The sequence below is a fragment of the Chryseobacterium sp. 14P4.3.2 genome, from assembly GCF_057799275.1.
The window spans coordinates 1-115,343 of record NZ_JBYOKO010000007.1 but is presented as its reverse complement, the minus strand read 5'-3'; the positions used below and the strand labels follow the sequence as shown (position 1 = coordinate 115,343).

Here is a 115,343-nt window from a genome sequence, read left to right as displayed (position 1 = left end):
GAAAGTATGGCTGCAATACCTAAATTTAAACTTGAAAAAATACAATGGGTAGTCATAGGAGATAAAGCCCTGTTTGTGGGAACTCCATTATTAAGCCTTCCGGGAAAAACATATTGGACCAAAGATGGGCATTTACTGCCTTCCGGACTAGACTTTGAGTTTAAAAATGTAAGTATATTACTGCATCAAAGGTATAATAAAGAGTCAGATGGATGGCTTTTATGGGATGAAAACGGAAGCTATTTTTCAATAAAAAAATCAGATTTCCGAGAGCTTTCCATAAGTTCATTTCGTCTTACTCAAAAATCTGAAGAATGGAATTAAAGGTATACTTCCAGTCCTATGAAAACTACTTCTGGGAATGGAAAACTGATGAAGATGTTCCCGGAGATTCCGGATATCATGAAAATAACCTTCTGTCGGTTCCGGGAGTAGGAGCTATTGCTTACAGACCCTATATAATGGAAATCCTGAAAGAACTTCAACCGCAGGGATGGCCTCCATTTGGGGCATTGCTGATGGTTGTGTATGCTATGCAGGATGGATATATAGATTTTGAAGGCCCGTTGAGACGTACTGCTGATTTTTATAGAATAGGGAATTTTGATTTCAATGCTGAAAAAGAAATTAAATTCCTTGAAAAGATAAAATTGCTTCCAAAAGTTTATAAACAAAAGCAGAACAGAGTTGTTCTTTTGCAGACCTTGTTTAAAAATGGACACAATAGAATATCTTCCGTGAATGCAGAGGCCATTCTGAAAATCTATTATAAAAGGCCACATGAAATTTCGGGGTGTGCGGAAAAGCTAAATGCAAACCCCACTGCTCTAAACAGAGATTTGAGCGCCTTAGATCTCAATAGGGAATTTCCAACTGTACAATCTATCATTGATGCCATGAAAGGTATTATTGAAGAGCCGGAACTGGATGATGAGGTTGTACAGGAAGAAGCAACAGCAGATGCCGATAAAGATTTTATAAGAGAACTCATTGAAGAACCCAAAACATTTCAGGTGGGCAGCCTGATCAAAAGAATCTGGAGCGGCCTGAAAATTCCGATGCGCCATCTTTCTCCGGGAGAACAGCCTATTGGCGGAATCTCGGATATGACAAATAAAGGTGATTTCAACAGAATGCTTCTATCTGAGTTTGCCAATGAAGATGAGGTTTTTATGAATCGTGTAGCTAATAATGAAGCTCTTTACATTCAAAGAGAAATACCGCCTGAAGAAAATATTTTCGAAAGAATTATCCTTATCGATACATCCCTTAGAAATTGGGGAACCCCAAAAGTATTGGCTTTTGCATCAGCTATTGCCATTATCAAACATCCGAAAGCGCATTCAGAATGCAAAGTATTTGCGCTCGGCCAGGCAGAAATTTCTATCTCTTTAAACAAAGTGGAAGAGGTGGCTGAAAATCTGAATCAGGTAAGTCCTGTCTTGGAAGTTTCAGAAGCACTGGAGAAATTTTTTAAAGAAGAACATTCTGAAAAAGATATTGAAGTTTTTTTTATTACCCACCAGGAAAATGTAGCTGATGAAAAGGTTCAGAAGGTCATTCATGAAAATAGAGACCGTCTCAGATTTTTGGTTACAACCGCTTCAGATGGGGAAATTAATTTTTATAAACACCATAAAGGAACAAGAAAGCATATTCAGAAAATAAAACTGCCATTACAGGAATTGTGGGCTAATCCGCCCAGACAAAAACAAACAGTCAATAATGTAAACAGTAAGAAAACCGACCTTCCGCAAAACTATCCGATCCTCTTTCCAACGCCGGTTAATAAAATTGCTCAGTTTCTATATGAAGGAGAATTTTATATTCTGAGTGCCAAAAAGCAGTTGCTGAAAACCTACCTTTCTGATAATTATTACGACAGAAATTCCTATGATTACTATAAAACATTCCATGGTTGTGAAGTTTTGTTTGATAATATTTCTGTAAAACCAAGAGGACAATTTGCTTTAGCCAAAAATAAACAACAGCATTTTATACTATGCCAATATCAGCCTGATAAAAAATTAGTATCTAAGCTTAATATTAATACCAAAGAATATTCAGAACAGAATCTTACCGGATTGAATATTCCCGATTCATACAAGCTGATTTATTTTAGTAAAAACTTTTATCTGCATCAGCCAGAAAATCCACTGTATTACAAAATAAATATAGATGGAAATATTTCCCTTGAAACTATTTCCGGAAAAGACAAAGAGCTCGAAAGAAACAATACAAAAGCAGAAGCAGAGGTTGCCAAACTAAATAAAAACGGATTAAAGATTATCAGTAATTTTACCAAAATAGGAATCAACGAAAATCATAATATTGTCATTTCCGGCAATGTATTAGGAAGCCTGTATGAGAACGCATTGACCCTCCATAAGAACCAATCTGATATTATCATACTTGCAGAACAGGATAAAAATAAATTTACTTTTCCAGACGGAAGTGAAATTGTTACCGATGCCCGGGGAATGCTTATTTTCAGAAGCAGTAACAAAGGAATTGAAGAGTTTTTTATCCCTTCTACCACTTATGGCCTGCTGTCTCTGGCTACCTATATTGAGTTCGGAGGAACAGAATATTATCTTCCGGAACATCCCTTATTGAAAATAAAAACAATGGAAGATATGCGTTCCCGGTTTTTAAAAGCATTTATAGAACAGATCTTGGATTATGGAACTTAGAATAAAACCTTTCCCGAAAAATAATTATCCAAGAAGAGGACTTTTGATCAGGGGCTCTTCCCCTGTGATATGGCTTCAGGAAATGGAAAAACTCAGCATAAAACTGAGTGGAGTAAAATCTTATGCTATTCCGGCAAATCTTCCCAATGAGTTATATGGGTGCTTTCTTGTTTTTGATGATCACGCTCCCCAGGAAATAGGAAAAAATGCTTATTTCCAGTGTGTAGATCACCGATTTTTTATTCCCGAAAACACTACTTTTTATCCTAAGATCAATCAGGAAGATTGGGAACTGCTTGACGAATTTCTTTTGATAATGCATCCTGAGTTTGGACTGGTAAAACTATCCGAAGAAATTGATTGGATAGCCTTAATAAAAGAACCTGAAAAAACAGATGGAAGTATCAGAAAACCACTGAACGGAGTTGTCATTCCCCAGAAAATAGACCGCTATACCGTTGAGATGGATGATGAAAAAGTACTTCAGGCACTAGAGCCATCTCAGACAGAAGAAGAATGGATGAACAACCTGCCTTTTGACCTGAAGAAAGTAATGGCAGGAAATAAAAAGGAAATAGAAAAATATTTAAAATATATTGAAAAATATCCTGACAGAGCCATAGAACTAGGGGTACCTTTAGATATCATGGGAACTTCCAGAGGAGATGGCTTTGGAAAATTTACCTGGCTGGGAGGATTGTTTGGAGGGAATTTTAATGGTAAAAAAGAGAGTGCCGGTACAAGAAATTTTCGTAGAATATTCTGGGCAGTTATTATTATTGCGATTCTTTTAAGAATAGTACTGCCATCGGAAAAAGATAAGGCTGGACAGGCAGAAACAGTTGCTTCTTCAGGAACTGTTGTGACAGATGCCGTAAAACCTCCCTCAGACATGATTGCTTTTCAGTCTGGAATTTCAGAAATTGATCTCAAAATCGATTCTATTTACCATCAGAAAAGAAAAAAACTATCCAATGAACTCATTACCGCAGGTGTGGTAGAATCCAGAAACGAAAAAGAAAGAGAAAACTATAAAAAGTCCGGAGGAAGAAGTGTGGGCGAAATAGGTCAGGATATTGATAAACTGGGTAATAATGAGCAGCAGAGCAGAGATTCTCTCAAAACAATTTATACTAAAAAAATTAAAAAACATGTTGCCGGAAAAACGGAACAACTGAAACGCAGAATTTCGGATTCTCTGAAACAATATACCAGAGGACAGCCTGTAAATGGAGATGTTGTGAAATATATTTTAAAGAAAAAGCAGGTTTTAATGGAAGATTCCCTTGGAAAACTTTACGGAACCTTCAATACCACAGATCCTTCTTCAGCATCAGTCAAAAAATCTAAAGTAAAAGGAATGAGTACAGATGGCTCTCCACTAAAAAAAGAACCTCCGGTTACTGATATCCTGTATATGATTATCTTTATGATCGCTGCAGTCGGATTTTATTCCTTTTTCTTTAAAAATAAATCCGTAAACCTGGGTGGTGATCATGTACCGGGATGGGTGAAATTAATTTTAATAGCAATACTTATCGCAATGCTGATCTATCTGTTTTACCCATTAGTGAAAATGTTTGGATATAACTGGTTTGTATGGGCGCTTGTTATAGGAGTAATGCTGTTGCTTTACCGTCTGTTCAGAGAAGATAAAACCATTTTAAACTCAGATGATGAAGAATAAACAGAAATTTATAGACAAGTTTATGGCCGCTTTTGTACTGCTGGCCATATTTAAGCTCATCGGGATCGCAGCACAGCTTTTCCATGAAAGTTTCTGGAGTGTAGTTGGAACACTGGCTATTTTTTCAGTAGTAGTCTTTATCATACTTCTTGTCATCACTTCCCTGAAAGCTAAAGAGAGAAATGAACGCAGCTCAGGAAAAAGAGGAAGCAGCGGGGGAAGCTTTTATCTGGAAAATGCGCTTTTCGACAGAATCAGAAGCAAATATGAAGAACTTGCCGAAAAATATATTGCTGAGAAAGACTATAAAAAAGCAGCAAGAGTTTATATGAACCTTCTTCAGGATAATTACAGAGGAGCCAAAACATTGGAAGATGGCGGATTTTATAATGAAGCAGCCGTTGTATATCTTAAGAAACTGAAAAATAAATCCGATGCTGCAGTCTGCTATGAAAGGGCTAAGCAATACAAAAAAGCCATCGATCTGTACAAAGAAATGGAACAAAAAGAAAAGGTAGGCGATCTGTATAAAGAGATCAATGATCTTAAAAATGCTCATACTTATTATCAAATGGTTGTTGATGATTATACAGCCAATAACCAGATGGTAAAAGCTTCTTTGATATATCGTAAAAAAATGGAAAAAACAGAAGAAGCCCAAAAAATACTACTGAAAGGCTGGGAAGAAGATAAAGATGCATTCAATTGTCTGAATAATTATTTCGCTAATATTTTTGATATCAAAGAGCTGAAAACAGAAATTCGTGATTTATACAGAAAAACTCCTGATTACAGGAAGACCACTTATCTGGAAGCCATGAAACATGAATTTAGAAAAGATCCGAAACTGCAGGAAGTGACCAAAAATATCGCATACGAGATTATTGCTGAAAAAATAGGAACCCGTTCAGAAATTGTTAATGAGCTGAAATACTTTAATCCGGATGATGGAGTAATCCTGAAAGATATTTCCAGATTTAAAACTGGACGTAACAAAATGTTCAGAAATTAAGATTAAACCATTCAGTAACAAGCTTACTTTAATTAAAAATTGATTTTTTTAGTGTCCTGAAATACCATACAATTAAGTTAAAACTTTGAGTTTAAAAACTGAATTATAATTTTAACTTTTTATGATAACGATGAGCTTTGAAACACATCATTGTATTACCCAGAGTTGTGAAAATTATAAAATAATAACAAAAAAGATTTATCTTTGCACCAGAAAATTATGACAATACAAAGAGCACATATCAATGCAGAACTATTCGAAAGTCCTTCTAACAAAGGATTGTTCGGATATGATTGGATGATATGGAATGAGGCGAAATGTGCTGACTTTGGAAATTATTTACTGTAAACTTGTAAAAATTTAATCAAAATACTGCAGAAACGCCTCGATTTTTCGAGGCGTTTTTTGTTTTTTAGGTCAGAAATTATTTAGAATGAAAAAAAATAACTATAAACATGAAAATTTTTTAATTAATAATGAAACTTTAATACGATAAAATAGAGTGATAAGTAACCCGGTGAGAGACAGTCATTTAGGTAATTAAGACATCTGCAAAGTATTGCGGAGAGGAATTTCATACTCTAAAAGCAAGGGTTAATTAACTGATTTTCAATTTGTTGTATTTAAAATTTATTTGCGAGTTAAAAAAAATCATATTTACTTTGCAACCGAAAATTGAAAGCAACAGGTTTCAGGATTCAATTAAAAATAATTTAGAAACAAACAAAAATAAAATGAAGCAATTACATAGCACATTCAATCAATATTCAGGACTATTCGGACAGGAGCCGGTAGGAAGTCTGTGTATTCTTGACAATGAAATGGTGGATAAAAGGTGCTTATATACGTGGGTCAGCTAATGATCTCTTACGTTAAAATATATGAAGCGCCTCCCGAAAAGAGGCGTTTTTTTTTTGGTTTCTTTAGCTTATTTGGTAAAGCGCCGGTCTGTGGAACCGGAGAACAGGGTTCGATCCCCGAAGATACCCCCAGTAGATCTCATAGCTCAATTGGTTAGAGTATCGGTCTGATACACCGAAGGTTGAAGGTTCGATTCCTTCTGAGATTACAAAATGGTTCCGTAGCTCAACTGGATAGAGCATGGGTTTTCTAAACCCAGGGTTAGAGGTTCAAATCCTCTCAGAATCACAAAAGAAAGGTTCATGGAAAGCTTCCGATCCGGCTGTCTCCCGGAAAAGAAATTGAAATGAACCCCAAAGCTGGAAAGATAACGGTGGTTGTTTACCCGTCTTGGACGCGGGAGGTCGCAAGTTCGAATCTTGCTTTTCAGACTATTTGTTCCATTAGCATAGTGGTAAGTGCATTCGGCTTTCTACCGAACGACAAGGGTTCAAATCCCTTATGGAATACAAAAGATTTTGTAGCTCAATGGCAGAGCACCGGTCTGTTAAACCGGAAGTTGAAAGTTCGAATCTTTCCAAAATCGCAGATAAAATGTTAATTGTTTCAGGAGAAAAAGAAAAAGTTTGTCGAGAGCAGAAGATCTTTACGCCAAACACGAAAAATACAGACAGACTTTTCTTGATCTCATTAAAAAACAGTTAGAATTAAAAAATATCATTTATAAAATTTTAGGTAAAAATAAAGCTTGTTAAGCGCAGAAGTTCTTATATCAAACGAAAATTAAAACAGGCTTTATTTTTTATGAAATAATAAAAGTGGGGAAAAGAGTACTCACAAATTATAATTGATAATCAATCTGATGGTTCGCCGAAGTGGAAGAGTCGGGGTGGTCTGCAAAACCGCTGTATAAACTGAGTGGGTTTGAATCCCATAACCATCTCAAATAACTAAAATGAGATTAGTTCCGGAGAATAAATAAAAGTTTGTCGAGCATAGAAGTTCTTATATTAAAAAAAAAATTAAGACAAACTTTATTAACTCCATCGAAAAATCAGTTGCTGTAAAAATGACTGATTGCTCATGAAAACCGGAAGTACGCCGACGTTGGAGAGTCGGGGCAGACTGATATGAGGAACGAATTGAACGATTCCTTAAAAAAATGAAGAAATACAAAGTTAAAATCTGTTGCTTCATTGCTGAGTAGGTTCGAATCCTGCTACTTCCACTATACCGCTGATAATGTAATGGCAGCATGCAGGAAATGTACTCTTGTTGTTTAGGTTCGATTCCTGGTCAGTTGGTTTATTACTCTATTCGTCTAACGGTTAGGACGCCTGCCTTTCGAGCAGAAAATAAGGGTTCGATTCCCTTATAGAGTACAGGATGTGAATGAACTGGTCAATCTTGAATTAATACTAATACCATGAAAGTTCAGATTTGAAAAAATTGATCAGTCACCATTCACACAAAACAAGAAAAGAGAAGAGGTCTGTCAAGCACAGAAGATCTTTAGTCAAATATAAACACAGACAGCTTTTTTCTTTCTTGAAATAAAAAATAGAAGTAGATGAGTGATAACTGTTGAACGGTTATTAATCAGTATTTATAAAAATTAGGAAAAAGAGAAAGATTTGTCCGGAGCAGAAGATCTTTACAAACAAATACTATTGGCATAGTTCATTAATAGACAGAGCTTTCTCAAACCTAAAAAAACTGCGGGAATGGTGGAATGGCAGACACTCTTGATTTAGGATCAAGCTTTTGGGGGTTCGAATCCCCCTTCCCGTACCATGATAAATGATAAAAAATTATCAGTTATTCCCTGGAAGAGTGGTGTACAAGGTGTGCACGTTAGTCTGAAAAACTAAAGGTACAGGTTCAATTCCTGTCTGTTCCACAAAATATTTTACTTCGATATGATAATGTCAGCATTACAGTTTCAAAAACGAAACTAAAGTAGGCATGAAAAATCAAGCTTGAAGTTTAAATATAAGTTAGAAGCTAAAAGGCAGAGAAAATCTGCCAGTCAATTATTTATCAATAATCATTTATTAATTATCAAAAAAAATATGTAGAAAAAATGGAAACGCAACAACAAACATGGCAGAATATGAATGGAAAAATTTTCCAGGACTCTATCACACAGCTGGTAGAAAAAGCCATTATCCGCGAACAGGCACACGGACATCGTCTGAAAGTATGTGTGGGATCAGATTCCCATGTATATGGAGAAGCCATCAATTATGCTACGGCAGTAGTATTTATTCGTGAAGGAAAAGGAGCGTTTACCTTTATTAGAAAAGAAAGAGAAATACAGAGTATCAGTATCAAAGAGCGAATGTTGAATGAAGTAAACAAATCCGTAGAAATCGCATACGCTATCTGCTCTCTGTTGGAAACTTATGGAGTAGAAATGGAGGTACACGCAGACATCAATACCGATCCGGATTTCAAATCCAATGTTGCTTTGAAAGACGCAATGGGATATATTTTGGGAATGGGGTATGTGTTTAAAGCAAAACCTTTTGCTTTCGCAAGTTCCAACTGTGCTGATATGATGGTATAATCATATATTTTTCAAACTAAAAAATTTAAAAATGCTTTTATACGATAAAATAACAGTAATAGACATAGAAGCTACTTGCTGGGAAGATGATAGAATCCCTGAAAAACAAGAACGTGAAATCATTGAAATCGGAATCTGCAAACTGAATCTGTCAGATGGAAGCATAGAAGATAAAGGAATCAGGCATTTGCTGGAGATTAATCATATTCCGAATATTACGAGATTTGAAGAAGTAAGACTACACTTTTTAAAAACTGTGGTAGAATGGATTTTTAAAAATTAAATAATGGAAATTACAAAAAGATTATTGTTTCTGGACGATATAAGATACCCTGTTGAAGCGTATCAGTACACCAAACAGGAGATATTCCTCAGAAATGACTGGCATATCGTTCGGAATTACGAACAGTTTGTCAACAGTATTTTGGAAAAAGGGCTTCCGGAAATGATCTCTTTTGACCATGATCTTGCAGATAACCATAATCTTAATCAGGATACTCAGCAATATGTAGAAAAAACAGGGTATGACTGTGCAAAATGGCTCATAGAATATTGTATGGATCATTATTTAGACTTGCCAAAGTTCTATTGCTACTCCATGAATCCTGTAGGAAAGGAAAATATTCAAAGCCTTTTAAAAAATTTTAAAGAACAAAAAAAATGATTTTCAAAACATATAACACTATAGAAAATGCTTACCAGGCCCGGGTGATCGAACAGATCAGGCTGCAGGGCTATGGGGATGAGGTTTTCATCGTGCAGGAGAAAGTTCATGGAGCTAATTTCTCTTTCTTTACCGATGGAAAGGAGATTAAAATTGCGAAAAGAACTGCTTTCATCGAAAAAGATGAAAAATTTTTCAATGCACATCAAATTTTGGAGCGTTACAGAAAAAATGTAATTAAAGCGTTTCAAAAGGTAAAAACCATATATCCGGATATTGAAACCATAGTGATCTATGGTGAATTGTTCGGCGGCGGTTACAAACATAAAGAAGTAGAACCGGTAAAAGATGCTGTGAAAGTGCAAAAAGGGATTGAATATGCACCTTACAACGAATTTTATGCCTTCGATATTAAGTTGAACGGAGTGACCTACATGGATACAGATATCATCAACCAAATTTTCGAAGAAACAGGTTTTTTCTATGCTAAAACATTGTTTCAGGGTACTTTGGAAGAAGCTTTGAAGTTTCCAAATGTTTTTAATTCTAAAATTCCAACCTGGTTGGGATTCCCGGAATTAAACAATATGTGTGAAGGAACCATCATAAAAACTTTGAAAACCAAATATTTTGGAAACGGTGCAAGGGTCATTCTGAAAAATAAGAATGAAAAATGGATCGAAAAATCAAAGATGATAAAAAAAACGGCAAAAACTGCTCAAAAGCCAGTTCATTTTAGTGAAAAAGCTCAGCATATCTGGGACGAAATCCAACAATATGCTACAGTAAACAGATTGAACAATGTTGTGAGTAAAGTTGGCGAATTCGAACCCAAAATTATAGGAAAAGTAATCGGCCTTTTTGCAAAGGATATTTTCGGAGATTTTGAAAAAGACTTCCCGGCCGCTTTTACAATTATTGAAAAAGAAGAGCAGAAAAGGATCAACAAAAAGTTGAATTCTTTAGTGGTTGATATTGTAAATGAAGAATTAATTTCAGCAAAAGTGTAGTTTGCTGGTGATGCCAGTGAATAAAAAACTTTTGCCGCTAAAACAATTAAAAATGAAAAAGATAAGTACATTATTCAAAAAAGATATAAATAATTTAGGACGAGTTATTAACGAAATTAATCCTGAAAACAATTGGGTTTTTAATGAAAAAGCTATTGCTACACAAAAGTTTGATGGTTCCGCATGTGCGGTAATCAACGGTAGATTATACAAAAGATACGATGCCAAGAAAGGTAAAACAGCTCCTGAGGGCGCAATTCCGTGTCAGGAGGCAGATCCCATTACAGGCCATCATCCGCATTGGGTAGAATGCAGTATTGAGAAAAAAGATGATCAATACTTCTGGGAAGGGTTCAATGCTTTAGCTGAATCGGGCAGTGTGGAAGATGGTACTTATGAACTTATCGGTGAGAAAGTACGAGGAAATCCTGAAAATATTACAGGTCATTTATTAGTAAAACATGGCCATAATATTCTTAGGTTAGAAAGTTTGGATTTTGATTTTATCAAAAGCTTTTTGAGTAATCCTGAGAATAATATGGAAGGTATTGTTTTTCATCATCCAGCGGATAATCGTATGTGTAAGATCAGGAAATCTGATTTTGGTCTACGTAGAAAAGCGGTAAAAGAACTTATTGTTTAAAATAAAGATTAAGTTTCGGTAATTCGTTTTATCGGAACTTTTTTACGTGTTAAATTGAACCATACAAAGCCAAAGAACTATTATGAAGCATTCTCTTTGTTATTCCGTAGGAATCTAGGTAAAGTTTGTAGGAATAATGATTAAAATTGCGCGTTTAGATTCTTTCAAGGATAAACGGAGAATAGAACTTTTGTGGTTAATAAAAAAATAAAAAAAATGGTACAGGCAGAAATAAAAAGTCTTTTAAAAGAAGACATCAGTATATTGATTAAAGTTCCCAATTCAGGAAAGCATTATTTATGTGATTGCGGAGAAGCCAGTTTATTGACAGTAAAAGAAATACAGTCGATATCAGCGGTCTTCATCAGCCATACCCACATAGATCATTTTTCAAATTTTGACGGAATTTTCAGGCATCAGATCGGAAGTGGAGAAAAAGTAGTGATCTGTGGACCCGCCAATATTCATCAGCAGGTTGAAGCAAGATTAAAATCGTATACCTGGAATCTGATTGATGAAAATGCTATTGAATATGAAATCCGGGAAATTGTTTCAGAAAAAGAAATTAATATTTATAAAATCCATCCCCCATATTGGACTCTTGAATTTGTAAAAACCCAGGATTTCCTTTTTGAAGATGAATATGTAAACGTTGATTTTGCTATTCTGGATCATAAAACAGATTCCATATCCTATCTGTTTAAAGAAAAGGATTCCGTTACCTTTAATGAGAATGGCTCAGGATTTAGAAAAGGAAAATGGATTAGTGAACTGAAAACGGCTTTTGGAAATAATGACCAGGGTAAGGAAATCGAAATCGAAGGAACGGTATACAAAGCTTCTGATTGGTTTCATTTACTGACGAATAATCCCGGATATAAGCTGGGCGTCATTATGGACCACGCAGCGTGTGAAGAAAATTATGAAAAAATAAAAGCTGTTTTTGAAGGAGCAGACCTTGTGTATATCGAAACGTTTTACAAAGATACCGATCAGGAATTTGCAAAAATCAATTATCACAGTTTTGCCTCTGCATCAGGAAAAATCATGAATGAATGTCGGGTAAAAGAAGCCGTTCCCATTCACTTTTCAAGAAGATATACGGAAACTGATCAGGAGGAAATTGAAACTGCTTTTTATACAGCATTCCAAAAGGATTAATTAATAGATAGAGTAAAACTAAACCGTAAAAGCTAAAAAAGACAATAAGCATTTAAGCTGTTCCCAATTCCTTTAAAAATACATTTTAAGGATTGCAACTGCAGGCATTTTGTTGGTCATTCAGCAGGAGCCTCAACGATGAGAAGTGTATGTGATTTAAATTACTACACCATTTAAAGATCTCTTTTTACGGAAAAAATTAAACAATAAAAAAATGAAACCTACTATATTTTTTACAGCAGACCATCATTTTGGTCACGAAAATATTATAAAATTCTCTGAAAGGCCATTTGAGTCTTTGGAGCATATGAACGAAGAACTTATTAAAAGATGGAATGAAAGAATCCAACCCGGTGATACCGTCTATCATTTAGGTGATTTCAGTTTAGGAAAACCGGATTTTACAAAGGAAATTCTGGATAAGCTAAATGGAAACATCCATCTGATAAAAGGGAACCATGAAGGAGCGGCATTAACGTACCCTAAACGGTTTGCTTCCATCAGAGATTACCATGAACTTAAAATTGATGATTCCGATAATAAGAACGGAAAACAAAAAATCATTCTTTTTCATTACGCCATGCGTACCTGGAACGGTTCACACCGTGGTGTCTGGCAGTTATACGGACATTCTCATGGAACTTTACCGGATGATGAAATGGCATTAAGCTTTGATGTAGGGGTAGACTGCCATCATTTCTACCCGATTTCTTACGAAGAAGTAAAAGAAATCATGAAGCAGAAAAAATGGACCCCGCCATTTGAACCAAGAGAATGATGATGAGTGATAATGAGTTATAATAATGCGTGAAAATGAGGAGAGATGGTGAATATGCTTATAATACTGCCAGAATTTTAAGTGAAATTCTGAAGTAGTAAAAAAACAAATTAGTAACAATTTAAGCCGGAAGAGATAAAGAACGGAGATTTTATTCTTCATTTTTCCATCCTGTCTGTCATTCCATAATAATCTCAGCTCAGGAAAAGAAAATACATTTTAGAATATGGATAAGTCTTCCGGCAGACAAAATTTAAACAAGTGAAAACAACAGAAAATATATTAATAGTAGACCTTGAAGCAACGTGTTGGGATAACCGTCCGCCAAGAGGTGAAGAAAGTGAGATCATAGAGATCGGTGTATGCATTATGAATGCCAGAACCGGTAAGATTTCCAAAAATGAAGGAATTTTAGTAAAACCCCAATACTCAAGAGTAAGTCCGTTTTGTACTGAACTTACTACCCTTACACAAAGTATGCTTGATAGTGAAGGGATCATGCTGGATGATGCATTTGATATTCTGAGAGCAGAATATGATTCTGAAGAACTGACATGGGCGAGCTATGGAAATTATGACCTGAATATGCTTCAGGACCAGGCCAGAAGATTCTATACAGATTATCCAATGAGTGATGATCATATCAATGTGAAAACCTTATTCGGGGCAACTCATCCTACCATCAGAAAAAGTGTGGGAATGAACAGGGCTTTGGGCGAATTGGGCTTTACACTGGAAGGTACTCATCACAGAGGGGTTGATGATGCTAAGAATATTGCGAAAATCCTTCATTGGTGTTTGAGTAATAATTAAACTTCTCAATAGAAGTGAAAATGCAAAGGGGCTGTTTCAAATTTGAAACAGCTCCCTTTATATTTTAAGATGCCTTAATTACATCGTTGAACTTTCCAGTGGATCAATGCATAAACTGAAAATCAGCCAGATATTAGATATTATAGGACTGTATCAGCTATAAGACCACAGATAAAGCTGTGTAATTCTGAAGGAATAGAATGCCCCATTCCGTCAATCAGGACAAATTCAGAATTTACAATGGAATATGCAATATCTTTTCCACACTCCGGATGAAAGATCAGATCATCTGTTCCGTGAATGACCAAAGCAGGTGCTGTTATCTTTTTAAACACTTCCGGATTATATTGATAGGATCCCATGGCCATAAGCTGTCTGATAATACCGTTTTTAGTTTTGGAACGATTGAGTTCTTCTTCTATAAGAGCAATTTCCAGGTTTTGATCAAATGAATACCCGCTGCCTGATATTCTTCGGGCAAAAGAAATTTTTTCAGCAAAATACTTTTCTCTTTCTGTTACAGGATTGGCTGAAGGTTTCATCATCATTTCCATAATTTCTGGGTCGGCTGAAGGTAAAACTGGATGTAAAGATGTTGACATAATGATTGTTAATGATAAAATACGTTCCGGGAAGTAAGAACCTAGCAATTGAGCAATAATTCCTCCCATAGAACGCCCAACAAAATGAGCCTTTTCAATCTGTAGATGATCCAATAATCCAATGACATCTTTAGCCATATCCATTAGAGAATAGGGGAGATCTTCCGGTTTCAGCGTAGAAAAATATTCCTGAGTATTTCCATTAAGATGAATTTCTTTTCCAGAAATATAGACAGAAGATCCGGAATCTCTATTGTCAAAACGGATTACTTTGAAACCTTTATCCACCAACAATTGGCAGAATGGATCTTCCCAACGAATCATCTGGTTTCCCAATCCAGCAATCAAAACAATAGTCTTTGGATTTTCTTCCCCAAATATCTCGTAACAGATTTCTACTTCTCCAATTTTTACTGTTTTCATCTGCTTTTATTTTTTGTATGACAGTATTTCTTCCAATGGCAAAAGCCTGGAGTCTTCAATCGCTGCAATTCTGTGGCCTACGATTTTCATGTACGCTTCATTCTTTTCAAAATTGAAAAAATCATTGACGCTTTTCTGTTTAATGAGCATACAGATATCCCAATATTCATTCTCGGGACCAATTAAAAACTGTTCTCCTTTTCCTATGAATATAATTTCGCCGCCGCTTTCTTTTAAAAATGGTTCAGTTTCTCTGATGTATGTAAAATAAGCATCCCAACCACTGGTTTTTTCAGATGGTTGAAGATCCGGATATTGAGAATAATCTGCCTCTTTCTTGAGTTTGATAAGATTCATATTGATAATGGGACCTTGTATATTTTTCAAAAAAAGATGTTTTCCTGCTTCAAAAGTAGGAGAGAGATAATGTGTTGACATAGTTTTTAGTATAACTCATTATTTATCTCAGAAATATAAGCCTTCTCAGCCTTTTGTATTTCTTTACGATAATTGATGAATGAATTTTCCTGCTTGGGTATAATCATTACAAATTCAAAAGTAAAAGCTTCACTTCTAGATTCTGTCCAGTCTTTTTGCAGGGCTGTATTGTTGCACAGTCCGCTGTTTAATTCAAATTGTATCCTGTTCACAAGAGCTTCCAGGTTCAATGAGCTTTGGATGTATTGTTTTCCGTTGCTGTTATTCTTTAAAGACAGAACGCCCATAGTAACGGTATGGTTTTTTGCCTTCTCTCTTAATTGTTGTTTTAATGCATTTTTCATATCATAGTCATTGTATATTTCCCCCTAACTCAAATAAGAAATCACTTACGGTACGGAGAGATTTATTCTTTTTAGGGGCTAAAATATCTTTTGTAATATTTTCCGCACTGATCAGAGCTTCTTCAAAAATCTTTTTCCCATTGGGAGTAATGACCACGTAGCTTACTCTCGCATCCCTTTCATTGGTTTCTCTTCCTACTAACCCTATTTTTTCCAGGGGATTCAATAATCGTGTTACCCCGGAAGCGGTAATTCCTATCTTTTCCGCAAGGTCTATTCTGCGCATCTTGCTCTCAGAAGACGTATTCAGAATGTAAAGAATGATAAAATCATTGAGCCCAAGCCCGTGCACACTCAAAGCATCAAACTTTCTTGAGATGACAGATTGAAGCTTATTGATATTCATTAAGAGTAATAATTCAGAACTTATCATTGATTTATATTTGATTTATCAATTATTTTTATTTTGCAAATATATACATTTTAATGAGTTAAGTTTGGTTTTTGAAATAAAATTTAATCAAGAATTATAGTAAATGATTTTTTAATACCATTTGAAAATATGAATTTTCTTCACTACTTTTAAAACATCATGAAAACAAGTATTATATATACCAAAAGAGATAAGAAAACTGTACTGGAAGAGAGTACTCTTAATGAACAGAAAGTATATCTTAAACATATTTACGAAAATGAGGTATTGAAAAAAAAGAAGTCTGGAACAGGAATAAAGTAGATTCCATCACTTTATATCCCTCCGAAGACGAAAAAACTTCAGATGAAGAAATTCTATTTGAGAATATTTTTCTCAGAAGTGTTCAGATCATTCGCATTAAGAATAAAGATGAATATCAATGGATTCATGACAAAAAATATACTAATCTTCTTCTCACAAAAGAGGAAATGTATATCAATGACTTTAACAGCAGGAAAATAGCATCATATAAAGTTGATCAGCTTAACGGAGTACAGTTGACAAAATATCTGTACCCGAAAGACGGAGACTATCGCGAAATAGATTACTCTAGATCCAGAAATCCTTATCTTGAAAAAGAGAAATTTATCAGCTATCTCAATGAGGTTTTAGCAGAAAACAACAGTTCTCTCAGCCCAGCGTATTATTTGGAATTTTTACCATTTTTTCCTTCGGGAGAAGATCCTGAATTTGAAACGGTACGTTACTTTTCTTTTTACGAAAATAAAGAGATCACCCTGCAGCAGGCATTTTTTGAAAGAGAGTTTGATAAGAATATTTATACTGAACATCAGCTTCGGAGAACAGATCATTTTAAACGTCTGGAAATGATCAAAAGAACCTATTTTATTAACGGCAAATCTTCATTTTCGCCTGAAGAAAGCCTGAGTATTCCTGTAGAAATACACAATCTGATAGAAGAGAAAAATGGTTTCAAAAAGTGGGAAATCAAAACTATTAAAGACAATACATTACATACCAAAGAAGTATTGGTTACCAATGCAGAAGGGCAGCGTTTCTTCTATCAGGAAGTTGACCCTTTCAGTAAAAAGGTTCTTGTGACGTATAAATTTGCAGATTTTTCAACATTGGGCGGTTCTTCTTCAACCCATATGAAATACGATGCTGAAGGGGCGCTCATTACTGAAGGTGTTACTTTATATGACTACTGGGATAGTGAGTTCTACAGTATAGAAGCTATGCAGCAGGATGGTTTTTTTGAGTCGGAATATGGAAAATATTTCAAGTCTGCCTCTCCTGAAATTCCGGTTAATATCCCAGTTATTAAAACTGTATATAAAAATCATCTGGATGAAATTATTCCTGAAAACGAGGCAAAACAACAGTATGAATATTCGGAAGAAACCTATCAAAACGGCCATCTTTTAAAACGAATTTCTTATAAAGCCCATTCACATAAAGATTTAAAGAAAGATGAGTATCATATAAAAAGTGCTACTTATTACGATGATCTTGAAAACCTACCCGATCTGGAGAATTTTGTAGATAATTCTGATGAAATTTATTACAACAAAAGAACCGCGAACAATTATATTCTCTATGATTTTATTACCAGAAATTATTGGGATGAGAAAAAAGCTGAATTTTCGGGGAATGTGGTCTACGACAATTTTTACAGAGTAGTCTCTAAAGTAATATATGATGCCCAATCCAAAAAATTGATTTCAGGGATAAAGAAACTTTATATGAATGTAACTCCTCTTCTGGGTCAGAAATATATAACAATTAATTTCAACAATACAGGAGAAGTGGAAAGCTACATTGACAACCGTTTTACTTTTCCTGAGTATTATACCAAAGAAAATTTCGAAAATAAAAATGAAGAAAAAGGACCTGTGTCTCAAGAGTATTATAAGGATTTAAAAAATATCATTCCTAATAATCCTGCCTTTCCTTTTGCAGATTTTAACAGTCGTACAATCTTTTATGCCACTGAACCTGGAAAAGAAAGTCAAATCACAGGATTGATGGTAGATTCTAAAATTAAAATAGCCGCAGAGGAATATATCGTAATACATTTCCTGGATTCCGAAACCGTTCTGGAGGATTATATGAAAATGATTCCTACATCCGATCTTTACTTTTATAATATTGAAAATACGGGAAACACCATTGAAACAGATTTTTTCGGAATGAAAATTCATGCCCATTTTTCAATTGATCTGATTTCCAGAACTATAGTGTGTCAAATTATAAATTCAGTAGAGAAGGATGTAAGTTTTAGAAAAGAACATTCTAATGAAGCTACGAATGTCTACTTTTTTTACGTGGGTGAAAAGAAAATTTTCGTAACCTTTTATTCAGAACTGCTGATAGGCCTCCTGTTAAAAGCATAAAGTTTTGTTAAAAAATTCACTTTCAAGGGATAATTTATTTCCTGTAGATCATTTTTTGTTATTTTAGCCACCAAGAATGAATCTATGCTAATTGAGGACGAGTTTAAGACCATATATTTAAACTATAGAATCAAGGAAACTGTTCCTTTTCTTAAGACGCTCACACCAAAAGATAAAAAAGAAGTTCTTGCTCTTTTAAAAATATATATTAATAGAGAATGGGGGCACAATAATATCTCTGTGTTGGCTGCTTTAGCCTGTTGCAAAAGCAAAACCGAATATGATAAACTAAGTCCCGGATATTATTCAATGCCGGTGGACCTCATCGATGACCTTTTTGAGTTTTATGTTCCTGATTGGTTGGGAGAAAGCCATTTATTTTTAAGAAATTTTAACTATTTGAAAGTTTTGGAATGGGAGCAGAAAGGCTACCTTAATCTGAATGACGATATAAGTGCCTCATTACTTTCATCTTCAGGAAGTTTCGAAAGCTCATCAGAAGAAATTTTATTCACTTATCCTGTTACCTTAGAATCGCATATCTGGCTCATGTTTGAATATGAATCTGATATTACTTCTCATTACAAAGGCAGAAACTGGAAAGAGGTCTTGAAAGCCCTTGCTCAGGACCAGAAAATTGATCGCTCCAAACTTCTCAGATCCAGTCTTAAAGCTCTTAATTTTAATTTTTCAAAGGACCATAATACCTGGTTTTTAGAGCTTTTTGCTTACCTTGAACCTAGCGGTAAAGAAATTTTAGAACTCCAGGAGGAGCTGTTTATGATTTTTCATTCAACACAGCATTCCCTATTCCCCGGAACATTAAAAATAATTAACCAAGTCATCACAGACAAAGCATTTAAAACAGAAGAGTTTTTACATGCAGGATCTTCCCTGATCACACTTCCTACCAAAAATATTGTCAGTGCATTGCTTCTTACTGTAGAAAAAATAGCCAAAGATAATAACAGATATAATGAAGAGAGCTGTCTTCTTGTGATGCCTGTTTTTCTGAATAAAGATAAAACACTGCAAACGAAAGCTGCAAAAATCATTGCTAAATATGGAAACCCTGAATCCGAAAAAATACAACAAGAATTAACACTTTATAAAGAATCTCTTCTTTCAGACGCCCAAACATTACTGGAGAAATTTCTTACCGGAAAAGTAAAGATTGAAAGTAAAGAAACCCATGGCTATGAGACCGTTTCATGGCATTTGTCGGAACCTGTTCTATCCATTGAGACTATTGATGATTTTATCTTCTTTGCACCACAGGTTTTCAGTAACAATGAAGTTTGCCATTTTGAACAGTTTTTAGAAGCTTTGTTAAAATTTAATGGTGAATTTCAGGAAGAACATTTCAATCAGCTGGAGCCGGCTTTCAAAGCGGCACTTAAGGTAAAAGGAGCATCAGGTCTGCGTCACCTGCTGGCTGCATTTTTTGTCAATTATGGAATATTGAAACAAAAGAGAAAATCTCAGATTCTGTTAGACGCACAGCTAGAGTTCCATACCCTTGAAAATTGGGTTGAAGAGAAGACTCCTTTTGTTTTTAAAGCATATCACCAGCTTCTTTCAGGTGTTTTTGAACTACTTAAAGAAAATAAAAAACTTCCTCTTCTCTGCGTACCTGATCATACCCCTTGCTGGATTAGTGTTCATCATCTGGTTAATAACTTGAGAATCTATCAGCTGCATGACGAACTGCCAATACCTTTTGACTTGCAGATCGCGGTTCTTCGTGTAAAAAAAGAAAATCCTGATCAGGAAGAAAATTATGCAAAAGAACAGTTAAATGAAAAATATTTTGAATTTCTGAAGCCTGTTTTCGATGGGAATTATTTCAGAGACCGCTATGACCATGTATACCTGGATGGCAGCTTCAACCAGGAGTTCAGTTACCGGAAAATTTATAAATGGAATAATACAGAAGAAGTCCCACAGCTCTTGGTTTCTATTGATAGCCGGAAAGAACTTTCGGAAAAAGCTTCCTTCTTAGACCATTTATTCAACTCTTATCATGCTGTGTATGATGACGATTTGATCCCTATTTTATATACTTCTCCTTATTTTTCCGGCACTATTGTAGGCAGGAAATATAATGAAAGTCTATCCAATTCCGTTTATCAGTATGATATCAAAAAGAATATAGAACTTCTGGATGCGTGGATGAGACTTCATCTTCCTTTTCAGCCTGTTCATTATTTACTACTGTCTGCGGGACTATTTAGTAAGGATAAAATATTTTGTGGTATAGCTTTTGAAGTCCTAGTAAACAAGGCGGTTTCCGAGGATTTTGAGGTACAGGAACTAGGAATTCTGATCGGTAAAAAGATCAGTTTTGAGTGGGCTCCTGTTAAAAGACTTACAGACGGATTATATGGTCTTATTAATTTGAGTACCAGCCATAATCTGGCTTTCGAGAAACTGCTGACAGCCATTCTTTCAGCAATAGAAAAGCCGGTTTTTAATCTGAAAAAGCTATTAGAGCTTTATTATGAACTGCTTAGCAAGAATCAGACGTTACCCGATGAAACGGTTTCCGGTCTGCTTAAAGAATGGAAAAAAGAGAATAACCTGAAAAAAATTATATATCAAATTAAAAGCACATGAAAGAAAGACTTTATGAGATCCTTAATGAGGAGCAAGTACATGAGATTATTCCTTTTCTAAAACAACTTAGTGTAGAAGAAAGAAAAACATTAGTGCCATCCATAAAGAAAATGGACCGCGAAATCAGTAAAATTGTGATGACTAAAAATTCCTATCATACGGTAGGTTCTGCCAGTCAGCATTCTATCATTGATATTGCATCATTTGTTTGTATGGACAAAAAGAATTTCGGTAAAAATTACTGGAGCCTCTTCCGGAATGCCGAACAGACAGAGCAGATTTTGGAGTGGGGGTGTCCAGATTGGTTTTCGGACTTTATCAATGAATCTGTAGAAGCCGAGTTTACAGCCTTCAATTATCATGACATCCTGGGATGGACAAAAAAAGGATATGTAGAACCCAGACCGGAGCTGCTTGGGCATCACCTGAGCAATTATCCATCAGATTTGGATCAGTATCCGGAAACACTTACAACCCACTTTTGGTATTTATGTGAATACCCATCCAAATCTTTACCATTCCGTAAAGAGTGGTTCCCCCTGGTTCAAAAGTTGGTAGCAGAACAGAAAATTGAAAGAAAACGATTTTTACGAGAATGTTTGCTGGCTTCCAACAGAAACTTTAACAAAAATGTGACGGGCTGGTTTATGGATGCGTTTACTACCTTAAAGCCTACAGAAGCAGAACTACTGGAGCTTCAGAATGAATTGCTTGCCGGATTGGCATCGGTACAGTCAAAAGCGGTCAATACCATTTTGACACACCTGAAGAAAATAGCAGGAGCGGACATTAAAACCGAAGAACTTTCCCATTACCTTCCAAACTTGCTGAGTTCGGAGGTGAAGACAGTAGTGATCTCCGGCCTGTCTCTAACGGAAAAAATCTTTCAGAGAAAAAGACTCGATCCGGAAATGTTGGGAATGGCTTTAAGTACTGCATTTGTAAGCAAAGATGATGGCATACAGACGAAAGCAGCAAAGATTATTCTGAAATATATCCCGCCTTCTGAAAACATAAAAGAAGCGTTATCACATTATTCGGACAATATCCTGACCAATGTACGTCCTCTTCTGGAAAAATATATAGAAGATAAACAACAGGAGCTGGAAGATTTAGCCTCTGAAAAACTCTCTCTTACTACGGAAGAAAATAAAGTCAAAGTACTTGAAAACTTTGAAGATCTGATGTTCTTTCTTCCTTTGGCAATGGAAGACCCTTATAGCCACCATTGTGATATCGCTTTAGATGGATTTATACGTTTTGCCAATGAAGTAGATGCTGAATCTGTAAAACTCATAGAGCCCGTATTCCTGAAAGCATGCAAAACAATTGCAAAATGGGAAGTTCCTTATTTGAATGTTTTATTGTGTAATCTGATTATCAATTACGGACTGAGCTTATTGGAAAAATATCCCATTCAGCTTAAAAACCTAGAAAAAATATATCAGAAAACCAGTGAAGAGGAAGCTGGAAGAGAGGCCAATTCAAATTATCAGAAGAAACTGGGCCCTATGGAAAAAGTAGGAGCCGAATCTCCTGCAATGAAAGCTTTTAAGGAAATTGCCATATTTATACATCAAAAGATAAAACTGGGAGACAGCATTCCATTGCTGTTTACAATCACGCATTCACCGTGCTGGATTTCTCCCGTGGCTTTGGTGGAAAAATTTGAGATCTATCAGAATAAAAATATAGAACCCCATCACCTGGATGTTCAGCTGGCATTGCAGCGCTGTGCCTTAGACAATACCTCGGAAGCAATAAAATTAGTTGAGGAAAAATTAAAAGGTGAGTACAGAGAGCTACTGCTTTTCTTCTTTGGCAAAGATATCCGTCCGAAGGGAAAATTTGAACACCCTTCATGGTGGATGACAGCCGGGATTACGCGTTCACCGGAAACTGTATTTAGTGAATTCAGCAATTTTGGATATGATAATATTCCTGAAGAATTCCTTATTGGAAACTACAGCTGGAAAACTATTGATAACAAGAAAAACTCATATTATCCGGTTGAGCTGAATATTGTTATCCCAAAATATCATCTTGAAAAAAGAAAAGAACCTTTATTTCTGGAATATTTTGTTGCAGGCCAGAAAGAACTTTCTGAAACTCCTGCATTAATGTGGTGTTTTCCGAATACTCCGGCAAATGCATTGGCGAAAGTGATTAAACACTGTCTTTTCTATTCCGGGATTGCTGAGGTCTATGAAAGAAACCTTGTTTTGAATACTTCACAAGCTCTTTATCAGATCAAGAAACCTCTGGATAAAATAGGAAATCTGTTTTTAGGAACAATCTTCCTTGACGGGGATAAAACAATCCGTGGAACGGCTGCCGAAATCTGGCTGGAACACGTTTCTCATCAAATGATGGACAATGCAGAACTGGGAAGAGTAATCGGACTTCACGAAAAACTGGAATGGGCACCTGTTAAAAGATTAACAGACCTTATGCAGCATCATATGCTGAATGTCAGTAAAAATCATAATATAGCATTGGAAGAACTTATTTCCAATATACTGCTTCAAATGGGAGAACCTGTTACCAACCTGAAAAAACTCCTTGAAGTGTATCACGAAGTATTGGCTTTAAATCAGTCGGAAGCCCATATAAACTTAATAGAAAAATTAAACGACTGGAAAGAAAACTCGAGCCTGAAAAAAATCTGCAATCTTCTTCTAAAAAAATAATTTATGGAAGATACGCTTATTTACAACTATTCCAGGTCATCCTCTTTGGCAAAAAAAGATGATCTGGAAGAACTGTTTCTTGCTAAATACAGTGAGATACACAAAAACACGGATGTTCCCTGCTTTTTTTGGGGAAATGTTGGCCAGCCGTTTATTCTGGCCAGATGTCTGATTACACTTTCTAATATTGTGAAGTCCAGTTTTAATCTGTCACCGTTTCAGATATCACTCCTCAAAGATCCTATTGTCACTGCGGGAAATGAAAGACTGCGCTTTGAGGGATTTTCACATTGTGCGGGAGTTTATGCAAGGGTGGATGTATTACCTGATGGTCTGGATGGTGAATTTTTAGAAAACGGAACTACCAATGTGGACTTTAATCAACCCATGATAACCGCTTTGGGAAGTATCCGTCCCAATGAGAGAATTATGCTTTCTGTGGGAGAAAAAGAAGTCGGTTTATACAAAGAAGAGAAAAAAGTAATAGAAAGAAAAGTTCCGTTACCTGTAAAATGGATCAAAGGTCTTGGAACCGTACAGATTTATTTATCTCAATCTGAAAAACGACATAGCTTCAACAAAATTCAGACTCAGCAGTTGTTCCGGGGAATGCCGAAAGGAGTAGTGAAATCAGACTATTATCTTATCGTAAGAGGAAATAAACCTATGTTTTCTCCTGTAAAATCAGCAGATGCTGTATGCATTGGCGGTCTTCACAGGCTTCGCCTTCTGGAACCTTTACTTCCTTATATAGACTCTATGCAGATCTTTTCGCATTCTAATATGCAGTCTACGACCTGGCAGCTTTATATGGGGAATATAAAATTCAGTTTTTCTTTATCAAGAGAAAGCTGGAGAGGATTTTCGGGAGAGGGGGCAGTTTTGGATAGCCTTATTTCTGATATTTCAGATCAGTGGATTGATGCTTTGGATAAATATGCATATGCCAATCAGTCATTCAGTACAACTGCATTGGCTCTGGAAGAAAACCTAAGCCTTACAGCCACTGAGAATCTTACAGGAAGACTTGCAGCCATGGGACTATTAGGATATGACCTTGATGATCAGGAATTTTTCTACCGGAGATTGCCTTTTAAGCTTAGCCGTATTCTGGAAATGAATCCCCGTATGAAAAATGCAGAGAAGCTGATACACGAAGGAAGAGTAGAAATATTAAATAGTAACAAAGAAAGAACAGAAGCCAGAGTAGGAGGAACCGGTGTACATCATACCGTAATCATTGATGATGAAAAAGAACGGTGTACATGCGAATGGTTCAGCAAATATCAGGGGGAAAGAGGCCCTTGTAAGCATATGCTGGCTGTAAAAAAACTGGTTAATATTTAACAACAGTTTTTTTTAAAGATATTCATAATGCTTTATTTTCTGGCCACGAATGTTAAATGAAAAGATTCGTGGCTGAAAACAAGCTTATAAGATAATAAGATTTTATTATTTTTTTTGAGCTAACCAATCCTCATAAGAAAGTACACCCAATTCTGGTTGACCGTCTCCTTCAAGAATTGAAATAAATTCCAGTTGATTACCATCCGGATCGTTGAAATAGATGGCCAAAGCGGGCATCCATGAAAATACCATCGGCTCTATACTTCCGTTTTTCAGGAAATTATAAGGCTTTAAATCCTTTTTTTCTAAAAACTCTACAGAATAATTTAAAATATCTTCCTTACTGCTTGAAAAAGCAAAATGTCTTGGCTGAAGATTCTCCTTTTGCTCCCATAGTCCCAGCATAAACTCTTTCCCTTCTCCAACCCATAAAAAGGCAATAGGACGGGTCTCATCTCTATGAGCTAATTTTAGGCCCAATACCTCTGTATAAAACTGAATAGCATTTTCCAAATCACTTACCTGAACGTGTGTTTCATATAATCCTTTAATCATAGTTCTGATTTTAATAAGAACAAAGCTAGAAAACAAATCCTTAAAAGATAGAGATTCGTGATCTCTTTATATGAAATGAATGATAGAAGGTTTTTATAATTGATAATTGAAAGTGAAAAATTCTAAATTTAGAATGATAGTCATTCCTTAGAGGTGGGTTATACTCCGCTTTAATATATATTGCCTCATTTATCTGGCTTTTCCAAAATTAAAATAGAATCATTCTCTTTTTAAAATCTGCATAATCAGGACAATCCGGAAGATAATTGAAATTAAATCCGGAAAAATTTTAAATATTAAGGTTCTACGCAGAAACATTGCGTAAGACAACGTTTATTTTGCATCAGAAATCAGAGAGGAAGTATCAATCCTTCCGATGTTTAACAGAAAAACAGTAACCATGAAATTTAATTTTTTAAAGAGAGAAAATAAAGTAGTACTAAACTACGAAGGTGAAAAAGCGTATGCAATGACACCTGCCGAAGAATTATATAGTGCTGTTGTTACAACAGGGCTGTCAAATACCACCTATGAAAAAGGAAATGACAGATTGGAAAGAATCCAGTCTCTGATTAAGAAAAATGATCCTGAATTCGTGGCAAGATTGGCGGTATATGCAAGAAGAGATATGTATCTGCGTACTATTCCGTTGGTTTTGACGACAGAATTGGCTAAGCATACTTCAGGAACTGATCTGGTGAGCAGAACTGTGGATGGTGTTGTTCAGAGAGCTGATGAAATTACAGAGCTGCTGGCTTATTACCAACTTGCCAATGAAAGAACACAAACTAAAAAGCTGAACAGATTGTCAAAGCAAATTCAGAAAGGTCTGGTGAAGTCATTCAACAAATTTGATGAATACCAGTTTGCAAAATACAACCGAAAAGCAGATGTAACATTGAAAGATGCCTTGTTTCTGGTTCATCCAAAAGCTAAAGATGAAAACCAGCAGGAAATTTTCAATAAAATTGTGAATGGTAATTTGCAGACGCCTTATACCTGGGAGGTTGAACTTTCAAATCTAGGTCAGGCAAAATTTTTCGACGATACAGAAAGAAAGCGGGCATTTAAAAACAAATGGGAAGAGCTTATCTTCAGCAACAAAATGGGCTATATGGCCACTTTGAGAAACCTTAGAAATATTTTGGAAGCTGGGGTATCACCTGATGCGATGGAAAAAATATGCGGTTATTTATCAGATGAGAGAGCGGTAATGAAGTCAAAACAGCTGCCTTTCAGATTTCTGGCAGCATACAGAGAATTGAAAAAAATAGATTCTCCTTACACTTCTTCACTTCTGGAGGCATTGGAAAGTGCCGTTGTGATAAGTGCCGGAAATATCAAAGGTTTTGGTTTTGATACGTCAGTAGTGATTGCTGCCGATGTATCCGGCTCTATGCAGCAGCCGGTTTCACCTAAAAGTAAGATCTTACTTTATGATATTGGTTTACTGATGTCTATGATTTTACAGTCTCATTGTAAAAATGTGGTGACAGGTATGTTTGGTGACCGATGGCTGAGAACCCCAATGCCTAAAAGAGGTATTCTGAGAAATGTGGATGAACTGTACAAGAGTGAGGGCAAAGTAGGATATTCTACCAATGGCTATCTGGTAATAGAGGACCTGATCAAAAGAAAAGAAAATGTAGATAAAGTAATGCTCTTCACGGATACCCAGATGTGGAATAGTACCGGGACCGCAAACTCTTTGGAAGCTTCATGGAGCAGATACAAAACAATTGCTCCCAATGCAAAACTGTATATTTTTGACCTGGCAGGCTATGGAAAACAGCCGCTTGATATCAGAAAAAATGATGTATACCTTATTGCAGGCTGGTCAGATAAAATTTTTGATGTACTGAATGCTTTGGAAGATCAGAAATCTGCCGTAGAAATGATAAAAAATGTAGTGCTGTAAAAGGCACTGCTTTTAAAATAAACAATTTATTAAGGAGCTTAATCCCGCTTTCCACTCTATCTTTTTCTCCAATGCTTCTTACAGAGCCAGCTTAGAAAAAGGATGCCGTTACAATCGGGGCTAAGGAAATTTAAAGTATTTATTATGATAACACTTATTAATACTATTGAAGTCAGTCCACTTATCTATGCTAAAGAAGAATATGAGCTTCCTTCAATCGCGGATTATCCGAATCCTGAAAAATGGTATATGAAATGGGAAGAATTAGCTTCGAAGCTAAAATTTAACTTTAAACCTATTGGACAAGGATCTTATCTGGTGGATATAGAAACCATTGATGATGAAAACTTAAAGATGATTTTAGAATCTAAAGTGGATAAGATAGATTTTGATGATCCTGAAGAAGTTGATTTTGTAATGGCTTTTGGTGGGGGAGTGGTACTGAAGGAATATGATCAGATACCTATTCAACCCAATTGTTGTGGAGATATGTCTGATATTCAGAACTGGCAGGATATTTTTGAAAATCATACTTCCGCCTGGACTATGTTATGGATAGGGCATCCATGGGTTTTATATAAAAGAGAAAACGGAAAAATAAGTTTTTCAGAGTATACAGAATCAGGTATGGATGATCTTGGAGATATAAAAATTGTTGCAGAAGTAGATGAATGCGAACTCAAAACTGAGTTGGAAAAAGTAATACAGCATCAAATCAATTTTAAGAACAGAATATTATCCATTTTAAAAATGATGAATTATAAATTTCCGGAGAAAGTTTCTAAGCAATTAGCCGGAATTGGAAAGTGACATAGGAAATGGAGGCGTTAAGAAAATAAGCTATGCGAACGTTAAGAAAATTCTATTGTTTGAAGCGCGATACAGAAAGTGAATCGAAGAAGTAACATTACATTCGCGCAAGTTTTAGAATTTTTAGAGAGGATAGGTTATTTTTAGCCGTAGTTTCCAAGTCTTGAACTTTTGGTTCTTTTGCTTCAAGGCAAAACGAACAAAATTTAAATAAAAAAATAAACTACGTAAAAAGATCGCGTACATACAGTGTAATTTTGCAGTGTTAATATTACTGGTGCCGTTAGAAAGACATCCTTCGATTCCAAACTGACAGAGTCTTTCACCAGATTGCCCGGTAACGAACCAATGCCGTTGATAAGAGTTTCATCGTCAACTTCCAATTGAACATCAATTACTCTTATCATTAATTTGCTTGGTTTTTTAATAAAAAATCACTGCGTAAAAAGAATGCGTACATGAAATATAAATTTGCAAAAGATAAAACTAATAGTCATGAATAACTATAAAAAGCAAGTGTCGTAAAACAGAGTTACTTCGTATGTAGAGGCGGCAATATGGGTTTGAGTCCTGTCCTGTTATGGTAGTGTAAAAATGATAACACTCCGCCAGCAAGTCTCTGTTTGATATAATTATCTTGCCTTATCAAGTGTCGTTTTAGAATCATACTTCGAAATTTTAATCATTGGGTCGCAGGTTCGAATCCTGCCTTTTCCCTCGAAAAGGAGAAGTAGCTCAGCTGGTAGAGCAAATGCACCGAAGATTCAGAAAATATTACCTTGATTTAAAAAAACAAAACAAGTGCCGTAGAATCAGTGTTACTTCGCGACGGTGTCACGGGTTCGAGCCCCGTCTCTTCCACAACAAAAACACACAATCTATATAGGAAGAGTAGCTCAGTTGGTTAGAGCACGACATCACTTTTTGCTTTTGCCTTGTTTTTATGCAGTCAAAAGCCGGAAGTGGGAAGCTGGAAGATATCTTTGTATCATAATTTTCTATAAAGTCAGAATTTTTCAGGCTTTAATTTCTTCCTTCTTCCCACCTCCGGTTTCATACTGAAACGGATGATGAATTTTTATAAAAATGCTGGTAAACTACTTATCAGCATTTTTTATGGTATTTTCAAGCTCTTCCTCAAACATCGTTTTCCATTTTGAAAGGGTAGTTCTGCTTATTTTATATTTTCTGGACATATAGCTGGTAGAATGACTATGTTTCTTCTGATACTGAAGAAGTTTGAGCATAGTTTTCTTATCATAGGTCTTAAGCTTTTGATTTTCTCTGGAATGCTTGAAAAGTCTGTCATTGAACTTAAGGACATCTTCTGTAGTGTAAAGCTTTTCAAGAAGTTCTTTAATCTTTGGATCTTTCAGCTTCTCAGGATGTTCCAGCCTGAGCATATCCTGATAAATTTTTTTGTAATTGGGGCGCATCTTATTTCTTTTTATCCGTTAGTACTGTCACTCTTTTGAAGCCATCTGTGGAGTGTACTTTTAGGAATGGAATATTCTTTAATGACCTCTCCCTGCGTCATCTCTCCGGAAAGAATTCTTTTCATAATAAAATCTTTAATTTCCTGAGTATAAATATTTTTTCTGAAATAAGGGATTTTTTCAGATTTCTGCTGGCTCTTATTCACTGCAGACGGTGGAGCATATAAGATCAGGTGAGAACTGTAAATCCTGAAAAAGTCATATTCTAATAATTTACTCCATCGTAAAAGAAGGTCAGCGTCCAGAGATTTGCTTTTATACATCTTTTCAACGGATTCTTCATCACTGCCTAAAAATTTGCAGATCCTCTCCATGGTTATTTCACTTTCATCAATCTTCTCCTGAATAAATTTCCCAATATGGATTTCTTTATATAACATTTTTATTGAATATTATCTTTTGTTTAAAATTTATACATCAAAAAATGAAAATAGGTGTTTTGTATTATTGTTTACAGCAGAGTATAATTCACTTATATATGAGATTGGAAAAGATAAAATAAAGGTTCGGGTATCTTTAAATACACGGAATAAGGTCAAAATCTTCGCAAATTCGATTAGGACAAATCTGATATATTAAAAGGAGGTAGGTATCGTCTATTTAATGTATCTTTTGGGATATATTCCTTATTATCAATGGGTTTTATCTTTCTTCCTCTTTTTCTAGCTTCTTCTTTCTGCCATTTGTGTAAATAATATATAACCTATTAAAGTTTTTTGATGTAACACTGTTTATTCTCAGCTGTGTTTTGATATACAGCTGTTTATATATAGAATGTTTTTGATTAGTACCGGATAATTGCTTATCTGCTTTCAAATTTAGACAAAATTAAAAATAAAACCAGTCGGAAATATATAAAAGTCTATTTATGATCAGATTTTAATTAAAATTAACATAATATGTAATCGTATGTGTGATTTATTTTAAAAGAAACGATGATAATAATAAAAAGGTGGAAAAAGAAAAAATTGTATACCATCCGGCAAGTCCATACCTTTGCACATCAATGAAAAATACCATTAGCTTATTCGATTTTTCGAAGAAAATAAATTATAAAAACGAACTGCTGGCAGGCTTTACCGTAGCGATGACAATGATTCCTGAGTCACTTTCATTTGCTATTCTGGCAGGGCTTTCCCCACTTATCGGACTTTATGCCGCTTTTATGATGGGGCTCGTAACGGCTGTTTTGGGAGGACGTCCGGGAATGGTTTCCGGAGGAGCAGGAGCAACCATCGTGGTACTGATTGCTCTCATAAAATCTCATGGAGTAGAATATCTCTTTGCAACCGTAGCATTGGCAGGAATTCTCCAGATGTTAGTAGGTATTTTTAAACTAGGAAAATTTGTCAGGCTTATTCCACAGCCGGTTATGTATGGATTTCTGAATGGACTGGCGGTCATTATTTTTATGGCCCAGATTGAACAGTTTAGAATTACAGACAGTAATGGAGCAGTAGGCTGGCTTCAGGGAGTTCCTTTATATATTATGGCAGGATTAACTGCTCTTACAATTGCTATCGTTTATTTTTTTCCAAAAATTACCAAAGCTGTTCCCGCTTCCTTAGTGGCCATTATATTGGTATTTGTTGTTGTTCTGGGTTTTAATATCCCAACAAAAACAGTAGTGGATATTGCTCATATAAGCGGAAGTCTCCCAAGTTTTCATATCCCAAACATTCCTTTTTCTATGGAAACATTGCAGATTATCTTTCCATACGCCTTAATTATGGCGGGTGTAGGTCTTATTGAGTCTCTTCTGACTTTATCAATGGTAGACGAAATTACCAATTCTAAAGGAAGTGCAAACAAAGAATCGCTCGCTCAGGGACTTGCTAATATTACCAATGGATTTTTTGGAGGAATGGGTGGCTGCGCAATGGTAGCACAGACACTGGTGAATCTTAATGCGGGGTCCAGAGCCCGGTTGTCAGGAATTATAGCCTCTGTAATGATTTTGCTGATTATTCTCTTTGGTGCTCCTGTTATAGAGAAAATTCCTATGGCAGCTCTGGTAGGAGTGATGATGATGGTGGCTGTCAGTACATTCCAGTGGGTTTCTATCAGAATTATAAATAAAATGCCGAAGACTGATATATTGGTGGGAGTTACAGTGGCTTTGATAACCATACTTCTGCATAATCTTGCGCTGGCCGTTCTGATAGGAGTCATTATCTCTGCATTGGTTTTTGCCTGGGATAACGCCAAACGAATCAGAGCCAGAAAACATACTGATGAGAATGGAGTGAAGCATTACGAAATATATGGACCTCTTTTTTTTGGTTCAGTGACAGCATTTACAGATAAGTTTGATCCTGCGGATGATCCGGATCAGGTGGTTATTGATTTTAAAGAAAGCCGTATTGTGGATATGAGTGCGATAGATGCCTTAGATAAGTTATCGAAACGATATAAAGAACAAAATAAAACATTACACTTACGACATCTCAGCGAGGACTGCCGAAAAATATTGAAAAATGCCGAAGCAGTAGTTGAAATTAATATTGAAGAAGACCCTACTTATAAGGTAATTCCGGAAAAATAGGAAAAAGGCAATAGTTAATTTTTATCAATTATCAATTAAACTATATAAAGCACCTCAATAACCAGACAAGGACTGTAAGATAAATCTCCAGTCCTTGCTTGTTTAGGTTATTAATGTATTCGCGATAAAATCAGGCACTAAAGCATAGTGCGACAATTTCATGCTGATGGAAGCTCGTCCGCTTGTCAGCGTTCTCAGATCGGAAATATACCCAAAAGTTGAAGCTAACGGAACTTCCGCTGCAAAAATCTTTCTTCCTGATCTTTCATCAATAGAAGTAATGATTCCTCTTCTTCTGTTGATATCCGCAGTGACAGCCCCCGTATATTCCTCAATACTTTGAATCTCTATCTGCATGACAGGCTCCATCAATTTAGGACTGCATCCTCTGGCAGCGGCTTTGAATCCTTCTCTGGCAGCAATTTCAAAATCAAATGCAGAAGAATCCTGAGCATGAAAAGAACCATCCAGAAGGGTAATCTTCATGTTTTCCAGAGGATATCCTTTTAATGGACCGTGCTCCATTGCTTCTTTGAATCCTTTTTCAACAGAAGGAATAAATTCAGTTGGGATGACACCTCCTTTGATTACATTGACAAACTCCAGTCCATATTCTTTGTCATTCCTTGGTCCGATTTCAAAACTGATATCAGCGAACTGACCGCTTCCTCCGTTTTGTTTGGAAAGCTTTTCTCTATGGATTTTAGTTCCCGTTAAGATCTCACGGTAAGAAACTTTAGGTCTTCCCTGATTGATTTCAATACCATGATTCAGACGTATTTTTTCCAAAGTAACCTCAAGGTGAAGTTCTCCCAGCCCACTCAATAAAGTCTCTCCAGTCTGTTTGTCTCTCTCAACAACTAAAGAAGGATCCTCCTCCTTAATTTTAGCCAGTACCAAACCAAAAGATTTCTCATCACCATTCGTTTTCGGTTCAATAGCAACTCTGATAACAGGAGTTGGGATGGTAATCGCTTCCAGTAATATTGGATTGTCCAGAGAAGATAAAGAATCTCCGGTTTTGGCATCCTTTATTCCCGTTAAAGCAACAATATCTCCCGCTTTAGCTTCATCCATTGATAATGTTTTATCCGACTGCATCTGTAAAATTCTCGAAATCCTAAAACTTTCACCCGTTCTTACATTCAGTATCGTATCACCGGATTTTATCACTCCGGAATAAACACGAAGCATGGCCAATCTTCCCATATGTTTATCAATCACGACTTTGAAAACAAGTCCCGAAAAAGAAGCCGCTTCATTTCTTTCCAATATTACTGCTTCTTCTGTATGAGGATCTCTTCCCTGAAGGTCAGCAAGCTGATCCGGAGCTGGAAGATAAGTTACCACAGCATCAAGAAGAGGCTGGATTCCCTTATTTTTAAAGGCAGAACCACAGAGAACAGGAACAGCTGCTCCGGATCTGCAGACTCTTTGCATAGCCTCTACGATCATTTCAACGGTGACTGTATTTTCGGTATTCATAAAAATGTCAAAGAAAGTCTCATCATATTCTGCAAGAGTCTCCATTAACTTCATTCTATATTCATCAGCTTCAGTACGGGATGCAGTTGGAATGTCTTTTTCAACAATGATTTCCCCATTTTCATCGGTCCAGTATAAGGCTTTCATTTTGACAAGATCAATGACTCCTTCAAAATGTACTTCAGCGCCAATTGGAATCTGAAGAGCAATAGGAATGGCATTCAGCTTGGTTTTTATCTCATGGACAACCGCAAAGAAGTCTGCCCCAATTCTGTCCATTTTATTAATGAAACAAATTTTAGAAGTGCCATGTTTTTCAGCCTGGTACCATACATTTTCAGTTTGCGGTTGCACACCGGATGAAGCGCAGAAAACTGCGACAACACTGTCCAGAATCCTTAGAGAACGTTCTACTTCCACTGCGAAATCAATGTGTCCTGGAGTATCAATAATATTGATATTATACACTTTATGATCTTTTTTCCATTGCGTTGAAACAGCAGCTGAAGAAATGGTGATCCCTCGGTTTCTTTCCTGAATATCCTTGTCCATGGTGGTGTTTCCATCATCTACATTACCGATTTTATGAATGAGTCCCGTGTAATACAGAAGCCTTTCCGATAAAGTTGTTTTTCCTGCATCTACATGTGCTATGATCCCTATATTTCGTGTGTTGTATTTCATTTTGTTTGATTTAAATTGTTGATTTTTAGATTTGTATTTTGAAAAGGTTCTGAAAATAATGAACACAAAATACACTCCGGCTTGATAAAACCGGCAAAACTTTTTTGTATTTTGAGTTGAGAAAAATTTTCAGAGATATTAACAAATAACAGAAGTTGTTTAAATTGTTAAAGTCTGAAAATAAGGCAGCAAAAAAGACCTATCCGAATAGATAGGTCTTCAATATATTTTTGGGTATAAAAGATCTATAGAACTATTCAGATAAATATTCAGTGCTGCCAAAGAACACAGCTCTGACAGGATGGCTTAAAGTTATAATATTTATCATTTTTGTTGACATTATTGATTGTTAATCGGTTGCGAAATTATAATTTTTTTTTGATTTCCAAAGAATTTTTGAAAATATTTTTTTTACGACCGGAAATTAAACGGTTCATAAATCAGCTTCTGAGAGTCTGTGAAATTTTTCAATTTTCATAAATATATCTTAAAACACACAACTAACGTAATGCATTTATGATAAAAATTTTATCTTTGGGAAGAATAGTATTTAAACACTTGTTGATGATTAAAAAAAAATAAATCTTTTTCAAGAAAGCTAAATAAAACTTTTAACTTAAAACCTATTGAAAACAGATATTGACATTCATAACCACTGTCATTTTTCCTTTGACCTGTGGCTCACCTTAATCAAATCTCATCCTGAATTTAAAGCAAAAAGAGTTGAGCTGTTCTCCTCGTTTTTCAATGTAGATAAACCAATAGAGGAAGTTGCGAAAACCGTAAAATATTACGATGATCTTTGTAATACCATCAATGAGGTGACGGGAGGGAATATCGATACATTTGAGATGTATCTGATGATTCTTGGTTCCCTGAATGTAGATATAAAAGAGTTGAATAAAGATACACTCAATGAGTTTTATGTAAAGAGTGAAGACTTATTTCTGGAATACAGACCGGTTGTGATTTTTGAAAATGTCCATGGTTTTTTTGAGGATATCAAAAACCACGGAAAGACCATTAATATTTTAAGCAATACAGGATTTATCAAGGGAAAAACGATGAGAAAGTTTCTGATTCATGAAAACCTTGATCAGTACATTGATTTTCATATCTATTCTGATGAAATCAACTGTTCCAAACCGAATCCTCTTATTTTTCAGGAGGTGAAAAATAATCTTCTGGATAAGAACCTGCCGTTGTCTCAGGTTTTACATATCGGAGATAATCCGGTTGCTGATTATAAGGGAGCGAAGGACTTCGGTTTCAGTGCCTATTTACTTAAACACTAAAAATAAACATGAATAAACGATACAGCTTACACCACATTCATTCAGCGGATGAGTTTACTTTCTCACCTGCAGAGTACAGCTATTTCAAATATGGCGATAAGTCGTATGCTGAAAAATTTGCAAAAGAGTTATTCGAGGGATTTATTTCCGAAAATGAAGCACTTTTACAGACTGATAAAGAGATTGTAGTGCTTCCAAGCCCGTATATGGCTATTCCTACGGCTTCCAACTTTTTATGCTTTTACTTTAAGAAGTATTTGGATTTCTATAGGTTTCAGAAGGGAAAAAAATCCAGTATTTTATCAAAAATCAATAGAAATCATACTTATATCACAGATTACGGGAACCTTAATTTTGAAGACCGTAAAAATCTGATTGCGAACGATACTTATTATATAGATAAAGATTTTTTAAGAGGAAAACTTTGTATTTTTATAGACGATATAAAAATTACGGGAAGCCATGAATATACAGTGAACAAAATACTGAATGAATATAACGTTGAGGCAGATTTTATGTTCCTGTATTATGCAGAGCTGATGAACTTTGACCTCGATCCTAAGATTGAAAATTTTTTCAATTATTATGCAGTACAAAATGTGAAACATGTTGCAGAAGTGATGAACAAAGAGAGCTTTCAGTTTAACACAAGGATTGTGAAATATATTTTAGGGCTGGATTCAAGTAATTTTGATTATCTTACGTCTAAAGTAAAAAAAGAACAGATGGATCTGCTGCTGGAGCTGGCCATCAGTAATAATTATCATTTAATAACAGAATACGAAAATAACATCAATACTTTAACACAAACGGAATTATATTATGGCTATTAACTTACAAAAAGGACAAAGAGAAAATATTAACGCACCTAAATTCACTGTAGGTTTAGGATGGGATACCAATAACACTTCTACAGGAACTGCATTTGACTTAGATGCTTCTTTATTTTTGCTTGGCGATGATAAAAAGCTGGTTTCAGACAGTCACTTTATCTTTTATAACAATCTTGAATCTCCGGACAAATCAGTGATCCATACAGGAGATAACCTTACAGGAGAAGGAGCGGGAGATGATGAGCAAATTAAAATTGATCTTACAAAAATTGATGATGCCATCAAGGAAATCACAGTGGTTGTAACAATTCACGATGCAGATGCGAGAAAGCAGAATTTTGGACAGGTAAGAAATTCTTTCATCAGAATTTTCAATACAGATACGAATGAAGAAATCTTAAAATATGAATTAGATGAAGATTTTTCAATCGAAACGGCAGTAGAATTCGGAAGAATCTACAACAGAAACGGAGAATGGAAATTTGAGGCTGTAGGAGCAGGACAGAGAGAGGGCCTTGAAAAGTTTGTATCAATTTATCAGAAATAATCATGGATAATCAAGAAAATCAACCCATAGATCCGCTTGGATCAATTGAACCTCTTAAAACATTTGAACCTACACCAATGGTTCCGCCGGCTCAGCCTGTACAAAATGCTGCACCGGCAGTTCTTGTAGACAGAGAAGGGAATGTAAATCTGACACAGATGCAGACGGAAGAGCGTCAAAAATATGAAGTTCTTGCGAATTCTATTGATGAAGCCAACCCAGGTTCAATCGTGAATTTTGGGGCTGAATTGCAGAAGACCTTAACAAACCAGAGTGACAGCTTTTTAGGAAATGTAAGAAGATCAAACTCAGGAGAAGTAGGTGGACTGATCAATGATCTTTTGGTAGAGCTTAACTATGTAGATGTAGAAGAACTTCATGGAAATAAAGTTAAAAGCTTCCTGAGCAAGTTGCCATTCATGAAGAAGGTGATGACTCAGGTAGAAAATTTATTTGCAAAATATGATAAGATCATCAACAATATCGAGCAGATCTCTTATAAAGTAAACGCAGGTATCATTACTTCTACGAAAGATAATGCTGTTCTGCAGACTATTTTTGAAAGTAATGTGAATTCCATCAAGCAGATTGAAGATCTTGTGATCGCAGGAAACATAAGAATGGAAAGAGCTGCAGCAGAGCTTGCCCAAATGGAGGCAGCCCCTCAGAACTTCCAGGATTATCAGATCGCAGATAAGAGAGATTTCATTGCAAGATTAGACCGAAGAATGGCTGATCTTAAAGTGGTACGAGTGATCATGATGCAGTCGCTTCCACAGATCAGACTGGTACAGAATAATAACGTTTCTATTGCTGAAAAAGCACAGACCATTCTTACCACGACTCTTCCTGTATGGAAAAACCAGCTTTCACTGGCAGTGGCAATGTACAGACAGCAGCAGAATATTGAAATTCAGCAAAAAGTATCCGCCACTACAGAAGAAATCCTGAGAAAGAATGCAGAACGCCTTGGTCAGAATTCAGTGAATGTTGCCAGAGCCAATGAGCAGACTATCGTATCTGTAGAAACATTGAGAGAGACAACATCTATGCTGATCAACACATTGAATGAAGTAAAACAAATCCAGAAACAGGGAGCTGATAACAGAAGAAAACTGGATCAGGATCTTCAGACACTGGAGCATGAGTTAAAAGCTAATGTCAGAGGGTAATTTATAAGGTACAAAGGTGGGGGATGATGCAGCAACCATATTGTCACAAAGCAAAAGAAGATTAACAAAACTTAAGCTTCTGGCGAATTTTTTTGAACATATTGACATAATATCGATTTACATTAAAACTGATATTATCCACAATTTGTTCCAGGAAAATACTGCCCTTGACTACAATAAGCTGGAACTTTTTCACCTGCAGTATACAGACAGTCTCATAGAACTTCTTACCAAAATTAAAAGGCAGAAGGAAAACGATATGCTGACTGTCATTAATGAAATTGACATCAACAATAAATATATTTCCGGTTTTGAAGAAAGAAGAGTAGACAGTTTTCAGACCGACAGGAAAATGTACAGCGGTGTATTTTCCCAACATCTGAAAACACTGTATAAAGATCTTACAGAGGATATTTTTACGGCCAATTGGGATAATGTACTGTATTTTCACAAAAAATATGCACAGGAATTTTACAGGACAGATGCTGATGAAGCACTGCTGAAATCCGGAAATTTTCCAGCCTACCAATACAGAGATTATTCCATTGAAAGAAAGTTATTGGGAAGATTGAATATACAGGGATTTAAAGTCCGCTTTGTCTGTGGTTACCTTATAGGGACCCATGAATATGAGCTTTTTAAAATCTTTCAGTCTGATGATCATTTTATTTTCAGTGTAGACGAGAAAAAACTGTATCTTTTTGACAAAGAACTGGATAAGCTGGATGCTTCTGAAAATCAGTCCAATCAGGGAACGATCATTGATCAGCTGAAAAGGAAAAACGAACAGTTGGAAAACAGTATGAACGAAAGAAAACGTACGTTACCACCTGAAGTGCAGGGAGTACTTAAAGATTATATCCTGAATCTGGAAAATATAGATATTATGAGCAAAATATTTGATTTTGACGAAGAAACGAATATTCTGCGGGCAATGCTTAATTTGAATTTGAATAATCAATAAAACGAAATTTGAAAAACTAAAGAAGACAAAAAGTTTTCTTCGCAAAATATAAATAACAACTAAACATAAAAAGATGGCTATTAACTTACAAAAAGGTCAGAGAATTAACCTTAAAAAAGAAAACGGAGCTGAGCTTTCTCAGGCTTGTGTAGGAATCAACTGGGGAGCAATTGAAAAAAAAGGATTTTTCGGAACTAAAAAAGAAGCAGTAGACTTAGATGGAAGCTGTATTTTATATGATTCAAACAAAAATGTTACAGAAGTAATCTATTTTGGAAATCTGAAATCCAAAAACGGATCGGTAAGACACAGTGGAGATGACCTTACCGGTGATGTAGATGGAGATGATGGTTTGGATAACGAAGTAATCACAGTAGATTTCAGCCAGCTGGAACCAAATGTAGAGCATGTTGCTATGGTTCTGAATAGCTATAAAGGCCAGGATTTCGGAACGATTCCTTTTGCATCTATCCGTATTTATGAAGGATCACCTACTAATGTAAGAGAAGTCTTTGCTAAATATGATATTGCCAATGATGCTTCTTTCAGAGGGCATGTTGCTATGGTAATGGGGGTGTTCTATAAGAGAAACGGGGAATGGAAATTCAATGCTGTTGGAGATCCTACCGCAGATAGAAAGCTGGAGCAGACGATTCAGACTGTACAGATGAATTACTTATAATTAATTGTAAATCAAACGATCAATAAAATAGCAATATTTGTACTCTGTGCACTTATTGCTTTTATCATATAATAACATTACTCAAGTGGAAAAACATCAAAGTATTTTAGATCTGCACCCTGGCTTGGTGTGGGGATTTGCGATAACAGTAGTTATCATGCTGCTCCTCGATTTGGGAGTTTTCAACAAAAAAAGCCACGAAGTATCTTCTAAGGAAGCTACCATCTGGTCTATCGTATGGATTTCAATTTCTATGATATTCTCAGGAGTTGTTTATTGGGCCTTCAACACAGATGGATCACCTGAAAGTCATGCGCTGGCAATAGAAAAATTTTCACAGTATCAGGCAGCTTATTGGATTGAAAAGGCTCTCTCTGTAGACAACCTGTTCGTATTTATTCTTGTGTTCGGATTCTTTAAGGTTCCAAAGTACCTTCATCATAAAGTACTTTTCTGGGGGATCATTGGTGCCTTGATCTTCAGAGCGATATTTATCTTTGCCGGAGTAGGGCTTATTAACCTGACTTATCTTCCTGAAATGAACATTTTCGGAGAACCTGTAAAAATAAACATAGTAATGGCCTTGTTCGGATTGTTCCTTGTGTATGCCGGGATCAAGTCATGGGGAGGCGGTGACGATGATGAAGATGAGGATTACAGTAATACAGCCGGTGCAAAATTGATAAAAAGTTTCTGGAAAGTTTCTGATAACTATGATGGGGATAAGTTCTTCACACTTCAGAACGGAATCAAAATGGCAACACCTCTTTTAGTAGTGGTTGGGGTTATTGAGTTTACAGACGTTTTATTCGCAGTAGACTCCATTCCTGCTATCTTTGCAATCTCAGATGACCCGTTTATCCTTTATACATCCAATATCTTTGCTATTTTGGGACTTAGGTCATTATACTTCCTGTTGGCAAACTTTATTCATATGTTCAGTAAACTTCCATATGGTTTAGCAATTATCCTTTCATTCATTGGAGTTAAAATGCTTATTGCGCCATGGATTCATATCTCATCTCCGGTTTCGTTAGGAATCGTAGGAGGAGTATTGGTCATCTCAGTTCTTTTATCTGTTATGTTTCCTGAAAAAGAAGACGATAAAAAAGACGAATTAGAAGAAAAATAAAAGTATCGAAAATATACAGAATAGCCTCTGGGAGTTTAATCCCGGAGGTTTTTTTATGGCTAAAAGCCGGAAGAGGAAAATTATTTTAGGTGATGACGTAATTATCTTTCCTCTTAAAGCATCTTTTTGTCTTTTCCAGCTGCTAACATCTGAGCAGTTCAGGTTGCTTTCCCATGAAGAAGCTTATTGATTTTTCTCCTCGTCTGTACAGAAACCCTGTAAGCTTCATCACGCAGCTTCTGTATCTTGCCAACAGGCTGAAAAAAGATCTTGCTTTCAAATGGGTTGAATGAAAGAAGCTCATTCGTACAGTTACGTGAATCCAGTAACGAATCTTTATTGATTTTTACCTCCCCAATCTTGATAAATGGCGAATTCTTCCATTCTACATTGAGCTTATTGATGGGTTGATTCTTCAGATCATAGCAGATCTGGATCAAGACATCTGCGGTAAAATCATTAGATTGAAAATAGTCTTTAAGAGAATCTTTTATCTTTTGTTTTTTGCCGGTATTCTTGTCTACAGATTGAGGGCATAACTTTATTTTGATGATCTGTTCACCCAGCCGGTAAGCGCCTACAGAATAATAATTAAAAGAAAGAATAAAATCATTTCTTTTACCAATCCATTTTATAATATTAAGGATAAAATCAAAAGTGAAAAAAGAAGGCATCATCTTGAGAACCTGAATCAGCATAGGAAATAAACTGCTCCATTTTTTGATATAAAACTTATTGACAGCGGTAAACAGTTTCAAAAAAGTAGAAACCGTATTCACTGGAAACAAAGGAAAGTTGACTAATGGATAATTGGCAAGTAATCCTCCGTTTTCATCTTTGATCTGTACCGCAAAACCATAAGCAGGAATATCTTTTTTAGAGTTTTTAATTTTCAGCCGGGCATTGGATAACCTTACTGTAAGGTCAAACTTTTCCCTGTCGAAAAAAGGCTGAAGTGATTCCGGAATATTCGGATCAATCCAGAAGGTTCCTTTTGCCGTTGCATAGGTCTTTGCATGGGCATTTCGGGTTGCATAGTTGACATCGCTTATGGAAGAAGACTGTTCAACAAAATCTGCAATCGTTTTCTTTGTGATTTCCAGAAGTTTTTTTTCCTCTTCATTCAGCTCGTCAAACTGCTTATTATATTTTAATGGATTTGGCATTTAGTTTTTAAATTCAATTATAACACCAAGTTTTTGAATCTGTGTTAATTCAGTATTAAAAATATTTGAATTTTAATAGCAGTGATGGGAGAAGCAGGTTTATAAGAGCTCATGAAATTGTTGGTTTTTTATGAATAGAATGTTTTAAGTATTTGTATTTTAATACTTTATTTATTGCGTTGAAAAAGCGGACATCATGATAAGTGAATCACTTCGGAAGACCTGAAAACTGAATAGTGTAGTATCTCAATTTTTTAATCTTCGTTTCCCGGCGCTGTTTTCCATTCCCAAAAAGCCTTATCTTTGCAAAAAAATATAATATGGGAGTAGCAGATATGTTATTTAAACGTAAAAAAGAATTGGCAGAAAAGAACCTGAATGACGGTAAAGAATATATGGAAGAGTATGGTAAGAGAGAGAGCGTTGTGCAATTACCAAGCGGCTTACAATATGAAATTATCACAGAAGGAGAAGGAGCAAAGCCAGGACCTAAGTCTACGGTGAAATGCCATTATCACGGAACGACCATTTCTGGTAAAATTTTCGACAGTTCAGTAAAAAGAGGTACGCCTGCATCTTTTCCTCTAAACAGAGTGATTTCAGGATGGACAGAAGCATTACAGCTTATGTCAGTTGGAAGTAAATGGAGACTGATCATTCCTCCGCATTTAGCATATGGAGACCAGGAAATCAGCAAAGAAATCGGGCCAAACAGTACATTGGTTTTTGAAGTTGAATTATTGGGCATCAAATAAGCCTGCTTAAAAATAGATTAAAAATTGACCTGAATTCAGGTCAATTTTTTTATTTGTATTATATTCGTATAGGTGAATTATGAATCAGATGGAGTACCATTTCATACCTCAGCTATTCTTTTCCACCTGTCAACCCTGCACAAAATATGACTGAATGAAAAAACTGGTTTACCTTTTTGCTGTTTTTAGCCTATTAGCTTCTTGTGTTTCCAAGAAAAATCAGGCTATTAAACAAAATATTCTTACCCTGAAAGATAGTTACTGCAAGGCACCTTTTAAGTATAATTACAATAATAAAGTACCTTCCCACAATTCCGATTCTATTTTAACGGCAAATAAAGACCTTAAAATCATGTTTTCTGACCAAAGTATTTTGATTCTGAATGCTTTGAATAATCTGGACGAAGTACATAAAATTATTGAGCTGAAAAAAGACTCATCATTGGCCTCACAGGTGAAGATTTTGCAGCTTAAAACGAAAATCAACAGCAGAGTTACGATTGCCTTAACAGAGCTTGATGCAGTAGCTGCAGAATTTGACTGTGAAGGTGAAAGAGTAGCACAAATAGGCAACTATGTAGATAACCTGAATTCCTCCAGAAATAATAAGCTGATTTTGTATTCCATTATTACAGGAGCAGCATCGTCTATTGCAGGAGGTATTGTAGGCAGCAACGGCTGGGATAATGCAATAGGTATCGGTGGAGGTATTTTAGGGGCAGGATTTGGATTGGCAACCCTCAACCCGAAAGGTAAAAAGGTGGAATTTATTCACCAAAGGAACCTGTTGAGAGATATCTGGAAGGAAAAACTGGAATCACCCAACTTTCCGCCCTTTATCTGGTATATGTATACAGAGAAAAAATTTTCCAACAAAGAAGAGCATTCTATTATTGGAAATATGAAAACAAGATGGCTTCACTATCAGTTTGATGATAATAAAACGACAGCAGATAAATCGGTAATCTTCAGTGATGGCGGATATTACAGAGCAGATGATCTTCACAACCGGGCGGCCATGCTCAATCAGATGCAATCTGCAACCCGTACTATTAATCAGAATATCAATTATTTACTGCTGGATCTGGACAAATTAATTCTTTAAGAAAAAATTAACTGTAATAAAATTTGTTACATTTGAAAAAATGCTTACCTTTGTCCTGTAATTATAATGAACAATACAAGATTTGCTACGGCAGTACATATTATGACCTTATTGGCAAAAAGTCCTCAGGAGTGGCTTACTTCTGAATGGGTGGCGGGCAGTATAAACGTAAACCCGGTGATTGTCCGAAAAGAAATGAGTGTATTAAGAGAAGCAGGCCTTATTATAAGCAGACAGGGAAAAGAAGGAGGAAGCCATCTGGCAAAAAATGCTGAAATGATTACCATTTCTGAAATTTATAAAGCAGTGAAAAATACAGAAGTATTAGGAAAGAAAAATCAGAATCCTAATCCTGACTGTAGTGTAGGAAGAGAAATCAATAGTCATTTAAATACATTATTTGAAGAAACAGATCAATTGGTAGTTAATTTTTTAGGAGATAAGTCATTACAGGAATTTGTTGACCAGTTCGACTAAAATTTTTTAACTATAAATGTAACAAAATTTATTACAATTTAATTTAAAAATAAAACATTATGAAAAAAGTAGCAGTAATCGGTGCAACCGGATTTGTAGGATCACAGATCGTCAATGAATTAGCAAACAGAGGATACGCTGTAGAAGCTTTGGTAAGAGATGCGTCTAAAGTAAAAACACAGGACAATGTAACAGCAAAAAGTGTTGATGTAAACAATGTAAGCGAACTGGCTGAAGCATTAAAAGGAACTGATGCAGTAATCAGTGCGTTTAACGCAGGTTGGACGAATCCTAATCTTTACAACGACTTTTTAAACGGTTCTGAGAATATTCAAAAAGCAGTAGAAGGGGCGGGTGTAAAAAGACTTATCGTAGTAGGAGGGGCAGGAAGCCTTTACACACCGGATAACGTACAGATTGTAGATACGCCGGATTTCCCGGATGCTTACAAACCAGGGGCAACAGCAGCAAGAGATTATTTGAACAAGATTAAAGAAAATAAAACGCTTGACTGGACTTTCTTCAGCCCTGCAGTAGAAATGAACCAGGCGAATGTAGGAGAAAGAACAGGAAAATACAGAACTTCATTAGAAACTCCTGTATTTGATGAAAATGGAAGAAGCCGTCTTTCTGTAGAAGATGTAGCAGTAGTTCTGGTTGATGAATTAGAGCAGAACAACCACATCCGTGAACGTTTTACTGCTGCTTACTAATCTAAAAGAACAAGAATGTTAAAAAAGAAATTATTATCATTGACTTCCTTATTAGGCTTTATGAGTCTCTTATTGGCAGGAAACTTAAAAGTAAAAGTCTATAATCCGGGGGCAAAGGCTATTTTCGCCGTGACTTCAACCATCATTTACGGAGAGAAAGATGCTGTACTTATTGATGCCCAGTTCCAGAAACAGTATGCAGAACAGCTGGTTAAAGAAATAAAAGCTACAGGTAAAAATCTTAAGACTGTTTTTATTTCTCACAGCGATCCGGATTTCTATTTTGGGCTGGATGTGATCAGGAAAGCTTTTCCCGGTGCAAAGATTATTTCTACAGCACAGACCGCTTATCTGATATCCGCTTCAAAGGATGATAAAATGGCTGTATGGAAACCGCAGTTAAAAGCGGATGCTCCTTCGGAAATAATTGTTCCTGAAGCTGTCTCAGCCATTCCCGATCTTGAAGGAAATAAAATTGAGATTATCCGGAACGCTGAAGATCCTGCACACAGTTTTCTTTGGATACCATCCATTAAAACCATAGCAGGCGGAATTTCAGTATCTACAGATTCTCATCTTTGGATGGCAGATACGCAGAACATAAAAGCCATTGACCAATGGATCGGACAGATAGACGCAATGAAGTCCCTGAGCCCTCAGCAGGTGGTTCCTTCTCATTTTACAAAACAGTCTCTGTCTCCTCAATCTCTTGATTTTGTTAAAAGCTATCTTGAAAACTATAAAAAAGCGGTAACTGACAATAAAACAACGTCTTCTATTGTTGATTTTATGGTTAAAAAATATCCTGACCTTCCCGGAAAAGATGAGCTTGGAATGGGAGTGAAAGTATTTTTAGGAGAAATGGAATGGGATTTAAAATCACCATATCCTGCCATCGGCAAAAAGGTAGAAGCTGATTTTGGAACGGTAAAATTTCTGCTGGATTTTAAAGATAACCAAACAATGACCTTTACGGGAATAGCAGGAAGTTCAAAAAATAACACAGATACTGTAAAATATACTGCAGTAGAAGTAGCAAAGAATGTTTTTATGGTGTACTGGCATGAACCTAAACTGAATTCCAATATTACTGAAATTCAGGATTACAACAAAAATATAGTGTATTCTAATATTGCTCAGCCTGACGGATCATTGATGCATCTGAAAGGAACATTAAGCATTCAGAAATAAATATATGATTGTTTAAAAATAAAAGACTACCGCTTAAAACGGTAGTCTTTTATTTTTAAACAGTTGTCTAGTCCTGAAGATAAGTTTAAAGTGATTATAGATTCATAAACAATCTCGGATTGACCGGAGTATTGTTCTTGTGTACTTCATAATGAAGATGAGGTCCCGTAGAACGTCCGGAATTTCCTGATTTGGCAATTACCTGACCTACTTTTACTTTATCATTTACTTTAGAAACAAGTTGAGACAGATGCCCATAAAGGGTAGCCAGTCCGTTTCCGTGAGAGACAATTACACAATTTCCATAACCGCCTTTCTGCCCGGAGAAAATAATTGTTCCCGCAGCAGCAGCTTTTACATCAGAGCCGAAAGGAACGGCAATGTCCAGCCCTTTATGAAACTGCATCTGGTCTGCTTCAGCAGGTGGATTATTCTTCTCAGCAGCGGCTGTTTTATTTGTGCCGTTTACAGCGACAGTTTTAGAAGCAGGAGTTGTAGTGGCAGGTGCTGTGGCAACCGGTGCTGCTTTTGGTGTAACCATTACTTTTACCTCCCTTTTGTTGCCATAGCTGTCAGTAAGTTCTATGATTTTTTCCACAGGTTCAGCTTTCACTTCAGGTTTTGGAGCAGCAGCAGCGATTGGTTTAGATTCTGTTGCTATACCAGTTTTTACCGATGCATAAACAGTTTTGAACGGGATAGGATTTTTTCTTACTCCGAAATTAGATGAAATATATCCATCAGTAGGCATTCCCAATGGAACCTGCATCAGTCTTTGCTGAAGGTCCATCAGATATTGGCTGTACCGGTTGGCTTGTTTGGAAAGATAAATAGAATTTGAAATACTGTCCTGATTGAGCATCATCAGTTTTTCATTGGTAATATCCTTAGATTTAAGGAAAGAATTCAGCTGGCCTACGGTTTGATCCACCAAGGTGAGATCGGTTTTCATTTTTAAATAATCTACACTGTCTTTTTCAGTGTTTATTTTTACAAGATTCACCTCGTAGGTTTTGTCATCTCTTTCAGAAAAGAGCTTTGCAATAAATACACTTTGTGCAAAAACTACCAGCAAAAGTCCTCCCAGTAGAATATTTACGTTCTTCTTGCTGTTTAGAAATTTTTTCATATTTCTTCTCTTAGTAAATTTTAAAACGGTTTTAGCACTGCAAATTTAATTAAAAATAAGTATTGTGAGTTATTCTTAACAAAAGTTTAGTTTTTTCTGTATCTAACGTGAAATTAAGTCTTTAATTGTGCGGAAGCGTTAATTTTTTCAGAATATGGATTTTATCATGCTTTCAGTTCTCCAGTTAAATCTTTGTTTAATATCTTTGCAGTTCACATTCCAATTATGGCTAAAAAGAAAACAATTTCAGAATCTTCCAATCCGAAAAAGACTAAAAAGGATGTTTCTGTAGGAGTAGTAGGAAGCGGAAGTTTTGCAACCGCTATCGTAAAAATGTTGGTTGAAAACTGTAAAGTAGTACACTGGTGTGTAAGAAGTGAGTTTGTAAAAGGAGCGATTGAGCTTCGCGGACATAACCCTACTTATCTTACTGCTGCTCATTTTAACCTTAAAAGTTTAAAGCTGACAACAGATATCAATGAACTGGTGTCTGCCTGTGATGTAATTGTTTTAGCAACGCCATCCATTTACCTTTCCGATACACTGGATAAGATGAGCTGTGATTACTCAGATAAAATCTTTGTTTCAGCAATTAAAGGGATTATTCCTAAAGTAAATGATGTGGTAGCCCATTACCTACGTGATGAATTTAAAATCGGCTTCAGAAATCAGGCTGTAATTGCCGGACCGTGTCATGCAGAAGAAGTAGCGATGGAAAGACTTTCTTATCTTACAATAGCAGCTGCGGAAGAAGAGACGGCAGAAAAGCTGGAAGGAATTTTCAGTTCAGACTTTATTAAAGTTCATACAAGTAAAGATGTCCTGGGGAATGAGTACAGTGCAATTCTTAAAAATATCTTTGCAATTGGAGCTGGGATAGCAAGTGGGCTGGGGTATGGAGATAACTTTACTGCAGTTTTTGTTTCCAATGCGATCCGTGAAATGGAAATATTCCTGGAAGCTATTTATGAAGCCCCTAGGGATGTGAATGAAAGTGCTTATTTAGGTGACCTTCTGGTAACCGCTTATTCCCTTTTCTCAAGAAACAGAAACCTGGGGAACCTTATTGGAAAAGGATATACCGTAAAATCTGCGATCCAGTCTATGAATATGGTAGCAGAGGGATATTACGCTGCCAACTCAATTTATCAGACTGCAAAACAGAAGAATCTTAAATTACCGATTGTTGATACCGTATATGCGATTCTTTATGAAGGAAAAAGTGCTGAGAAGCAGTTTAAAAAGTTAACTGCAAAATTGAACTAAAAAGATAGGAGCTTTAATCTCTTAGTCTTCTTATAATAATGATAAAAGGCTGTCTCACATTGAGATAGCCTTTTATCATTAAACACAAGTTGAGTGCTTTGATTATTTTTATTGACTCATTTTGGTGATGACCAGAGCCAGTGAAGATCTTACATTCAGATTACTTGCTGTAAAACCATTTCCTGTATCAAATTCAAACTTCTGGCGGATATTGGTAGGAGCAGTCAATGTAAGAAAATAACTTCCCTGAAAAAAAGTAAAAGAACTTGAAAGCTGACACATTCTGTTCGTTTCTGTGATCGTTGAGCCTGTTGCAGAATTAACAAGGTAAGACCTTGTACAGGTGAAATTTTGAGAAAGGTATTGTGTATTAGCCGTTCCGTTATTGTTATTTCCATTACTGGAATCTACAGAATATCGTACAATGTAGGTTCCTGCCGGTAAGGTAATAGTAGAAGTATCTGTACCCAGGGATGCTCCTGTAATCTTATTGGAAGTTACAGTGAAGCTTGTCAAAGTATTATTAGTACTCCCGGTAGGAATCAAAATCCCCGAATTAATGATCAGGGACATTATTTGTGGCTCAGAACCTGAAAGAATAGTACGCTGCCACTGATTACGGATCCATACATAATACCCTTTAGTATAGGTAGATGCCCCACCTTTGTTATAGATAATTAATCCATCTGCAGGATTCGCAACAGGTGTAGATGTACTGTTGAGTACAACGAGGTCAAACTGAGGAAAAAGCACTCCTCTGTTAGAAGAGTTAATATCCAGAACACTGCTGGGGTTTGGTGTGCTTGTATTAATACCAACCTGTGCTTTTATGGATGCACCAAACAGAATAGCAGTTATACAAACAATATACATATATGTTTTCATTGTAAAATGGATTATTGGTTAAGAGCTGATCTTTGAATGTCGACTTTGGTGTTGGTTACAATGATTTCCCCATTGTTGGGAGAAATGCCCCCCGCACCTGATTGATAGGTTCCTCCTGCATCATGAGCAATGGAAGGAACCAAAGAAATAGGAGTTGTAGAAGTCACTACAAAAGAAAAGCTCAGATTAAGCGTATGAGTCTTGTTAGTGGCTATAGACTGTGCGTTGATGCTGATGGTCTTACCATACTGTGTTCCACTTACAGGATCTACAAGCCTTACCAGATACTGATGAAGGTGAACGGGAGTACCTCCAATTCCTGCAGTTGTACTTTCAAGCGCTGTTTTTATATTCAGGCATACATTCACCAGATAGCCGCTGTCTCCCGGAAGTGTAATAGCTCCCGTCGCATTATTATAAGAGGCTCCAATATCATTAGAGACCACTGTGAAAGCAGCATCCGTAAAGTTTTTATAAGTTCCGTTTGCTAAATTACCTAATATTGAATAATCTGCTGTTCGTTGAAGGATCATATAACTCGCCAGATTGTAAGTATCTGCCAGCTGAGTCCACTTATTGTTTTTCCAGAGATAAAGTCCGGGACTTATTGAATTTCCCTTATTATATACTACAAGCCCTTCTGCAGGATTGTTTACAGGTGAGGTATTACTTAATATATCCACAATGTCTACTCTTGGAAGAAGAACTCCTTTGTTGCTGTTTTGGGATACATCCAGCACAGCAGAGGGAATAATAGATGTTTTCCCTATAGCTACTTGTGCATATATGATCTGAGCTATCATTAATAATAGCAGGATATAACTTTTTTTCATGTGTGATTGTTTTTTAAAGTTGGGATATTTTTATATAAGATCCGGTAGGAATTACATTCACAAGATCATAGAATGTACTGTTTTGCATCCTGCCTAAGCGTAATCTCAGTCCACCTATAATATTGGCACTGGTATTAGAAGGGACACTGTAATAGTAAGACCAGGTGGCCAGATGATTGGTATTGACCTTAGATACAATAGGAACTTCTTTTCTTGTGTTAGCTCCTGCTGTAAATGTATTTGTAGAGTTGTTATAAGTGTCGTTGGTAAAATCTATAAAATAGCCCATGAGGTAATAGCTGCTTCCTGTCAGAGGTGCTGTTCCTCCCTGCCCGGGTGGACTTTCCTGAGGGGAGTTTAAATTAAGATTTACCTCTACCAGATAATTTCCCTGCGGAAGGACGAGAGAATAACCGCCTAAAGAAGTATTCTGAACGACCTTAAAACCATTAATGTTTGATACCCCTGAAATTGCCGGACGGTTTACCAGTAATAAAGTATTGGCTCCTGCCACTGCATTATCAAGAGCAGATAAAGATCCTGTAAAGTCCAGATATGCTACCTTAGGGGTATTTTCAGCATCAATTGTACTTTGCCACTGATTCGTTGTGCCATTGAAGAAGTGGAGCGCTTTGTTATTACTGTTAGCCCCTCCATTATAACCGATGAGCCCATTGGCTGGGGATGACACCGGTGTAGTGGTACTGTTCAGATTGGCAATGTTCAGATTAGGAAACAGAAGACCTTTATTCCCTCCGGATATAATTACCGTGGGAGTTGTGGTATAGCCGCTTCCTCCATTGTTGAGGGTAATTCCGGTTACTGCTCCATTGGTGATCACGGCAGTTGCCCGCGCTTTAAAACCACCGTTGACAATAGATTCTCCGTCATAGAAATTGACTGTTGGCGGAGTAGTGTAGCCGCTTCCTCCATTAGTGATGGTAATTCCCGTAACTGCCCCTCCTGATATGGTGGCGGTAGCTGCAGCTGAAACTCCATTAAAATTTTCGATGTGCAGAATAGCACTCTGGTCCGGATTGGACGTGTTGATTCCTACACTTCCGCTTTGGGCTAACGCCACTGTCGCGAAAAATGTACTAACAAAGTTAATAATTTTCATCTTTAATATGTTTACGAAATAATTTTAATCAAATACCTGCTTTAATATGTATTAATTTAATTGAAAGGTACGTAAAGAAAATTTGTTTTTTATGTTTTGTTTGTAGAATTATATCTATAAAATTACGTATTTATCAATTAAAAGTGAAATTGAGTAGTTATTATGTAATACTTTTTCACTTTATGTTGATAAAATATATTGGTGTAAATAGTTATGGTTAAAGTGTTTTAAGTTGTGAACTTAAATTAACTTAAAAAACTATAAAATATAAAGACTGAGACGGATTTTAATTAGTTACCAGATAGTGAATTAAAATTTAAGTTAATTTTAATATTTTGATGAAAATTTTTTGTAATAATAGGGTATTATCAATCATTTCAATGAAACTTAATTGATAATTTCCATGATTTTTTGTTGCCTGCTAAAGAAGTGTTTTTTCATCGAAAATTAACGTGTTAAAATCGTTAAACGCGTTCTTCTTTTTAAAACTTTTCCCGAAATTTGAAGTAAAATTTTAAAATTATGTCACAATCGCTTACAAGCAGAACACCGAAACCTAAATACGACGTTGTACTGATAGGAGGCGGAATCATGAGCGCCACTTTAGCAACGCTGCTTCATGAATTTGATCCTAATCTAGAAATCGCAATCTTCGAAAGACTTGGAAGATTTGCCAAAGAAAGTACAGCAGCATGGAACAACGCCGGAACAGGCCACTCCGCTTTTTGTGAGCTAAACTATACTCCTGAAAAACCAGACGGAACAATTGATATCAAAAAAGCAGAAAGCATTGCTGAGCAGTTTGAAATTTCAAAACAATTCTGGTCTTATCTGATATCTAAAGGATATATTCAGGAGCCTAAAGATTTTATCAACTCATGCCCTCATATGAGTCTTGTATTTGGTGAAAAAGACGCCGAATACCTTAGAAAGCGTCATGATAAAATGTCAGAGTCCGTTCTTTTCTCAGGGATGGAATTTTCTACAGATCATGAAAAACTGAGAGAATGGATTCCGCTGGTAATGAGCAAACGAAATGCTTCTGAAGTAATGGCCGCAACGAAGATGGATATGGGAACAGATGTGAACTTCGGAACGTTAACCAGAAAGATGGGAAGACACCTGCTTGAAGATTCTAATGTAGAAGTCTTTCTATATCACGAAGTAAAAGACATCAGCCCAAGAGAAAACGGAAAGTGGGAAATGAAGGTTAAAGACAGAATTCACAGCCACAAACAGGAAGTGGTTGCAGATTTTGTATTTATTGGGGCAGGAGGATATGCACTTCCGCTGCTGGACAGCTCTGATATCAAAGAAAGTGAAGGATATGGAGGATTCCCCGTTTCCGGGCAGTGGCTGGTAACTCATAATCAGGAATTGGTACAAAAACATCAGGCTAAAGTATATACGCAGGCAACAGTAGATGCACCGCCAATGTCTGTTCCTCACCTTGACCTTAGAGTTATTGATGGTGAGAAAGCTCTCCTTTTCGGACCTTTTGCAGGATTCTCTACGAAATTTCTGAAAGAAGGAAGCTATCTGGACCTTCCGGATAGTGTAAATACTAAAAATTTAAAATCACTCTTTGGAGCCTGGTGGCATAACCTTCCTCTGACTAAGTATCTTATCCAGCAGGTAGCAATGACCAAGTCTCAGAGAATGCAGCATTTAAGGGAATTTATCAAAGATGCCAAAGAAGAAGATTGGGAATTGAAGGTAGCCGGACAGAGAGTTCAGATCATTAAAAAAGATGATAAAGAAGGCGGTAAACTGGAATTCGGAACCGAGGTTGTTGTGAACAAGTCGGGGACAATTGCTTCATTGCTGGGAGCTTCACCAGGAGCATCTACAGCAGTATATGCGATGTTGAATGTTCTTGAAAAATGTTTCCCTGAGAAACTTGAAGGAGAATGGAAAGAAAAATTACTTCAAATGGTACCATCTTACGGAAAGAAATTGGCAGAACATCCTGAGCTTACTGAAGAAGTAAGGAAGTATACAAAAGAAAAATTAGAATTAGAATATTAACATCTGTGATGGGCAGCAGGTAATCATTACGTTACCCGCTGCCCATTATTTATTACTTATGAAACCGTGGAAGAAGTAGTTGTAAAGCCAGTCATTGCAAAAGAACTCCTGGAGTCTCTTAAAACCAAAGCAGGAGAAGAGAAGCAGGTAATTGTACACTGCTGCTTTCCCGCATCCCCATTTTTGGGAAATCTCATCAGAATCTGGCATTCAACCTATCTGTTTGATAATCAGTCTGAACATAGGAGTAAACTGATTCATGCTGAGAATATTTCAATTTCTCCTTACTGGACGGCTGTTCCTTTTATGAAGGATTTTTGGTTTACCCTGATATTCTCCGGACTTCCTAAAGACTGTAAAAGCTTTGATCTCAAAGAAGTTATCCCGGAAGAAGGCGGTTTCTTTGTAGAATCTATTAAACGGAATTCCTCCGATGTTTATCGGGTGAAAATATCAGAATCCTATTAGTATGAAGCTAAGAGAGGACAAATTAGCGAGCATTATTCACTGGGCAGAAAATAACCCGGATATCCGTGCTGTGCTTTTAACCAGTTCATTGGTTAATCCTTATGCTCCTGTTGATGATCTTAGCGATCTTGATATAGAACTGGTCTTTATAGACAGAAAAAAATATGAACTCAATAATGAATGGATTCACCTTTTTGGAGAACCGATTTCTATGATTGAGGAAGAAGATCATGTTTTTGATGGAAAACACGCCATGAAGATGGTCCTTTACACAGATCATGTAAAAGTTGATTTTAAACTTTATCAGATCTCAGAATTTATTGAGGAAGTAAAAGCTGATCAGCTTCCTGAAGACTGGGACCTTGGTTATAAAGTTTTGATAGATAAAGATGGTCTTGCAAAAGAACTGAAATCTCCAACTTATCAGCATATCATGATTCAGAAACCAACTGAGGAGAAGTTCCGGCAGCTCATCAATGATTTTTGGTGGGATACAACATATGTGGCAAAATGCCTGAAACGCGGAGATATTTTTTATGCCAAATTTATGTCTGAAGATATCCTGAGGACAGATTATCTTGTCCCCTTAATTGAATGGTATATTGCGGCTGCCTATGACTGGAATATGATTACCACCAATAAACACGGCAGACTTTTCAAAAAATATCTGTCTGCTGATCTGTGGAATAGAGTAGAAGCTACTTTTTCAGGAAGTGATATTGAAGAAAACTGGATCGCTCTATTCGCATTTGCAGATCTTGTAAACTCCTTAGGAGCTTCTTTGGCTGATCAGCTTCATTTCTCTTATCCGCATAAAATGGAAAAAGACATACGGAACTATCTGATGGAAGTAAAGTCTATATCTTAATTTCAGGCAAACTCATCCTGCCTGATCAGATTTTCAATACAGTATTCTGCAATAGCAGTAATGGTCATGAATGGGTTAACACCAATAGTTCCGGGAATCAGAGATCCATCCAGTACATACAGGTTTTCATGATTTTTTAGCTTTCCAAATTCGTTGGTAGCTTCACCCAATACACAGCCTCCAAGTGGATGATAACAGATATCTGCTCCAAAACCGTTGTTGAACAGAAGGTGACTTCTGGTTCCGCCATTGGCTTTATTCATTTTTCGGATAAAATATTTAGCATTCTCCTTCATTGGGGCAGTATTACTCTCGTTCCAGTCCAATTTCAGCGTTTGTTTTACTTTATCATAAGTAACTTCTCCTTTTTTATCAACCCTGTTGATTAATAAATACAGAGCTGTAGCTACGTCCATTCCCATAGGCAAAGGAGCAATTTCCGTGAAGAATGGATGCTCCTTATCATCCCAGTTATCTATTCCTCCCACCGGAATAGTAGATTGTTTTGAGCCTGTACCTCCTGATAAAGGTTTCACCCAGTTTCTTCCGGTCATAAAATTTCCGTTATTGCCCCAGTTTTTTCCCACCTTATCATGAACAGGAAAGTCGTTTACCGCATTAGACTGTAAAAGAAGCTGTAAAGTTCCCATTGTTCCGGCTGCAAGAATAAGTTTTTGACAATTAAAGGTTTTATCAGCAATCACATTCCCTGAAGTATCAATCTGTTTTACGCTTAAACTATAACTGCTATCGTCATTAAGTTTAATATGATCAACACGGTGGAGATCCATGATTTCCAGATTTCCGGTTTCCAGCGCTTTTTTGAGGTAGGTTTTGTCCAGACTGTTTTTGCCATGGTTATTTCCGTAGATCACTTCTGTATTGAGGGCAGAACGGGGAACTTCATTCAGGAATTCTTTCTCCATATATTTGAAATCATAGACATTCGGAACTCTGATGGTTTTAAATCCGGCTTTATGGGCCTCTTCTTCTCCTACCCGTGTAAATTTGTAGTATGGACAATCTTTTAAAAACTGTTCATCAATGACATTTACCTTAAGTTCTTTATGTACCAAAGGAAAATAATGGCTGTAAAACTGATCAGCATCAAGATTGGGGAAAACTTCTTTGAAATAGCTCTCTTTGGGTGTTACAGCCATTCCACCATTCACCAGTGAGCCGCCACCGACTCCTCTTCCCAGCCAGATATTGATGTGATCAAAATCCAGACGGTCCAGTGCTCCGGTGAAAGGAGTCAGAGGAAAGATATTCATAAACGGAGCAATAGACTTTTTCTTCAGCCAGGCAGAACTTTTCCCGGGTTTAAGAAGGTTGGAGAACGGAATGCCTGATTTTTCCCAGTTGAGACCCATTTCAAGCATCACGACTTTTTTTCCGGCTTCACACAAACGCAATGCTGATACAGATCCTCCATATCCACTGCCAATAATAATGATAGGAGCATCTGTGATACTTTTATGTTTTCCGGCAACAGAATCTGCCGCCTGAAATAAATTAGAATGAAGAAAATAAAAACCGGATATCGCCAAAGCACTTGTCTTAATGAATTTCTTTCTGTCCATGTGCTTTAATTCTCAAAAAGTATGCTAGATAAAGAGGTGGATATTTTATTTAAAACAGATTGTGCATTTTTATTACAATTTTAACTTTTTTTGGAATGAAAATTCATAGTTTTACTTATAATTTAAAATTCATGAAAAGATATATAGTACTCTTTTTAATCCTTCCATTATGGGCTTTCTGTCAAAAAACAATATCAAACGAAGAGAAAGATATTCAGAAATTTCAGAAGGAACTTAATGCAGAATACCTTAATCCAAAAGAGACCCCATTAAGGGGTGATAACTTTAAAAATTTTAAAGAGCATCCTTTTTTTCCTATAAATATGAAATACAGAGTGACAGCAAAATTTGTAAAATCAAAGGATACAAAACCTTTTGAACTTCCTACTTCTTCAGGGAAAACAAAATCTTATCAGGAATACGGAAAAGCTACATTTACCCTGGATGGAAAGCCTTACACTGTAACTTTATATCAAAGTCTGGCTTTGATTAAACAAAAGAAATACAAAGACGATCTTTTTCTGCCTTTTCGTGATGCAACCAATGAAAAGGAAACATATGGCGGAGGAAAATATATGGATCTGAAGATTCCGAAAGGAAATACCATTGTGCTGGATTTTAACAAATCCTATCATCCCTATTGTGCTTATAATGCTTATGATTACAACTGTCCTATTGTACCGGAAGAAAATAAACTTCCTGTAGAAATCCGGGCCGGAGTAATGTATGAAGATATCTATCATCACTAGTTATGATTACGTTGGATTTTTTTAAACCGGAAGACCTTTCAGGAGTAAGCTATACTCTGGATGAGAACCAGCAGCGCTTCACAGCTACGGCTGAGCAGGCTTTACAAAATATTAAAGAAAGAACAGATTCGGATGCATTTCCAATTACTATTCTGGAAGATGGATTGCCTGTAGGTTTTTTCGTGCTTGACTTTGGAAAAGATAAATTTGAACTTACTGATAATGAAAACTCAGCTTTAATACGGTCACTATCCGTTAATCCCAAAATGCAGGGTAAAGGAATCGGAAAAAACGCCATGCTGAAGGTGGATGATTTTGTGAAGAAAAATTTCGAAAACTGTGATGAAGTCGTATTGGCGGTGAACCAGAAAAACAATTCTGCCTACCATATTTATCTTGCAGCAGGATATCTGTATGATGGGAAAACCAGAATAGGAAGAAGCGGACCTCAATATCTGATGTATAAAAAACTTTAATGAAATTTTAAAAATATAATCTTTCTTCTGCTGATTTCTTTCCATAACTTTGAGTAACATCAAATTCGAAATATGGAAATATCACTTCGTAATCAGGTAGCTATTGTTACAGGAGCATCCAGCGGGATAGGCTCCGGAATTGCAAAATCTTTAGCATCAGCAGGTGCTGTAGTTATTATAAACCATTCTTCAGAAAGATCTCTGGGAGAGGCACAGGCAGTATTAAAAGAGATTACCGATGCAGGAGGAAGCGGAATGACTTACCAGTGTGATGTTTCCAGCGAAGATGAGGTTGTTAAAATGTTCCGGGATGTAATTTCTGCATATCAGACCGTTGATATTCTGGTCAATAATGCAGGCATTCAGAAAGATGCTGAATTTACCAAAATGACACTGGATCAGTGGAATGCCGTAATCGGGGTTAATCTGACGGGGCAGTTTCTCTGTGCTAGAGAAGCGATCAAGGAGTTTCTGCGCCGGGGAATAGATCCATCACGTTCTATAGCCTGTGGAAAAATCATCCATATCAGTTCTGTACATGAGATCATTCCATGGGCAGGGCATGCGAACTATGCTTCAAGTAAAGGAGCGGTCAGAATGCTCATGCAGACTCTTGCTCAGGAGTATGGCGCCAATAAAATTCGGGTCAACTCTATTTGTCCGGGTGCTATTCAGACCCCAATTAATAAGGGGGCGTGGAGTACACCGGAAGCACTTGATTCACTTCTTAAACTTATCCCATACAACAGAATCGGACAGCCTGAGGATATTGGTAATATGGCCGCATTTCTGGCCAGTGATCTTGCAGATTATATCAGTGGGACCAGTATTTTCATTGACGGAGGAATGACTACGTTTGAAAGCTTTTCTACAGGAGGCTAGGAGAGCAGAAATTGAAAATGAAAAGGGTAAGATGAAATGGCTTAAAATTTTAGGAATTTTAGTCATTAATACCTGAATACATTTTGCAATTCTACAAATTACTACTAATCATAATTTATAATTCATAACTAATTGTTATCTGCTTATGTCAGAAAAAAATAGAATTTCAGATGTTTCATGGAAAAAATGGGGTCCCTATGTCAGCAACCGTGAATGGGGGCTTGTGCGGGAAGATTATAGTGAAAATGGAGATGCCTGGAATTACACCGGTCATGATACAGCAGAGGCCAAAACATACAGATGGGGTGAAGAAGGAATATGTGGGATTTGTGACGATCTTCAAAAACTGGTATTTTCAATAGGATTCTGGAACAAAAAAGATAAAATGATAAAGGAGCGTTTCTTTGGCCTTACCAATGGACAGGGAAACCACGGTGAAGATGTGAAGGAATATTTTTATTACCTGGATTCTACCCCTACCCATTCTTACATGAAAATGCTGTACAAATATCCCCAAAACAGCTTTCCTTACGAAGATCTCATAAAAATCAACGCAGAAAGAAGTAAAGATGAGCCTGAATATGAATTAATAGATACCGGAATTCTTGATAAGAATGAATACTTTGATATTTTTATTGAATATGCTAAAGAAGATCAGAATGATATTTTAATTAAAGTAACAATTGTTAACAAGTCAGACCATGAAACTTCTCTTATCCTATTGCCTGCAGTATGGTTCCGGAACACTTGGGACTGGGGGTATGATAACTATAAACCTAATCTGTACGGTGAGGAGGCAGATCATATTATAATAAATCATAAAGATCTTGAGATAAAAAACTTATATGCAAAACAGTCTTTAAAAGTTTTGTTTTGCGAAAATGAAACTAATAATGAGAGGCTTTATCATTCTTCCAATAAATCAGGATATTGTAAAGATGGGATTAATGATTTTGTGATAACAGGAAATTCTCAGTCTGTAAATCCCGGAAACGAAGGAACGAAAGCTTGCTTTTTTATTGATGAAGATTTTGAAGGTAAAGAATCCAAAATATTTGAATTCAGAATTTCAGATAAAGAATTAAAAGAACCTTTCGGTGATTTTGAAGCTATTTTTGAGTTGAGGCAAAAAGAAGCGGACGAGTTTTATGCTGAGGTTCAGAAAGGAATAGCATCTGAAGATGAAAAACTGATACAGAGACAGGCATTTGCCGGAATGCTTTGGAATAAAATGTTCTATCACTACAATGTTGAAAAATGGCTGAAAGGAGATCCCGCAGAGCTACGCCCTCCAAAATCGCGTAAAAGTATAAGGAACTATGACTGGAAACACCTCAATAATGAACATATTATTTCAATGCCGGACAAATGGGAATACCCATGGTATGCAACCTGGGATCTGGCATTTCATACCATAAGCTTCTCGTTGATTGATCCGGATTTTGCCAAACACCAGCTTAAGCTTTTCCTGCTTGAATGGTATATGCATCCCAATGGCCAGCTTCCTGCTTATGAATGGGATTTGAGTGATGTGAATCCACCGGTGCATGCATGGGCTGTTTTCAGAGTATTCAAAATTGATGAATATCTGAAAGATAAACCGGATCTTGAATTTCTGGAAAGTGCTTTTCAAAAGCTGCTCATGAATTTTACATGGTGGGTTAATAAAAAAGACAGCAATGGTAATAATATTTTCGAAGGAGGGTTTCTGGGGCTTGACAATATTGGCGTTTTTGACCGGAATATGACACTTCCGAATGGGGAACAGCTGGAACAGTCTGATGGTACCAGCTGGATGGCGATGTTTTCTCTGAATATGATGAGAATTGCTCTTGAACTGGCTCTGTACAATAATGTATATGAAGAAATGGCGATGAAATTTTTTGAACATTTCCTTGCTATAGCCTATTCACTGGATAATATGGGGGATGAAAATTTCAGCCTTTGGGATGAGGAAGATGAGTTCTTCTATGATGCCATTGTTTCCGGTGATTGTAGTCATATGTATTTAAGGATGAGAACTATCGTTGGATTGATACCGATGTTTGCCGTTGAGGTAATTGATGACGAAATGATCGAAAAACTGCCCAATTTTAAAAAGAGAATGAAATGGGTTCTTGACAATAGACCGGAACTTGCCTCACTTGTATCAAGATGGGAAGTGAAAGGGCAGGATTCAAAACACCTTTTATCATTATTGCGCGGACACCGTCTGAAAAGATTGTTGAAGAGGATGCTGAACCCTCAGGAGTTTTTAAGTGACTATGGAGTTCGTGCTTTATCCAAGGAATACGAGCATAATCCTTATACTTTAAATTTAAATGGTATAGATTACAGTGTGAAATATACCCCTGCGGAAAGCGATAGTGGTCTTTTTGGAGGAAACAGCAATTGGCGCGGACCTATCTGGTTTCCCATCAATTTTTTGATTATTGATAGCCTTCAGCGTTTTTTCTTCTACTATAGTCCGGATTTTTTGGTGGAATATCCTACGGGAAGTGGAAATTATTCAAATCTGGATGAGATTGCCGATTCTTTGAATAAAAGACTTGCCAGGATTTTTCTGAATGATGAAAACGGAAGAAGACCTGTAAACGGTCAATATGAAAGATTCCAAACTGATCCTGATTTTAAAGACTATATTTTATTCTATGAGTATTTCCATGGAGATAATGGACGTGGAGTAGGAGCTTCACACCAAACCGGCTGGACAGGGCTTATTGCAAAGATCCTCCAGCCAAGATTCTCTAAGAAAGAAATAGCCGAATCTGAGACCGAAATGCCGCAAGATATCGAAAAGAAAAAAGAATAGTCAAAAAAAAGTTCTTTTATTCAAATATCTGTTGGATAATTTCCAGTGAGGCAGGAGTTTTGAAGTCAGTGATGTGATAATGGTAATACACCAAAAGACTGTCAAGAAATTCCTTTCTCAAAGAGCTATGGATTTTGATGGTGTAAAAACTTTCTGCACAAAGGGCATTTTTCCATATTGTGGAAATTTCCTCATTGAAGAGCTGATGGGTTATAGTGAAAGAAAATGTGCCTGTTTCAGGATCTAAAAACGTTCCGTCTCCCAGTAGTGGAGCTACTCCCTGAATCTTTAAAATAACAAGTAAAAAAAGAAGATGGGCCTGATAATTTCTATTGATCAGTTCATCGATAAACTTATCAATACCATGATAAATTTGACTGTTTTTATTTTCGTATTTGAGGGTCTGGCTTAAAAAATCTGAAATAAAAAATATAACTGTATTGACCTTTATATCATTATAAATATCCGTGTTTTTTACCATCTCAAATTTTGAAACAGTGGGTATGCCATTACCTCTGACAGGGTTGATTGACAGATTGAGTTTATTCAGCGGTTGTAACAGGGCTTTCTTTTTATTTTTTTTGGTATAAATTCCTTTTAGAAAATAACTTTGAAAACCCTCTTCCTCCGTAAAACAATGCAGAACAGCATCGTTTTCTCCATATTTTATAAATGAAAGTAAAAATCCGTTTTGTGAATTCATTAATTGACTACTCCTATTTTGGCTGTAGCTTTATCAGAACCGTCCTCATTGGTCATTAGAACAAAATAAATTCCTGAAGCCACTCTCGTCCCTTTCTGGTTGTTAAGATCCCACTCATAATATCCTCCTCTGGCCACAGCAGAATGAACAACGTTTCCTGCAGCATCTACAATTCTTATATTGGTCTTTTCAGCCAGACCCTTGATGGTTACCTTTCCTTTGAAATTAGAATATACAACAGGGTTAGGGTAAACCAGAACATTTCCAAAATTGGAAGTAACATCTGCAACATCGCCCTGATAAGTCACAATTCCATTATAGGTTACAAAATAGACTTTACCGGTCTTTTTATCTATTTTTATGTCTGTCACACTATTGGTAGGAAGAGGGGAGTTTTCTTTTGTGAAATGCTGGATTGTTCTCTGGCCGTCAGAAGACAGATAATATACACCACCTCCATCTACAGAAACCCATTTGTGATCTCCTTCATCCACGGCAATCTGAAGAATAGCAGCGTCTCTGAAAAGTTCTTCTCCAAGACCATTTTGCTCTATAATGATAGGCTCAGGTTTAGGACTTGGGGTTTTTATTTCAGAGGCCGCATTTTGCAGTACTTTTAAGCCATTGTATGCTCCGATCCATGCGTCACCGGACTTGTCGAATGCTACAGATAATGTTCCCTCTACGAATCCATTAGCCTCTCCCATGATATAATCTGAGTCATCAGAAAGATTCGTCGGGTTTTTATAATCGTAAGTCCAGAAATTGTTGGATCTTGGAAGTGGTATCCACAACATATTTTCATGAAAAACAGGCTTCTGTGTAGATTCACTGGCAAGAACAAGTTTCTTGAGAATAAAATCATCTGCTGCCTTATCATATATTCCTATTGAAGGGTTTCCATCATCAAATCCAAAAGATACAAAAAGATTATTTTGCGGATCGGTGGCAAACCCTGCAGGACGTTTGTAAAAAGGTTTGGCTCCAAGACTGTAATATTTTACGAATTCAAAATCTTTACTGGCAGCATTATATTTCATTCTATATACTCCCTGGCCAAACATTGTATAATTGGTGTAGAATACTTCATTACTGTTAAGAGGACTTATGATAGCATCTAATATATTTACAGAAGCGGGATTATTAATGAAATAGGAAGGATAGATCCATTCTGTGCCATTAAAATAATAGAAGCCTGGTTTTTTAGCATTAACGGCAGGGCCATTAAAGTTATCTACTCTTCCTCCGCTAGATACAAGCATCTGATTATTATCAAACAGATTGAGATTATAGGCCGTATTGAAATAAGGGCCTGATGGTTTATAGGTACTATTGCTTTCGTCCTTTATCCCTGAAAATACTGTCCCACCCAAAATTTTTCCTCCGGCTGATGTTATTGCTGTATTACATTCCTCTCCAAGGCTTACCGCATTTTGAGTTACTCCATTGATGCCGTATGTATATATTCTGTTATCAGTAACTACTATGGTGCTGGGGGTAATAACAATATCGCGGATGTTTCCAAAAACAGTAGGAAGCTGCATTGGGGTTCCATTATTATAGATATAGGCTGTGGTAGCGGTTGAAAAGACCATTTCAGATTCAGAATCTATATGTTTGAATACTCCCGGAATCTCTGTAGTCCAGGTAGAATAAACAGGGAAAGTAGTATTCATCTCATGACTTTTCAAACCGTTATTAGTAACAGAAAAGACCTTATTGCCAAATATTGTAGCTTCATTACTCGCCTGATAAACACCACCGGTAATAAAGAATGAAGAATCTCCGAATTCTTTCTTTTTCATATCAAATATGGAAACACCATATCCGACAGAAATTGCAGCTTTGTCTCCGGTTATAGAAATATGATTGATTTTTTTATCTCCATTGTAGCCGGCAGCAATTGGAATATCCACAACATATTTTATGTCCTGTGGTGTTATCACATCCATAGAACCATCGCTATATCCGATAAGTCCCAGCTTGGTCTGTGGATTGTAATCAAAGGCAGTGATTCCTACATTGTGAAGCCCATTGGCTTTAGACAACTTCGTAATTTCTCCTGTTGATATTGTATAATAGAATATTCCGTTTTCTGTGGCAGCAATTATTTTTCCATTGTCTTCTTTCATAGCGATGACGCCATTGTAGGAAAAAAGATCCGCCCATTTTTTTGATGAAATGACCTGAGCTTTAGTAAGCTGCAGAGAGGCTAAAATACCAAGAGAAATTAAAGAGAGTTTTTTCATATTATGCTATTATGCTGCTGTCTATTACCTGATTGTTCCAGGAGATATGCTGTACGTTTTTGTTTGTATCAAAATAAAAATCTATTCTTCCCAAAAGAAGACCTGCCCATCCCACCTGATTGACAAAGACATTTTTACCCTGTCTGTTGGTGAAAGATTGAGGTTCTGGTAAGAATGTATGCGTATGGCCGCCTAAGATAATATCAATATTTTCTGTATTGGCCGCTAAAATTTTATCACTTATTTTGGTAGGTTCATCTTTATAATCGTAACCTATATGTGAAAGACAAATCACGAGATCACATTTCTGATCTTTTTTAAGAAAATTTGAATAATGCTGGGCTACATCAATCGGATTGGAATAAACCGTTTCCGCATATTGTTTTTTACCTACAAGACCCTCCAGCTGAATACCGACTCCGAAAATTCCTACTTTTACCCCATTCTTATTAAAGATTTTATAAGGGGAAGTATGACCGTCAAGAATGGTATTTTTAAAATCATAATTGGAACAGATGAAAGGGAATTTTGCATTAGGAAGTACCTTTAGAAAACCCTCCAGGCCATTGTCAAAATCATGATTTCCCATGGTAGAAGCATCATACTTCATCATAGACATTAACTTAAACTCCAGTTCACCTCCGAAGAAATTAAAATAGGGAGTCCCCTGGAAAATATCTCCTGAATCAAGAAGCAGTACATTGCTTTCCTGATTTCTGATCTGCTGAATTAAGCTCGCTCTTCTTGCAAAACCTCCCTGATTAGGATTTTTGGTATAGCTGGCGTCAAAAGGTTCTATTCTGCTGTGCTGGTCATTAGTATGAAGAATAGTCAGTTTGTTTGCGGATTTTAAATCAAGAATTCTCAATTCCTCCGCCATCATCATATTGGGAGCCAAAGCCATTGCTAAAGATCCACCACCTATTGCTTTTAAAAAACTTTTTCTATCCATTACTTTTTACCGATAAAATTTAAACGAACGTCTGTAGCAGGAACTATTTCGGGATTTCTCTTGAAATAATCAATATATAAATCCCTAAGTTTAACTCCCGTTGGGATCGACTCTCCTTTTGCAAAAAATTTCATGTTGTCACCTCCCAGAGCAAGATAGTCTGAAGTGGCAATATAGTAATCTTTGTTTGGCTCTACTGCTTTTCCGTTAATTAAAGATTTCGTTAACTGTCCGTTTTTTGTTTCAATATACAAATGAGATACTGGATTGTTCACCTGATGTTCTGCATAATATTCAAAAAGCCCGGGTAAATCTGCTCCTTTCATTTTTACAATGATCAGCTCATTTTCAAAAGGCATCACTTCAAAAACATTTTTCAGCATAATATCCCCTTTACCAATGGTAGTGCGGATTCCTCCGATATTAATCAATGCTGCATCTACATTCTGTTTAAGATGAACCCTGGTCCACTCATCTCCTCCTTCAAGTGTATAATCTGCTAAAAGATTGCCCAGGTTGCTGTTGTCTCCCTGCTTCGTAAGATCCACATTCGTGTGGGAGATTTTCTGATTCATCTCCTGATCTAGTTTCTGCTTATACGGTGCAATGAATTTTACAAACTCCTCATCATTCTTTAGCTCATTATTAATAGAAATGTTGCGCTGAGTCTTCACTTTCACAGACTGCGGCACAGAAGCCGTCTTGCATGCTGTAAGTGATGCCATAGCAATTCCTAGTAACAAGAATTTATTTTTCATAATATCTTTTAGTATATGCAAATATAACTATATGTACAATAAAACATTATTATTTATTAGAAATTCTTATGGTAAATGATTAAATTTGACAAAAATAATTCGAACAGATGAGCATTTTAAAAGGAGTAGGTGTTGCATTGGTAACGCCCTTTAATGAAGATTTATCCGTTGACTTCGACAGTTTGACAAAACTTGTGGAGTATAATATTGACAACGGAACCAATTATTTGGTGGTATTGGGAACTACGGCAGAAGCCGCAACGCTGTCAGCTGAGGAGAAGAAACAGGTAATTGAGCATATCATTAAGGTGAATAATAAACGTCTTCCTTTAGTATTAGGAATTGGCGGCAACAATACTCTTGAAGTCAAGAAACAGATAGAAGAAGCAGATCTTTCTGCATTTGAAGCAGTACTTTCTGTATCTCCATATTATAACAAGCCAAATCAGGAAGGGCTTTATCAGCATTATAAAGCACTGGCTTCCACAGGTAAGAATATTATCATATATAATGTGCCTTCAAGAACAGGGCAAAATATTGATGCCGATACTACTATCCGTATTGCAAGAGAATTTCCTAATTTATTGATGATCAAGGAAGCAGCACCCAATATTTTACAATATTTTGATATTCTGAGAAAGAAGCCCGAAGGGTTTTCTTTGGTTTCAGGAGATGATGAATATACACTTCCTGTTACTTTAGCAGGTGGAAACGGAGTGATTTCTGTAATAGCACAGGGTTACCCAAAAGAGTTTTCCACGATGGTACAGCTGGCTTTCGAAGGCAAAGTGAAAGAAGCATATGAAATTCACAATAAGCTGGTTGAAATCACCCGTTTGATTTTTGCAGAAGGAAACCCTTGTGGTATCAAAGTAATTCTGGCTGAAAAAGGAATCATTAAAAATTATTTAAGACTTCCTCTAGTAACAGCATCAGAAGGACTTCATGCAAAAATTAAAGCTGAAATGTCAAACATTTAATTATGAGCCGTCAGGTAAAATTGACAAATCATTATTGACACAACATAGAGTGAAAAGTTTAGGCTTTTCACTTTTTTTAATCATAATCACATCACATAACATCATGAAATTTATAAAAGCGACAAAAAAGGATATTCCTTTGATTCAGAATCTGGCACGAAGATCTTGGGAAAATGCTTATGCCGAAATACTTTCCGGAGAGCAGATGGAGTATATGCTTTCTGAAATGTATTCTGAAACTGAAATTAACAGCCATCTCCAGAATCCGGATTATCAGTATTATCTGATTCAGGATGAAAATAATAATTCTTATGAGGGTTTTATTGGCTATGAGCTCAATTATGAAGAAAATACAACCAAGCTGCATCGCATTTATCTCATACCTGAAAGCAAAGGAAAAGGATTTGGAAAAGGAGCTTTACAGTTTTTGAATGAAAAAGCTTCCGAAAACGGAAACAGCAGGATTATTTTAAATGTCAATAAATATAATGCAGCCAGAAACTTCTACGAATCGCAGGGGTACAGCGTATATGATGAAGGTGTTTTTGATATTGGAGGCGGATTTGTGATGGATGATTACCTTATGGAATTTCTAATTCACATGTAATTGACTTATAATCTTGTAACTTTATCCTGTAATTCTATAACAAGTGATTTCTTTTTTTGATTCATCTTTGCTTCAGAACCAAATCACTTACAATAATACATTCATATGCTTGGTTTTTAGCTTAATCGGCTTTTTATCAGTATATTTTTTTCATCCTTAGTGTTTAAATTCCTGTATTCTCAAATACAGGAATTTTTTTGTGTTCATATTATGTTAAAAAAAAAGTTCTATTTCACTTTTAATTGAAATAAATCATTATATTTACTAAAAATTTGGCTTATTTATACTAGGATGAAAATGTACGTTAAATTTGATTTCAATGCCCTTTGCAAAAAGGTATTGGACGAGAAACTCAAGGAGCACGGGTTGAAATACCGGTTGCTGAATTTCGGTGAAGTGGAATTCTATGAACCTTTTACAAAGGAACAGCATAATCTTTTTAAGAAGAATCTTGGAGATTATGGGATAGAAATCATAGAAAGCCAAAAAACCGCTTTGGTTCAGAAAATAAAAGATGCCATTGTAGAACTTGTCTTTTCTGATGAGATCATTCCCGTGAAAGCTTCTATTTATATTTCTGAGAAACTGAATCACAGCTATGGATACCTTTCTAATCTGTTTTCAGAAGTTGCTTATACCTCTATAGAGAATTTTGTTATTCTTCAAAAAATAGAGCATGCGAAAGCATTGATTATAAGGAACAAGCAGAGCCTTACAGAGATCGCTCATAAACTGAATTATTCAAGTGTGGCACATTTAAGCACTCAATTTAAAAATACAACAGGAATCACTCCATCCCAGTTTCAAAAAATAATAGGAAGAAGAAGAAAAGCACAAAGCACAGCTATTAACCCTAAAATGCAGTATGAATAAAGAATTTCTGAACGTAATAGTAGCAGATAACGATGAAAACACTTTAATTTTTTTTAAAAATATATTAAAAGAGCTAAAAGTCTCTATAAAAGTTCAGTGCTTCAGCAACGGAAACAGTTTGATGGAATATTTGAATAATGATGATGCTGTAGTTCCGGAGATCGTTTTTATGAGATACACACTTCCCGGAAAAGATAGTATGGAATGCCTGGATGAAATGGGCTTGAATTTAAAGTTTTGCAACATGGTAAAAGCGGTATTTTCTGACCCGATCCCGGAAATAGAAATTGAAGATATCTTTGTGAAAGGAGCTAATATTTATATGAGAAAACCGGAGTCTTTTGAGACATTTAAGAAGGTGCTTACTGACATTATTACGATTAATTGGCAGTATTATACCTCAGGACTTAATAAAGAAAACTTCATCCTAAAAGTGTGATTATTAGAGACTTTTTTTATTTTTTTTAAATAAAAATAAGGTTGTATTTGTTACATACTATTCACAGATAGGTGATAATTTTATAACTAATAGTTAAAATAATATAAAATAGAATTCAATTAATAGTGTGACATTTGTAAAAGTAAACTCAGCGACACAAATTTAACTATATAGAAAGAAGATACAGGTGAATGAGAAGTAATTGTTTCTAAAAAAATAAGATTATATAAATCACGATGTTAGTTAACAAAATGAATTATGTTAATTTCCAATTTTAAAGCATAGAAGATCTTTAAACAAAACGGTACAATCATGAAAACTCAAAGCAGGTGGAGGTATTTTTATTCGTTTCATTCCCTCATCTCCATCTGACCACAGTTAGTTTTTATAATAAGCAAGTTGGAAAAATAATTCATTTTGTTTTTTATAATTTATTTTAATAGTTTATGGTTTAGCATATTCAAATCATATAAATATTTTCACACCACATCACAAAATATTAAGCCTGAACTATTAAAATAAATTTTTAAAACAGATCAAAAGTAATTTCTTCTAAATAACAGTTTTATAAGGGGACCGCAGGGAAATTTTTCTGCGGTTTTTTTTATGATATTTTACTCCACTTATTTTTTCCTTTGTAATATCTTATATAGTAATTTTTGATAACCATATTATCAGGTCTGGACAGCATTGGATCGGCTTCCAGAATTCTTTCTACCGTGTTTTTTGTTGTTTTAATGATTGCTGAATCATTAATAAGATCAAGCCTTTTAAAATCTACCACACCACTTTGCTGTGTTCCCAGAATATCTCCGGGACCACGGAGCTGCATATCCACTTCAGAAATCTTAAAGCCATCATTGGTTTCCGTCATTGTCTTGATGCGGGTTCTGCTTTCCTTAGATAATTTATCAGAAGTCATCAGGATGCAGTAGCTTTGCTCAGCACCCCTTCCTACACGTCCTCTAAGCTGGTGGAGTTGTGAAAGACCAAATCTTTCAGAGCTTTCAATAACCATGACAGAAGCATTGGGAACGTTCACTCCAACTTCAATAACTGTAGTGGCAACCATAATTTCAGCTTTTCCGGAAGCAAAATAAGCCATTGCTGCATCTTTTTCGTCCGGTTTCATTTTCCCGTGAAGCATCGTCACACTATAGTCGGAGAAATAATCCATAACGTGCTCCAGTCCCTCCATCAGATTTTTATAATCTAAAGTTTCGGACTCTTCAATAAGAGGATATACAAAATAAGCCTGTCTCCCTTTTTTTATTTCATCTTTACAGAAATTGTAAACATACAGTCTGTCTTTTTCACGTCTGTGAGCCGTGATGATGGGTTTTCTTCCCACCGGCATCTCATCAATAACAGAAACATCGAGATCAGAATAAAAACTCATTGCCAATGTCCTCGGAATAGGAGTGGCTGTCATCACCAGGATATGTGGAGGAATTTTATTTTTAGCCCAAAGTTTAGCCCGTTGAGCAACCCCAAATCGATGCTGCTCATCAATAATAGCTAAGCCAAGGTTTTTAAATTTAACTTTATCCTCTAATACAGCATGGGTACCCACTAAGATAGAAAGACTGCCATTTTCAAGCTCTTCATGAATTACTCTTCTCGCTGCAGCTTTGGTTGAGCCTGTAAGCAACCGTACATTGATGTCCGTTCTTTCCAGCAATTCTTTAATCCCATTATAATGCTGCTGGGCAAGAATTTCTGTAGGAGCCATTATACAGCTCTGAAAACCATTGTCCATGGCGATAAGCATTGTAAGCAGGGCTACCATTGTTTTTCCTGAACCTACATCTCCTTGCAAAAGCCTGTTCATCTGAATAGGCCTTTTCATATCCATTCGGATTTCCTTTAAAACCCTTTTCTGAGCATTGGTAAGCTCAAAAGGAAGTTCGTTTTCATAAAAATTATTGAAATGATCGCCAATTATAGGGAAAGGGTTACCATAAGACTGAGTTTTATGATGAAGCTTTTTTAAGCCATAGCCCAGTTGGAAAAAAAATGACTCTTCAAATTTTAAGCGGTAATCTGCTTTGTCAAAATGCTCCATATCTTTTGGAAAATGGACATTGAGGAAAGCATGTGGCCTGGACATGAACTTGAAGGTTTTCATCATGTAATCAGGGAAATTTTCCTCAATGAGGTTTGGGATTTCCTTACAGATATTTCTTAGAGCATTCTGAAAGAATCTTTGATTGAGTCCTCTTTTGGTTAGTTTTTCAGAACTTGGATAAATAGGTTTCAGACGGGTATCCCCCTCTTTATTTTCTTCTGCTTCTATTTCCGGATGAGGCATAGAAAACTGACGGTTGAAAACATTGATCTTTCCAAAAATATAAACTTCCCGGTTTATAGGGAGCTGTTCCTTCAGCCATTTTGAATACTGAAACCATACCAGATCTAAACTGCCGGTTTCATCATTGAATTTGGCTGACAGTCTTTTGGTTTTTCCGGTCTGGATTTCCTGTACCTGTGTTATTTTTCCCTTTAATTGTATTTCCTGGGCACTTTCTTCTTTAAGCTGGGAGACTGTATAGAGTTTGCTTTTATCCAGATAGCGGATAGGATAGAAGTTAAGCATATCTTCTACTGTGGATAGGCCCAACACACTTTTGATGAGTTTAGCTCTTTCCGGACCTATTCCTTTTACGTATTCTATGGAGGTTTCTAATGTCATTTGAAAAACGAGCCCTAATTTCGGTAAAATAGCTGGAATTTGAAATTTTTATTTCTGGAAAATTATTTTTTTTTGGATATAGTAAAGGCTTTCAGAATATGAAAGCCTTTGTATTAATTTAATCTTTGATTTTAGATTTGAATTTTTTCTGGTAATCTTCCCATTGCTCTCTGGTTCGGATCTTTTTAAATAAATCCTTGGAGATAAGTTCCAGGTAAGGCTCCAGTTCTTTTGCTGAAAGTTCTCCCTGAAGAATGGTGATCGGATCACCGTTTTCATCCAGAAAAACTGTACTTGGAACAGCCCCTACATTCATATACTGGGTAAACTCATGCAGTGCATTCTTTCCTTTTTTATGTTCTGTATTAGGATTGGAAAATGTTCTTCCAAAAATCTCAATTGCTTTTTTTTCTTCAGCATTAAATTTTACAGGATAGTAATTGTCATTTAAAATCTGGGCAATCACGTGATGTCCATATGTTTTTTTGTCCATGATCTTGCATGGACCGCACCAGTCTGCATAAAAATCGATGAGGATTTTTTTTGGATTTTCTTTCTGAGCCTTTAATGCTTCTTCAATAGTCATCCATTTAACCTGTGCAAAACTGAAATTTAGTAATAACAAAAGTACTATGCTTAAAACTTTCTTCATATTGTGATTTTATGTAAAAATAAGCATAATTACTTATTTTATTATTTTACATCCTGCATTAATTTTTTCACGTACGGAGATATCAAAATTAATACCACTCCGGCAATTACAGCGTATAATCCCAATTGTTTATATCCATCAGTATAAGTGATCAATTCATCATAGTTGGTAGAACCTTCTTTTGCCGTAGCAAGACTGGCCCCAATGATCCCTGCCACATACTGTCCATAAGCGGAAGCAAGGAACCACATTCCCATCATCATTCCCTGAAGATTCTTAGTGGAAAGTTTGGTCATGATAGATAATCCGATAGGAGAGAGGCATAGCTCACCCAAAGTGATGATTAATAGTGCTATGGTAAAGAAATTCAATGAAGTAATCCCCTGAAGGTCGGCAAATAGGCGGGTTGCAAATAAAACATAATATCCTAATCCCAGAAAGATAAATCCTAATCCGAATTTGATAATGGTATTCGGTTCTATTTTTCTTTTATTCAGCCAGATCCATAGAAGCCCGATAAGTGGAGCTAAGAAAATAATGAAAAATGCACCTCCTGAATTATTAACACCGTTCGGGTCTAGGCCAAAAAGATCTTTATTTAGGTTTTTAGCAGCGAAAATACTTAAAGAACCACCACTTTGTTCATAAATTCCCCAGAATACGATGGAGAATATAATGAAAACCAATGCCGCCCAAAGCTTCTTACGCTCTGATGCAGTCACTTTGGACATTTCGTAGAATAAATAGATTAAGGTCAATGGCCCGATAGTCCACATAAAATAATCGGTATATTCTGTTTTGGCTACCATTGTCATGATAATAGGTACAAACACCAGAGACAGAACATAGACTCCATATTCCTGCCATTTTGGAATGGGTGCTGCTTTGGTTTCTGCTAAAGGATGTCCAGGCTGTAACCCAATAGTTCCCAGCCTTCTTTGCGTAAATATAAAGTTAATAAGGCTTACCACCATCACTATTGCAGCCAATCCAAAAGCAATATGCCATCTCATTTCTTCTGCGATAATTTTATTAAGGAATTCTCCTTTACCAATGGCAATACATAAATAACCTCCTAGTAACGCGCCCAGGTTAATTCCTGCATAGAAAAGGGAAAAACCAGCATCAGCTCTGGAATCATTAGGTTTATAAAGCTGGCCAACCATTGATGAAATATTAGGCTTAAAGAAACCTGTTCCTACAACGGTAAATGAAATTCCCAGAAAAAAGAATTTATGAGGATCTGTGGCAAGAATTAAACTTCCTACAATCATCAAAAGACCTCCCCAGAACAGGGATTTTCTGAATCCTAAAATTTTATCTGCAAAAAGACCTCCTATGAAAGTAAATGCATAAACAAAAGCCTGTGTGGCTCCATACTGAAGGTTAGCTTCTTTTTCATGGAAATTAAGCTGTGAGATCATAAAGAAAACCAGCATTCCACGCATTCCGTAGAAACAGAAGCGTTCCCACATTTCAGAGAAAAATAGACTCCAGATCTGCCTAGGGTATTTTCCTTTGAAATTTTGTATTTCATCTAAAGTTAAGCTCATAATGATATATGATTGTTTTAATTAGGGTTTTTATCTTTCTGATCCAGTTCAAAACGGATTCTGAACTGGTCAATAATTTGTTTTAATTCTTCTTCTTTTGGGAGATACAGCAGGTATTTGCTGGCAAATAAATTGTTTTTATCATTCAAGACAGAATATTTTACAATAGTTTCATCTTTTTCTGAACATAATAAAATTCCAATGGTTGGGTTATCCGCTTCACCACGTTTCAGATCATCATACATTCTTACATACATATCAATTTGTCCAATATCCTGATGCGAAAGTTCCCCGGTTTTTAGGTCGATGATGATAAAGCATTTCAATATGTAATTATAAAAGACAAGATCAATATAGAAGTCTGAGGTGTCCGTTGAAATATGTTGTTGTCTGGCTACGAATGCAAACCCTTTTCCAAGTTCCAGTAAAAACTTTTGAATATGATCGATGATGGCTGTTTCAATTTCTTTTTCTGAAAACTGTTCATCAGCTTTTAATCCTAGAAACTCAAAAATATAAGGATCTTTTAAAACACTGTGAATACTTTCTGTGGAAGATCTTTTATGTTCTAAAACCCCCTCGTAAGCTAGAGAATTAATCTGTCTTTTCAAATCCCTGTAGTTCCAGTTATTTTGAACGGATTCATTGATGTAATAATTTATTTTTTCAGCATTGTCAAGCCTAATCAATAATCTATAATGAGTCCAACTCAATTCGTGACGCAATGCGTCACATATTGGAAATGCATGATAAAAGGAGCGCATATTTCTTAAGTTACTTTCATCAAAACCTTTTCCAAATTCTAAAGTAAGTTTTTGAGAAAGATTCTTTAGAATATATTTTCCATATTCTGCGCGTTCTTTTCCCTCTTGTTCATCTTCAACAATCAATTTTCCGATCTGCCAATAGGTGAGTAGTAGAGTAGAATTCGCAATTCGAAAAACTTTTTCGCGCGACTGTCTAATAATTTCCTTTACGGATTGGAATAAAGAATCTTCGGAAATTTCCATCGTACGAAAATAAAAAAAACCTCTGACTTAGCAGAGGTTTTATTATATTTTGTTGATACAATTAGTTTACACCATGCATCATCTTCTTTAAAATAGGTGAAATTAAACCTAAAATGACAGCTGCGATACCACAAAGTACAACAAATACCATGAAGAATTCAAATAGATTATGGATCTCAAATCCTGCAAATGTAGGATTGTGTAATGGTAACTGAGCTTTATCAAAAGCTGCCACCTGATCCGCAGTCAGGGTTACTTTTTTATCTAAAACATCCTGAAGATTGACTCCCATTTCCTGTGCTTTTGTGAATTTATCACCTGTTGCAGGGATCAAAGCTCCCAATGAACCTGCTAAGGCATACCCTGCAGCATTAGAAATAAAGAAAACACCGTATAATAATGAAGCGAATCTTTTTGGAGCCAGTTTACCAACTAATGATAAACCAATTGGAGAAAGACAAAGCTCACCACATGTCTGAATGAAATATAATAACATTAGCCATTTGATCGCTAATAGACCAGAGTTTCCTAGATCTTTCACGTTATGGGCAATGATAAAATAAGAAAGCGCGATTAATGCTAATCCCATTGCCTGCTTGAACGGAGACACCGGTTCTTTGCCTTTTGTTCTTAATTTATCCCATGCTAAACTGAAAGGAACAGCCAATAGAACCACGAAAATTCCATTAAAAATCTGAACCATTGAAGGTGGCATATTCCATCCGAAGATATTTCTGTCAGTTTGGTTATCTGCGATAAATGTTAATGAAGATCCTGCCTGTTCGAAAGCTGCCCAGAAGAAAATGATAAAGAATGATACAATATAAATTACCCAGATTCTCTGTCTTTCAATTTTGTTTTCAGCAGAACTCATGATAAGAAAGGCAAGGGAAATACCAGCTGCATAAATAAAAGGATAAATAATTCCTTTGATTAACTGGCCCATTTCTACTGCTTTGAATCCGAATTCTCCTACCAACAGATATCTGAAAGCGAAGAACAGAATGACAAATATTACTCCGGTAATACCTAGAGATATTCCTGAGAATTTTGCTGTTTGTGTTTCTCCTTCTTCAAAGTCTGCACTGGTATTATTTTTTGGTAATCCTCCGATAGGTCTTCCTTCCGGTGTTACTACATATTTGTTTTTAAGGATAAAGAACGTTACAGTTCCAATTACCATTGCAATAGAAGCTGCTAAGAATCCCCATTTGAAAGCAAAAATATCTCTTACTCCAGTGGCTGCATCCTTTACATCACCTACGTAAGGGCAGATAAACTGACCTAAAAATGCTCCGATGTTAATCCCCATATAGAAAATGGTAAAAGCAGAATCCAGTTTAGACTTTTCCTGCTTTGGATAAAGACTTCCCACCATTGAAGAAATATTCGGTTTGAAGAATCCATTACCAAAGATAATAACGAATAAAGCCAGCCACATAATAAGTTTAGCACTTCCTATGTCGGCAGAAAAAGTTGAAGCACTGATAAATAACAAAAACTGCCCAATAGCCATTAGTGATCCACCAATGATAATTGCATATCTGTTTCCGATATATTTATCAGCAATAAAACCTCCCAAAAGAGGTGTTAAATAACATAAAGCTAGAAATCCACCATAGATGATTGCTGCATCAGCTTCTTTTATTAATAAGGAATTTACCATAAAGAGCGTTAAAAGTGCTCTCATCCCATAAAAGTTGAAACGCTCCCACATTTCTGTTCCGAAAAGAACCCATAATCCTTTAGGGTGCCTGGAACTCTTATTCTCTACAAATTCATCCGGTTTCGGACTCAATGCTTCAATATTATCCATTTCTATTGTTAATTTTTGTTAAGACTGACAAATATAGTTTATTTTGGGTTTTTGGCAAGGTTTTAATTTTATTTTTAAATAAAAAAGCTGCGAGGTACTCCCGCAGCTTGCTAATCTTTATAATATCAAGGATTAATGTCCTTTTTCTCTCATGATTTTATTCAATCTTTTTAGCATAGAAAGTCCTAAAAGTGTCGCGAATATTAACAAAGCGAAGTTCACCAGGAAGTAATTGGTCTTGTTTTCATAATTGTACCATGTACTTGCAAGAATTCCGGAAAGCTTATTTCCCACAGAGTTGGCAAGGAAGAATCCTCCCATCATCAAAGCTGTAATTCTTGCAGGAGAAAGCTTGGAAACAAAAGAAAGCCCCATTGGAGACAGGCACAATTCTCCGATGGTAATCACTCCATAACTGGCAACAAGCCATAAAGGAGATACTTTTACAGCTCCGTTATCTCCAGCCATGACAGCTAAAACCATCACCAGACATGAAAGTCCGGAAATAAATAATCCCAAAACAATCTTGGTAGGCGTCAATGGTTCTTTACCTTTTCTTCTCAGCAGAGCCCAAAATCCGACGATAACCGGGGTAAGTGCAATCACCCAGAATGGATTGATAGACTGGAATAGTTCCGTATTGTACAGATAAACCTTATTTTCAGGATTTTTCTCAAGGGCAGCACGCTGTTCTGGAGAAATGTTTTTAAAATAAACATCTTTGCCTATTTCTTTTTTTGTTTCTCCGTTGTCGTCCTTTTGAGATCTGAACTGATTGTCATATACCGGAACTTCTTTATTTTCGTATCCTTTCCCTTCCACCATATAGATTCCCTCCAACGGCTTTTCAAGGGCAGCAGGGACACTTCTGTCTGTATAATAATTGGCCCATCTTGTCAATGCTGTACCGTTTTGTTTGAAAACAGCCCAAAAGAACATACTGATCAGGAATACAGAAAGTAATGCTCCGATTGAAGATTTCTCTTCCGGCTTGGCTTTAAAATAAAGTGAAGCATAGAAATAAATAACGGGTATGCAGGCAAAAATGAATGCATCTGTACTGTCGCTTCCGAATATATTATTAGGGATAAACCAGCCTAATGCTCCTGCAACGATAGCAGGAACGAATACTTTAAGCATGATTTCAGATAGTTTTGTATCACCTTCCTGTACAGGTTTCATCTGTGCAGCGTGGATGTAATGCTTTCTTCCGATGGTGAAAATAACCATCCCGATCAGCATCCCGACTCCCGCAGTAATGAAAGCCTCACCCCAACCGAATTTATTACGCATGAAAGCAGCAATAATATTACAGATAAATGCCCCGATATTAATTCCCATATAGAAAATATTATATCCGGAATCTTTATTGGCTTTATAAGGTTCTTCAGAATAAAGATTCCCTAGTAGAGTAGATATAGTAGGTTTAAAGAATCCATTTCCTATAATAATTAATGCCAGAGAGCTATAAAATAAAGGTAAATCTTTAAAGACACCCATTCCTATATATCCTGCGGCCATTAGAAAACCTCCAAGATAAATAGATTTAATGTACCCTAAAACGCGGTCTGCTAAAAATCCACCAATGAAAGGGGTAAGATAAGTCAGAGCAATATAAGTTCCGAAAATATCATCAGCAGTTTTGTCCGGAAGTCCAAGCCCGCCTTTCATACCAGTAGGCTCAATAACATACAGAACAAAGATTCCAAGAATCAGGTAGTACCCGAAACGCTCCCACATTTCTGTAAAAAAGAGAAAGGGCAGCCCTTTAGGATGTTTAGTCTTCATATATTCAATTTTCAAATTTCCCAAAAATAAGTTTTTAATTTTAATTGATAAAATAAATAATGAAGACGTAAACGATTAATGAAATAAATATAATTCGCCATTTAAAATTATGAACGAATAAAGAGCAAAGTTTCTTTAATCAAAAATCCCTTTCAAATTTTTGAGAGGGAAATGATTTGTTAATGAAAGAGAATGAATTGTGAACTAAAAATCATTATGTGATCATAAAGAGCGAAAAAATTACAGAGGATTATCAATGGGTTTCGTTAGAAAATTCTATTTCCAGAGCAATTCCCGTTAATCAGGCCAAGCTGGATAAATTGAAACTGGAATTATATGATAGCCCTTTTAAATATATAATGAATGGACGGCTTGCCTTACCTGAAGGAAAAAAATTAGAACTTGAAGACGGAACCATTCTCACCAAAGAACAGTTGAAACCAGCTGAAGCCAACGAAAGAAAAAAAATAAAGTCTTTTAATAATCCAATAGAACTGGATAAAGCTGTAAAATATCCTTAGCAAAAAAACCTTTCAAAAGTTTGAAAGGTTTTTTTGCTATAAGTAATATGTTGATTATAAATTGTTCAAAATAAAATCAGTCATTTTCTGATACAACTGAGGTCTAGTCTGTCCACCGTAAATTCCGTGGTTTTTATCCGGATAAGCCATGAAGTCAAACTGTTTTTTGTTTTGAATCAAAGCTTCAGAGAATTCCATAGAGTTTTGGAAATGAACATTATCATCAGCTGTTCCATGGATTAGTAAAAATTTGCCTTTCAATAGATTAGCATATTCTGTAGGTGAATTTTTATCATATCCGTCAGCATTTTCCTGGGGAGTTCTCATAAATCTTTCTGTATATACAGAATCGTAATACCTCCAGTTTGTTACCGGTGCCACAGCAATTCCCATCTTGAAAACATCTGCTCCTTTAGTCATTGCCAAGCTGGTCATATAACCTCCGAAGCTCCATCCGAACATTCCGATTCTGCTTTTATCAATATAAGACTGGTTCCCCAACCACTTTGCAGCAGTAATCTGATCTTCAATCTCATATTTCCCTAAATTCATGTAAGTTACTTTCTTGTATTTAGCACCTTTATAACCTGTTCCACGCCCGTCTACGCAAGCAACGATATATCCTTTTTGTACAAGATGGTTAAACCACATTGCATTTCCATTATCCCATGAATTAGAAACCTGCTGAGATCCGGGCCCTGAATACTGGAACATAAATAAAGGATATTTTTTATTTGGATCAAAATTCTTAGGCTTCATGATCCATGCATTCATCTGATCACCCACTGTGTTTGGAATAGTGATGAATTCTTTTTCAGCAAAATTATCCGTTTTTAATTTCTGTAGCTGATCATTGTTATTCTGAAGTTCTTTTACCGCTTTTCCATTACCGTCTTTCAAAATATAGGTGAAAGGTTTTGCTGCGGTAGAGGAGGTTTCAATGAAATAATTATAGTTTTTACTGAAATTGGCAGCGTTGTTTCCTTCCGTATTGGAGATCAGTTGAGACTTTCCATTTTCAATATTTATTTTGGAAACCACTTTATTGATACTTCCTTTTTCTGTTGTCTGAACGTATATTTCTTTAGATTTTGGATTGAACCCGTAATAGTCGGTTACTTCCCAGTTGCCTTTGGTAACCTGTTTTTTCAGTTTACCATCCTTGTCATACCAGTAAAGGTGACGGTTTCCATCTCTCTCTGAAGCCCAAAGGAAAGAATCATCATCCAGGAATTCTATCGTGGGACTATCTGTATCAATCCATTTATCATCCGTTTCTGTGAATAATTTCTGAACCGCTCCTGTTTTGGTATTTACTTTTAAAATATCTGATGCATTCTGAACCCTTTCAGAAGTGACCAAAACAATTTCATCAGCTTTAGCTGTCTGGAAAACATTAGGAATATAATAATTTTTGAAAGAACCTAAGTTCAACGGCATTGTTTTTCCGGTATCAATGCGGTATAGCTGTGCAGAAACAACAGAGTTTTTCTCACCTGCTTTTGGATACTTATAACGCATCTCAGCAGGATAAAGATTTTTTCCATAGATTGGAATATAAATTTCCGGAACCTGGCTTTCGTCAGATTTTACAAATACAATAGCATCTGAGTTTTTTGTCCACTCATATTGCTTGGCATGCCCGAACTCTTCTTCATATACCCAATCTGCCAATCCGTTAAGAATTGAATTTTTTTTACCGTCAGTGGTAACCTGAGTGATTTTTCCTGAAGAAAGATCCTGATAGAATAAATTGTTGTCTGAAATAAAGGCCACTTTTGTAGCGTCAGGTGAAAATGTAGGCTCCTGAACTGTTTTTCCTTCGTTCAGACTGATTATTTTTCCGGATTTTAAGTCTTTTACATCAAATTTTCCAAGAAAAGAATGTCTGTAGATGGGCTGGCTTCCTATCTGTAAAAGGATTTTAGATTCATCATCGGAGAAAATATAGCTTTCAAATCTTCCATCAACAATATTTCCTTCCTTTTGAGAAGTTTTATAAGAATATTTTGCAATTCCTGTAGGTTCAATAACGAGATAGTTTTCACCGTTTTTCATGGAGCTGATCCCAGCAATCCCCTTTCCACGGTAATATCCCGAGTATATTTTATCTAAAGTTATTTCCTGTGCTGACATATTTTGGAATGCTGCAGCTACAGTAAGAGTTAAGAGTAGTTTTTTCATTTCTAACATTAATGGAATTCAAAGATAATAATTTTATTAAAATGTATTAAAAAGCTTTTCAAATACACTTTTTGGCAGAAAAATTGAATATACAATAAGTATAAATCAAATCAATTAATAATTATGGATACGAATGCATACAATCAGAAACTTAACCGTTATGTATTGAACGACCAGATTGTTTATACAGGTTTTTCCAGCTTTAAAGACGCCGAAGAATGTGCTCATAAAAAAGGAGGTGCATTGGTGGAAATAGTATTCAGAGATGGAAATGATAATCCCGAAATTGCCGATGAAGCGGGTTTGATAGAAAAAAAACTTCATTATTATGTGTATGCAGGAGATGAATATAAATTCATACATTCCTCTGATCCCGGATTCAGAAAGTATGCGGAAGAACTGCAGAAAATAAAAGCAAAAAATGATAAAACGAGTCCGGATGAACGATATTTTGCTAATTTCGAGATTGAAAATATAGAAGACCCGATTATTGTGATTAAAAATGATCATTTTGAATCGGTAACGTCAAGAGAGCGTTCAAAATATTTGAAACATGCATGTGTTTATGAACTAGGGGTATCCCTGCCAAAATCTTAAAAAACCTTATTATGAGCAAGACCAAATATTCAGACAAAGCTCAGGACAAAGTAGGAAAAGTTATGCACGAATTCAAGGAAGGGAAGTTGAAATCTTCTTCCGGACAGAAAGTGACAAGCAGAAAGCAAGCCGTAGCCATTGGTATTTCTGAAGCGAGAGAAAAAGGACTTAAGGTGCCTGCAAAGAAAAAATAAGAAATAATTCATAAAAAACAGATGCCCGGAAATTTTCGGGCATCTTATTGATGAAACCTGATTGTTTCAAGGTTTCTTCGTTATGTACCATTTCACTATATTGTACTATTGTAAAGGATTTTGTAATATTCATCCGCCATTCTATCGCTGTTAAAATGATCTTTTACATCTTCCATAGCGGTTTGCTGGATTTTTCTCCAATTATCCGGACGGTCGTAGTAGGCTGGGATAATTTCATTTTCAAGAATCTCATACAGTTTGTTTAGATCATAGTTGTCCTGTTCATAGATGCTCATATTCAGGTAATCAGCTTTAGGAACTACGAAAGAGTTTTCCCCATGTTTTGCAAACTCCGGAATCCAGCCGTCATCTGTGGATAAGTTGACAGAACCGTTCATGGCTGCCGTCATTCCGGAAGTTCCTGACGCCTCCCTTGGAACTCTTGGGTTGTTAAGCCATAAATCCGAACCTTGTTTTAGAGATTTACTTAGAGAAAGTTCATATCCTGTAAGAACGGCCATGTTTTTATGAATCTTACTTTCTTCCACCAAAGTATTGAAAGTGGAAATTGCAGAATAGTCCATTGGGTAAGGTTTTCCGGCCCATATAAACTGTACGGGATATTTGGGGTTGTTCAGAAGCCTGTAGAATCTGTCTTTGTCGTGTAAAAGCAGATCTGCACGTTTGTAGCCGGCAAATCTTCTGGCCCAGACAATAGTGAAGACATTGGGATTAAATAAATTTCCTGTTTGGTCTGCTACAATACTGAAAAGTTTTTTCTTTAAATGTTTTTTACGATAATCGAAAACTGTGTCATCATTTTCATCCATTGCATTATATAATGGTTTATCGGCCCAATATTTAAATTCCTGTGCATTGGTAATAGAGGTTATTTCACAGATTCCCGGGTATTTGCTCCACATAGCTCTTGAAACTACGCCGTGAAGCTGAGAAACTCCATTCGCAATTTTTGCAATTTTCAGTGCGCAAAGAGAATGGTTAAAACGGTCATCATCTGTTCCCTCAATGCTTTTTACTTCTTCCATACTATATCCGGAGAAATAAGACATATCGTAGCATAATTTAAAATTATGCTTTTCATTTCCGGCTTCTTCAGGCGTGTGGGTGGTAAAAACCAGTTTTTCTCTTACTTTATTCAGGTCTCCGTCATATTTTTTCAACAGATAAAATGCTGCCGGAAGCCCGTGAGCTTCATTAAGGTGGTAGACATCTCTTTCGATATTCATTTCATCTAGCAGTTTAGCCCCTCCTTTTCCTAATAAAATATATTGGGCAAGCTTTGTAGATTCATTGGCATCATAGAGCTTATGGCAGATTGTTTTTGAAACATGATCATTTTCCGGAACGTCAGTAGATAGGAAGAACATCGGTGCGGTGTTGAATATTTCAGGATCAAGGTACCATACTTTTACCCATACCGGAGCGCTGTGAATTTCGATTTGAAATTTTATTCCTGTATCTTCAAGGAAACTATACAACTTTCTGGTCCATACTGGCTGCAAAGTCTGATCATGATTTCTTGCCTGGTCATAATAGCCGAATTTCCATAGAATTCCAATTCCGATAAGATCCTGCTTAAGATTGTAAGCACTTCTCATGTGCGATCCTGCAAGAAAGCCAAGGCCGCCGGAGTATATTTTAAGTACCTGTTCAAGGGCGAATTCCATTGAGAAATAAGCGGTTTTTTTGGAATATTGGGGATTGATGTTGTAGGGTATTCTGAAATTCCTGAAATCCATAAATGCTGGTTTGTGTTAGTAGAAGCAAAGGTATTGATTATGAAAATAAACTTTACATTAATTAATAGATAAATTAATTTAAAAAGTATGTGTTGAATCGTTTTTTTACTTACCTTTAAATATGTAAAATTTTGATTATCAAAAACTTTTAACGATGAAGGCCAATGGCTGCATGTGTTCTTTAATTAAAATTTAAATAAAAAATCACACATGAAAAAGACATTTTCTGAGGAAGATCTGATTAAAAATCTGAGCTTATACTACCTGAACAGGCATTTGAAAAAAAAGCCCATAGAAAAATACCACCGTACCATAGATGAATCTCCGCTTCATGACCGTGAAAAATACAGAAAGAAGTCAGAAATTTTGCTTCTTAACTCCTTTATGCATCATTTTCCGGAAGTTAAATTTGAAAACCTTACCTGCGAAAGCCCAGACTTTATCGCAAAATTAAACGACAAAAAAATCGGAATAGAGCTGACCGAAGTAATCAATCATCTGGAAATGAAAAAAGTAGAAAGTACTTTGAATAAGATGTTCCGTCAGGCAGAAATATTATTAGAACAGGAAGACACTACGAAATATCGTGGTGTTTATTTTTTAGAATTTCACCCGGATACGAAGTTTGATCATCTGGAAATGCAGCAGGAAAATATTATCAGCATTTATAAAAGTATCAAAAGAAATAAAGCGGCAGGTTGTGTAAAAAGTATAAGAAAATCTTTCCATAGAAGAAATGTATTTATCACCCATGAATACAATATGAACCTTTTTGACGAGCTATGTTCCGAAAAGATTTTAGAACTTATTGAAAAAAAGAATGAAAAATTTCCCTATTACGATACTTCAGTAGATGAATGCTGGCTGGTTATCGTTTCAGATATGAACTCTATTGCCTCCAGATATACTTTTATTCAGGATAAAGAACATTTGAATGAAGTAAAAAGTCCTTTCCATAAAATCTTTCACCTTGAAAATTTGTGCGGAAATATTACAAGTATAAAATAGTGTTGATTGTTATTATATGTTTAATTTTTTCATGTTTTAATTTAAAATAATTCAAAATTATTAAGATTTCGTTATTTGTAATTAAAATATAGGTATATTTGATGTAGGTTGAATATCAACTGGTTCGTCACTACTATAACCATAAAAACATCTAATATATGAGAAAACTTTTACTATTATTTTTTCTGTGTTTATTTCGTACTTTCTATGCTCAGGCAGATTGTGCAACAGCATTATCGGTTTGTGGAAATTCAAATATCACTTACAGCCCTACCGGATATGGTGATGTTAAGGAATTGGTCAATTCAGGAAGTTGTATAGATGCAACCGGTGAGCATAATTCAATCTGGTATAAAATTACAATTGCTACAGGAGGAACTCTTACATTTGATCTGGTACCGAATGATCAGGATGCCGATTATGACTGGGCGATTTTTGGCCCTAATGTAAGCTGTGGAAGTCTGGGGGCTCCTATACGATGCAATGCAGCAACGGTAATAGGAGTAGGGGCTTCTACAGGATTAAATATGACCAGTACAATTCTAAGTGCCGCAGGAGGCTCCCTTACCCCTTATTGTAAATATATGGACGTTTTGCCAGGGCAGACGTATTATTTATTTATTGACAACTGGGTAAGCAGTACCAGTACTACAACGGCTCCCTTTTCTTTGACATGGGGAGGAACGGCAACACTGGCATCTCCATTTACAGATCCGAATATTCAGACTTATCCCTTCCATCCTCCGGGAGTTCCGGCTGCTAACCCAGCTGATCCCAGAGAAGTTGTGATATGCTCAAGTACAGCATTATTTGATTTTTCTATATTGTCTCCGGATATTATTAACGGAAATTCGAGTTTTGGGGTAAGTTACCATGTTACTCAGAATGATGCTTTAACAGGCAATAATCCTATTACAGCTCCAAGAATGGTTAATACAAGTACTGTTTATTACTACAGTATCAACTATACAGATCCTGCTAATCCAGGGAATCCTCTTAATAAATGTAAACAGGTCGGAAAATTTAAATTTAAAGATGGTTCTATTACGGTTAAGAATGCAACATTGACAGAGTGTAACAATAATAATGCGGGGACAGCACTTTTTGACCTGACCACAGCAGATGTTTTTGTCGGGACAAACGTTACCAAGAAATATTATCATACGATGTCTGATCTGAATGCCGGGATTAATGAGATTACAACACCTATGGCATTTGTATCTGCAGAAGGAGTTATTTATGTGAAAGTGATTTCTGAATTTGGATGTAGTGCTGTAGCACAGATTACTTTAAAATTCTATCCTCCGATAGTAGTAAATGAGGCAACGCTGAGATCATGTTTTATTGAAACTAATCCGTCCACAGCACTGTTTAATCTTACGAATGCTTCTGTAATTGCCCAGCAGAACCCTATTCCTTTAAAAAAATATTATCCGTCATTAACGGATGCTATTAATCAAACCAATGAAATTATCAATTCAAGTGCTTATACTGCCCCTAACGGATTTGTCTATGTAAGGGTTTTCAATGCACAAGGTTGCTATAATGTGGCTAAAATTACTCTAATAGTCATTGCTCCGGTATATTCCAGTGTTCTCAAAGACCAGACTATCTGTGCTGAAGACCAGACGATATTGGATGCAGGTCCCGGATTTAAAAGCTATGAATGGAGTACTGGTGCTACTACTCAAACAATCAAAGCAGGAATCGGAATGTATTGGGTGAAGCTTAAAACTGGTGATTGTATTACAACACAGGCTGTAAAAGTATTGCCTTCCGAACAACCTGTTGTTTCCAATATTGATATTGCCAACAATACAGTCACTGTATCAGTAATAGGAGGTAATCCTCCGTATAAATATTCAACCGACAATATTATCTGGCAGGATTCCAATGTTTTCAATAACCTTGTAAGAGGAGATCATAAAATACTGGTAAAAGACGCTTATGATTGTGATCCTGTAGAAATTGGAATTGTCGTGCCTAACTTAGTGAATGTTATTACTCCTAATGCTGATGGTATTAACGATGTGATCGATTATTCTGCATTGGGCAGCAAGCAAAATCTGATCATGAGTATCTTTGACAGATATGGAAATAAAATCTTTCAGGCAGATAAACAGAACGGGTACAAATGGGACGGTACCCAGGGAGGAAGAAGAGTGCCTACCGGAACATATTGGTATTCTGTGACATGGAATGAAAATGATAAAAAGAATACTCCTGTCAAGTTTTCAGGTTGGGTATTGGTTAAAAACAGAGAATAATATATAAATATAATACATAGAAAAAACCACTTCAAACGAAGTGGTTTTGTTTTTAAAAGTGTTTACATTAGTGGATAAAATCAGAAAATATGAAAGACCTGTTTGTTAAACGCTTTGAATATTATAAATCTCTTGGAGATAAGACTTTTGATCAGTTGACGGAGGAACAGATTTTTTGGAAGTATAACGAAGAAAGTAATTCTATAGCGGTTATTGTGAAACATATAGCAGGAAATATGCTTTCCAGGTGGACCAATTTTCTGACGGAAGATGGTGAAAAGCCCTGGCGTAGCCGTGATGAAGAATTTGTAGATAGTTTTAAGACTAAAAAAGACGTTCTTGATTACTGGGAAAAAGGATGGAAGTGCTTTTTTGATGCTTTGAGCCAGATTAATGATAAAAACCTTTACGAAACAATTTATATAAGAGGAGAAGCTCACTCTGTTATCGATGCTGTTTTCAGACAGTTGGCACATTATCCTTATCATATCGGTCAGATTGTCTACATCGCTAAAATGATGAAAAACGGAAACTGGGAAACACTTTCCATTGCCAGAAATAAATCTCAGGAATTTAATCATGACATGAAAAATAAATTTCCGGATAAAGGCGAATCAGAAATCAATTCATCTCCGGTCTGTTTTCAAAATAGCCCTGAAGTAAGAGATGAATACAAACAATAGATTGAATCAATCTTGAGTTATTATTAAAATTACTATCTTTGCACCCATAAAATTCAGGAGTAACAAATGTCTACTTTTCATAGAACTGCCGCGTTTCATACACTGGGCTGCAAATTAAATTTTGCAGAAACATCTACTATTGCCCGTCAATTAACAGATGCAGGTTATGATAAGGTAAGTTTTGATGACAAGGCGAATGTGTATGTCATCAATACGTGCTCAGTTACAGAAAATGCTGATCGTGAGTGTAAACTTCACGTAAAAAGAGCAATGAAGGCCAATCCGGAAGGACTGGTTGTTATTGTAGGCTGTTATGCACAATTGAAGCCTGAAGAGATTTCACAGATTGATGGTGTTGATCTTGTTCTTGGAGCTAAAGAAAAGTTTAATATTCTGAGCTATCTTGATGATTTGGAGAAAACAGACAATCAAGGTATTGTTCATTCATGTGAGATCGAAGAGACCGACTTCTTTATCGGAAGTTACTCTATTGGAGACAGAACCAGAGCTTTCCTGAAAGTACAGGATGGCTGTGATTATAAATGTACCTACTGTACTATTCCGCTAGCAAGAGGGATTTCTCGTTCAGATACCATCGAAAATGTTCTTAGAAATGCCACGGAAATTGCTGCGAAAGACATCAAAGAAATTGTTCTTACAGGTGTTAATATCGGTGATTATGGTAAAGGCGAATTCGGAAATAAAAGACACGAACATACTTTTCTTGATCTTATTTCAGAACTGGACAAGGTAGAAGGCATTGAAAGAATCCGTATTTCTTCTATTGAACCTAACCTGTTGAAGGATGAAAGTATTGAACTGGTTTCTAAAAGTAAAAGTTTTGTTCCGCATTTTCATATTCCGCTGCAGTCCGGAAGCGATGATTTATTGAAAAGGATGAAACGCCGCTACCTGACAAAACTTTATAATGACAGAGTAAATAAGATCCGCGAGGTAATGCCTGATGCGGCTATTGGTGTAGATGTCATTGTAGGATTCCCTGGTGAAACTGAAGAAAGATTTATGGAAACGTATAATTTCCTTAATGAACTTCCTATCACTTATCTGCATGTATTTACCTATTCTGAAAGAGAAAATACAGAAGCCACAGCTATGGAAGGAGTAGTGCCGGTAGCGGAAAGAAAAAAACGTAATAAAATGCTTAGAATCCTTTCTGAAAAGAAAAAAATGGCATTTTATCAGACTCAACTTGGAAAAACGCTTCCTGTACTTTGGGAGCATGAAAATAAAGACGGAAAAATGTTTGGCTTCACAGAAAATTATGTGAGAGTCCAGAAAGACTTTGATTCCGCATTCGTTAATCAAATCGAATTTCTAAATTTAGAAAAAATCCTGTCAGATGGCACGGTCTCAGTGCAATCTTCTTACCAAAATTTTTTAGCAAAAGCATAGGCTCTTTGCAAAAATTCCACTAAATTTATTTTTAAACTTTTAAATACTACATTCATGAGAGATAAGTTTTTATCTTGGGGAATTGTATTAGTAGTTGCTACATGGATTATAGCACTGCTGATCAGAACGCATTACTGGATACCTACGCTGTTATCCGTAATTTATGCATTAGGTGTGTACAATGCTTACCAATCAAAACATGCTATTTTGAGGAATTTCCCTGTTTTGGGATACTTCAGATATTTTTTTGAGAGTATTTCACCCGAAATGCAGCAGTACTTTATCGAAAGGGAGACTGATGGGAAACCATTTCCAAGAAATCAGCGTTCAGCAGTATACAGACGAGCTAAGAACTTAAGTGATACTGTAGCATTTGGAACACAGCTGGAAGTTAATCATAGAAAATACGAAGGAATCAAACATTCTATCTATGCAAAATCACCTTCGGAAGAGCTTCCAAGAGTTTGGGTAGGCGGAGAGCAGTGTACCCAGCCTTATCATGCTTCTTTATTGAATATTTCTGCAATGAGCTTTGGAGCATTAAGTGATAGGGCTCAGATTTCATTAAATAAAGGGGCGAAAAAAGGAAATTTCTATCATAATACAGGAGAAGGAGGTATTTCACCTTACCATATGGAAGGAGGTGACTTATGCTGGCAGATCGGTACCGGATACTTTGGATGCCGTGATGACGAAGGAAAGTTTAATCCTGAATTATTTAAAAAATACTCAACCCTTCCTAATGTGAAGATGGTGGAGATCAAATTATCACAAGGGGCAAAACCTGGCCACGGAGGTGTTCTTCCGGGAGTTAAAAATACTCCGGAAATTGCAGCAATCCGTCATGTCACACCAGGGATGACTGTAATTTCGCCGCCATCACATAGTTCTTTCTCTGATGCTGCAGGATTGTTGAGGTTTGTACAGCAGCTAAGAGAGCTTTCAGGAGGAAAACCGATCGGATTTAAACTGTGTATCGGAGATACCAAAGAATTTGAAGATATCTGTGTGCAAATGAATGTTCTGAAAATCTATCCGGACTTCATTACGATAGATGGAGCCGAAGGAGGTACAGGAGCCGCACCACCTGAATTTTCAGATGGAGTAGGGATGCCTTTGGAACCAGCTTTGATCTTTGTAAACAGAACGCTTAATAACTATAATTTAAGAAGTAAATTAAGAGTTATTGCCAGCGGTAAAGTTCTTACCAGCCTTGATATTCTGAGAGCAGTTGCTATGGGAGCAGATATGTGTAATAATGCAAGAGGATTTATGTTCTCTTTAGGATGTATTCAGGCATTGAGATGTAATTCCAACAATTGCCCTACTGGAGTGGCTACACAGGATAAAATGCTTATCAAAGGACTTGATGTCACTGATAAAAGTGAAAGAGTGTATCATTTCCATAAAAATACACTTCATACCTGTAATGAATTGATTGCCGCTGCAGGAAGAAGTTCTTATGAAGAGGTAGATGCTACAATGTTTATGAGAGGAGATGAATTTGACCACCTTGCAGATCTTTATTTCCCGGATATTTTGGGGAATGTAAAACAGAAAGCAAGATTTTAAAAAACCATTGAGAAAGCATAAAAATAAAAACCGCCTTATGTACATAAGGCGGTTTTTATTTTTTGTCATTTTTTTATTGTGGTTTTTGTACTTCGTCAGCTGGTCTGTCTGATCTTCCATAGATCTGGAAGTTGAAGATAAATGTTCTGTTTCTGTAAGATTCATTAAAATAAGGATAATGCGGGTTTCTTGCAAAAGCAGCTCTGGAAGGTACAATAATTACCCCCTGTAAATTATATGGGTTTCCTCCAGACAGGTTATCAAAAGCTTTGAACTTCTGTAATGCCTCTCTGAATCCGGGTATTTGATAATAACCTGGCTGTTTGGCAGCGGTAGTGGTAGCAGCATCTATCATCTGTTGTTTTACATAGTAATACATAGGATCAACAAGAGGAATTCCACTTCCGTTAATCGTATTCAGAAAAGTAAGCGTATTGATGAATGACACTGTTCCGTTATTGTCACCTGCAAGACAAGCATAGCTTCTCCCCATGATTTTGATGACATCAGTATCACCAATAGTTTTTCCCTGATCTGCCGCAGGCTGTGCTCCATCTCTCACAATGTAGATTGTTCCTGAAGGTAAGGTCTTATAATTTAGCTCTGATAACTTTTTTTCATGATCATCAATTGTATCTGTAGCACTGAAAGCTTTTATATTTCCTTGTGTATCGAGATAATTCTCATCCATATACTTCTTAATAGCCTGATCATCATAGGAATTTTGTGTATTGATGTCACTTGGTTCCTGGTATGTTTGCACATCATCATCTTTTTTACATGCAGAAAAACACAAAGATCCCGCAAGGATATATAAAAATATTTTTTTCATTTCAAAAAACTTTAATTACTTTACAAATAATATAACGGCAAAAGTATAAAAAAATATGAGAATAGATAAATTTTTATGGAGCATTCGTTTTTATAAGACAAGAAATATTGCAGCAGAGGAGATTAAAAAGAACAGGGTTTCTATAGGAACCTCTGCCGTAAAGTCATCTAAGGAGGTAAAAGAAGGAGATGTTATCAAAATCCGTAAGAATCAAATTGATTATAAAATAAAGGTAATTCAGATTCCTAAAAGCAGAATAGGAGCAAAGCTGGTCCCGCTTCATATACAGGATGTGACAGATAAAGAGCAGTACGAATTACTGAAACTCCGTAAAATGTCACAGGATTACTACAGGAATAAAGGAGAAGGAAGACCTACTAAAAGAGACAGAAGGGATATGGATGAGTATGTAGGTAATGATATCGCTTCTGATTTTACAGATTGGGATGATTTCTTTGGAGAAACAGAGAATGAAGTTGAAAATGAAGATTAAAAGAAATAATAGAAAAGCTCTAGAGATAGAGCTTTTCTATTATTTCTTTTACAATGTCTTCCGGTTCTCTGGAGTCTGTCCCCACACTGAATTGTGCTTTACTATAAAATTGATTTCTCTCAAATAAATGTTTTGCAATGAATTCCGGGAGATCCTCATCAGAGATATTGGCAATTATTGGTCTTTTTTCTTTCTGTTTAGACAGTCGCTCTACCAAAGTTCCTACGGATGTTCTTAAAAAAACACTCCTTGAGCTGTGATTGATGATTTCCATATTGTTATAATACACCGGAGTTCCACCTCCAAGGCTTAAAACAACGTTTTCTTCAGAGGCCAGTATTTCTTCAAGTGCCTCTCTTTCCAGCTTTCTAAAGTAAATTTCCCCCTTTTTCTCAAAGATCTCAGGAATGGTTAATTTATTTCTTCTGGAAATCTCTTTATCGAGGTCAATCAGTTTAAAATCTATTTTTTCGCTTAATATTTTGGAAATGTGAGATTTGCCACTTCCCATGTATCCGATCAATGAAATTACCATGAATTTTTTTTAAACAAATTTGCGAAAAAGTTTTGAGATAAAGAAAAAAGTTATATCTTTGCACCACTTAAAACAAGGGACATTACTTAAATGAAAACTTGATGAGTAAGTGACCGACTCGGTAGCTCAGCTGGTAGAGCAATACACTTTTAATGTATGGGTCCTGGGTTCGAATCCCAGCCGGGTCACTAGCAATAAATATTACTAAATTCTGTGATTTTATTGCCTGCGTGGTGAAATTGGTAGACACGCCATCTTGAGGGGGTGGTTTCCTAAGGATGTGCTGGTTCGAGTCCAGTCGCAGGCACTGCAAAGAAAAATTTATAGTTAATATTGAAATTTATTTCATTTTAATTGTGGCCGACTCGGTAGCTCAGCTGGTAGAGCAATACACTTTTAATGTATGGGTCCTGGGTTCGAATCCCAGCCGGGTCACAAGTTTACTGAAAAGTAAATTTTTTTCATATTAATATTTTGTGATTTGGTGTTTCAAAGGCTTCCTTCAGGAGGCCTTTGATTTTTTATTGATAATAGATGTCAATATCTATAAACTAAAAAACTCTGATCGTTACGATCAGAGTTTGTATTTTTTTTGAAAGTATATAGTTGCTATTAATCTAAGTGCATATTGTCAATCAGTCTCACGCCATCCACAACAACTACTATAAATGCTCTGAAATTTCTGTCTTTGTAGAAAAAATCAGTTTCCTGCAGGGTGTTTTCATCAGCGATTAAGAAATATTCAAGCTGCATTCCGGGTTGATCATCAAAAATATCCGCCACCCTTTCTTTAATTTCCGGAATGGTAACAGTACGGAACCAGTCGTTTACTTTTTGTAAAGTTTCAAAAATAATTTTGGAAGCTTCTTTTCGGTCTTCATGGAGTCTTTGGTTTCTTGAACTTAATGCAAGTCCGTTTTCGGCTCTGTAAATGGAAACACCTGTTATCTTAACCGGAAGATGTTTTTTCTCAACCATTTTTTTGATAATGGCAAGCTGCTGGAAATCTTTTTCTCCAAAATAGGCATGATCAGGCTGTATTTGCCTGAAAAGCTCCTCTACAACAGTTCCCACTCCGTCAAAATGCCCCGGTCTCGATTTTCCTTCCATTTCATTCTCCAGTCCTTCAAAATCATATTGCTTGCTTTCCGCTTTCTCAGGATAGATATCTGCTATCTCAGGAATGTAAACAGCATCTACCAAACCTGAATTTTCTAAGATCAGGATATCCCTGTTGATATCTCTTGGATATTTTTCAAGGTCTTCAGCGCTGTTGAACTGGGTTGGATTTACAAAAATTGAAGAGATAACAAGGTCATTCTCTTTTTTTGCTTCTTCATAAAGAGAAAGATGACCTTTATGTAAAGCCCCCATGGTAGGGGCAAAGCCAATTCTTTTTCCCATTTCTTTCTGTCTTTCAATGAAATCCTGAAGGACTTTCCTGTTTTTTATAACTTCCATAGATTATTTTAATACTATTTCAAAAATACTAAAAATATAACATAATAAAATGCGTTTTTAACAAATTGCAAAAGGGAATTTTCGTAAAAAAATGTTAATTAAAATAATGTTGGATGTTTTTTTGTAATTTTGCACATTAAAGCATTTTTACAAAAATTAGATAGAAAGTTTATGCCGAATCAAAAAATACTGTACATTACTACAGAGATGTTTCCATATCAGGAAGATACCAATATGGCTGCAGTGGTAAACAAAATGGCACTTAAGATGCACAATGAAGGCAATGATGTAAGAGTTTTTATGCCAAGATTTGGACAAATAAGTGAGAGAAAATTCCAACTTCATGAGGTAATCCGCCTTTCAGGAATGAATATTATCATTAATGATCTGGATCAGCCTTTAATCATTAAAGTAGCGTCTCTTCCGGGGGAAAGACTTCAGGTTTACTTTATTGACAATGAAGAATACTTCAAAAGAAAGCAATATTATTTCGACGATGAAGAAATTCCTTTCGATGACAATGACGAAAGAGCTATTTTCTTTGCAAGAGGGGTGATTGAGACGATCAAGAAGCTGAACTGGGTTCCGGATGTGATCCACTTAAATGGTTGGATGTCTTCATTTGTTCCAATTTATCTTAAAACGTATTACGAATCAGATACTTATTTTAAAGACGCTAAAATTGTACTTTCTCTCTATAATGAGAAAGACGCTGATCTGGACAAAAAGATCGATGAAAAGCTGCAATTTGATAATATTTCAGGATTAAAAGCGTTAGATAACCCAACAATCAAAAGCTTTGTTATCGAAAGTATGAACTATGTAGATATGGTGGTGAAGGGAGATGAGTTCCTTGATGAAGACCTGGATCAGGCCTTCAATGTAACCGCTATCCAAAAGTCGGAATATCTTGACATAGATTCTATAAATCAACTTTATTAAAACACATTTTTAATGACTCATACTCTTAAAAGGACTTTCGTCGTAATTTTACTGGCGATTTTCGGAAGTACAATCCTTTATAACTGTGAACCTGATGCAGATTCTCTTGGTGAGCAATTATTTGATAAAGATGCGGCAGCAGGTACTGAAATTCCATATGACCTTATTGCTTACAACTACAACAACAATGATTCTATCAGAAGTGATGCTGCGAGGCTTATCAGCGGATATGATGAGAATGGAGCTGTGCTGACAACCGGAGTTCTGGGAGCTTTTACTGAAAATCAGTTTGGGATGCAGAAAGCTTCTTATGTTACTCAATTGAGAATGCCGGTAGATAATTTTGACTTTACGGGGCCTAATGCAAAAGTGGACTCTGTAGTTTTGGTTGTGAGACCTCCAGCAAACACAGCTAATAATACATATTTCTTCGAACAGGATTCAATAAAAACGAATACCTATGAGAAAAGTGATTTCCCGGTAGATGGTGAAAATATCGCTGTATCTATTAGTAAAAAAACTTACCCTGTTCGTAAATATGGTAAAATCGGAGGAATTTCCAAATCTATGAAAATCAATGTAGAGGAATCTACTACGTTCATGGATACAAATAACGATGCTCTTACACGTTCTAATGCAAACGTAACTACAGGTGAATTGTTAGGATCCGGTGTTTTTGACGGAAATGTGAGTTCTTTAGCTATTACAAAAAAATCTGATGGTTCAACTGTATTTACAGGAAACCTTGGATTCAGAATAAAACTAAGTAATACTGCTTTTTTCCAGACTCATATTATAGATAAAAAAGGAAAACCTGAACTTCAGGATGCGTCCAACTTTACCAGATATTTTAAAGGAATAAAGCTTTCTGTAGAAGAAACAGACAGATACCTGTTCCAGTTCTCACCTAATGATATGGAACTGATCATGTATTATAAATATGATAAAACAGATAATGGTACTGTAACAAGACCGCAGACAACACTTAAGTTCAACTTAGGATCTGCTAATGCTCATCTCGGACAGTATGAATATAACAGATCAGGGTCAGCACTTTCAAATGCTCTGGCAACAAGCAGCAGCCAGGTCGGTGATCCGAAAATTTTTGTTCAGGGTATGGGAGGACCATCTGCAGTAGTGAGAATCCCGGACGAAACTATTGCAGCACTTAAAGATTTATTTGTTAAAGACAAGATCGGTATCATAGGAGCTAAAATCAGATTTTATGTAGATCCATCTAGCTGGGTGAATAAAAATTCAACGGAAGACAGAAGATTTACTATTGTTCCTATTAAGACAAAAACAGGTACCATATTAGATTTCTCATCTTTTTCATTGGATACGCTAGCTGGTCTTAGTCTATATTATTATAACCAGAAACCTGAGTACTATGACTTTGTGGTAACAAAAACACTTAAGGATATTATTGAAGGGAAAAAGGAGAAAGATGATAAAGGAGATGATGTTCTGATAGTTAACAGACCTTTTTATATCAACACAGGATCGTTTGTTAGCAGTGCTACAGGAAGTCTTGTAGGTGCTCTTAGAACAACCAGAGCATTTGATATGAACAGAGTAATTCTTACAGGGACAGAAAAAACGAACCCGAATAGAGTTCAGTTGAGAGTAACTTACGCTACAAAAAAATAAAACACAAAAAAATAAAACACTAGACAAAATAAATATGTGCGGAATAGTAGGATATACAGGTTTTCAAGACGCTTACGAAATTGTAATCAATGGTCTTAGAAGATTAGAATATAGAGGATATGACAGTGCCGGAATTGTTTTAGAAGGTCCAGATAATAAACTTGAAGTAGAAAAAACAAAGGGGAAGGTAGAGGATTTGGTGAATATCTCAGAAAACTTAAAAGGAAAATTCAAAGTTGGAATGGGCCACACACGTTGGGCTACCCACGGAGTTCCAAGTGACAGAAATTCCCACCCGCATTTGTCAAACAATGGGAAAATAGCAATCGTACATAATGGTATCATAGAAAACTATGATACCATTAAAACAATGCTTACAGAAAAAGGTTTTACTTTCAAATCCGAAACAGATACTGAAGTGTTGGTAAACCTTATCCAGTATTTTATGGATCTTAAGTCTGAAACTGATTTTCCAACAGCAGTAAGATATGCCCTTAATGAGGTATACGGAGCTTATGCAATTACAGTTCTTCATGAAGATTATCCGGGAGTATTGGTAGTAGGAAGATTAGGTTCTCCTCTGGCAATAGGAATCGGAGATAAAGAATACTTTATCGCTTCTGATGCTTCTCCTTTTGTAGAATTTACAAAAGAAGCAATCTACCTTGAAGAAGGGCATATGGCAACAATCTCTCTGGAAAATGGTGTAGATATCAGAACAATCAATGAAAACTCTAAAATTGAGCCTGAAATTCAGGAACTTAAAATGAGCTTGGAACAGATTGAAAAAGGAGGATATGAGCATTTTATGCTTAAAGAAATCTTTGAACAGCCTAAGTCTGTACATGATACAATGAGGGGTAGACTTCTTGTAGATGAGGGAGTTATCAAAATGGCAGGAATCTGGGATCATGTTGAAAAATTCAAAAATGCCAACAGAATTATTATCATTGCCTGCGGTACTTCATGGCATGCAGGTCTGATTGGAGAATATTTGATTGAAGAGTATGCGAGAATTCCAGTAGAAGTAGAGTATGCTTCAGAATTCAGATACAGAAATCCTATTATCACAGATAAAGATGTTGTTATTGCCATTTCTCAGTCAGGAGAAACAGCAGATACCATGGCAGCATTAAAATTGGCAAAAGAAAAAGGAGCATTTATATATGGTATCTGTAATGTAGTAGATTCTTCAATCGCGAGAATTACAGATGCTGGCTCGTATACTCACGCAGGTCCTGAAATAGGGGTGGCTTCTACAAAAGCATTTACAGCACAGCTTACCATCCTTAGTTTGATTGCATTAAAATTAGGAAAGCATAACGGGAATTTAGGAAATGCTGAATTCATGAGTTTAATTGCTGAGCTTGATGCTATTCCTAAAAAAATAGAAGAAGTACTTAGTACCACTCATGAGCTGACTCAGAATATCGCAAAAGACTTTGTGAAAGCAACCAATTTCCTTTATTTAGGAAGAGGTTACAACTATCCTGCCGCTTTAGAAGGGGCTTTAAAGCTAAAAGAAATTTCTTATATTCACGCAGAAGGATATCCTGCCGCAGAGATGAAACATGGCCCGATTGCTTTGATCGATGAAAATATGCCAATCGTAATTATAGCTCCTAAAAAAGGACATTATGATAAAATTGTGAGTAATGTTCAGGAAATTAAGGCAAGAAAAGGGAAAATCATCGCTGTAGTCAATAAAGGAGACCGTCAGGTAAGTGCAATGGCAGATTATGTTATTGAAATTCCTGAAACATCAGAATGTTTCTCGCCAATCGTTGCTTCCGTACCTCTACAACTGCTTGCTTACTATATTGCAGTCTATAGAGGAGCAAACGTGGATCAGCCGAGAAACCTTGCAAAATCTGTAACCGTGGAATAAAAAGTAGTTGTAAATAAAATAAATTTAGATTTCTTCCGTTATTTCAAAAAAAATCTTAAAAGTTTCTTAAAAAAATTATATATTTACGGCTTAATTATAAAAATTAACATGAAAAGGATATTTCTTTTATTATTGTCTGCGTCAGTAGCATCGGTATCTTGTTCAGGTGGTGGCAGCTCTTCTGTAGGGAAGCCTGGAACAAAAGGAGAATTGATACCAAGAGAAAAAACGAAATCATTTGTTGCGGAAAGACCATACGGAATGGTCGCAATTCCAGCAGGTTCATTTGTTGCCGGTTTAGCAGACCAGGATCCAACAAATACCCCTGAAAAAGCAGCATTGAAAACCGTTACTGTTTCTTCTTTCTTCATGGATGAAGCAGAAACTACCAATGCAGAATACAGAGTATTTATCAATTATGTAAGAGATTCTATCGCAAGAACTTTACTAGCCGAAGCTGCCGGAGAAGGTGGTGACGAAGGAGGCCGTAAGGGAGCAGCTATAGGAGATTATGCATACCTTGCTAAAAAAGAAGAAAATTTAACGCCTTATCAAGAATATATGGAAGGCCAGGGTGGCCGTGATGACGGAAGCTATGATTCCAGCAAAAGATTAGATTGGAAAATTCCTTTACACTGGAGTACAACAAAATATCCTGACGTAGAGTACGCAGAGGTTTTAGAATCTATGTATCTACCTTCTTCTTCAAGAATTGGAAACGAAAGAATTTTAGATGTAAGTAAGCTTAAATATACCTACCGTTGGGGGGATATGGATGCTGCACTTGCAGATAACGAAAGAGGTGCAAACTATCTGAAGAGTCAGAGTATCGCAATCTATCCTGATACTACTGTTTGGGTAAAAGATTTTCACTTTGCTTACAATGAGCCATTGTTTGAACAGTATTTCTGGCACAAAGCTTACAAAAGCTACCCTGTAGTTGGTGTAACCTGGGATCAGGCAAGAGCTTATTGTAACTTCAGATCTAAATTGAAAACTGATTACAACGAAAGTTTAAAAAGAAAAAAACAAAGACCATTGCAGTTCCGTCTTCCAACTGAAACTGAATGGGAATATGCTGCAAGAGGAGGTATGCAAAATGCTACTTACCCTTGGGGTGGTCCATATTTAATGGATGACAGAGGTTGTTACCTTGCCAACTTCAAACCGAAGAGAGGTAACTATATGGAAGACGAGAAAAAAGGTACTTATACATATACAGCTCCAGTTAAGAAATTTAAGAAAAATGGGTTTGGGTTATTTGATATGGCTGGAAACGTTTCTGAGTGGACACTATCTTCGTTTAACAATTCTTCATCAGGATTCTCTTCTACATTAAATCCTTCTACTAAAGATAAAAAGGATACGAAGAAATCTGTAAGAGGTGGATCTTGGAAAGATATAGGATATGCACTAATGACAGGTGCTAGAGACTGGGAAAGAAAAGATTCCGCAAGAAGCTATATCGGATTCAGAACTGTTCAGGATATTCCTGAAGCAGCAGTTAAGCCAAGAAGAGTTAACAGATAATTAACCGACAATTATTTTTCAATACAATTTTATTTAACATTAAAAAAACTAACTCAATATGTTTAAGACTAAAGATGCTTGGATGAATTTCTTCTATTCATTCGGTGCTGCAATTGTAATTCTTGGAGCTTGGCTTAAAATTACTCACATTACCCTGGGACCAATTAACGGTAATATCGCTCTTACGGTAGGGCTTATTACAGAGGCTATTATCTTTATTATTTTCGCATTTGACCCTCCAAAAACTGAAGAGTCTTATGCATGGGAAAATGTTTATCCTGAATTATTAGATAAGCATGCTCACCCAAACCCACTACATTCTAATGTAACGACTAAAAATACAAACGCACAATTTGCTGAATTAGAAAACTCTCTTTCTAACAAATTGGATAAAATGCTTCAGGATGCTAAATTAGATGTTCAGTTATTTGATAGATTAAGAACAGGAATTGATAAATTCTCAAGTTCTGTTGACCAAATTAATCAAACAGTTGATGTATCTGCTTCTACACATAAATATAACGATCAGCTAAACAAAGCTGCTCAACATATGGAAAGCATGAATGCGTTATACGCAATGCAGCTTGAAAGCGGTAAAAAGCAATCTGAATTTGCTAACAAATATGTGGCAGATATGCAGAAGTCAGCAGAGCAATCTGAAAAATTCAATCAAGAGCTACAAGGTTTAACAACTAATCTTAATAATTTAAATAGAGTTTATGGTGGTATGCTTACTGCTATGAAGTCTTAATTCCTAACCATTTCTAAATTTAACTACTTAATTAAAAAACAAAGAAAAGAGAATGGCACAAGGAAAACAGACACCTCGTCAGAAGATGATCAACCTGATGTATTTGGTGTTCATCGCGATGATGGCCCTAAATATTGATGCAGAAATCATCAGATCCTATTATGACTCTACAAAAGCGTTGAATGAGACTAGGACTTTAACAGAAAAGAAAAACGAAAAGATTTTTGAAAGAACCCTGGAGGCTAAGGCGCAACAGGTTCCGGATACTTACGCAGAACCTTGGGCACAGTATAAAGTACTGAAATCTAAAATTGATGTGTTAGTGAAATCAGCTCAGGATATCAAAGACTTGTTGAAAAAACAATCTGAGTTTCATGAGAAAGATAAAGACGGTAAAGATATTGATGTAGCTGAAAACTTTGCTGCATTAAATAATAATGAAGCTACAACTGAGTATTTCTTTAAAGAAGGAGATGAAAATGCACCTTCAAAGAATGCGTTAGACCTAAAAAATAAAATTGATGAAGTAAGAAAATATATCAATGCTACTTTTGGGAATAATGCTCAGCTTAAAGATTTAGTTGAAAGAGCTAACAAGTCTCTTATTGCAGAATATCCTAAAGGAAAATCTCCAAATGAAAAGACCTGGTTCCAAAATAAATTTTACCATCAGCCTTTAATTGCTGCGATATCTAATTTGGAAATTATCCAAAATGATGCCAGAAATGTACAGTCTGATGCATTGGCACTATTACTTCAGGAAAAAGTAGATGCGAATATTAAATTCTCAAGCTATGAACCTATTGTTTCAGGTCCGGTAGATATCCAGGCGGGAAAACAAGCTGAAGTAAAAGTAATGTTAGGTACTTATTCTAACAGTAATAAGATCAGCATTTCCGGAGTGAGCAAAACGGAAAATGGTAAAGGTTCTATTGCCATTTCAGGTTCTGGAATTGGTGAACATAAATTAGGAGGAACTATTACATTAACAGATGCTACAGGTAAGCCGCAAAGTTTCCCTTGGACGCATACTTATAACGTAATTGCAGGACCTAGAGAAGTAAAACTTGAAAAAGGATTATTACTTTCTGCAGATAAAATGAATGTAATGTATAGAGGACTTGAGAACCCTGTATCAGGATCAATCTTAGGTGCCGATAATTCCAAACTTTCATTATCCGCTCCTGGAGCTTCAGTGAAGAATATTGGACCGGGTAAATGGAGTGTTAAACCAGCTGCAGGTAATGTAGTTAAATTAACATTATCAGGTGTTGATCCTTTCGGAAAATCAGTATCTCAGGTATTTGAATATAGAATTAAGAATGTTCCACCACCTAGAGGTGAGATGAGAGGTCAGAATGTATTGTCTATGCCGGCAACTTCTATTCCTAACCAATCTGTACAGGCTGCTATTCCTGACTTTGACTTCCCGGTTTCATTTACTGTTACTCAGTTTATGGTAAGAATACCTGGTAGAGCAGCTCTACTTGTTCATGGTAACTCACTGGATGAAGCAGCAGGTCTGGTTAAGAATTTAAGAACGGGTGATGTAGTTTCTATCTTTGATATTAAAGCTACAGCTCAGGGGCTTGATGGTCAGGTGATTAAAAACATTACTCCTATAATTATTAATGTTCAATAGGACTAAAAATTGTAATTTATTATGAAAAAATATATTAGCACTCTTTTAGTATTAGTTTCGGGATTTGCCTTTTCCCAGACTATTCTAAACGCTTCTTCTGCAGAAGAGTTTAGACAGATGAGAGCGGACAACAAACAAAAAGTTGGTGATACTATTATAGATAAAACAGTAAAGCCTCTTGAATATGGATTTGTTGAGGATAAAGATATCCTTAAGAGTATGTTTGTTTGGGAAATCATTGATATGAATGATAAGATCAACCAGCCATTCTATTATGACAATCCGGATGGCCTTCTTGCCACTCCTACAAGATCTCTATATCAGTTGTTATTAGATGCTGCTTTAACTGGAAAAATTGAGCAGGTTTATGATGATGAAAACTTTACCGTAAAGCTTTCACCTGAAGGAATTCAGAAAAGATTGGAAAAAGTAATCATTAATGATGCTGCTATCGATATCCTAAATTCTGGAAGACAGCTTACAGATCAGGAAAAGAAACAATATACCGATGTATTTAAGACCACTACTGATAAAGTAAAAGTTCTTAAAATAATGGGTATGTGGTTTATTGATAAGAGAGATGGGCAGATGAAATACAGACCTTTGGGAATTGCTGCAATGGGTCCTGATCCTGCAGTACAGGGTGTTATTGGGCCTGATGGGAAACCTATTGCCAGCAACGATGAGCTGATCGATTTGTTCTGGATTTTCTATCCTAATGCAAGAGATATTTTAGCAAATAACTATGTTTTCAATAGAAAAAATTCTTCTGCTGACTTATCTTTTGACGATGTGATCAATGCAAGAAGATTCTCTTCTGTTATCTATAAATCTTCAAGCGGTTTAGGAGACGGCACAATCAAAGATTATGTTCCTAAAGATGCTGATGATCAGTTAGAAGAAAGTAACAGAATCAAAGCACAGATTCTGGAAATGGAAAATGATATGTGGAATTACTAACTTTCACTTGATATTTATACAAAACCTGAGTACTTTTACTCAGGTTTTTTTTTATTATGAGAAATGTAGATTATATTATTGTAGGCGATGGATATGCAGGGCTTTTTTTAGCCCATCACCTGATTATGAATAAAAAGTCCTTTGTGATCTTTTCCGAAGGAAAAAAGAGTGCTTCACAGGTTTCTGCAGGCATCATTAATCCTGTTGTTCTTAAGAAGTTTACCACATTCTGGAAAGCGCAGGAGCAGATTGATTTTCTTAAGGCAAGTCTTAAAGAAATAGAATCCTATACCGGAGAAAATTATTTGATTAATGCACCTATCCACAGAATCTTTCATGATGAGAATGAACAGAACCTGTGGCTGAAAAAATCGGCAAATGAAGAATTAACTAATTTTCTTGATCAAAATTTCGATCACTTAAATGGGGTAAAAAACGATTTTCTTACGGGAAAGGTGAGTCAGTCTGCCAGACTGAATGTAAGTGGTTTTTTTGCAGGTTTATTCAGTTTTTTTGAAAAAAATGATCATTTAATAAATGAAAAGTTTGATTATACCAAAGTAAACCCTTCTGAATCATCCTATAAAGATTTTATTTTTAAAAATATTATTTTTTGTGAGGGAATGGGAGTGAAAGACAATCCGTATTTTTCAGAAATTATGGTAAATCCCAATAAGGGACATCATATAAAAGTTAAACTATCACAGCCAATTCCTGAAAACATAACCATTAAAAAGAAACACTTCTTATTCCCTACGGGAAATGGGCTTTATTTTTATGGAGGAACTTATGACAGAGAACAGCTTCACCAGCATATTGATGAATCGGCGGTTGCTCAGTTGGTTAAAGGACTTTCCGAATTTTATCCTTACGATTTTGAAGTTGAGGAAGTACACTTTGGTTTTCGACCTACAGTAAAAGACCGAAGACCAATTATTGGCAGGCATGAAAATTTCAGTAACTTATATGTATTTAATGGGTTGGGGGCCCGTGGTATTTTGAACGGCTGTTATTTTTCAAGAGACCTTATTCGTTTTATTGAAGAAGATATCCCATTGCATGAAGAAGTTTCATGGGACAGGTTTAAATAATTACGAGTAGTAAGTCATTCAACATTTCAGAAAACCAATGTCAAATTTATGAATGAAAATATTTTAGGTATCGTTGCAGGAGTTCTCACTTCTATTTCCATGATTCCTCAGCTAATAAAGGTTATTCGGGAAAAAAATGTGGAAGATATTTCCTTACTCATGCTTTTGGTTCTTATTTCAGGGCTGTCATTATGGGTGTGGTATGGCTTCAAGAAGGATGAACTGCCTATTATAATATCGAATTCATTTGCCGTACTGGTGAATATAAGTCTTCTGATCTGTTACATGAAGTACAATAAAAAGTAATTCTGAAATTAAGAATAAAAAAAGGACGCCTTACAGAATAAGGCGTCTTTGTATTTTAACTGCAGACTGCAGACTATTGAAGAACAAATTTAGCTAAAGGAGCCATTCTTGCTTTGTTTAAAGTCAGTGTATTTCCATTTACAGAATAGTTATCTGCTGCCAGAATTGCTTTCGTAAACTGATTTTCAATATCAAGATCTTCACAAGCCATCATCGTAGACATTCCCTGATTGAATTTAATTCTCATTATTTCAGGTTTGATCTCAAAAGTACCACCCAGCCCGTTACAGCCTGCATGACCTTCATACCTCATTCCATCCATTTCCAGTTTGAAATAAGGGTTGTTTTTAGGGTTTTTCAGCTTGATAGGCTGCCCGTTAAGCTCAGTTAATTTCCAGGTTTTTCCTGTAATATCAGCATTTGTTTTTTGTGCACTGGTTTGTGGTTTACAAGAAACAACAAGGAAAGTGGCCAGAACAAGTGCGGATAAATAATAATAAAAGCTTTTCATAATTGTTATTTTTAATATGAATTTGGATACATTATGCTAATATGATGCCATTTTTGCTGGCCCTGAGTCTTTTTTTGCCTGTTTAAGATGGAAAAGGACCATGTCTACATTTTTCTTTAAAAACGTGATATTTCCTTTAATTTCAGAGTATTGGTACTCTTCATTAGAAGCCGTGTACTCAGGTAAAGCAATGCTTTTTTTAAGGTCATAAGTTTTACCGTTTAAATGTACAGTGGCTGTATTTTTAGTACTGTTGATAGATACTTCTATCTTTTCTCCGTCGCTGTCTACATAGATATTCTTAGAAATATCATCTGTATTTTCAGGAGTGGCTGCGGTAATGGTTTCGGCTTCTTTTCCCGGATGTTTACACGCTGCTAAGGAAACAATGGTCAATCCCCAAAGGATAGGTGTTAATAATTTTTTCATAGTGATAAGTGATTTTAAAGTGTTTCATGAATTGTGGTGTTAATACTATATAAAAATACGAATATTTTTAATCAATATATGTTAATTTTACATAAAATAATAGTATTTTTTAATTAGCCAGCCTGTGACACGGCTATCTTAAAAACATTTTTCAGAGAAACAGGAGGTTACGAACTGTAGATTTAGAAATTCAATAAAGATATTTTAACTGTCTTGTTTTCAATTAAATCAATATTTTTTTTTCATTTGTCATTGGTGTGTAAATTTTTTGCAAAAGTAATTTAAAAATAAGACAATGCTGATATGAAGATGTAAATAATTAAGAATCATGATAAAACTTAGTTTTTCTTACATTTATTTTTTTTCCTTATAAAGAATTATTTTCAAGTAAAATTTTTAAAAAATGATGGTATGGAATGTTAAAAAAAGCAACATCTCTGTTATCTATTCCTGCTTTTTCGTTTTAAATTAATAAGGTTTTATGAATTTTAAGTTTATTTTAATGTAACACTATAATAGCCAAAATAGCCCTTTAATAAAGGGAAAGATGGATATTTGTGAGGGATAGGAATTTAAGTATTTTAAAGAAGAGTTAAATTTTGTTAATCCAGTATGATAATATCAAAATCTGGGTGTACATTTGCGACTTCAAAATGAGAAACTTTATAGTATACTTTTTAACCGGTCTTTTTCTGCTATTCGTAGTAGAAAGTAGAATTGATGTTAGAACTCTTCGGAATGATTATACAGGTCATGCTTCTCATCATATGCCCAAAAAAGCCAACCGCCTCAATCAGACTTTTGAGAAGCTTTCTGTTCAGCAGATGGGAGATAATGTAGACAGTTCTACTTTGGAACTTACCGAAAATGATTTCCAACTATCGGATATTATGCCTGCAATTATTGCTTTTGCAAGTGTTTTCAGTCTGATCTACATTTTTGGCCTTAAAAGTTATAAGCGTCTAAAACCGGATATTCACGGTTTTGTTTTTGGCTTTGCTGCCAAAAGATTTATTCTTATCCGTTCTATCAGAATTTAAAATTTCACTTTCCAATTCATTTTCTGCCTGATGATTTTATCTCAGGGAGATATCTTTCGTTGTGTATGCCGGTAATCATCACATCGTGCCATCTTTTATTACCATTTATTTCTATTCAAAACATTAACGAATTATATAAGCTCTAGAATTATGATAAAAAGAGTTGCTTCGGGAATTGCACTGAGTGCCCTGTTATTGGCCGTTGGTTGTAATAAGAAGAAAGAAGAAAAGGAAGAAGTTACGGTATATCCTGTGACATCTCCTGTAGTGATGGATACTGTCATTAATAAAGAATATGTTGCTCAGATCCAGTCTGTAAAGAACATTGAAGTGAGAGCTCAGGAAAAAGGGTTCCTGGAGAAGATCTTTGTGGATGAAGGACAATATGTGCAGGCAGGACAAACGCTGTTCCGTATTATGCCTAAGCTTTATCAGGCAGAATTGTTAAAAGCAAAAGCAGAGGTAGAACAGGCGTCTATTGAACTTAAAAATGCAAGTACTCTGGCTGGTAACAATATTGTATCTAAAAATGAAAGAGCAATGGCTAAAGCCAAGCTTGATGCTGCAAATGCAGAAATGAAACTGGCTCAGATCCACCTTTCATTTACTGACATTAAAGCTCCTTTTTCCGGTATTATCAACAGAATTCCTTTGAAACTGGGAAGCTTGGTGGACGAAGGTGATTTACTGACTTCATTGTCTGACAATACAAGTATTTATACGTATTTCAACGTTTCTGAACCAGAGTATTTAAGTTATCAGACCCATGCTGCAGACAGAGGCAGCAATCAGGTTTCACTGATTACTGCTAATGCAGAAATGTATTCGCAGAAAGGAGAAATTCAGACTATTGAAGGAGAATTTGATAACGAAACAGGTAATATAGCATTCCGCGCTAAATTCCCAAATCCGGATAAACTACTAAGAAATGGAGAAACAGGAAAAGTACAGATGACGATGCCGGTTCATAATGCTCTGATTATCCCACAGAAAGCAACGTATGAAATTCAGGATCAGAAATATGTTTTTGTTATTGATAAGAACGGGACAGCAAGATCAAGAAATATTAAAGTTGCCTATGAACTTCCGGATCTCTATGTGGTAGGATCAGGGCTTTCAAAAGGAGATCAGATTCTGCTGGAAGGAGTTCAGAAAGTAAAAGATGATCAAAAGCTGAAAACAAAATTCCAGGATCCTAAAAAGGTTCTTCAATCATTGAAATTAAAAGCGGAGTAGGACTCTAAAGTGAAGAAATATGTTTAAGAAATTCATTCGCAGACCTGTTCTGTCTATTGTAATCTCATTGATTATCGTATTTATGGGAGTACTGTCATTGGTAAAGCTTCCGGTGACTCAGTTCCCGTCCATTTCTCCGCCTAAAGTAAATATTACGGCAGAGTATCCCGGTGCCAATAACGAATTGTTGATTAAATCCGTAATTATTCCCCTCGAAAGAGGTCTGAATGGTGTTCCGGGGATGAAATATATGTCATCCAATGCCGGAAATGACGGGGAGGCTGCTATTCAGATTGTATTTGATCTGGGAACAGATCCCAATGTAGCAGCGGTAAACGTTCAGAACCGTGTATCATCGGTAGTTAACAAGCTTCCTCCTTTGGTGGTGCGTGAAGGGGTGAAAATTACCCGTGAAGAGCCTAACATGTTGATGTATATTAACCTGTATAGTGATGATCCTAAAGCTGACCAGAAATTCCTTTTCAACTATGCAGATATCAATGTAATGTCTGAACTGAGAAGGGTAAGTGGTGTTGGTTTTGCCGATATCCTGGGTACCCGTGAGTATGCAATGCGTGTGTGGCTGAAACCGGACAGACTTACAGCGTATAATATTTCTGCCGATGAAGTGATGGAGGCGCTGAATGAACAAAGTTTGGAAGCTTCTCCGGGAAAAACAGGAGAGAGTTCAGGAAAAAGAGCGCAGTCTTTTGAATATGTATTAAAATATCCGGGGCGTTTCAATAATGAAAAGGATTATGGAAATATTATTTTAAAGGCGAAGCCCAATGGCGAATCCGTAAGATTAAAAGATGTTGCAGACATCGAGTTCGGAAGTTCAATGTATGATATTTATTCTACTCTGAATGGTAAACCTTCTGCGGCTATCACAGTAAAACAGTCATATGGATCTAATGCAAGCGACGTTATTAAGAATGTAAAAGCTCTGATGTCTGACCTTGAAAAGAACAATTTCCCTAAAGGAATGCATTACGAGATCAGTTATGACGTTTCCAGGTTCCTGGATGCATCCATGGAAAAAGTTATCCATACCTTATTTGAGGCTTTTATATTGGTAGCTATTGTGGTATTTTTATTCCTTGGAGACTGGCGTTCAACACTTATTCCAGCACTGGCGGTTCCTGTGTCACTGGTGGGAACCTTTGCGGTAATGTCCGCATTTGGTATTACCCTGAATATGATTTCGTTATTTGCATTGGTAATGGCCATCGGGGTCGTCGTCGATGATGCAATTGTCGTTATTGAAGCGGTTCACGCCAAGATGGAAGAGAAAAACCTTTCCCCTTTAAAGGCTACAGAAGAAGCAATGCATGAGATCAGCGGTGCAATTATCGCTATTACGCTGGTTATGGCCTCTGTATTTATTCCTATTGCATTTATGTCAGGGCCGGTTGGGGTATTTTACCGTCAGTTCTCTATTACAATGGCTTCGTCTATTATCCTGTCAGGGGTGGTAGCTCTTACGTTGACGCCGGCGCTTTGTGCCCTGATCTTAAAAAACAATCATGGAAAAGCAAGAAAGAAAACGCCGATTACTGTTTTCCTTGATAAATTCAATAATATATTTACAAAAGGGGCAGGGCGATATGAAAAAATGCTTAATAAAACGGTAACAAAGAAAACAATTACATTACCCTTATTATTAGCCTTTTGTGCAGGTACTTATTTTCTGACTAACTCAATTCCTTCCGGATTTATTCCTGCGGAAGACCAGGGAATGATTTATGCAATTATCCAGACTCCTCCGGGATCAACACTGGAGAGAACCAACCAGATTGCGAAAGAACTTTTGAAAGAATCTGAAGGAATTGACGGAGTACAGTCTGTTTCCTCACTGGCAGGATATGAAATCCTGACTGAAGGGACAGGATCAAACTCCGGAACCTGTCTGATCAATCTTAAAAGCTGGGATGAACGTAAAGAATCTGCAGCAGAAATTATTGAAAAACTGGAGGAAAAAGCTAAGAATATTCCGGGTGCCAATATTGAATTTTTCCAACCCCCTTCGGTTCCGGGATATGGGGCTGCCGGAGGTTTTGAACTTCGTTTGCTGGATAAGGCAGGAAGTGGAGATTATCATAAAATGGAGCAGGTAAGTAATGATTTTGTAAAGGAACTTAAAAAACGTCCTGAGCTGGGATCAGCATTTACATTCTATTCTGCGAGTTTTCCACAATATATGCTTAGAATAGACAATGACCTTGCTGAACAGAAGGGCGTATCCATTGAAAAAGCGATGGATAACCTGTCAACGCTGATTGGTTCTAACTATGAGACCAGTTTTATCCGTTTTGACAGACCTTATAAAGTAATTGTTCAGGCTGGCCCGCAATACCGCGCATTGCCAAGCGACCTGCTTAAGCTCTATGTTAAAAATGACAAAGATCAGATGGTTCCATACTCTGATTTTATGAGGCTGGAAAAGGTATATGGATTATCTGAGATGACCAGACATAATATGTACAACTCAGCACAGGTAAGTGGAACCCCGGCACCGGGATACAGCAGCGGACAGGCGATTAAAGCCATTCAGGAAGTTGCAGATAAAACACTTCCAAGAGGTTTTGGTATTGACTGGGCAGGTATTTCAAAAGATGAAGTGAGCCGTGGAAATGAAGCGGTATTTATTTTCCTTGTGTGTTTAGGATTCGTGTACCTTATTCTTTCTGCACAGTATGAAAGTTTCATTCTTCCGCTTCCGGTGATCTTATCACTTCCGGTGGGGATTTTTGGGGCCTTCTTATGTTTAAAACTTTTAGGACTGGAAAACAATATCTATGCACAGGTGGCGATGGTAATGCTTATTGGACTTTTAGGTAAAAATGCAGTATTGATCGTAGAATTTGCCGTACAGAAAAAAGCAGAAGAAGGTATTCCGGTGATGCAGGCTGCCATTGAAGGGGCTGCTATCCGTTTCCGACCAATCTTAATGACCTCTTTTGCATTTATTGCCGGGCTGATTCCTTTGGTAATAGCTACCGGACCGGGAGCTGTAGGGAACAGAACTATTGGAACAGCAGCAGCAGGAGGAATGCTCATAGGAACAATCTTCGGACTGATGATTATTCCAGGATTATACTACATCTTCGGAACTATTGCTGAAAAATCCAAACTCGCGAGATATGAAGAAGAAAATCCTTTAACAGAACAAACTGAACCTTATGAACATGATGGAAAATTCGAAGACTAAAAATATAATCACAGCTGTTGCCTTATCGCTTGTTTTGGCAAGCTGTAAGGCTCCAATGGCGACCGTCATAAAAGACGAGGTAAAAGGAAATATACCTCAGAACTTTAATCAGGAAGAGCAGCAGGATGCTAACAATAACAGCGGGACAACTCCCTGGAGACAGTTTTTTACTGATCCCAATCTGGTAAGCCTGATTGAAACAGCTTTAAAGAATAATCAGGAACTTTTGATCACCCTTCAGGAGATTGAAATTGCCAAAAGCGGAGTTTTAGCAAAGAAAGGAAGACTGACTCCAACAGTTTCTGCAGGAATAGGAGCAGGGCTGAAAAAAGCAGGCCGATATACCAGTGAAGGTGCTGGTGATGCCACTACAGAAATAGAACCGGGAAAATCAATGCCTGATCCCCTGGGGAATTTTGAGGCAGGTTTAAATGCAAGCTGGGAAATTGATATCTGGAAAAAACTCAGAACTGAAAAAGAGTCTGCTGTAGCTCATTACCTTTCTACCGTAGAGGGAAAAAACTTTGTACTGTCTAACCTGATTGAAGAAGTAGCTGATAATTATTATGAATTATTAGCCCTGGATAATCAGCTGGATATTATACAGCAGTATATTAAACTTCAGCAGAAAGCATTGGAGATTTCTAAAATTCAGAAAGAAGCGGCAGCGGCAACGGAACTGGCGGTGAAAAAATTTGAAGCAGAGCTGGCAAAATCTAAAGCATCAGAATACACGATCCGTCAGCAAATCACTGAAAAGGAAAATGAAATTAATGCTTTATTGGGGAGATATCCACAATCTATTGTGAGATCGAAGGAAAACTTTATGTCCACTATTCCGCAGACAGTCTATACCGGTATTCCGTCACAGTTATTAGCTAATCGTCCTGATATCAAACAGGCGGAGCTGGAATTAAAATCTTCAAAGCTGGATGTAGAGGCTGCACGAAAAGAGTTTTATCCGTCTCTGGAGATTTCTGCAACCTTAGGACTGGAAGCCTTCAAGCCATCATATCTGGTGAAAATGCCGGAATCTATAGCCTATAATCTGGCAGGAGAGTTAGCGGGACCACTTATCAATAAGAGTGCTATAAAAGCCAACTTTCAGACTGCAGATGCAAAACAGATCCAGGCACTGTATGAATATGATAAAACAATATTAAATGCTTATCTGGATGTAGCCAATCTGATGTCGAAGGTTAAAAACATTGATCAGTATTATCAATTGAAATCCCAGGAAACAAAGGCTCTGGATCAATCAATTGACATAGCTAACCAGTTGTTCCGAAACTCCAGAGCAGATTATCTTGAAGTTCTTTTGAATCAGAGAGATGCTTTGGATGCTAAAATGGAACTGATAGAAGCAAAACAGAAACAATTAAGTACAGTAGTCGATATCTACAAAAGTTTAGGTGGCGGCTGGAAATAAAATATCATAATTCAGTCAATAAACAGTTAATGTTTTGGGCTAATTCCTCCGGGGGTTAGCCTTTTTTGTTTTTTATTACGAAGGATTTAATTCTACTTTAGAATATTACAAAAAATGTATATAATAATAGATTGATTTAGTATAACAAACTTTTTTGGATATTTGAAGTTTTGTTAAGAATTGTTAAATTTGTAATAAGGAAGACTAGCAAAAAGGTAAGTATTCAATAGTTTCATTAACTAAATGCGTCAAGGGATTCAATCCACTGATAATAATTACCTGTCTGAAACTATCCCAGATTCTTCCTCAGGCAATGATAGAAGAGGGGCAATAGCATCAATTTCATATTACCAGTATTATAGCTATTATAACTCGCTATGAACTATAACAATCATTAGTTTTATGATATATGCCCTTAGATTCATAGTACAGCTCACCTGTTTTTCTATCAATTCTTACATAGAATGATTCACTGGAAACCGGACATCTTTTAAATTTTGCTAGATTAAGATAAATAAAATCTTTATCCATCTTAAATGAACCCCCTACTGGATTTTTACGATCAAACCATAAACCATAAGTTTTCGCAATCAATAATGCTTCAGATAAATTATCAACATAATCAATAAATTTAATTAATTCGTTCTCAGTTGTAAAATATTCAATAGTTTTATTATTACATGATACTATATACGAGAAACAACCATCTGGCATACATTCTGCAAAAAAACCGCTCTCAATTGAATGATTTTCTTTACATCTGTTATTTCCTGTGATTTTCTTTTTTTCATAGACTAATTTTTCCATTGAGGAATATTTTTGCACTACTTTCCAATATTCATATTTTTTGTTTGGTATGATAGATTGGTACAAATGATCTTTAAAAAATAAACTATCAGGAATTTTTAAATAATCACTTGGAATATCAATTTGAGAAAACATCAAATTAAAAAATAAAGTAAAAATTAATGATATAATTAATTTAATCTTAATAACTTTTCTATTTTTAGATTTCATATTGTTTTTATTTTAGATTTAAAAATTCAATATAGCTGATTGAATATCTTCTTATAGTTTTATCAGTTGTTCCAAAAGTAATACCTAACCCGAAATTATTAGTTTGTAAGTGAGCTATTGTCTCAGAAACATTTATAGCACTTTTTACGGCGTCATCATAATTATAACCATTTTTCATGAATTGTTTCATGGTATTTATAAAGAATCCACTAACTGCGTGAATAGAATGAATCGTCTCATGATACCAGACAGCCGCAAAGCTAAGTACCATTTTGGAGTTTAAATAATGTGGGGAAAATAAGACTTTTCCTGTAAATATATTTGTCATTCCTGCAACACTTTGTCCATCATCATACAGCTTACCATTATCAATTTCTAATGTACTAGAAAAAAGATTATCTTTATTGGCAAATGCATAATCTTTTGCGCTACTTCCATACATATCAGAAAATACCGATGCTAAATCACTCAATATTTTTTCTGTAATAGGCTGGTTAATATAATCATCTCCATATGCTTGTATAAGTCTTTGCTTTATCTGATTATTTATTTTACCCACTTCAATCTCTTCAACTACTATATGTGCTAAGTGATTCAATCCACTAGTAATAATCCCCTGTCTGAAACCATCCCAGAAATTTCCTCCGGCAATGGTATAAAAGACTCTGGATCAATCAATTGAGATAGATAACCAGTTGTTCCGAAACTCCAGAGCAGATTATCTTGAAGTTCTTTTGAATCAGAGAGATGCTTTGGATGCTAAAATGGAACTGATAGAAGCAAAACAGAAACAATTAAGCACAGTAGTCGATATCTACAAAAGTTTAGGTGGCGGCTGGAAATAAAATATCATAATTCAGTCAATAAACAGTTAATGTTTTGGGCTAATTCCTCCGGGGGTTAGCCTTTTTTTGTTTTTTATTACGTCACGTTCTGTCGCTTTACTGGCCTACATTTGCTTCAGAATAATGCAAAAATGTACATAACAGTAGATTAATATGGCATAATAAACTTTGTTTACCTATTTTAATATATGTTAAAAATGGTTAAATTTGTAAAAATAATAAACTAATACTACCTTGAAAATAACACGGGAATGAAAATACTTTTTAGAATATCTGTGCAGGATATACTGCGGTCTTATACTTAGATCGATCTTATCATTACAATTTTTTGACACTGAACAATTTTCCGGAGTTTCCGGAAGCGATAGAAATATATACAATGTGTACAATATTGTATATATAAATGCACATTATATCCCTGTTATTTGAAATGTTTACTACTATATTTGAAAAAAATCAAATACAT

101 protein-coding genes, 12 tRNA genes and 1 pseudogene (1 of these 114 running past the window's edge) are annotated in these 115,343 nt (G+C 36.1%); 81 read left to right on the top strand and 33 right to left on the bottom strand.

Features of this window, described 5'->3' with window-relative positions; all coding sequences use genetic code 11:
* From AC27VX_RS12370 to AC27VX_RS12260, 23 genes are all read left to right on the top strand, one after another.
* Positions 1-324, top strand: the end of a protein-coding gene (locus AC27VX_RS12370; protein ID WP_488695817.1) for a hypothetical protein. The gene continues 420 nt to the left of window position 1, outside the view; only the last 324 of its 744 coding nucleotides appear in the window; the start codon falls outside the window, past its left edge; its stop codon occupies positions 322-324.
* Positions 315-2,693 (top strand): hypothetical protein, encoded by a 2,379-nt coding sequence (locus AC27VX_RS12365; RefSeq protein WP_488695816.1) that lies wholly within the window; start codon positions 315-317, stop codon positions 2,691-2,693. The genes AC27VX_RS12370 and AC27VX_RS12365 overlap by 10 nt, the downstream gene beginning before the upstream one ends.
* Complete coding sequence (locus AC27VX_RS12360; RefSeq protein ID WP_488695814.1) at positions 2,683-4,380, top strand: APC family permease; 1,698 nt, start codon at positions 2,683-2,685, stop codon at positions 4,378-4,380. The genes AC27VX_RS12365 and AC27VX_RS12360 overlap by 11 nt, the downstream gene beginning before the upstream one ends.
* Positions 4,367-5,392 carry a tetratricopeptide repeat protein gene (locus tag AC27VX_RS12355; RefSeq protein ID WP_488695812.1) on the top strand — a complete coding sequence of 342 codons (1,026 nt, stop codon included), beginning with the start codon at positions 4,367-4,369 and terminating at the stop codon, positions 5,390-5,392. Before AC27VX_RS12360 ends, AC27VX_RS12355 begins: the two co-directional genes overlap by 14 nt.
* A 219-nt stretch (positions 5,393-5,611) precedes the next feature.
* Complete coding sequence (locus AC27VX_RS12350) at positions 5,612-5,740, top strand: penicillin-binding protein (RefSeq protein ID WP_236857457.1); 129 nt, start codon at positions 5,612-5,614, stop codon at positions 5,738-5,740.
* A gap of 386 nt (positions 5,741-6,126) precedes the next feature.
* Positions 6,127-6,252 carry a hypothetical protein gene (locus AC27VX_RS12345; protein ID WP_488695809.1) on the top strand — a complete coding sequence of 42 codons (126 nt, stop codon included), beginning with the start codon at positions 6,127-6,129 and terminating at the stop codon, positions 6,250-6,252.
* 56 nt (positions 6,253-6,308) lie between these two features.
* Positions 6,309-6,384 (top strand) — tRNA-His (locus tag AC27VX_RS12340).
* Between the two features lie 3 nt (positions 6,385-6,387).
* Positions 6,388-6,461: transfer RNA gene (locus AC27VX_RS12335), tRNA-Ile, on the top strand.
* 6 nt (positions 6,462-6,467) lie between these two features.
* Positions 6,468-6,541, top strand: a tRNA-Arg gene (locus tag AC27VX_RS12330).
* 71 nt (positions 6,542-6,612) lie between these two features.
* Positions 6,613-6,684, top strand: a tRNA-Pro gene (locus AC27VX_RS12325).
* 6 nt (positions 6,685-6,690) lie between these two features.
* Positions 6,691-6,762 (top strand) — tRNA-Glu (locus AC27VX_RS12320).
* Between the two features lie 5 nt (positions 6,763-6,767).
* Positions 6,768-6,839: transfer RNA gene (locus AC27VX_RS12315), tRNA-Asn, on the top strand.
* Between the two features lie 724 nt (positions 6,840-7,563).
* Positions 7,564-7,635: transfer RNA gene (locus AC27VX_RS12310), tRNA-Glu, on the top strand.
* A 336-nt stretch (positions 7,636-7,971) separates the two neighbouring features.
* Positions 7,972-8,047: transfer RNA gene (locus AC27VX_RS12305), tRNA-Leu, on the top strand.
* Positions 8,048-8,080: 33 nt separating this feature from the next.
* A tRNA-Phe gene (locus AC27VX_RS12300) sits at positions 8,081-8,153 on the top strand.
* Positions 8,154-8,336: 183 nt separating this feature from the next.
* Positions 8,337-8,822, top strand: a complete 486-nt coding sequence (locus AC27VX_RS12295; protein ID WP_236857458.1) for a ribonuclease H-like YkuK family protein — start codon at positions 8,337-8,339, stop codon at positions 8,820-8,822.
* Positions 8,823-8,853: 31 nt separating this feature from the next.
* Positions 8,854-9,105: a hypothetical protein gene (locus tag AC27VX_RS12290; protein WP_488695807.1), complete on the top strand. Its 252-nt coding sequence runs from the start codon at positions 8,854-8,856 to the stop codon at positions 9,103-9,105.
* 3 nt (positions 9,106-9,108) lie between these two features.
* Entirely contained in the window at positions 9,109-9,486 is a 378-nt protein-coding gene (locus AC27VX_RS12285; protein WP_488695805.1) for a cyclic-phosphate processing receiver domain-containing protein, read from the top strand.
* The gene (locus AC27VX_RS12280) at positions 9,483-10,496 is read left to right on the top strand and encodes an RNA ligase family protein (RefSeq protein WP_488695803.1); all 1,014 of its coding nucleotides are present in this window, start codon (positions 9,483-9,485) and stop codon (positions 10,494-10,496) included. Before AC27VX_RS12285 ends, AC27VX_RS12280 begins: the two co-directional genes overlap by 4 nt.
* A gap of 52 nt (positions 10,497-10,548) precedes the next feature.
* Positions 10,549-11,139: an RNA ligase 1 family protein gene (locus AC27VX_RS12275; RefSeq protein WP_488695801.1), complete on the top strand. Its 591-nt coding sequence runs from the start codon at positions 10,549-10,551 to the stop codon at positions 11,137-11,139.
* Between the two features lie 216 nt (positions 11,140-11,355).
* Positions 11,356-12,300, top strand: a complete 945-nt coding sequence (locus AC27VX_RS12270; protein WP_236857465.1) for an MBL fold metallo-hydrolase — start codon at positions 11,356-11,358, stop codon at positions 12,298-12,300.
* Positions 12,301-12,514: 214 nt separating this feature from the next.
* Complete coding sequence (locus tag AC27VX_RS12265) at positions 12,515-13,078, top strand: metallophosphoesterase family protein (RefSeq protein WP_236857466.1); 564 nt, start codon at positions 12,515-12,517, stop codon at positions 13,076-13,078.
* 261 nt (positions 13,079-13,339) lie between these two features.
* Positions 13,340-13,891, top strand: a complete 552-nt coding sequence (locus AC27VX_RS12260) for a 3'-5' exonuclease (RefSeq protein ID WP_488695799.1) — start codon at positions 13,340-13,342, stop codon at positions 13,889-13,891.
* A gap of 140 nt (positions 13,892-14,031) precedes the next feature.
* Here the strand turns inward: AC27VX_RS12260 and AC27VX_RS12255 are convergent, their stop codons facing one another.
* From AC27VX_RS12255 to AC27VX_RS12240, 4 genes are read right to left on the bottom strand one after another with little or no spacing between them, the layout of a single operon-like run.
* On the bottom strand, positions 14,032-14,916 hold the full coding sequence (locus tag AC27VX_RS12255; protein WP_488695797.1) for an alpha/beta fold hydrolase: 885 nt from the start codon (positions 14,914-14,916) through the stop codon (positions 14,032-14,034).
* Between the two features lie 6 nt (positions 14,917-14,922).
* Positions 14,923-15,354, bottom strand: a complete 432-nt coding sequence (locus AC27VX_RS12250) for a DUF1330 domain-containing protein (protein WP_236857469.1) — start codon at positions 15,352-15,354, stop codon at positions 14,923-14,925.
* A gap of 5 nt (positions 15,355-15,359) precedes the next feature.
* The gene (locus AC27VX_RS12245; protein ID WP_236857470.1) at positions 15,360-15,698 is read right to left on the bottom strand and encodes a GIY-YIG nuclease family protein; all 339 of its coding nucleotides are present in this window, start codon (positions 15,696-15,698) and stop codon (positions 15,360-15,362) included.
* 7 nt (positions 15,699-15,705) lie between these two features.
* On the bottom strand, positions 15,706-16,131 hold the full coding sequence (locus AC27VX_RS12240; protein WP_236857471.1) for a MarR family winged helix-turn-helix transcriptional regulator: 426 nt from the start codon (positions 16,129-16,131) through the stop codon (positions 15,706-15,708).
* Between the two features lie 159 nt (positions 16,132-16,290).
* Here AC27VX_RS12240 and AC27VX_RS12235 point away from each other — a divergent pair, with 159 nt between their 5' ends.
* The 5 genes from AC27VX_RS12235 (at position 16,291) to AC27VX_RS12215 (ending at position 25,183) form a co-directional block, all read left to right on the top strand.
* Positions 16,291-16,434, top strand: a complete 144-nt coding sequence (locus tag AC27VX_RS12235) for a hypothetical protein (protein ID WP_488695794.1) — start codon at positions 16,291-16,293, stop codon at positions 16,432-16,434.
* 167 nt (positions 16,435-16,601) lie between these two features.
* Positions 16,602-18,530, top strand: coding sequence for a hypothetical protein (locus tag AC27VX_RS12230; RefSeq protein ID WP_488695792.1), 1,929 nt, complete (start codon positions 16,602-16,604; stop codon positions 18,528-18,530).
* A gap of 84 nt (positions 18,531-18,614) precedes the next feature.
* Complete coding sequence (locus AC27VX_RS12225; RefSeq protein WP_488695790.1) at positions 18,615-21,146, top strand: DUF6493 family protein; 2,532 nt, start codon at positions 18,615-18,617, stop codon at positions 21,144-21,146.
* A complete protein-coding gene (locus AC27VX_RS12220; protein ID WP_236857475.1) occupies positions 21,143-23,836 on the top strand; it encodes a DUF6493 family protein in 2,694 nt (897 codons plus the stop codon). The genes AC27VX_RS12225 and AC27VX_RS12220 overlap by 4 nt, the downstream gene beginning before the upstream one ends.
* A gap of 3 nt (positions 23,837-23,839) precedes the next feature.
* Positions 23,840-25,183 carry an SWIM zinc finger family protein gene (locus tag AC27VX_RS12215; protein ID WP_488695787.1) on the top strand — a complete coding sequence of 448 codons (1,344 nt, stop codon included), beginning with the start codon at positions 23,840-23,842 and terminating at the stop codon, positions 25,181-25,183.
* Between the two features lie 105 nt (positions 25,184-25,288).
* Here the strand turns inward: AC27VX_RS12215 and AC27VX_RS12210 are convergent, their stop codons facing one another.
* The gene (locus AC27VX_RS12210; protein ID WP_236857477.1) at positions 25,289-25,738 is read right to left on the bottom strand and encodes a VOC family protein; all 450 of its coding nucleotides are present in this window, start codon (positions 25,736-25,738) and stop codon (positions 25,289-25,291) included.
* A gap of 400 nt (positions 25,739-26,138) precedes the next feature.
* On the opposite strand from AC27VX_RS12210, the gene AC27VX_RS12205 reads away from it, so the two are divergent.
* Positions 26,139-27,656, top strand: coding sequence for a TROVE domain-containing protein (locus tag AC27VX_RS12205; protein WP_488695785.1), 1,518 nt, complete (start codon positions 26,139-26,141; stop codon positions 27,654-27,656).
* A 144-nt stretch (positions 27,657-27,800) separates the two neighbouring features.
* A complete protein-coding gene (locus AC27VX_RS12200; protein WP_488695783.1) occupies positions 27,801-28,466 on the top strand; it encodes a hypothetical protein in 666 nt (221 codons plus the stop codon).
* A 1,097-nt stretch (positions 28,467-29,563) separates the two neighbouring features.
* Here the strand turns inward: AC27VX_RS12200 and AC27VX_RS12195 are convergent.
* Both AC27VX_RS12195 and AC27VX_RS12190 read right to left on the bottom strand, forming a co-directional pair.
* The gene (locus AC27VX_RS12195) at positions 29,564-29,902 is read right to left on the bottom strand and encodes a helix-turn-helix domain-containing protein (RefSeq protein ID WP_236857480.1); all 339 of its coding nucleotides are present in this window, start codon (positions 29,900-29,902) and stop codon (positions 29,564-29,566) included.
* Positions 29,903-29,913: 11 nt separating this feature from the next.
* On the bottom strand, positions 29,914-30,342 hold the full coding sequence (locus tag AC27VX_RS12190) for a transposase (RefSeq protein ID WP_236857481.1): 429 nt from the start codon (positions 30,340-30,342) through the stop codon (positions 29,914-29,916).
* A 626-nt stretch (positions 30,343-30,968) separates the two neighbouring features.
* Between AC27VX_RS12190 and AC27VX_RS12185 the strand changes: the two genes are divergently transcribed.
* On the top strand, positions 30,969-32,507 hold the full coding sequence (locus tag AC27VX_RS12185; RefSeq protein ID WP_488695945.1) for a SulP family inorganic anion transporter: 1,539 nt from the start codon (positions 30,969-30,971) through the stop codon (positions 32,505-32,507).
* A gap of 102 nt (positions 32,508-32,609) precedes the next feature.
* Here AC27VX_RS12185 and fusA read toward each other — a convergent pair whose 3' ends face one another.
* A complete protein-coding gene (fusA, locus tag AC27VX_RS12180) occupies positions 32,610-34,676 on the bottom strand; it encodes an elongation factor G (protein ID WP_236857482.1) in 2,067 nt (688 codons plus the stop codon).
* Positions 34,677-35,302: 626 nt separating this feature from the next.
* Here fusA and AC27VX_RS12175 point away from each other — a divergent pair.
* The 7 genes from AC27VX_RS12175 to AC27VX_RS12145 all read left to right on the top strand — a co-directional run bounded on the left by AC27VX_RS12175 (position 35,303) and on the right by AC27VX_RS12145 (position 41,301).
* Positions 35,303-35,971, top strand: a complete 669-nt coding sequence (locus AC27VX_RS12175) for an HAD family hydrolase (protein WP_488695780.1) — start codon at positions 35,303-35,305, stop codon at positions 35,969-35,971.
* 8 nt (positions 35,972-35,979) lie between these two features.
* Complete coding sequence (locus AC27VX_RS12170; protein WP_488695778.1) at positions 35,980-36,804, top strand: phosphoribosyltransferase family protein; 825 nt, start codon at positions 35,980-35,982, stop codon at positions 36,802-36,804.
* Entirely contained in the window at positions 36,794-37,351 is a 558-nt protein-coding gene (locus AC27VX_RS12165; protein ID WP_236857485.1) for a TerD family protein, read from the top strand. Before AC27VX_RS12170 ends, AC27VX_RS12165 begins: the two co-directional genes overlap by 11 nt.
* Before the next feature lie 2 nt (positions 37,352-37,353).
* Positions 37,354-38,523, top strand: coding sequence for a toxic anion resistance protein (locus AC27VX_RS12160; RefSeq protein WP_236857486.1), 1,170 nt, complete (start codon positions 37,354-37,356; stop codon positions 38,521-38,523).
* A gap of 16 nt (positions 38,524-38,539) precedes the next feature.
* Positions 38,540-39,487, top strand: a complete 948-nt coding sequence (locus AC27VX_RS12155; protein ID WP_488695775.1) for a hypothetical protein — start codon at positions 38,540-38,542, stop codon at positions 39,485-39,487.
* Positions 39,488-39,560: 73 nt separating this feature from the next.
* Entirely contained in the window at positions 39,561-40,169 is a 609-nt protein-coding gene (locus AC27VX_RS12150; protein WP_236857488.1) for a TerD family protein, read from the top strand.
* An 85-nt stretch (positions 40,170-40,254) separates the two neighbouring features.
* Positions 40,255-41,301 carry a TerC/Alx family metal homeostasis membrane protein gene (locus tag AC27VX_RS12145; protein ID WP_488695772.1) on the top strand — a complete coding sequence of 349 codons (1,047 nt, stop codon included), beginning with the start codon at positions 40,255-40,257 and terminating at the stop codon, positions 41,299-41,301.
* Positions 41,302-41,459: 158 nt separating this feature from the next.
* Here the strand turns inward: AC27VX_RS12145 and AC27VX_RS12140 are convergent, their stop codons facing one another.
* A complete protein-coding gene (locus AC27VX_RS12140) occupies positions 41,460-42,467 on the bottom strand; it encodes a catalase family protein (protein ID WP_488695770.1) in 1,008 nt (335 codons plus the stop codon).
* A 320-nt stretch (positions 42,468-42,787) separates the two neighbouring features.
* Between AC27VX_RS12140 and bamJ the strand changes: the two genes are divergently transcribed.
* The 5 genes from bamJ to AC27VX_RS12115 all read left to right on the top strand — a co-directional run bounded on the left by bamJ (position 42,788) and on the right by AC27VX_RS12115 (position 46,708).
* On the top strand, positions 42,788-43,222 hold the full coding sequence (bamJ, locus tag AC27VX_RS12135; protein WP_236857490.1) for a BamJ family beta-barrel-assembly machinery protein: 435 nt from the start codon (positions 42,788-42,790) through the stop codon (positions 43,220-43,222).
* Positions 43,223-43,376: 154 nt separating this feature from the next.
* Complete coding sequence (locus AC27VX_RS12130) at positions 43,377-44,327, top strand: hypothetical protein (protein WP_300685729.1); 951 nt, start codon at positions 43,377-43,379, stop codon at positions 44,325-44,327.
* A 66-nt stretch (positions 44,328-44,393) separates the two neighbouring features.
* A complete protein-coding gene (locus tag AC27VX_RS12125; RefSeq protein ID WP_236857492.1) occupies positions 44,394-44,804 on the top strand; it encodes an Rrf2 family transcriptional regulator in 411 nt (136 codons plus the stop codon).
* 59 nt (positions 44,805-44,863) lie between these two features.
* Positions 44,864-45,517, top strand: a complete 654-nt coding sequence (locus AC27VX_RS12120) for an NAD(P)-dependent oxidoreductase (RefSeq protein WP_300685733.1) — start codon at positions 44,864-44,866, stop codon at positions 45,515-45,517.
* A 15-nt stretch (positions 45,518-45,532) separates the two neighbouring features.
* Entirely contained in the window at positions 45,533-46,708 is a 1,176-nt protein-coding gene (locus AC27VX_RS12115; protein ID WP_488695767.1) for a MoaF-related domain-containing protein, read from the top strand.
* Between the two features lie 94 nt (positions 46,709-46,802).
* On the opposite strand, the gene AC27VX_RS12110 is transcribed toward AC27VX_RS12115, so the two are convergent.
* The gene (locus AC27VX_RS12110; RefSeq protein ID WP_488695765.1) at positions 46,803-47,837 is read right to left on the bottom strand and encodes a M23 family metallopeptidase; all 1,035 of its coding nucleotides are present in this window, start codon (positions 47,835-47,837) and stop codon (positions 46,803-46,805) included.
* Positions 47,838-48,062: 225 nt separating this feature from the next.
* Between AC27VX_RS12110 and AC27VX_RS12105 the strand changes: the two genes are divergently transcribed.
* On the top strand, positions 48,063-49,103 hold the full coding sequence (locus AC27VX_RS12105) for an NAD(P)H-dependent glycerol-3-phosphate dehydrogenase (protein WP_236857496.1): 1,041 nt from the start codon (positions 48,063-48,065) through the stop codon (positions 49,101-49,103).
* Positions 49,104-49,211: 108 nt separating this feature from the next.
* Here AC27VX_RS12105 and AC27VX_RS12100 read toward each other — a convergent pair whose 3' ends face one another.
* The 3 genes from AC27VX_RS12100 to AC27VX_RS12090 are packed head-to-tail and all read right to left on the bottom strand — an operon-like array spanning position 49,212 to position 51,941.
* Positions 49,212-49,988 carry a hypothetical protein gene (locus AC27VX_RS12100; RefSeq protein WP_236857497.1) on the bottom strand — a complete coding sequence of 259 codons (777 nt, stop codon included), beginning with the start codon at positions 49,986-49,988 and terminating at the stop codon, positions 49,212-49,214.
* A gap of 11 nt (positions 49,989-49,999) precedes the next feature.
* Positions 50,000-50,821 carry a hypothetical protein gene (locus tag AC27VX_RS12095; protein ID WP_488695763.1) on the bottom strand — a complete coding sequence of 274 codons (822 nt, stop codon included), beginning with the start codon at positions 50,819-50,821 and terminating at the stop codon, positions 50,000-50,002.
* Positions 50,822-50,834: 13 nt separating this feature from the next.
* The gene (locus AC27VX_RS12090; protein WP_300685745.1) at positions 50,835-51,941 is read right to left on the bottom strand and encodes a hypothetical protein; all 1,107 of its coding nucleotides are present in this window, start codon (positions 51,939-51,941) and stop codon (positions 50,835-50,837) included.
* A gap of 522 nt (positions 51,942-52,463) precedes the next feature.
* Between AC27VX_RS12090 and mqo the strand changes: the two genes are divergently transcribed.
* The 3 genes from mqo (at position 52,464) to AC27VX_RS12075 (ending at position 55,305) form a co-directional block, all read left to right on the top strand.
* Positions 52,464-53,969 (top strand): malate dehydrogenase (quinone), encoded by a 1,506-nt coding sequence (gene mqo, locus AC27VX_RS12085; RefSeq protein WP_300685746.1) that lies wholly within the window; start codon positions 52,464-52,466, stop codon positions 53,967-53,969.
* A gap of 66 nt (positions 53,970-54,035) precedes the next feature.
* Positions 54,036-54,437, top strand: a complete 402-nt coding sequence (locus AC27VX_RS12080) for a hypothetical protein (RefSeq protein WP_236857501.1) — start codon at positions 54,036-54,038, stop codon at positions 54,435-54,437.
* A 1-nt stretch (position 54,438) separates the two neighbouring features.
* Positions 54,439-55,305: an AadS family aminoglycoside 6-adenylyltransferase gene (locus AC27VX_RS12075; protein WP_488695760.1), complete on the top strand. Its 867-nt coding sequence runs from the start codon at positions 54,439-54,441 to the stop codon at positions 55,303-55,305.
* Between the two features lie 2 nt (positions 55,306-55,307).
* On the opposite strand, the gene AC27VX_RS12070 is transcribed toward AC27VX_RS12075, so the two are convergent.
* The gene (locus AC27VX_RS12070) at positions 55,308-56,888 is read right to left on the bottom strand and encodes a GMC family oxidoreductase N-terminal domain-containing protein (RefSeq protein WP_488695757.1); all 1,581 of its coding nucleotides are present in this window, start codon (positions 56,886-56,888) and stop codon (positions 55,308-55,310) included.
* A gap of 131 nt (positions 56,889-57,019) precedes the next feature.
* Here AC27VX_RS12070 and AC27VX_RS12065 point away from each other — a divergent pair, with 131 nt between their 5' ends.
* The 4 genes from AC27VX_RS12065 to AC27VX_RS12050 all read left to right on the top strand — a co-directional run bounded on the left by AC27VX_RS12065 (position 57,020) and on the right by AC27VX_RS12050 (position 61,807).
* On the top strand, positions 57,020-57,637 hold the full coding sequence (locus AC27VX_RS12065; RefSeq protein ID WP_236857504.1) for a DUF1684 domain-containing protein: 618 nt from the start codon (positions 57,020-57,022) through the stop codon (positions 57,635-57,637).
* A 2-nt stretch (positions 57,638-57,639) separates the two neighbouring features.
* Positions 57,640-58,113 carry a GNAT family N-acetyltransferase gene (locus AC27VX_RS12060; RefSeq protein WP_236857505.1) on the top strand — a complete coding sequence of 158 codons (474 nt, stop codon included), beginning with the start codon at positions 57,640-57,642 and terminating at the stop codon, positions 58,111-58,113.
* Between the two features lie 72 nt (positions 58,114-58,185).
* Complete coding sequence (locus AC27VX_RS12055) at positions 58,186-58,995, top strand: glucose 1-dehydrogenase (RefSeq protein ID WP_236857506.1); 810 nt, start codon at positions 58,186-58,188, stop codon at positions 58,993-58,995.
* 145 nt (positions 58,996-59,140) lie between these two features.
* Positions 59,141-61,807: an MGH1-like glycoside hydrolase domain-containing protein gene (locus AC27VX_RS12050; protein WP_488695754.1), complete on the top strand. Its 2,667-nt coding sequence runs from the start codon at positions 59,141-59,143 to the stop codon at positions 61,805-61,807.
* A gap of 16 nt (positions 61,808-61,823) precedes the next feature.
* Here the strand turns inward: AC27VX_RS12050 and recO are convergent, their stop codons facing one another.
* From recO to AC27VX_RS12030, 4 genes are read right to left on the bottom strand one after another with little or no spacing between them, the layout of a single operon-like run.
* Positions 61,824-62,510: a DNA repair protein RecO gene (gene recO, locus AC27VX_RS12045; protein WP_236857508.1), complete on the bottom strand. Its 687-nt coding sequence runs from the start codon at positions 62,508-62,510 to the stop codon at positions 61,824-61,826.
* Positions 62,510-64,759 (bottom strand): type IX secretion system anionic LPS delivery protein PorZ, encoded by a 2,250-nt coding sequence (porZ, locus tag AC27VX_RS12040; RefSeq protein WP_488695752.1) that lies wholly within the window; start codon positions 64,757-64,759, stop codon positions 62,510-62,512. Before porZ ends, recO begins: the two co-directional genes overlap by 1 nt.
* A 1-nt stretch (position 64,760) precedes the next feature.
* Positions 64,761-65,711 (bottom strand): bifunctional metallophosphatase/5'-nucleotidase, encoded by a 951-nt coding sequence (locus AC27VX_RS12035; protein ID WP_236857510.1) that lies wholly within the window; start codon positions 65,709-65,711, stop codon positions 64,761-64,763.
* On the bottom strand, positions 65,711-66,469 hold the full coding sequence (locus tag AC27VX_RS12030) for a 5'-nucleotidase C-terminal domain-containing protein (protein WP_488695750.1): 759 nt from the start codon (positions 66,467-66,469) through the stop codon (positions 65,711-65,713). The genes AC27VX_RS12035 and AC27VX_RS12030 overlap by 1 nt, the downstream gene beginning before the upstream one ends.
* Positions 66,470-66,576: 107 nt before the next feature.
* On the opposite strand from AC27VX_RS12030, the gene dapA reads away from it, so the two are divergent.
* From dapA to AC27VX_RS12010, 4 genes are all read left to right on the top strand, one after another.
* On the top strand, positions 66,577-67,449 hold the full coding sequence (dapA, locus tag AC27VX_RS12025) for a 4-hydroxy-tetrahydrodipicolinate synthase (RefSeq protein WP_236857512.1): 873 nt from the start codon (positions 66,577-66,579) through the stop codon (positions 67,447-67,449).
* 103 nt (positions 67,450-67,552) lie between these two features.
* The gene (locus AC27VX_RS12020; RefSeq protein ID WP_488695748.1) at positions 67,553-68,056 is read left to right on the top strand and encodes a GNAT family N-acetyltransferase; all 504 of its coding nucleotides are present in this window, start codon (positions 67,553-67,555) and stop codon (positions 68,054-68,056) included.
* A 291-nt stretch (positions 68,057-68,347) separates the two neighbouring features.
* The gene (locus AC27VX_RS12015) at positions 68,348-68,929 is read left to right on the top strand and encodes a helix-turn-helix domain-containing protein (protein ID WP_488695746.1); all 582 of its coding nucleotides are present in this window, start codon (positions 68,348-68,350) and stop codon (positions 68,927-68,929) included.
* A complete protein-coding gene (locus tag AC27VX_RS12010; protein WP_488695744.1) occupies positions 68,922-69,368 on the top strand; it encodes a response regulator in 447 nt (148 codons plus the stop codon). The genes AC27VX_RS12015 and AC27VX_RS12010 overlap by 8 nt, the downstream gene beginning before the upstream one ends.
* A gap of 604 nt (positions 69,369-69,972) precedes the next feature.
* Here AC27VX_RS12010 and recG read toward each other — a convergent pair.
* The 6 genes from recG to AC27VX_RS11980 form a co-directional block, all read right to left on the bottom strand.
* Positions 69,973-72,060: an ATP-dependent DNA helicase RecG gene (gene recG / locus AC27VX_RS12005; RefSeq protein WP_300685765.1), complete on the bottom strand. Its 2,088-nt coding sequence runs from the start codon at positions 72,058-72,060 to the stop codon at positions 69,973-69,975.
* A gap of 118 nt (positions 72,061-72,178) precedes the next feature.
* Entirely contained in the window at positions 72,179-72,712 is a 534-nt protein-coding gene (locus tag AC27VX_RS12000) for a thioredoxin family protein (RefSeq protein ID WP_236857517.1), read from the bottom strand.
* A gap of 41 nt (positions 72,713-72,753) precedes the next feature.
* A complete protein-coding gene (locus AC27VX_RS11995) occupies positions 72,754-74,265 on the bottom strand; it encodes a peptide MFS transporter (RefSeq protein ID WP_236857518.1) in 1,512 nt (503 codons plus the stop codon).
* A 17-nt stretch (positions 74,266-74,282) separates the two neighbouring features.
* Positions 74,283-75,275 carry a PDDEXK nuclease domain-containing protein gene (locus tag AC27VX_RS11990; RefSeq protein ID WP_488695741.1) on the bottom strand — a complete coding sequence of 331 codons (993 nt, stop codon included), beginning with the start codon at positions 75,273-75,275 and terminating at the stop codon, positions 74,283-74,285.
* A 61-nt stretch (positions 75,276-75,336) separates the two neighbouring features.
* Positions 75,337-77,091 (bottom strand): peptide MFS transporter, encoded by a 1,755-nt coding sequence (locus AC27VX_RS11985; protein ID WP_236857520.1) that lies wholly within the window; start codon positions 77,089-77,091, stop codon positions 75,337-75,339.
* A 132-nt stretch (positions 77,092-77,223) separates the two neighbouring features.
* Positions 77,224-78,879 (bottom strand): peptide MFS transporter, encoded by a 1,656-nt coding sequence (locus AC27VX_RS11980; RefSeq protein WP_488695739.1) that lies wholly within the window; start codon positions 78,877-78,879, stop codon positions 77,224-77,226.
* Positions 78,880-79,097: 218 nt separating this feature from the next.
* Between AC27VX_RS11980 and AC27VX_RS11975 the strand changes: the two genes are divergently transcribed.
* Positions 79,098-79,400 (top strand): hypothetical protein, encoded by a 303-nt coding sequence (locus tag AC27VX_RS11975; RefSeq protein WP_488695737.1) that lies wholly within the window; start codon positions 79,098-79,100, stop codon positions 79,398-79,400.
* A gap of 54 nt (positions 79,401-79,454) precedes the next feature.
* On the opposite strand, the gene AC27VX_RS11970 is transcribed toward AC27VX_RS11975, so the two are convergent.
* Positions 79,455-81,584 (bottom strand): S9 family peptidase, encoded by a 2,130-nt coding sequence (locus tag AC27VX_RS11970; RefSeq protein ID WP_488695735.1) that lies wholly within the window; start codon positions 81,582-81,584, stop codon positions 79,455-79,457.
* 123 nt (positions 81,585-81,707) lie between these two features.
* On the opposite strand from AC27VX_RS11970, the gene AC27VX_RS11965 reads away from it, so the two are divergent.
* Both AC27VX_RS11965 and AC27VX_RS11960 read left to right on the top strand, forming a co-directional pair.
* Entirely contained in the window at positions 81,708-82,181 is a 474-nt protein-coding gene (locus tag AC27VX_RS11965) for a hypothetical protein (protein ID WP_236857524.1), read from the top strand.
* An 11-nt stretch (positions 82,182-82,192) separates the two neighbouring features.
* Positions 82,193-82,375 carry a DUF6496 domain-containing protein gene (locus AC27VX_RS11960; RefSeq protein WP_236857525.1) on the top strand — a complete coding sequence of 61 codons (183 nt, stop codon included), beginning with the start codon at positions 82,193-82,195 and terminating at the stop codon, positions 82,373-82,375.
* Positions 82,376-82,470: 95 nt separating this feature from the next.
* Here AC27VX_RS11960 and glgP read toward each other — a convergent pair whose 3' ends face one another.
* A complete protein-coding gene (glgP, locus tag AC27VX_RS11955) occupies positions 82,471-84,135 on the bottom strand; it encodes an alpha-glucan family phosphorylase (RefSeq protein WP_488695732.1) in 1,665 nt (554 codons plus the stop codon).
* A 210-nt stretch (positions 84,136-84,345) separates the two neighbouring features.
* Between glgP and AC27VX_RS11950 the strand changes: the two genes are divergently transcribed.
* The 5 genes from AC27VX_RS11950 to AC27VX_RS11930 all read left to right on the top strand — a co-directional run bounded on the left by AC27VX_RS11950 (position 84,346) and on the right by AC27VX_RS11930 (position 91,078).
* Entirely contained in the window at positions 84,346-85,143 is a 798-nt protein-coding gene (locus AC27VX_RS11950; RefSeq protein WP_236857527.1) for a hypothetical protein, read from the top strand.
* Between the two features lie 158 nt (positions 85,144-85,301).
* Complete coding sequence (locus tag AC27VX_RS11945; protein WP_488695730.1) at positions 85,302-87,410, top strand: T9SS type B sorting domain-containing protein; 2,109 nt, start codon at positions 85,302-85,304, stop codon at positions 87,408-87,410.
* A gap of 89 nt (positions 87,411-87,499) precedes the next feature.
* Complete coding sequence (locus tag AC27VX_RS11940; protein ID WP_488695728.1) at positions 87,500-88,093, top strand: DUF1572 domain-containing protein; 594 nt, start codon at positions 87,500-87,502, stop codon at positions 88,091-88,093.
* Positions 88,094-88,159: 66 nt separating this feature from the next.
* Positions 88,160-89,506 (top strand): tRNA (N(6)-L-threonylcarbamoyladenosine(37)-C(2))-methylthiotransferase MtaB, encoded by a 1,347-nt coding sequence (gene mtaB, locus AC27VX_RS11935; protein WP_236857530.1) that lies wholly within the window; start codon positions 88,160-88,162, stop codon positions 89,504-89,506.
* A 54-nt stretch (positions 89,507-89,560) separates the two neighbouring features.
* A complete protein-coding gene (locus AC27VX_RS11930; protein ID WP_236857531.1) occupies positions 89,561-91,078 on the top strand; it encodes an FMN-binding glutamate synthase family protein in 1,518 nt (505 codons plus the stop codon).
* Between the two features lie 73 nt (positions 91,079-91,151).
* Here the strand turns inward: AC27VX_RS11930 and AC27VX_RS11925 are convergent, their stop codons facing one another.
* A complete protein-coding gene (locus AC27VX_RS11925; RefSeq protein WP_488695726.1) occupies positions 91,152-91,910 on the bottom strand; it encodes a hypothetical protein in 759 nt (252 codons plus the stop codon).
* A gap of 55 nt (positions 91,911-91,965) precedes the next feature.
* Here AC27VX_RS11925 and AC27VX_RS11920 point away from each other — a divergent pair, with 55 nt between their 5' ends.
* Positions 91,966-92,403, top strand: coding sequence for an RNA-binding S4 domain-containing protein (locus AC27VX_RS11920; RefSeq protein WP_236857533.1), 438 nt, complete (start codon positions 91,966-91,968; stop codon positions 92,401-92,403).
* Positions 92,404-92,422: 19 nt separating this feature from the next.
* On the opposite strand, the gene AC27VX_RS11915 is transcribed toward AC27VX_RS11920, so the two are convergent.
* Positions 92,423-92,938, bottom strand: a complete 516-nt coding sequence (locus AC27VX_RS11915; protein ID WP_236857534.1) for a shikimate kinase — start codon at positions 92,936-92,938, stop codon at positions 92,423-92,425.
* A 115-nt stretch (positions 92,939-93,053) separates the two neighbouring features.
* On the opposite strand from AC27VX_RS11915, the gene AC27VX_RS11910 reads away from it, so the two are divergent.
* The 3 genes from AC27VX_RS11910 to AC27VX_RS11900 all read left to right on the top strand — a co-directional run bounded on the left by AC27VX_RS11910 (position 93,054) and on the right by AC27VX_RS11900 (position 93,373).
* Positions 93,054-93,126: transfer RNA gene (locus AC27VX_RS11910), tRNA-Lys, on the top strand.
* Between the two features lie 36 nt (positions 93,127-93,162).
* A tRNA-Leu gene (locus AC27VX_RS11905) sits at positions 93,163-93,245 on the top strand.
* A 55-nt stretch (positions 93,246-93,300) separates the two neighbouring features.
* Positions 93,301-93,373, top strand: a tRNA-Lys gene (locus AC27VX_RS11900).
* Positions 93,374-93,550: 177 nt separating this feature from the next.
* On the opposite strand, the gene panC is transcribed toward AC27VX_RS11900, so the two are convergent.
* Complete coding sequence (panC, locus tag AC27VX_RS11895) at positions 93,551-94,399, bottom strand: pantoate--beta-alanine ligase (protein WP_488695723.1); 849 nt, start codon at positions 94,397-94,399, stop codon at positions 93,551-93,553.
* Between the two features lie 171 nt (positions 94,400-94,570).
* On the opposite strand from panC, the gene AC27VX_RS11890 reads away from it, so the two are divergent.
* The 9 genes from AC27VX_RS11890 to AC27VX_RS11850 all read left to right on the top strand — a co-directional run bounded on the left by AC27VX_RS11890 (position 94,571) and on the right by AC27VX_RS11850 (position 105,159).
* Positions 94,571-95,341, top strand: coding sequence for a glycogen/starch synthase (locus AC27VX_RS11890; RefSeq protein WP_236857536.1), 771 nt, complete (start codon positions 94,571-94,573; stop codon positions 95,339-95,341).
* 12 nt (positions 95,342-95,353) lie between these two features.
* Entirely contained in the window at positions 95,354-96,991 is a 1,638-nt protein-coding gene (locus AC27VX_RS11885; RefSeq protein ID WP_488695721.1) for a DUF4270 family protein, read from the top strand.
* Between the two features lie 34 nt (positions 96,992-97,025).
* A complete protein-coding gene (gene glmS / locus AC27VX_RS11880; RefSeq protein WP_236857538.1) occupies positions 97,026-98,879 on the top strand; it encodes a glutamine--fructose-6-phosphate transaminase (isomerizing) in 1,854 nt (617 codons plus the stop codon).
* Between the two features lie 108 nt (positions 98,880-98,987).
* Entirely contained in the window at positions 98,988-100,409 is a 1,422-nt protein-coding gene (porK, locus tag AC27VX_RS11875; protein WP_236857539.1) for a T9SS ring complex lipoprotein PorK/GldK, read from the top strand.
* 58 nt (positions 100,410-100,467) lie between these two features.
* Entirely contained in the window at positions 100,468-101,160 is a 693-nt protein-coding gene (gene porL / locus AC27VX_RS11870; protein WP_236857540.1) for a type IX secretion system motor protein PorL/GldL, read from the top strand.
* A gap of 52 nt (positions 101,161-101,212) precedes the next feature.
* Positions 101,213-102,802 carry a type IX secretion system motor protein PorM/GldM gene (porM, locus tag AC27VX_RS11865; RefSeq protein ID WP_236857541.1) on the top strand — a complete coding sequence of 530 codons (1,590 nt, stop codon included), beginning with the start codon at positions 101,213-101,215 and terminating at the stop codon, positions 102,800-102,802.
* Between the two features lie 21 nt (positions 102,803-102,823).
* The gene (gene porN / locus AC27VX_RS11860; RefSeq protein ID WP_236857542.1) at positions 102,824-103,762 is read left to right on the top strand and encodes a type IX secretion system ring subunit PorN/GldN; all 939 of its coding nucleotides are present in this window, start codon (positions 102,824-102,826) and stop codon (positions 103,760-103,762) included.
* Between the two features lie 56 nt (positions 103,763-103,818).
* A complete protein-coding gene (locus tag AC27VX_RS11855) occupies positions 103,819-104,853 on the top strand; it encodes an NAD(P)/FAD-dependent oxidoreductase (RefSeq protein WP_488695719.1) in 1,035 nt (344 codons plus the stop codon).
* Positions 104,854-104,901: 48 nt separating this feature from the next.
* Entirely contained in the window at positions 104,902-105,159 is a 258-nt protein-coding gene (locus tag AC27VX_RS11850) for a SemiSWEET transporter (RefSeq protein ID WP_300689081.1), read from the top strand.
* 73 nt (positions 105,160-105,232) lie between these two features.
* On the opposite strand, the gene AC27VX_RS11845 is transcribed toward AC27VX_RS11850, so the two are convergent.
* Both AC27VX_RS11845 and AC27VX_RS11840 read right to left on the bottom strand, forming a co-directional pair.
* Entirely contained in the window at positions 105,233-105,670 is a 438-nt protein-coding gene (locus AC27VX_RS11845; protein ID WP_236857545.1) for an META domain-containing protein, read from the bottom strand.
* A 36-nt stretch (positions 105,671-105,706) separates the two neighbouring features.
* Positions 105,707-106,099 carry a hypothetical protein gene (locus tag AC27VX_RS11840; protein ID WP_300689085.1) on the bottom strand — a complete coding sequence of 131 codons (393 nt, stop codon included), beginning with the start codon at positions 106,097-106,099 and terminating at the stop codon, positions 105,707-105,709.
* Between the two features lie 653 nt (positions 106,100-106,752).
* Here AC27VX_RS11840 and AC27VX_RS11835 point away from each other — a divergent pair.
* The 4 genes from AC27VX_RS11835 (at position 106,753) to AC27VX_RS11820 (ending at position 113,015) form a co-directional block, all read left to right on the top strand.
* Positions 106,753-107,139, top strand: a complete 387-nt coding sequence (locus tag AC27VX_RS11835; RefSeq protein WP_236857547.1) for a hypothetical protein — start codon at positions 106,753-106,755, stop codon at positions 107,137-107,139.
* Positions 107,140-107,292: 153 nt separating this feature from the next.
* Positions 107,293-108,375 carry an efflux RND transporter periplasmic adaptor subunit gene (locus tag AC27VX_RS11830; protein ID WP_488695943.1) on the top strand — a complete coding sequence of 361 codons (1,083 nt, stop codon included), beginning with the start codon at positions 107,293-107,295 and terminating at the stop codon, positions 108,373-108,375.
* Positions 108,376-108,394: 19 nt separating this feature from the next.
* Positions 108,395-111,586, top strand: coding sequence for an efflux RND transporter permease subunit (locus tag AC27VX_RS11825; RefSeq protein WP_236857549.1), 3,192 nt, complete (start codon positions 108,395-108,397; stop codon positions 111,584-111,586).
* The gene (locus tag AC27VX_RS11820; RefSeq protein WP_488695718.1) at positions 111,558-113,015 is read left to right on the top strand and encodes a TolC family protein; all 1,458 of its coding nucleotides are present in this window, start codon (positions 111,558-111,560) and stop codon (positions 113,013-113,015) included. The genes AC27VX_RS11825 and AC27VX_RS11820 overlap by 29 nt, the downstream gene beginning before the upstream one ends.
* A gap of 375 nt (positions 113,016-113,390) precedes the next feature.
* Here the strand turns inward: AC27VX_RS11820 and AC27VX_RS11815 are convergent, their stop codons facing one another.
* Together AC27VX_RS11815 and AC27VX_RS11810 are read right to left on the bottom strand one after the other, a co-directional pair.
* Positions 113,391-114,032, bottom strand: coding sequence for a hypothetical protein (locus tag AC27VX_RS11815; protein WP_488695717.1), 642 nt, complete (start codon positions 114,030-114,032; stop codon positions 113,391-113,393).
* 7 nt (positions 114,033-114,039) lie between these two features.
* Positions 114,040-114,630, bottom strand: a complete 591-nt coding sequence (locus tag AC27VX_RS11810; RefSeq protein ID WP_488695716.1) for a hypothetical protein — start codon at positions 114,628-114,630, stop codon at positions 114,040-114,042.
* Positions 114,631-114,691: 61 nt separating this feature from the next.
* On the opposite strand from AC27VX_RS11810, the pseudogene AC27VX_RS11805 reads away from it, so the two are divergent.
* Positions 114,692-114,877 (top strand): annotated as a pseudogene (locus tag AC27VX_RS11805) (TolC family protein); the annotation flags it as partial.
* Positions 114,878-115,343 lie beyond the last annotated feature (466 nt).

Coding starts and splice junctions, on each gene's coding strand:
- AC27VX_RS12365 (WP_488695816.1), top strand. CDS start 315: ATGGAATTAAAGGTATACTTCCAGTCCTATGAAAACTACTTCTGGGAA.
- AC27VX_RS12360 (WP_488695814.1), top strand. CDS start 2,683: ATGGAACTTAGAATAAAACCTTTCCCGAAAAATAATTATCCAAGAAGA.
- AC27VX_RS12355 (WP_488695812.1), top strand. CDS start 4,367: ATGATGAAGAATAAACAGAAATTTATAGACAAGTTTATGGCCGCTTTT.
- AC27VX_RS12350 (WP_236857457.1), top strand. CDS start 5,612: ATGACAATACAAAGAGCACATATCAATGCAGAACTATTCGAAAGTCCT.
- AC27VX_RS12345 (WP_488695809.1), top strand. CDS start 6,127: ATGAAGCAATTACATAGCACATTCAATCAATATTCAGGACTATTCGGA.
- AC27VX_RS12295 (WP_236857458.1), top strand. CDS start 8,337: ATGGAAACGCAACAACAAACATGGCAGAATATGAATGGAAAAATTTTC.
- AC27VX_RS12290 (WP_488695807.1), top strand. CDS start 8,854: ATGCTTTTATACGATAAAATAACAGTAATAGACATAGAAGCTACTTGC.
- AC27VX_RS12285 (WP_488695805.1), top strand. CDS start 9,109: ATGGAAATTACAAAAAGATTATTGTTTCTGGACGATATAAGATACCCT.
- AC27VX_RS12280 (WP_488695803.1), top strand. CDS start 9,483: ATGATTTTCAAAACATATAACACTATAGAAAATGCTTACCAGGCCCGG.
- AC27VX_RS12275 (WP_488695801.1), top strand. CDS start 10,549: ATGAAAAAGATAAGTACATTATTCAAAAAAGATATAAATAATTTAGGA.
- AC27VX_RS12270 (WP_236857465.1), top strand. CDS start 11,356: ATGGTACAGGCAGAAATAAAAAGTCTTTTAAAAGAAGACATCAGTATA.
- AC27VX_RS12265 (WP_236857466.1), top strand. CDS start 12,515: ATGAAACCTACTATATTTTTTACAGCAGACCATCATTTTGGTCACGAA.
- AC27VX_RS12255 (WP_488695797.1), bottom strand. CDS start 14,916: ATGAAAACAGTAAAAATTGGAGAAGTAGAAATCTGTTACGAGATATTT.
- AC27VX_RS12250 (WP_236857469.1), bottom strand. CDS start 15,354: ATGTCAACACATTATCTCTCTCCTACTTTTGAAGCAGGAAAACATCTT.
- AC27VX_RS12245 (WP_236857470.1), bottom strand. CDS start 15,698: ATGAAAAATGCATTAAAACAACAATTAAGAGAGAAGGCAAAAAACCAT.
- AC27VX_RS12240 (WP_236857471.1), bottom strand. CDS start 16,131: ATGATAAGTTCTGAATTATTACTCTTAATGAATATCAATAAGCTTCAA.
- AC27VX_RS12235 (WP_488695794.1), top strand. CDS start 16,291: ATGAAAACAAGTATTATATATACCAAAAGAGATAAGAAAACTGTACTG.
- AC27VX_RS12230 (WP_488695792.1), top strand. CDS start 16,602: ATGTATATCAATGACTTTAACAGCAGGAAAATAGCATCATATAAAGTT.
- AC27VX_RS12225 (WP_488695790.1), top strand. CDS start 18,615: ATGCTAATTGAGGACGAGTTTAAGACCATATATTTAAACTATAGAATC.
- AC27VX_RS12220 (WP_236857475.1), top strand. CDS start 21,143: ATGAAAGAAAGACTTTATGAGATCCTTAATGAGGAGCAAGTACATGAG.
- AC27VX_RS12215 (WP_488695787.1), top strand. CDS start 23,840: ATGGAAGATACGCTTATTTACAACTATTCCAGGTCATCCTCTTTGGCA.
- AC27VX_RS12210 (WP_236857477.1), bottom strand. CDS start 25,738: ATGATTAAAGGATTATATGAAACACACGTTCAGGTAAGTGATTTGGAA.
- AC27VX_RS12205 (WP_488695785.1), top strand. CDS start 26,139: ATGAAATTTAATTTTTTAAAGAGAGAAAATAAAGTAGTACTAAACTAC.
- AC27VX_RS12200 (WP_488695783.1), top strand. CDS start 27,801: ATGATAACACTTATTAATACTATTGAAGTCAGTCCACTTATCTATGCT.
- AC27VX_RS12195 (WP_236857480.1), bottom strand. CDS start 29,902: ATGCGCCCCAATTACAAAAAAATTTATCAGGATATGCTCAGGCTGGAA.
- AC27VX_RS12190 (WP_236857481.1), bottom strand. CDS start 30,342: ATGTTATATAAAGAAATCCATATTGGGAAATTTATTCAGGAGAAGATT.
- AC27VX_RS12185 (WP_488695945.1), top strand. CDS start 30,969: ATGAAAAATACCATTAGCTTATTCGATTTTTCGAAGAAAATAAATTAT.
- fusA (WP_236857482.1), bottom strand. CDS start 34,676: ATGAAATACAACACACGAAATATAGGGATCATAGCACATGTAGATGCA.
- AC27VX_RS12170 (WP_488695778.1), top strand. CDS start 35,980: ATGAATAAACGATACAGCTTACACCACATTCATTCAGCGGATGAGTTT.
- AC27VX_RS12165 (WP_236857485.1), top strand. CDS start 36,794: ATGGCTATTAACTTACAAAAAGGACAAAGAGAAAATATTAACGCACCT.
- AC27VX_RS12160 (WP_236857486.1), top strand. CDS start 37,354: ATGGATAATCAAGAAAATCAACCCATAGATCCGCTTGGATCAATTGAA.
- AC27VX_RS12150 (WP_236857488.1), top strand. CDS start 39,561: ATGGCTATTAACTTACAAAAAGGTCAGAGAATTAACCTTAAAAAAGAA.
- AC27VX_RS12140 (WP_488695770.1), bottom strand. CDS start 42,467: ATGCCAAATCCATTAAAATATAATAAGCAGTTTGACGAGCTGAATGAA.
- bamJ (WP_236857490.1), top strand. CDS start 42,788: ATGGGAGTAGCAGATATGTTATTTAAACGTAAAAAAGAATTGGCAGAA.
- AC27VX_RS12130 (WP_300685729.1), top strand. CDS start 43,377: ATGAAAAAACTGGTTTACCTTTTTGCTGTTTTTAGCCTATTAGCTTCT.
- AC27VX_RS12125 (WP_236857492.1), top strand. CDS start 44,394: ATGAACAATACAAGATTTGCTACGGCAGTACATATTATGACCTTATTG.
- AC27VX_RS12120 (WP_300685733.1), top strand. CDS start 44,864: ATGAAAAAAGTAGCAGTAATCGGTGCAACCGGATTTGTAGGATCACAG.
- AC27VX_RS12115 (WP_488695767.1), top strand. CDS start 45,533: ATGTTAAAAAAGAAATTATTATCATTGACTTCCTTATTAGGCTTTATG.
- AC27VX_RS12110 (WP_488695765.1), bottom strand. CDS start 47,837: ATGAAAAAATTTCTAAACAGCAAGAAGAACGTAAATATTCTACTGGGA.
- AC27VX_RS12105 (WP_236857496.1), top strand. CDS start 48,063: ATGGCTAAAAAGAAAACAATTTCAGAATCTTCCAATCCGAAAAAGACT.
- AC27VX_RS12100 (WP_236857497.1), bottom strand. CDS start 49,988: ATGAAAACATATATGTATATTGTTTGTATAACTGCTATTCTGTTTGGT.
- AC27VX_RS12095 (WP_488695763.1), bottom strand. CDS start 50,821: ATGAAAAAAAGTTATATCCTGCTATTATTAATGATAGCTCAGATCATA.
- AC27VX_RS12090 (WP_300685745.1), bottom strand. CDS start 51,941: ATGAAAATTATTAACTTTGTTAGTACATTTTTCGCGACAGTGGCGTTA.
- mqo (WP_300685746.1), top strand. CDS start 52,464: ATGTCACAATCGCTTACAAGCAGAACACCGAAACCTAAATACGACGTT.
- AC27VX_RS12075 (WP_488695760.1), top strand. CDS start 54,439: ATGAAGCTAAGAGAGGACAAATTAGCGAGCATTATTCACTGGGCAGAA.
- AC27VX_RS12070 (WP_488695757.1), bottom strand. CDS start 56,888: ATGGACAGAAAGAAATTCATTAAGACAAGTGCTTTGGCGATATCCGGT.
- AC27VX_RS12065 (WP_236857504.1), top strand. CDS start 57,020: ATGAAAAGATATATAGTACTCTTTTTAATCCTTCCATTATGGGCTTTC.
- AC27VX_RS12060 (WP_236857505.1), top strand. CDS start 57,640: ATGATTACGTTGGATTTTTTTAAACCGGAAGACCTTTCAGGAGTAAGC.
- AC27VX_RS12055 (WP_236857506.1), top strand. CDS start 58,186: ATGGAAATATCACTTCGTAATCAGGTAGCTATTGTTACAGGAGCATCC.
- AC27VX_RS12050 (WP_488695754.1), top strand. CDS start 59,141: ATGTCAGAAAAAAATAGAATTTCAGATGTTTCATGGAAAAAATGGGGT.
- recO (WP_236857508.1), bottom strand. CDS start 62,510: ATGAATTCACAAAACGGATTTTTACTTTCATTTATAAAATATGGAGAA.
- porZ (WP_488695752.1), bottom strand. CDS start 64,759: ATGAAAAAACTCTCTTTAATTTCTCTTGGTATTTTAGCCTCTCTGCAG.
- AC27VX_RS12035 (WP_236857510.1), bottom strand. CDS start 65,711: ATGGATAGAAAAAGTTTTTTAAAAGCAATAGGTGGTGGATCTTTAGCA.
- AC27VX_RS12030 (WP_488695750.1), bottom strand. CDS start 66,469: ATGAAAAATAAATTCTTGTTACTAGGAATTGCTATGGCATCACTTACA.
- dapA (WP_236857512.1), top strand. CDS start 66,577: ATGAGCATTTTAAAAGGAGTAGGTGTTGCATTGGTAACGCCCTTTAAT.
- AC27VX_RS12020 (WP_488695748.1), top strand. CDS start 67,553: ATGAAATTTATAAAAGCGACAAAAAAGGATATTCCTTTGATTCAGAAT.
- AC27VX_RS12015 (WP_488695746.1), top strand. CDS start 68,348: ATGAAAATGTACGTTAAATTTGATTTCAATGCCCTTTGCAAAAAGGTA.
- AC27VX_RS12010 (WP_488695744.1), top strand. CDS start 68,922: ATGAATAAAGAATTTCTGAACGTAATAGTAGCAGATAACGATGAAAAC.
- recG (WP_300685765.1), bottom strand. CDS start 72,060: ATGACATTAGAAACCTCCATAGAATACGTAAAAGGAATAGGTCCGGAA.
- AC27VX_RS12000 (WP_236857517.1), bottom strand. CDS start 72,712: ATGAAGAAAGTTTTAAGCATAGTACTTTTGTTATTACTAAATTTCAGT.
- AC27VX_RS11995 (WP_236857518.1), bottom strand. CDS start 74,265: ATGAGCTTAACTTTAGATGAAATACAAAATTTCAAAGGAAAATACCCT.
- AC27VX_RS11990 (WP_488695741.1), bottom strand. CDS start 75,275: ATGGAAATTTCCGAAGATTCTTTATTCCAATCCGTAAAGGAAATTATT.
- AC27VX_RS11985 (WP_236857520.1), bottom strand. CDS start 77,091: ATGGATAATATTGAAGCATTGAGTCCGAAACCGGATGAATTTGTAGAG.
- AC27VX_RS11980 (WP_488695739.1), bottom strand. CDS start 78,879: ATGAAGACTAAACATCCTAAAGGGCTGCCCTTTCTCTTTTTTACAGAA.
- AC27VX_RS11970 (WP_488695735.1), bottom strand. CDS start 81,584: ATGAAAAAACTACTCTTAACTCTTACTGTAGCTGCAGCATTCCAAAAT.
- AC27VX_RS11965 (WP_236857524.1), top strand. CDS start 81,708: ATGGATACGAATGCATACAATCAGAAACTTAACCGTTATGTATTGAAC.
- AC27VX_RS11960 (WP_236857525.1), top strand. CDS start 82,193: ATGAGCAAGACCAAATATTCAGACAAAGCTCAGGACAAAGTAGGAAAA.
- glgP (WP_488695732.1), bottom strand. CDS start 84,135: ATGGATTTCAGGAATTTCAGAATACCCTACAACATCAATCCCCAATAT.
- AC27VX_RS11950 (WP_236857527.1), top strand. CDS start 84,346: ATGAAAAAGACATTTTCTGAGGAAGATCTGATTAAAAATCTGAGCTTA.
- AC27VX_RS11945 (WP_488695730.1), top strand. CDS start 85,302: ATGAGAAAACTTTTACTATTATTTTTTCTGTGTTTATTTCGTACTTTC.
- AC27VX_RS11940 (WP_488695728.1), top strand. CDS start 87,500: ATGAAAGACCTGTTTGTTAAACGCTTTGAATATTATAAATCTCTTGGA.
- mtaB (WP_236857530.1), top strand. CDS start 88,160: ATGTCTACTTTTCATAGAACTGCCGCGTTTCATACACTGGGCTGCAAA.
- AC27VX_RS11930 (WP_236857531.1), top strand. CDS start 89,561: ATGAGAGATAAGTTTTTATCTTGGGGAATTGTATTAGTAGTTGCTACA.
- AC27VX_RS11925 (WP_488695726.1), bottom strand. CDS start 91,910: ATGAAAAAAATATTTTTATATATCCTTGCGGGATCTTTGTGTTTTTCT.
- AC27VX_RS11920 (WP_236857533.1), top strand. CDS start 91,966: ATGAGAATAGATAAATTTTTATGGAGCATTCGTTTTTATAAGACAAGA.
- AC27VX_RS11915 (WP_236857534.1), bottom strand. CDS start 92,938: ATGGTAATTTCATTGATCGGATACATGGGAAGTGGCAAATCTCACATT.
- panC (WP_488695723.1), bottom strand. CDS start 94,399: ATGGAAGTTATAAAAAACAGGAAAGTCCTTCAGGATTTCATTGAAAGA.
- AC27VX_RS11890 (WP_236857536.1), top strand. CDS start 94,571: ATGCCGAATCAAAAAATACTGTACATTACTACAGAGATGTTTCCATAT.
- AC27VX_RS11885 (WP_488695721.1), top strand. CDS start 95,354: ATGACTCATACTCTTAAAAGGACTTTCGTCGTAATTTTACTGGCGATT.
- glmS (WP_236857538.1), top strand. CDS start 97,026: ATGTGCGGAATAGTAGGATATACAGGTTTTCAAGACGCTTACGAAATT.
- porK (WP_236857539.1), top strand. CDS start 98,988: ATGAAAAGGATATTTCTTTTATTATTGTCTGCGTCAGTAGCATCGGTA.
- porL (WP_236857540.1), top strand. CDS start 100,468: ATGTTTAAGACTAAAGATGCTTGGATGAATTTCTTCTATTCATTCGGT.
- porM (WP_236857541.1), top strand. CDS start 101,213: ATGGCACAAGGAAAACAGACACCTCGTCAGAAGATGATCAACCTGATG.
- porN (WP_236857542.1), top strand. CDS start 102,824: ATGAAAAAATATATTAGCACTCTTTTAGTATTAGTTTCGGGATTTGCC.
- AC27VX_RS11855 (WP_488695719.1), top strand. CDS start 103,819: ATGAGAAATGTAGATTATATTATTGTAGGCGATGGATATGCAGGGCTT.
- AC27VX_RS11850 (WP_300689081.1), top strand. CDS start 104,902: ATGAATGAAAATATTTTAGGTATCGTTGCAGGAGTTCTCACTTCTATT.
- AC27VX_RS11845 (WP_236857545.1), bottom strand. CDS start 105,670: ATGAAAAGCTTTTATTATTATTTATCCGCACTTGTTCTGGCCACTTTC.
- AC27VX_RS11840 (WP_300689085.1), bottom strand. CDS start 106,099: ATGAAAAAATTATTAACACCTATCCTTTGGGGATTGACCATTGTTTCC.
- AC27VX_RS11835 (WP_236857547.1), top strand. CDS start 106,753: ATGAGAAACTTTATAGTATACTTTTTAACCGGTCTTTTTCTGCTATTC.
- AC27VX_RS11825 (WP_236857549.1), top strand. CDS start 108,395: ATGTTTAAGAAATTCATTCGCAGACCTGTTCTGTCTATTGTAATCTCA.
- AC27VX_RS11820 (WP_488695718.1), top strand. CDS start 111,558: ATGAACATGATGGAAAATTCGAAGACTAAAAATATAATCACAGCTGTT.
- AC27VX_RS11815 (WP_488695717.1), bottom strand. CDS start 114,032: ATGAAATCTAAAAATAGAAAAGTTATTAAGATTAAATTAATTATATCA.